Annotated in this window: 89 protein-coding genes, 1 tRNA gene and 1 pseudogene (1 of these 91 cut by a window edge); 45 read left to right on the forward strand and 46 right to left on the reverse strand. The window is 71.9% G+C overall.

What is annotated here, in order from left to right; genetic code table 11:
- From J2Z33_RS05295 to J2Z33_RS05325, 7 genes are all read right to left on the reverse strand, one after another.
- A protein-coding gene (locus J2Z33_RS05295) for a putative bifunctional diguanylate cyclase/phosphodiesterase (protein WP_209838619.1) crosses the window boundary here: on the reverse strand, positions 1–142 show its 5' portion. 1994 nt of this gene lie to the left of the window's left edge; the window shows 142 of its 2136 coding nt (coding positions 1–142); it begins with the start codon at positions 140–142; its stop codon lies beyond the left edge, outside the window.
- 141 nt (positions 143–283) lie between these two features.
- Positions 284–703, reverse strand: coding sequence for a monovalent cation/H(+) antiporter subunit G (gene mnhG, locus J2Z33_RS05300; protein ID WP_209838621.1), 420 nt, complete (start codon positions 701–703; stop codon positions 284–286).
- A complete protein-coding gene (locus tag J2Z33_RS05305; protein WP_209838622.1) occupies positions 700–981 on the reverse strand; it encodes a K+/H+ antiporter subunit F in 282 nt (93 codons plus the stop codon). The genes mnhG and J2Z33_RS05305 overlap by 4 nt, the downstream gene beginning before the upstream one ends.
- Complete coding sequence (locus tag J2Z33_RS05310) at positions 978–1466, reverse strand: Na+/H+ antiporter subunit E (protein ID WP_209838625.1); 489 nt, start codon at positions 1464–1466, stop codon at positions 978–980. The genes J2Z33_RS05305 and J2Z33_RS05310 overlap by 4 nt, the downstream gene beginning before the upstream one ends.
- Positions 1463–3073: a monovalent cation/H+ antiporter subunit D gene (locus tag J2Z33_RS05315; RefSeq protein ID WP_209838627.1), complete on the reverse strand. Its 1611-nt coding sequence runs from the start codon at positions 3071–3073 to the stop codon at positions 1463–1465. The genes J2Z33_RS05310 and J2Z33_RS05315 overlap by 4 nt, the downstream gene beginning before the upstream one ends.
- Positions 3070–3414, reverse strand: a complete 345-nt coding sequence (locus tag J2Z33_RS05320; protein WP_209838628.1) for a Na+/H+ antiporter subunit C — start codon at positions 3412–3414, stop codon at positions 3070–3072. Before J2Z33_RS05320 ends, J2Z33_RS05315 begins: the two co-directional genes overlap by 4 nt.
- Positions 3414–6305: a monovalent cation/H+ antiporter subunit A gene (locus J2Z33_RS05325; protein WP_209838630.1), complete on the reverse strand. Its 2892-nt coding sequence runs from the start codon at positions 6303–6305 to the stop codon at positions 3414–3416. Before J2Z33_RS05325 ends, J2Z33_RS05320 begins: the two co-directional genes overlap by 1 nt.
- A 279-nt stretch (positions 6306–6584) precedes the next feature.
- Here J2Z33_RS05325 and J2Z33_RS05330 point away from each other — a divergent pair, with 279 nt between their 5' ends.
- Entirely contained in the window at positions 6585–7559 is a 975-nt protein-coding gene (locus J2Z33_RS05330; protein WP_209838632.1) for an FUSC family protein, read from the forward strand.
- A gap of 167 nt (positions 7560–7726) precedes the next feature.
- On the opposite strand, the gene J2Z33_RS05335 is transcribed toward J2Z33_RS05330, so the two are convergent.
- Together J2Z33_RS05335 and J2Z33_RS05340 are read right to left on the reverse strand one after the other, a co-directional pair.
- Complete coding sequence (locus tag J2Z33_RS05335) at positions 7727–7909, reverse strand: hypothetical protein (RefSeq protein ID WP_209838634.1); 183 nt, start codon at positions 7907–7909, stop codon at positions 7727–7729.
- 225 nt (positions 7910–8134) lie between these two features.
- On the reverse strand, positions 8135–8947 hold the full coding sequence (locus J2Z33_RS05340; RefSeq protein WP_209838636.1) for an alpha/beta-hydrolase N-terminal domain-containing protein: 813 nt from the start codon (positions 8945–8947) through the stop codon (positions 8135–8137).
- An 812-nt stretch (positions 8948–9759) separates the two neighbouring features.
- Between J2Z33_RS05340 and J2Z33_RS05345 the strand changes: the two genes are divergently transcribed.
- Together J2Z33_RS05345 and J2Z33_RS05350 are read left to right on the forward strand one after the other, a co-directional pair.
- The gene (locus tag J2Z33_RS05345) at positions 9760–10020 is read left to right on the forward strand and encodes a hypothetical protein (RefSeq protein WP_209838638.1); all 261 of its coding nucleotides are present in this window, start codon (positions 9760–9762) and stop codon (positions 10018–10020) included.
- Positions 10021–10287: 267 nt separating this feature from the next.
- Entirely contained in the window at positions 10288–10425 is a 138-nt protein-coding gene (locus J2Z33_RS05350) for a hypothetical protein (protein WP_209838640.1), read from the forward strand.
- A 441-nt stretch (positions 10426–10866) separates the two neighbouring features.
- On the opposite strand, the gene J2Z33_RS05355 is transcribed toward J2Z33_RS05350, so the two are convergent.
- From J2Z33_RS05355 to J2Z33_RS05370, 4 genes are all read right to left on the reverse strand, one after another.
- Positions 10867–11160 (reverse strand): hypothetical protein, encoded by a 294-nt coding sequence (locus tag J2Z33_RS05355; protein WP_209838641.1) that lies wholly within the window; start codon positions 11158–11160, stop codon positions 10867–10869.
- Between the two features lie 153 nt (positions 11161–11313).
- The gene (locus J2Z33_RS05360; RefSeq protein WP_209838644.1) at positions 11314–11667 is read right to left on the reverse strand and encodes a hypothetical protein; all 354 of its coding nucleotides are present in this window, start codon (positions 11665–11667) and stop codon (positions 11314–11316) included.
- Positions 11664–11978, reverse strand: a complete 315-nt coding sequence (locus tag J2Z33_RS05365; RefSeq protein WP_209838646.1) for a hypothetical protein — start codon at positions 11976–11978, stop codon at positions 11664–11666. The genes J2Z33_RS05360 and J2Z33_RS05365 overlap by 4 nt, the downstream gene beginning before the upstream one ends.
- Before the next feature lie 294 nt (positions 11979–12272).
- Complete coding sequence (locus J2Z33_RS05370; RefSeq protein ID WP_209838648.1) at positions 12273–12443, reverse strand: hypothetical protein; 171 nt, start codon at positions 12441–12443, stop codon at positions 12273–12275.
- A 1086-nt stretch (positions 12444–13529) separates the two neighbouring features.
- Between J2Z33_RS05370 and J2Z33_RS05375 the strand changes: the two genes are divergently transcribed.
- From J2Z33_RS05375 to J2Z33_RS05400, 6 genes are all read left to right on the forward strand, one after another.
- Positions 13530–14603 carry an ABC transporter permease gene (locus J2Z33_RS05375; protein ID WP_342454130.1) on the forward strand — a complete coding sequence of 358 codons (1074 nt, stop codon included), beginning with the start codon at positions 13530–13532 and terminating at the stop codon, positions 14601–14603.
- Positions 14600–15406 carry an ABC transporter ATP-binding protein gene (locus J2Z33_RS05380; protein ID WP_209838652.1) on the forward strand — a complete coding sequence of 269 codons (807 nt, stop codon included), beginning with the start codon at positions 14600–14602 and terminating at the stop codon, positions 15404–15406. The genes J2Z33_RS05375 and J2Z33_RS05380 overlap by 4 nt, the downstream gene beginning before the upstream one ends.
- 6 nt (positions 15407–15412) lie before the next feature.
- Positions 15413–17152, forward strand: a complete 1740-nt coding sequence (locus J2Z33_RS05385; RefSeq protein WP_209838654.1) for an MlaD family protein — start codon at positions 15413–15415, stop codon at positions 17150–17152.
- Positions 17153–17157: 5 nt separating this feature from the next.
- Entirely contained in the window at positions 17158–17847 is a 690-nt protein-coding gene (locus J2Z33_RS05390; protein WP_245218573.1) for an ABC-type transport auxiliary lipoprotein family protein, read from the forward strand.
- Between the two features lie 63 nt (positions 17848–17910).
- Complete coding sequence (locus tag J2Z33_RS18940; RefSeq protein ID WP_209838655.1) at positions 17911–18318, forward strand: hypothetical protein; 408 nt, start codon at positions 17911–17913, stop codon at positions 18316–18318.
- A gap of 318 nt (positions 18319–18636) precedes the next feature.
- Positions 18637–19392 carry a Crp/Fnr family transcriptional regulator gene (locus J2Z33_RS05400; protein WP_209838657.1) on the forward strand — a complete coding sequence of 252 codons (756 nt, stop codon included), beginning with the start codon at positions 18637–18639 and terminating at the stop codon, positions 19390–19392.
- Here the strand turns inward: J2Z33_RS05400 and J2Z33_RS18945 are convergent.
- Both J2Z33_RS18945 and J2Z33_RS05405 read right to left on the reverse strand, forming a co-directional pair.
- Positions 19280–19639, reverse strand: coding sequence for a DUF6894 family protein (locus tag J2Z33_RS18945; protein ID WP_377109726.1), 360 nt, complete (start codon positions 19637–19639; stop codon positions 19280–19282). The genes J2Z33_RS05400 and J2Z33_RS18945 overlap by 113 nt on opposite strands.
- 209 nt (positions 19640–19848) lie before the next feature.
- The gene (locus tag J2Z33_RS05405) at positions 19849–20238 is read right to left on the reverse strand and encodes a response regulator (RefSeq protein ID WP_245218574.1); all 390 of its coding nucleotides are present in this window, start codon (positions 20236–20238) and stop codon (positions 19849–19851) included.
- A gap of 590 nt (positions 20239–20828) precedes the next feature.
- On the opposite strand from J2Z33_RS05405, the gene J2Z33_RS05410 reads away from it, so the two are divergent.
- From J2Z33_RS05410 to J2Z33_RS05435, 6 genes are read left to right on the forward strand one after another with little or no spacing between them, the layout of a single operon-like run.
- Entirely contained in the window at positions 20829–21971 is a 1143-nt protein-coding gene (locus tag J2Z33_RS05410) for an amine dehydrogenase large subunit (protein ID WP_209838658.1), read from the forward strand.
- A gap of 11 nt (positions 21972–21982) precedes the next feature.
- Entirely contained in the window at positions 21983–22513 is a 531-nt protein-coding gene (locus J2Z33_RS05415; RefSeq protein ID WP_209838659.1) for a MauE/DoxX family redox-associated membrane protein, read from the forward strand.
- A gap of 4 nt (positions 22514–22517) precedes the next feature.
- Positions 22518–23117, forward strand: coding sequence for a thioredoxin domain-containing protein (locus J2Z33_RS05420; protein ID WP_209838660.1), 600 nt, complete (start codon positions 22518–22520; stop codon positions 23115–23117).
- A gap of 23 nt (positions 23118–23140) precedes the next feature.
- The gene (locus J2Z33_RS05425) at positions 23141–23662 is read left to right on the forward strand and encodes a methylamine dehydrogenase light chain (RefSeq protein WP_209838661.1); all 522 of its coding nucleotides are present in this window, start codon (positions 23141–23143) and stop codon (positions 23660–23662) included.
- Positions 23655–24083, forward strand: a complete 429-nt coding sequence (locus J2Z33_RS05430) for a c-type cytochrome (RefSeq protein ID WP_209838662.1) — start codon at positions 23655–23657, stop codon at positions 24081–24083. The genes J2Z33_RS05425 and J2Z33_RS05430 overlap by 8 nt, the downstream gene beginning before the upstream one ends.
- Positions 24083–24553 (forward strand): c-type cytochrome, encoded by a 471-nt coding sequence (locus J2Z33_RS05435; protein WP_209838664.1) that lies wholly within the window; start codon positions 24083–24085, stop codon positions 24551–24553. The genes J2Z33_RS05430 and J2Z33_RS05435 overlap by 1 nt, the downstream gene beginning before the upstream one ends.
- 317 nt (positions 24554–24870) lie before the next feature.
- On the opposite strand, the gene J2Z33_RS05440 is transcribed toward J2Z33_RS05435, so the two are convergent.
- From J2Z33_RS05440 to J2Z33_RS05460, 5 genes are all read right to left on the reverse strand, one after another.
- Complete coding sequence (locus tag J2Z33_RS05440; RefSeq protein ID WP_209838666.1) at positions 24871–25854, reverse strand: ABC transporter ATP-binding protein; 984 nt, start codon at positions 25852–25854, stop codon at positions 24871–24873.
- A 3-nt stretch (positions 25855–25857) separates the two neighbouring features.
- Positions 25858–26739: a carbohydrate ABC transporter permease gene (locus tag J2Z33_RS05445; protein WP_342454131.1), complete on the reverse strand. Its 882-nt coding sequence runs from the start codon at positions 26737–26739 to the stop codon at positions 25858–25860.
- On the reverse strand, positions 26736–27608 hold the full coding sequence (locus J2Z33_RS05450) for a carbohydrate ABC transporter permease (RefSeq protein WP_209838668.1): 873 nt from the start codon (positions 27606–27608) through the stop codon (positions 26736–26738). The genes J2Z33_RS05445 and J2Z33_RS05450 overlap by 4 nt, the downstream gene beginning before the upstream one ends.
- Positions 27609–27707: 99 nt before the next feature.
- On the reverse strand, positions 27708–28985 hold the full coding sequence (locus J2Z33_RS05455; RefSeq protein WP_209838670.1) for an ABC transporter substrate-binding protein: 1278 nt from the start codon (positions 28983–28985) through the stop codon (positions 27708–27710).
- Positions 28986–29035: 50 nt separating this feature from the next.
- Positions 29036–31363, reverse strand: coding sequence for an alpha-L-rhamnosidase (locus tag J2Z33_RS05460; RefSeq protein ID WP_209838673.1), 2328 nt, complete (start codon positions 31361–31363; stop codon positions 29036–29038).
- A 149-nt stretch (positions 31364–31512) separates the two neighbouring features.
- Between J2Z33_RS05460 and J2Z33_RS05465 the strand changes: the two genes are divergently transcribed.
- The 4 genes from J2Z33_RS05465 (at position 31513) to J2Z33_RS05480 (ending at position 35904) form a co-directional block, all read left to right on the forward strand.
- Positions 31513–32532: a LacI family DNA-binding transcriptional regulator gene (locus J2Z33_RS05465; RefSeq protein ID WP_209838675.1), complete on the forward strand. Its 1020-nt coding sequence runs from the start codon at positions 31513–31515 to the stop codon at positions 32530–32532.
- Between the two features lie 139 nt (positions 32533–32671).
- Positions 32672–33175, forward strand: coding sequence for a CinA family protein (locus J2Z33_RS05470; protein WP_209838677.1), 504 nt, complete (start codon positions 32672–32674; stop codon positions 33173–33175).
- Positions 33172–35238: an NAD(+) synthase gene (locus J2Z33_RS05475; protein ID WP_245218575.1), complete on the forward strand. Its 2067-nt coding sequence runs from the start codon at positions 33172–33174 to the stop codon at positions 35236–35238. Before J2Z33_RS05470 ends, J2Z33_RS05475 begins: the two co-directional genes overlap by 4 nt.
- A 3-nt stretch (positions 35239–35241) precedes the next feature.
- Positions 35242–35904: a sulfite oxidase-like oxidoreductase gene (locus J2Z33_RS05480; RefSeq protein WP_209838682.1), complete on the forward strand. Its 663-nt coding sequence runs from the start codon at positions 35242–35244 to the stop codon at positions 35902–35904.
- A gap of 3 nt (positions 35905–35907) precedes the next feature.
- Here J2Z33_RS05480 and J2Z33_RS05485 read toward each other — a convergent pair whose 3' ends face one another.
- The gene (locus J2Z33_RS05485; RefSeq protein WP_209838683.1) at positions 35908–36936 is read right to left on the reverse strand and encodes a LacI family DNA-binding transcriptional regulator; all 1029 of its coding nucleotides are present in this window, start codon (positions 36934–36936) and stop codon (positions 35908–35910) included.
- Between the two features lie 111 nt (positions 36937–37047).
- Here J2Z33_RS05485 and J2Z33_RS05490 point away from each other — a divergent pair.
- The 3 genes from J2Z33_RS05490 (at position 37048) to J2Z33_RS05500 (ending at position 38791) form a co-directional block, all read left to right on the forward strand.
- Positions 37048–37123 (forward strand) — tRNA-Arg (locus J2Z33_RS05490).
- Between the two features lie 181 nt (positions 37124–37304).
- Positions 37305–38351 (forward strand): sensor histidine kinase, encoded by a 1047-nt coding sequence (locus tag J2Z33_RS05495; RefSeq protein WP_209838685.1) that lies wholly within the window; start codon positions 37305–37307, stop codon positions 38349–38351.
- A gap of 89 nt (positions 38352–38440) precedes the next feature.
- A complete protein-coding gene (locus tag J2Z33_RS05500) occupies positions 38441–38791 on the forward strand; it encodes a hypothetical protein (RefSeq protein WP_209838687.1) in 351 nt (116 codons plus the stop codon).
- A 3-nt stretch (positions 38792–38794) separates the two neighbouring features.
- Here the strand turns inward: J2Z33_RS05500 and J2Z33_RS05505 are convergent, their stop codons facing one another.
- On the reverse strand, positions 38795–39442 hold the full coding sequence (locus J2Z33_RS05505) for a winged helix-turn-helix domain-containing protein (protein ID WP_209838799.1): 648 nt from the start codon (positions 39440–39442) through the stop codon (positions 38795–38797).
- A gap of 40 nt (positions 39443–39482) precedes the next feature.
- A complete protein-coding gene (locus J2Z33_RS05510; RefSeq protein ID WP_209838689.1) occupies positions 39483–39770 on the reverse strand; it encodes a hypothetical protein in 288 nt (95 codons plus the stop codon).
- A 408-nt stretch (positions 39771–40178) separates the two neighbouring features.
- On the opposite strand from J2Z33_RS05510, the gene J2Z33_RS05515 reads away from it, so the two are divergent.
- Both J2Z33_RS05515 and J2Z33_RS05520 read left to right on the forward strand, forming a co-directional pair.
- Positions 40179–40814: a ribonuclease HII gene (locus J2Z33_RS05515; protein WP_209838691.1), complete on the forward strand. Its 636-nt coding sequence runs from the start codon at positions 40179–40181 to the stop codon at positions 40812–40814.
- Between the two features lie 87 nt (positions 40815–40901).
- Positions 40902–42011, forward strand: a complete 1110-nt coding sequence (locus J2Z33_RS05520; protein WP_209838693.1) for a site-specific DNA-methyltransferase — start codon at positions 40902–40904, stop codon at positions 42009–42011.
- Between the two features lie 107 nt (positions 42012–42118).
- Here the strand turns inward: J2Z33_RS05520 and J2Z33_RS05525 are convergent, their stop codons facing one another.
- Positions 42119–43261: an A/G-specific adenine glycosylase gene (locus tag J2Z33_RS05525; protein WP_209838695.1), complete on the reverse strand. Its 1143-nt coding sequence runs from the start codon at positions 43259–43261 to the stop codon at positions 42119–42121.
- 73 nt (positions 43262–43334) lie between these two features.
- Here J2Z33_RS05525 and J2Z33_RS05530 point away from each other — a divergent pair, with 73 nt between their 5' ends.
- From J2Z33_RS05530 to J2Z33_RS05540, 3 genes are read left to right on the forward strand one after another with little or no spacing between them, the layout of a single operon-like run.
- Complete coding sequence (locus J2Z33_RS05530; protein WP_209838697.1) at positions 43335–43817, forward strand: DUF721 domain-containing protein; 483 nt, start codon at positions 43335–43337, stop codon at positions 43815–43817.
- A gap of 28 nt (positions 43818–43845) precedes the next feature.
- Positions 43846–44505 (forward strand): DsbA family protein, encoded by a 660-nt coding sequence (locus J2Z33_RS05535; protein ID WP_209838699.1) that lies wholly within the window; start codon positions 43846–43848, stop codon positions 44503–44505.
- Positions 44502–45647: a CaiB/BaiF CoA transferase family protein gene (locus tag J2Z33_RS05540; RefSeq protein WP_209838700.1), complete on the forward strand. Its 1146-nt coding sequence runs from the start codon at positions 44502–44504 to the stop codon at positions 45645–45647. Before J2Z33_RS05535 ends, J2Z33_RS05540 begins: the two co-directional genes overlap by 4 nt.
- On the opposite strand, the gene lpxK is transcribed toward J2Z33_RS05540, so the two are convergent.
- The 6 genes from lpxK to J2Z33_RS05570 form a co-directional block, all read right to left on the reverse strand.
- Positions 45617–46630, reverse strand: a complete 1014-nt coding sequence (lpxK, locus tag J2Z33_RS05545) for a tetraacyldisaccharide 4'-kinase (RefSeq protein WP_209838702.1) — start codon at positions 46628–46630, stop codon at positions 45617–45619. The genes J2Z33_RS05540 and lpxK overlap by 31 nt on opposite strands.
- Entirely contained in the window at positions 46630–47871 is a 1242-nt protein-coding gene (locus J2Z33_RS05550) for a 3-deoxy-D-manno-octulosonic acid transferase (protein WP_209838704.1), read from the reverse strand. The genes lpxK and J2Z33_RS05550 overlap by 1 nt, the downstream gene beginning before the upstream one ends.
- Before the next feature lie 10 nt (positions 47872–47881).
- On the reverse strand, positions 47882–48127 hold the full coding sequence (locus J2Z33_RS05555; protein WP_209838706.1) for a DUF4170 domain-containing protein: 246 nt from the start codon (positions 48125–48127) through the stop codon (positions 47882–47884).
- Positions 48128–48192: 65 nt separating this feature from the next.
- Complete coding sequence (locus J2Z33_RS05560; RefSeq protein ID WP_209838708.1) at positions 48193–49536, reverse strand: TldD/PmbA family protein; 1344 nt, start codon at positions 49534–49536, stop codon at positions 48193–48195.
- 71 nt (positions 49537–49607) lie between these two features.
- On the reverse strand, positions 49608–51128 hold the full coding sequence (locus J2Z33_RS05565; RefSeq protein WP_209838710.1) for a DUF2125 domain-containing protein: 1521 nt from the start codon (positions 51126–51128) through the stop codon (positions 49608–49610).
- Between the two features lie 294 nt (positions 51129–51422).
- Positions 51423–51680 carry an HNH endonuclease gene (locus J2Z33_RS05570; protein WP_209838801.1) on the reverse strand — a complete coding sequence of 86 codons (258 nt, stop codon included), beginning with the start codon at positions 51678–51680 and terminating at the stop codon, positions 51423–51425.
- A 247-nt stretch (positions 51681–51927) separates the two neighbouring features.
- Between J2Z33_RS05570 and J2Z33_RS05575 the strand changes: the two genes are divergently transcribed.
- From J2Z33_RS05575 to J2Z33_RS05595, 5 genes are all read left to right on the forward strand, one after another.
- Entirely contained in the window at positions 51928–53160 is a 1233-nt protein-coding gene (locus J2Z33_RS05575; protein WP_342454132.1) for a TIGR03862 family flavoprotein, read from the forward strand.
- A gap of 223 nt (positions 53161–53383) precedes the next feature.
- Positions 53384–55510 carry a YjbH domain-containing protein gene (locus J2Z33_RS05580; protein ID WP_209838712.1) on the forward strand — a complete coding sequence of 709 codons (2127 nt, stop codon included), beginning with the start codon at positions 53384–53386 and terminating at the stop codon, positions 55508–55510.
- Positions 55507–56205, forward strand: coding sequence for a YjbF family lipoprotein (locus J2Z33_RS05585; RefSeq protein WP_209838714.1), 699 nt, complete (start codon positions 55507–55509; stop codon positions 56203–56205). The genes J2Z33_RS05580 and J2Z33_RS05585 overlap by 4 nt, the downstream gene beginning before the upstream one ends.
- A 100-nt stretch (positions 56206–56305) precedes the next feature.
- Positions 56306–56542, forward strand: coding sequence for a hypothetical protein (locus J2Z33_RS05590; RefSeq protein WP_209838716.1), 237 nt, complete (start codon positions 56306–56308; stop codon positions 56540–56542).
- A 142-nt stretch (positions 56543–56684) separates the two neighbouring features.
- A complete protein-coding gene (locus J2Z33_RS05595) occupies positions 56685–56930 on the forward strand; it encodes a hypothetical protein (RefSeq protein WP_209838718.1) in 246 nt (81 codons plus the stop codon).
- Between the two features lie 51 nt (positions 56931–56981).
- Here J2Z33_RS05595 and holA read toward each other — a convergent pair whose 3' ends face one another.
- The 4 genes from holA to J2Z33_RS05615 form a co-directional block, all read right to left on the reverse strand.
- Positions 56982–57992: a DNA polymerase III subunit delta gene (gene holA / locus J2Z33_RS05600; RefSeq protein ID WP_209838719.1), complete on the reverse strand. Its 1011-nt coding sequence runs from the start codon at positions 57990–57992 to the stop codon at positions 56982–56984.
- Positions 57989–58489, reverse strand: a complete 501-nt coding sequence (gene lptE / locus J2Z33_RS05605; RefSeq protein ID WP_209838722.1) for an LPS assembly lipoprotein LptE — start codon at positions 58487–58489, stop codon at positions 57989–57991. The genes holA and lptE overlap by 4 nt, the downstream gene beginning before the upstream one ends.
- Entirely contained in the window at positions 58476–61088 is a 2613-nt protein-coding gene (leuS, locus tag J2Z33_RS05610) for a leucine--tRNA ligase (protein WP_209838724.1), read from the reverse strand. Before leuS ends, lptE begins: the two co-directional genes overlap by 14 nt.
- 167 nt (positions 61089–61255) lie before the next feature.
- Positions 61256–62473 carry a porin gene (locus J2Z33_RS05615; RefSeq protein ID WP_209838725.1) on the reverse strand — a complete coding sequence of 406 codons (1218 nt, stop codon included), beginning with the start codon at positions 62471–62473 and terminating at the stop codon, positions 61256–61258.
- A 239-nt stretch (positions 62474–62712) separates the two neighbouring features.
- On the opposite strand from J2Z33_RS05615, the gene J2Z33_RS05620 reads away from it, so the two are divergent.
- Complete coding sequence (locus tag J2Z33_RS05620) at positions 62713–63372, forward strand: YggS family pyridoxal phosphate-dependent enzyme (protein ID WP_209838727.1); 660 nt, start codon at positions 62713–62715, stop codon at positions 63370–63372.
- A 52-nt stretch (positions 63373–63424) separates the two neighbouring features.
- On the opposite strand, the gene J2Z33_RS05625 is transcribed toward J2Z33_RS05620, so the two are convergent.
- Both J2Z33_RS05625 and ribA read right to left on the reverse strand, forming a co-directional pair.
- Entirely contained in the window at positions 63425–63925 is a 501-nt protein-coding gene (locus tag J2Z33_RS05625) for a L,D-transpeptidase family protein (RefSeq protein WP_209838729.1), read from the reverse strand.
- The gene (gene ribA, locus J2Z33_RS05630; RefSeq protein ID WP_245218577.1) at positions 63922–65019 is read right to left on the reverse strand and encodes a GTP cyclohydrolase II; all 1098 of its coding nucleotides are present in this window, start codon (positions 65017–65019) and stop codon (positions 63922–63924) included. Before ribA ends, J2Z33_RS05625 begins: the two co-directional genes overlap by 4 nt.
- Before the next feature lie 138 nt (positions 65020–65157).
- On the opposite strand from ribA, the gene J2Z33_RS05635 reads away from it, so the two are divergent.
- From J2Z33_RS05635 to J2Z33_RS05645, 3 genes are all read left to right on the forward strand, one after another.
- Positions 65158–65844 (forward strand): response regulator transcription factor, encoded by a 687-nt coding sequence (locus J2Z33_RS05635; RefSeq protein ID WP_209838733.1) that lies wholly within the window; start codon positions 65158–65160, stop codon positions 65842–65844.
- 267 nt (positions 65845–66111) lie between these two features.
- Complete coding sequence (locus tag J2Z33_RS05640) at positions 66112–66450, forward strand: hypothetical protein (RefSeq protein WP_209838735.1); 339 nt, start codon at positions 66112–66114, stop codon at positions 66448–66450.
- Positions 66451–66647: 197 nt separating this feature from the next.
- Positions 66648–67436: an exodeoxyribonuclease III gene (locus J2Z33_RS05645; RefSeq protein ID WP_209838737.1), complete on the forward strand. Its 789-nt coding sequence runs from the start codon at positions 66648–66650 to the stop codon at positions 67434–67436.
- A gap of 116 nt (positions 67437–67552) precedes the next feature.
- Here J2Z33_RS05645 and J2Z33_RS05650 read toward each other — a convergent pair whose 3' ends face one another.
- Positions 67553–68194 carry an SGNH/GDSL hydrolase family protein gene (locus J2Z33_RS05650; RefSeq protein ID WP_209838739.1) on the reverse strand — a complete coding sequence of 214 codons (642 nt, stop codon included), beginning with the start codon at positions 68192–68194 and terminating at the stop codon, positions 67553–67555.
- A 123-nt stretch (positions 68195–68317) separates the two neighbouring features.
- Between J2Z33_RS05650 and J2Z33_RS05655 the strand changes: the two genes are divergently transcribed.
- The 3 genes from J2Z33_RS05655 to J2Z33_RS05665 are packed head-to-tail and all read left to right on the forward strand — an operon-like array spanning position 68318 to position 70082.
- Positions 68318–69205, forward strand: coding sequence for a thioredoxin family protein (locus tag J2Z33_RS05655; protein WP_209838741.1), 888 nt, complete (start codon positions 68318–68320; stop codon positions 69203–69205).
- A 26-nt stretch (positions 69206–69231) separates the two neighbouring features.
- Entirely contained in the window at positions 69232–69873 is a 642-nt protein-coding gene (locus tag J2Z33_RS05660; protein ID WP_209838743.1) for an LON peptidase substrate-binding domain-containing protein, read from the forward strand.
- Positions 69870–70082 (forward strand): Trm112 family protein, encoded by a 213-nt coding sequence (locus J2Z33_RS05665; RefSeq protein ID WP_377109738.1) that lies wholly within the window; start codon positions 69870–69872, stop codon positions 70080–70082. The genes J2Z33_RS05660 and J2Z33_RS05665 overlap by 4 nt, the downstream gene beginning before the upstream one ends.
- 73 nt (positions 70083–70155) lie before the next feature.
- On the opposite strand, the gene J2Z33_RS05670 is transcribed toward J2Z33_RS05665, so the two are convergent.
- The gene (locus J2Z33_RS05670; RefSeq protein ID WP_209838745.1) at positions 70156–71391 is read right to left on the reverse strand and encodes an FAD-dependent monooxygenase; all 1236 of its coding nucleotides are present in this window, start codon (positions 71389–71391) and stop codon (positions 70156–70158) included.
- Between the two features lie 117 nt (positions 71392–71508).
- Between J2Z33_RS05670 and J2Z33_RS05675 the strand changes: the two genes are divergently transcribed.
- The 4 genes from J2Z33_RS05675 to J2Z33_RS05690 all read left to right on the forward strand — a co-directional run bounded on the left by J2Z33_RS05675 (position 71509) and on the right by J2Z33_RS05690 (position 77965).
- Positions 71509–72831, forward strand: a complete 1323-nt coding sequence (locus J2Z33_RS05675; protein ID WP_209838747.1) for an amidase — start codon at positions 71509–71511, stop codon at positions 72829–72831.
- 122 nt (positions 72832–72953) lie between these two features.
- Complete coding sequence (locus tag J2Z33_RS05680; RefSeq protein WP_209838748.1) at positions 72954–74132, forward strand: aminotransferase class I/II-fold pyridoxal phosphate-dependent enzyme; 1179 nt, start codon at positions 72954–72956, stop codon at positions 74130–74132.
- 12 nt (positions 74133–74144) lie between these two features.
- Complete coding sequence (locus J2Z33_RS05685; protein WP_209838750.1) at positions 74145–77153, forward strand: DNA translocase FtsK; 3009 nt, start codon at positions 74145–74147, stop codon at positions 77151–77153.
- Positions 77154–77368: 215 nt separating this feature from the next.
- Positions 77369–77965, forward strand: a complete 597-nt coding sequence (locus J2Z33_RS05690) for a LolA family protein (RefSeq protein WP_209838752.1) — start codon at positions 77369–77371, stop codon at positions 77963–77965.
- A 609-nt stretch (positions 77966–78574) separates the two neighbouring features.
- On the opposite strand, the gene J2Z33_RS05695 is transcribed toward J2Z33_RS05690, so the two are convergent.
- Entirely contained in the window at positions 78575–79825 is a 1251-nt protein-coding gene (locus J2Z33_RS05695) for a winged helix-turn-helix domain-containing protein (RefSeq protein ID WP_209838753.1), read from the reverse strand.
- A 114-nt stretch (positions 79826–79939) separates the two neighbouring features.
- On the opposite strand from J2Z33_RS05695, the gene J2Z33_RS05700 reads away from it, so the two are divergent.
- Positions 79940–80449 carry a hypothetical protein gene (locus J2Z33_RS05700; RefSeq protein ID WP_209838755.1) on the forward strand — a complete coding sequence of 170 codons (510 nt, stop codon included), beginning with the start codon at positions 79940–79942 and terminating at the stop codon, positions 80447–80449.
- 457 nt (positions 80450–80906) lie between these two features.
- On the opposite strand, the gene J2Z33_RS05705 is transcribed toward J2Z33_RS05700, so the two are convergent.
- The 6 genes and pseudogenes from J2Z33_RS05705 to J2Z33_RS05730 form a co-directional block, all read right to left on the reverse strand.
- The gene (locus tag J2Z33_RS05705) at positions 80907–81377 is read right to left on the reverse strand and encodes a hypothetical protein (RefSeq protein WP_209838757.1); all 471 of its coding nucleotides are present in this window, start codon (positions 81375–81377) and stop codon (positions 80907–80909) included.
- A 91-nt stretch (positions 81378–81468) separates the two neighbouring features.
- A pseudogene (locus tag J2Z33_RS18950) lies at positions 81469–82249 on the reverse strand (DUF1194 domain-containing protein).
- Between the two features lie 144 nt (positions 82250–82393).
- Positions 82394–82663 (reverse strand): hypothetical protein, encoded by a 270-nt coding sequence (locus J2Z33_RS05715; RefSeq protein ID WP_342454134.1) that lies wholly within the window; start codon positions 82661–82663, stop codon positions 82394–82396.
- 100 nt (positions 82664–82763) lie between these two features.
- Positions 82764–83153 (reverse strand): hypothetical protein, encoded by a 390-nt coding sequence (locus tag J2Z33_RS05720; protein WP_209838759.1) that lies wholly within the window; start codon positions 83151–83153, stop codon positions 82764–82766.
- Positions 83154–83196: 43 nt separating this feature from the next.
- Entirely contained in the window at positions 83197–83445 is a 249-nt protein-coding gene (locus J2Z33_RS05725) for a YjiS-like domain-containing protein (protein WP_209838761.1), read from the reverse strand.
- An 86-nt stretch (positions 83446–83531) separates the two neighbouring features.
- Positions 83532–84029 (reverse strand): hypothetical protein, encoded by a 498-nt coding sequence (locus tag J2Z33_RS05730; protein WP_209838762.1) that lies wholly within the window; start codon positions 84027–84029, stop codon positions 83532–83534.
- A 116-nt stretch (positions 84030–84145) separates the two neighbouring features.
- On the opposite strand from J2Z33_RS05730, the gene J2Z33_RS18815 reads away from it, so the two are divergent.
- Positions 84146–86485, forward strand: coding sequence for a DUF924 family protein (locus tag J2Z33_RS18815; protein ID WP_209838764.1), 2340 nt, complete (start codon positions 84146–84148; stop codon positions 86483–86485).
- A gap of 242 nt (positions 86486–86727) precedes the next feature.
- On the opposite strand, the gene J2Z33_RS05740 is transcribed toward J2Z33_RS18815, so the two are convergent.
- A complete protein-coding gene (locus tag J2Z33_RS05740; protein ID WP_209838766.1) occupies positions 86728–87747 on the reverse strand; it encodes a hypothetical protein in 1020 nt (339 codons plus the stop codon).
- Between the last annotated feature and the right edge of the window lie 235 nt (positions 87748–87982).

Here is an 87982-nt window from a genome sequence, read left to right on the forward strand (position 1 = left end):
CGCGGGCCTGCGTCTCGGATTGGGTGAGCGCCTGCCGGTCGAGCGCCTGCGCCATCCAGAGGATCGAGGCGACCGTCGTCGTCGCGAAGATCAACATCGCGACGCCGGTCACGCTGGCGATCAAACTGGGCAGCCTGTGCATCGTCGCCATCTTCCCCAGCCGCCATGCGCGCCGCCCCGGCCGGGGTGGGCCGGGAGGATGTCCATGAATCGCCCGGCCCGCCAAGACGCGGACCATCGTCCCTGTCGATCATGGCAGGGATTCGTCAATAAATCGTTAACGTCAGGGCCATGCCGGCGGGGTCGCCGCGCCGCGCGCCCCGTCGGCTCCGGCCGTGCCCCGGTCCGCCGGCCTTGCGTTCCCGGCCGGGGGCACGGCGGCGGAGCCCTCGGCCCGGTCGCGATGCAGGGACGCGCGCCCCAGGAGCATCAGCGTCACCGGCGTGGTGAGCATGACGAAGACGCCGATCAGCAGCTCCTGGAGCACGGGCCGGCCTTCGAGCCAGGAGAAGAGCAGGACCGAGGCCAGCACGATCCCCGCCGTCCCCCAGCTCGTGCCCAGGGTCGGGGCGTGGAGCCGGTCGTAGAAGCTCTGGAGCCGCGCGAGGCCGAATGCGCCCAGCAGGGTCAGGCCGCTGCCCAGCACGAGCAGGAGCGCCGCCGGGAGGGCCACCCAGAGCGGCACGGCGTCGAGATGGGTCATTCGATCACCTCGCCCCGCAGCAGGAACTTGGCCAGGGCCACGGTGGCGACGAAGCCGGTGACGCCGATGACGCAGGCGGCCTCGAAGAAGAACAAGCTGCCCGAGCGCAGGCCCGTCACGAGGAACAGGAGCATCCCCGTGACGTAGAAGGTGTCGAGCCCGAGGACGCGGTCCTGCGCGCGGGGGCCGCGCAGGATGGTGAGGACGGCGAGCCCGCCGGCGAGGCCGAGGGCGACCTGCGCGAAGCCGAGGGCGAGGGCGAGGATCGTCCCGCTCATTCGAAGATCTCCATGAGCAGCGATTCGTAGCGGGTCTGGATGAGGTCGCGCCACTGCGATTCGTCCACGAGGTCGAAGACGTGGAGGAGCAGCACCCCGGTTTCGGCGTCGTATTCGAGCCAGGCGGTGCCCGGGGTCGCGGTGACGATGATCGCGAGGACGGCCAGGGCCGAGGGGTCGCGCAGCCGCAGGGGCACCCGCAGGAAGCCCGAGCGCCGCCGGCCGTGGCGGCCGTCGGTGAGGATCAGCCAGGCGACCGCCGCGTTCGACCGCAGGATGTCCCAGGCGACGAGGCCGAGGAGCCGGGGGATCGCGGAGGCCCGGCGCAGGCGCGGCCGGGCCGGGCGGAGCCGGGCCATCGCCCAGCCGGCGACGAGGGCGACGAGCGCCCCGAGCACGAGCTGGCCCAGGGAGACGCGGGTCAGCGCCAGCCACATGAGGAGGAGCAGGGCCGACAGGAGCGGATGCGGGACGAGGCGGCTCATGGCTGGTCCTCGGCGCGGGGGGCGAGGAGGATCTCCTCGGTCTGCTGCGGCATCGCGAGGAGGGCGGCGGCGGTCGCCTGCATGTGGCGCTGGACGGGTTCGGCCCCCATCGTCAGCAGGACGAGGACGGCGAGCAGGCCCGCCACCGGGCCGACCTCGAGCAGCCAGGCGCGGGGCGGCGGCTCCTCGGAGGTCCAGAAGACGCGGATGCCGACGCGCATCAGACCGATCAGGGCGGCGAGCCCGGACAGCAGCAGGAGGATCATGAAGGCCCAGGCGAGGCTGGGGGGCAGCCGCAGCCCCTCCGCGTCGAGGAGCGCCGACAGGATGGCGAGCTTGCCCAGGAAGCCCGGCAGCGGCGGCAGCCCGGCGAGGACCAGCGCGGACCCCGCGAAGCAGAGGCCGAGGGCGGCCAGCGCGCCGGGCATGGGCGGGCCCTGGGGCTCGGCCGCCTCGTCCTCGGTGTCGGTGGGGTCGTCGTCGGAGGTGGGGAGCGGGGCCACGGCGACGCCGTCCTGGTCGCGGCCGAGCGGCCCGACGAGGAGGAACAGCGCGCTGCAGGCGAGCGTGGAGGCCACGAGGTAGTGCAGCCCTCCGGCGAGGACGCCTCCCCCCGCCCCGGCCAGCGCGAAGCCGGTGACCGCGAGGCTGGTGCCCGAGGAGACCAGCACGAGGTTCCCGGCCATGTGCGCCAGGGTCCGCGACCCCAGGACCCCCAGAGCGCCCATGCCGATGGTCGCCAGGCCGCCCATGGCCAGCACCTCGGAGCCGAAGCCGGCCGAGGCGCCCGCCCCCGTCCCGAAGAGCAGCGTGGACAGGCGAAGCACCGCGTAGACCCCGACCTTGGTCAGGATGGCGAACATCGCCGCCACCGGCGGGGCGGCCGCCGCGTAGGCGGCGGGGAGCCAGAACGACAGCGGCCAAGCGCCCGCCTTGACGAGGAAGGCCAGCGCCAGGAAGGCCGCGCCGAGGTGGAGGAGGAGGCGGTCGGCCTCGGCCAGCCCGGGGACCAGCCGGGACAGGTGGGCCATGTTCAGCGTCCCGGTCACGCCGTAGACTAGGCTGATCCCGATCAGGAACATCAGCGACGCCGTGAGGTTGACCGCGATGTAGCGCAGCCCGGCGCGCACGCGCGGCAGCCCCGAGCCGTGCAGGAGCAGGCCGTAGGAGGCCGCGAGCAGCACCTCGAAGAAGACGAAGAGGTTGAACAGGTCGCCCGTCAGGAAGGCCCCGTTCAGCCCCATCAGCAGGAACTGGAAAAGCGGCTGGAAGAACTGGCCCTGCCGCTGCCAGCCGGCGGCGGCCTGGATCAGCGCCGGGATCGCGAGCACCGCCACCAGCGCCAGCATCGCGGCCGACAGCCGGTCGTGGACGAGCAGGATGCCGAAGGGCGCGGGCCAGTCGCCGAGGAGGTAGGTGCCCGGCTCTCCCCGCGCGGCCCGTCCCAGGAGCGCGACCGCCACGGCGAGAAGGGCCAGCGCCGAGGCGAGGCCCAGCGCCGTCCGCGTCCCCCGCCGCCGGTCGCCGCCGAGGAGGAGCATCAGCGCCCCCGCGAAGAACGGGATCAGGATGGGCGCAACGAGGAGGTGGTCCGCCGCCGACGTCATGGGGACCGCTCCCGGCCGTCCACGTGGTCGGTCCCCGTGAGCCCGCGCGACGCGATCATCACCACGAGGAACAGCGCCGTCGTGGCGAAGCCGATGACGATGGCGGTGAGGACCAGCGCCTGCGGCACCGGGTCGGCGTAGGCGTCGGGGTTCACGAAGCCGCCCCGGGGCATGATCGCCGGGGCGCCCACGCTCAGGCCGCCCATCGAGAAGATGAACAGGTTCACCGCGTAGGACAGCAGGCACAGGCCCACGATCACCTGGAAGCTGCGCGGCCTCAGCAGGAGCCACACGCCCGAGGCCGCCAGGAGGCCGATCGCCGCCGAGAGCACCGCCTCCATCAGGTTCCTCCCGGCGGGGGCGGGGCCTCGCCGTCGCGGGGCCGGGCGCGGCCGGCCCGCAGCGACTGGTGCGCGATGGCGACGAGCATGAGCAGCGTGGCCCCCAGCACCAGGGCGAAGACCCCGAAGTCGAAGATCAGCGCCGTGGCGGCCGGCACCTGCCCGATCAGGGGCAGGGTGACGTATTGGGCATGGGCCGTCAGGAACGGGTAGCCGAACAGCCAGGAGCCCACCCCGGTCCCCCCGGCGATCAGCAGGCCCGCCCCCATCCAGCGCACCGGCAGCACGGTCAGGCGCCCCTCGACCCAGCGGACGTCATGGCCGAGATACTGGAGCAGGAAGGCGATGGCGAGCGTGACCCCCGCCGCGAAGCCGCCGCCGGGCAGGTCGTGGCCGCGCAGGAACAGGTAGGCCGCGAAGACGATGGTCACAGGGAACATCCATCGCATGATGACCGAGGGCACGAGCATGGTGTCCGCCAGCGGCCGGGCGGTGGGCGCGAGCTGCTCGGCCGGGCGGTCGGCGCTCTCGGCGGCGGGGCGGAAGCGGCGGAGGAGGGCGAAGACCGACAGGCCGACGATGGCGAGGACGGTGATCTCGCCGAAGGTGTCGAAGGCGCGGAAGTCCACGAGTATGACGTTGACGACGTTGGTGCCCCCGCCTTCCTCGTAGGCGTTGCGGAGGAACCAGTCGCCCACGGTGGGTCCGCCCGGCGGCCGTGTCATCACCAGGAACGAGGTGGCGGCGAGGCCCGACCCGAAGGCCACGGCGATCACGAGGTCGCGGGCGCGGCGGACCCGCGCCGCCCGGAGCCGGTCGCCGGGGATCTCGGCCAGCCGCCTGGGCAGCCAGCGCAGGCCGAGGAGGAGGAGGACGGTGGTGACGACCTCCACGAGGAGCTGCGTCACCGCGAGGTCGGGGGCCGAGAACCAGGCGAAGGTCAGGCAGGTGACGAGGCCCGTCCCGCCCAGGAGCACCAGGGCCGCGAAGCGATGATACTTGGCCAGGAGCGCCGCGCCCACGGCGCAGGCCCCTCCGGCCGTCCACATCAGGGCGAAGCCCGCGTTGACCCGCGCCGGATCGGCCGGCGCCGCCACGCGGGCCGCCGCCCAGAGGATCGGCGCCATGGCGACGATGGCCAGGAGCACGATCAGCACGAGCTGGGGCTGGAGGCGGCTCGACGAGAGCAGGGCCCGCGCCGCGCGCGGCCCGTCCCAGGCGAGCCCCAGGAGCAGCCGGTCGAAGACGCGCCGCGCCTGGATGCGGTGGAGGAGGGGCGGCCCCTCGGGGCCCGCCGCGATGGGGCGCGCGAAGGCGAAGAACAGCAGCGTGCCCAAGGCCATGGCGAGCAGGCTCATCGCCAGGGGCGCGTTCCAGCCGTGCCAGACGGCGATGCTGTAGTATGGGGTCTCCGGCCCCAGGACCGCCCGCGCCGCCATGTTCAGGGCCGGCCCCAGCGTCGCCCCCGGCAGCACCCCCACCACGAGGCAGAGGAGCACCAGCAGCTCCACCGGGCGGCGCATCCAGCGCACCGGCTCGTGCGGCTGCCGGGGCAGGTCCTGGGCGGGCGGGCCGAAGAACACGCTGACGATGAATCGCAGCGAATAGGCCACCGACAGGACGCCGGCCAGGGTGGCGAAGTAGGGCAGGGAGTCGTCCAGCCACGTCCCGTTGTGCCAGTCCACCGCCTCGGCGAAGAACATCTCCTTCGAGATGAAGCCGTTGAGGAGCGGCACCCCCGCCATGGCGGCGGCGGCGACGATGGCCAGCGTCCCCGTCACCGGCATGAGCCGCATGAGCCCGCTCAGCCGCCGCATGTCGCGGGTGCCGGTCTCGTGGTCGATGATGCCGGCGGCCATGAACAGGGACGCCTTGAACACCGCGTGGTTGCAGATGTGGAAGATCGCGGCGAGGATCGCCCCGTCGCTCCCGATGCCCGCCAGCGCGGTGATGAGGCCCAGGTGGCTGATGGTCGAATAGGCCAGGAGCCCCTTCAGGTCGTGCCGGAACAGCGCGATGAGCGAACCCAGGACCAGCGTCGCCATCCCCGTGCCGGTGACGAGAAAGAACCAGGCCTGCGTCTCGCCCAGCGCGGGCGAGAAGCGCACGAGCAGGTAGACCCCCGCCTTGACCATGGTGGCCGAGTGCAGGAAGGCCGAGACCGGCGTCGGCGCGGCCATGGCGTTGGGCAGCCAGAAGTGGAAGGGCACCTGCGCCGACTTGGTGAAGGCCCCGATCAGGAACAGCGTCAGCGCCGGGCCGTAGAGCGGATGCGCCCGGATCGCGGGGCCCGAGGCGAGGATGCGGTCGAGATCGTGGCTCCCCGCGATATGGCCGAGGAGGAGCATCGCGAGCAGGAGGCACAACCCCCCGCCAGCGGTGACGATGAGCGACACGCGCGCGCCGTCGCGGGCGGCAGGGCTGCCGTGCCAGTAGCCGATCAGCAGGAAGGAGGCGAGGCTGGTCAGCTCCCAGAACACGACGAGGATCAGGACGTTGCCCGCCGTCAGCACCCCCAGCATCGCCCCCGTGAAGGCGAGGAGCAGCGCGTAGAGGCGCGGCACCGGGTCGGCGCGGTCCATGTAGTAGCGCGCGTAGACCGCCACGAGGAGGCCGATCCCCAGCACCAGAGTCGCGAAGAGCCACGAGAAGCCGTCGATCCGCAGCGAGAGGTCGAGCCCGAGCGAGGGCACCCAGGGCACGACCGCGCGCGCCGGCTCCCCCGCCATGACGCCGGGGAGCATCGCCCCCAGCAGCCCGAGCCCCGCCAGCATCGTCCCGCCCGCGAGCCACGCCGCCGCGCCACGCGCCGCGACCGGCAGCGCCGCCGCGACGAGCGCGCCCGCGAAGGGCAGGAGGACGAGGAGAAGGGCCAGCGTCGGTTCTGTCATGCGAGGAACTCCCCCTGTCCTAGCGCGCGTCAGCCCGGCTCGCCAGTCTCCGGCGACCGATGGGCGCGCTTTCCCGAGGGAAGGCCACTCGAAGCGGAACGCGTGACGATCCTCACGCGACGGCGGGCGTCGCCAGCGTCCTGCCCTTTCTGCGATCGCCCCTCCGGGCGGCCGCACAGCCGCTCCTGGCGTACCTTGGCCGGCTTGCCCTGCCATAGGACGACGTGTTGTGATACTGCCCGAAGCCCGCCGCTGGCGCTGTGCGACGCGGGGCTGGCCTTGTTGCGTCCCGCCCTGGGCACGCTTTGCGCGGTCATCCCGATGGCGCTCCTGGCGGGGCAGCGCAAGGCCTTCAACCCTGCGCGCGCCATCGGCGGGCCCGTGGCCCTTGCCGTGATGGTCTGGGTCATGGCCGCCATCGTGGCGCTTACCCGGCCCATCCCGGCGCTCCTCCTGATCATGGGCCTGCTGTTCTTCGGGGCTTTCTACGTCACCCGGCGCACCGGCAGCGCTGTCGGTATGCTGATCCTGATCGCCGGCGTGATGATGCCGATCGTGGGCATGAAGGATCCCTCGCTGCTCATGGTCTTGCGCGACGGCTTTCTGCTGGCCTGCCTCGTGGCGGGCATCGCCATCCCGCTGCTCTACCTGCTCCTCCCAGCCGCCACGCGCGAGCGGCACGAGGACGCACCCCGTCCCGCCCCCGGACACCATGGGGCGGGATCGCTGATCCGGGCCGTGGTGCTGCTGGCCCTGTGCTTCTGGCTCTACGCGGTGCTGCCCGTGTCCGACCTCATCCTGGCCATCGCCGCGGTCTTTCCGCTGATCTTCCCGACCCGGGACGAGGCCTTCGCCAAGGCCGCCGAGCGCAGCCTCGCCACGCTCTACGGGGCGGCTGCCGCGCTGGCCGTGCTGGCGGCGCTGAGCCTGTCGGCGCACTTCGCCACGCTGCTGTGCCTGGTGTTCCTCACGACCTACCTCTTCGGCGAGGCCATGATCTCCGGCCGGCGCTCGGCTTCCGTCTATCCGTTCGCCGCGTCGAGCGCGCTGGGACTGGTCGCGACGGCGCTGACCACCGGCTCGCCCGGCGCGGCCCTCGTGGGCCGGATCGTGCTGACGCTCGCGGGGGCGCTGGGAGCGGCCCTTCTCGTGGCGCACCTCGACTGGCTGTTCCTGACGCCGGTCCGGCACGCGGACGATCACAGCCCGCACCCGGCGATCCAGCGTCGCCGAAGAGGGCAGGAGATCGTTTGAGCGCCGCTGGGCCGCTGGGTCGGCCGATGCACGAGCGGCTTTCCTGGAACGCGGCAGGCGTCTCCTGGGACTGGGCGAAGGCCGCCCCAGGCGACCCTTTGCGGGTTTGAGGCTACATGCTCAGGGCCCGGTCGCCCCTTCGGTGGGCAAGGCCGCCAGGAAGCGGGTCACGCTCTCGGCCACCCGCGCTGTGGCCTCTGGATCGAAGCCGAGGTGCTGAGCACGGCGTGGATGCGCTGGTCGAAGCCGTGGTCGGCCCCCGGCAGGATGCGGACCCGGACCGGGGTGCCCGTGCTCACGATGGTGTCCGCGCCCGCGAGCACCTTGAGAACCGGAAGCATGGGGTCCATCGCAGCCCTCCGTGTCGCGGGGTTGAGCGGCCCGCAGCAGGGGTACAGAAGGATGGTGCCGGACAGGCGGCCGACGGCGGTTTGGCGCGGCTCGGACCAGGCGGTCAGCCCGGGCGGCGGCGTCTCCCGGCTCAGGCGGTCGACGAGCTCCATTGCCGTCCAAGCTCCGTGCGACGCGCCGAGCCGCACCACGCGCCCGCCGTCCAGCCCTTACATGCCGTCACCTCACTCCCCGCCTTCCCTCCATGCAGCCCGTGTCGAGCGTCGGTCCGCAGCGCTCCATGAGCCGGTCGAGCGCCGCCTCGTCCCAGCCGTCGGGCTCACTGATCGCGACCCATCCCCGGACGTGCTCGTCGGCCGTGGCGAGGTAGGAGTGCTGCACGGCCACGGTGGCCACGTCGCCGCCGTGGAGGAACTCATGACGTCGTGGGAGCCTGGATCGAGCCAGCCCGTGCCCGTGGGGATGGCGAGCACCAGCAGCGCACGGTCCCAGGCGCGCACACGGTCCATCTCGGCCAGTGCCGCCGCCGTGCGGCCCTCGGCGGTGTCGGCCTGCTCGCGGCCGACATGGATGCGGAGCAGCTGGAGCGCCTCGCGCCCGGTGAAGGCCGCGATGCCGGCAGCATCGGGCCTTGAGGCCTCGTCGGCCAGACCGAAGAGCACGCGCACGACCCCGTGCTCGGTCACGACACAAAGGAGGAGTGCGGCGACCACGAGGCCCAGGAGGTTGGCCGCGCGCGGCGACAGGACGTGCCCCAACGTCTGCGCGGTCCTGCGCGCGAGGCTTCGGACCAGCCGGGCGAGCAGCAGCACAGATCCGAACACGACGCTCGCGATGCCGAGGCTCAAGGGCAGGTGGCCCTGCGTGACCTCCTCCATGCCCACCGTGCTCCGGACCGAGGTCTGCCAACGCACGACGTTGGCGGCGCACCAGACCAGGAGCGCAAGCGCGACGACCGCGATCACGGCGTGGACGGCCCGAGCCGCCGCGCCGCGCCGCATCGGCAGATCGAAGGCGCGCCAGAACCCATGGACCAAGCGCCGAGCCCGTGGCCTGCGAGGAGCGACAGCCCGCCTGGAACGCCTTGCAGCACCGGCGGGCGGGGCACCAGCGAAGGGGTCAGGGAGGAGGCCAGGAACGTGAGGCCTAGGCACAAGGGCCAGAGTTGTGCTGGGCCAAGGAAGTGACGGCCGTCACGTTCTCTGGTCGCATGCCCCCGCCCATTGCTTGCGCCAGAAGTTGGCCCGAGGCGGCGCGATCGCTCGGGGCCCCATGAGCGGGCAGGGGACCACAGCCGAGATGACGAGATGGAGGGCGCCGTGGAGCGACGCTGCACCTCGCGACCCAGATGCGGCGGCTGGATAGAAAACAAAACCAGCAGCGCGCCATTCGTGACCTGTCGACCGCTCGCTCGCCGCAGTCCGATCAGCGGCTTGGGCCTCCAGCTTGGCCCAGGTCCCAGGGACAAGAAGACGCATCCGGGGTTCACTGGCCTGGGCCTCCCGGCCTCCAGGCCTCGCCCGTCACGCTGAGTCGCGCCCTCCTCGTCCGTCAGGTGCCGCCGCCACTCCGAGCCTTGCCAGAACCGGTCGTCGATCCCGTGCAGAAGCTCGCCCGTCCAGGTTACGGCCGCGTCGCGGGCCTGCTCGGGTTCCTTCAGGTCGCGTCGGGCCTCGTCGCGCTTGGCTCAACGAGGCTGGTGGACGAGTTCAGCCTTGAGCTTGTGGCTCGTGACTGTCCTGCCGCTTGCGCGATAGGCGCCCCGCACCGCTCGTAACCGGCCCCCTGAGCCCCCATATGTGTCCTACCCCTGGAGTAATCCTTCGGGGGAACATGGAAGGCTCCTCGCATGGACGCCAACAAGCTCGGACTCAGCGTCATCCTCGCTCAGGACGAACTCGACCAAGTTCGGGCCGGATATGCTGCGGATTACGACATGGCGCGCGCGCGTCAGGTTGCGGCCACGGCTCGCAGGACTGCCGAAAGCGAGAGCCTGAACAGGATCCAGCCCGGCACCAGCGAACGGACTCAGGCCCGGTGGCACGACGAAGGGGGCGGGCCCGCGGACGAGCAGGTCAGCCCGTTGGCGTGCAATTCAGCACGCTCCTGAGCGGCCGTTGCGCAGGGGCGTCCCACGGTGGTTCCCGAGCACGGGTGAGGGAGGCCCCCGGTGGAGACCCGCGCGTCGAGCGGGTTCAGCTTTTTCCGTCGGCTCCGCGTCAAGCACGCGACGCAGTCCAAGCGAAGCACGGCCACCCCTCGAAGATCGTCCGCAAGGCCCTCCTCCTTGGGTGCATGGAGGGCCCTTTGGCGCAGCCACAAGACCAGACGAAGCAGATCCCCGCTAAATCGACTTTCATCAACAGGAGAACAACCCATGGCCAAGGGTCAGAAGCGCTCGAACAAGGAAGTCAAGAAGCCCAAGCAGAAGAAGGTCGCCCCGGCCGCGCCTGCCACGTTCGAGAAAGGCTTGTCGGGCGCAGGTGCCCCGCCGAAGAAGAGCGACCGCCAGTGATGGCTCTGGGCGCGGTACATCCGTAAGGCGATCAACCGTGACGACGTTCGTGCCATGTCGGGGCCAACTGGCCTTGTAGTCGGAAACGGGCGGGGAGGCTGCCGGATCCGTCAAGGGGCTCCTTGCATGGTTTCGGCGTCGCCGACGGGCCGGTGCAGGCATCGCGTCGACACCCGAGTCGACCTGCCATGGAGCTTGGCCGGCGTGACGGACGACCCCATGATTCCGACGGATACGTCATCACGGTCGAGAGACTCTTTTCCGATCGTTCCGGGCTGCTTGCTTGAGCCCAGAAGGAGTGAAACAGGAACAACCGTCGCCGCGAGGTGCGCCGTCCCATCCCGTGCAGGCCTCCGCGCCCGGCGCAACTGGTCGGGCGCGCTTCATCTCGGGTGCCCGCGGGTCTGGGTCGAGCATCAGCCGTGCCCCTGACCCGTCCAGCTAGACGTCGTAACCGCTGGTTCCCCGCCGGACTGCCTGCATCAGGGTGAACACCGCGCCAGAGAAGTTGGCCGGCTGCTTCGCCCCGTCTCGATGGGCGCGCGCCGCCTCCAGCACGAGGGCCTTCACCCGTGCCAGGGACTGTCTTTCCGACTTCGACCGATGGGAGGCGGACGCTGACAGCGCCTCCACGGTGCGCAGGCGCAACTCGAGCGCATCGAAGGCGTCCTGCGTCGTGGCCCTGCGATGAGCGTCCCGCAGGCCCTCAAGCTCCTCAAGCAAGCGCTGCTTCATCCGTTCCTTCCTTGCATCGGCCCAGTTCGCCTTGATGAGCCGCCCAGGCTCGGGCGGCCCTGACCAACGCACGCCTCCAGTGGCCGCAACGAGCCGGCAGGTACCCGAACGATCGCGACCACGGCGAACCTCCGACTCTTCGCCCCTGCCATGTCAAGCGGCGTCGAGATCCAGACCTTGGATGCAGGCCTGCGCGAGATCGCGGTTGGGCGCGTCCGCGCCAGGCACCGTGGCCCAGCCGGCAGCCTTGACGGCGTCCCGGCGCTGGTAGGTGGTGGCCTCCGTGCTGGTCGCCAGCTTGGTCGTCCTCTCCGGATCGTCCTGCGGGATCTGCAGGCAGATGGGCACCAGGGCCGAGATGACCGCGTCGTGCGCCAGATCGGCCGCCATCCCGTCGGCGCCTCCACCCGTCATCCAGCCGCCCCAGGAAAATCCCAGCGCCATCACCGCGACCGCGCCGATCGCCGCGCCGAAGACTCCAGGCTTGAGCCATTCAGAAGTCGTCATGACCTTTCCTCCAGGGGAGAAAGCGCCGCTTCGCTCGGCTCCGCCTTGTCGGCTGGAGCGCGGTCGCGAACCAAAGCCGCTTCCAGGTCCCTGGGGTCGATGGGGCGCATCTCGGCGGAGCCCCTGCCGCTCGCCTCCCTGCCGATCAGCAGAAAGGTTCCAGTCCGGCGGTACGCCTCGAAGCTGAGCCCTTGCAGGAGCTCCTCGTCCAATTCGACCTGGTACTCACCGGCCGGAAGTTCGTCCTCATAGCCCGCGATGCGGAACGGATGGACGAAGGTGACCGGTCGTCGTGTCGTGCGCGAGCTCATCGCCCTACCTCCAGAACGCCGACACCCGGAACAGGCGCGACGGTTCAGAACGGACTTCTTGAGGGGAACCTTCCACCGGATCGGTCCGACAGGATTCGGTCCGATGCTGCGGTTGTCCAAAAAGAGATGGTGATTGGGGTGACCATTTTCAATCGCCCGATTAGGAAAACTTTCCCAATATATTCTAATTATCATGCCTTCTGTTTCAAAGACCGATTGGTCTGGTTTTGGCTCGGAGGCGTGCTGCTCGGGTCGTTGACGCCAGCCGGGGTCCGCGCGGCCGGCTTGCCCCCTTCAGGCCCGGCTTCCATGGGTCTCGGCCTGGGCCTTGGTGAACTCGGCCCCGAAGAGCAGGATGAGCGACGAACAGCAGATCCACAGCATGATGCTGATGATCGGCGCGGCCGCCCCGTGGGCCGAGGTCACGTCGTTGATCGAGGGCTGGCTGGCACCTGGGACTCGCATGATGGCACGCACCCTGGATACGGGTGGGTTGGCCCTGGCGCCGGTCCACCAACAGGCCACCTCCAGCGCGCGCCGACTGGGGGGGCGGCAGAGCCTACTCCTGAAGCCCCTGAAGGGTTCTTGAACCCAGTCATCGGGGGGCTCAAGTCCGTCCGCTGCGGGTCCGACCGATCAGACGGCGTGACGGCCTTGGCGCCGCAACTTGCCATCCCCTCACTCGGATGCTCCAGCGCGGCAGTTGCCGCGACATCCGCGTTCCATCCAAGCCGAGCGGCCGCATCGAAGAATTCAGGCTGCGACTTGCCTTGCAGGATGGTTGGTCCCACGACCTCGTAATAGAGCCTGCGAACTCCATCTACATAGGTGCCCGCGCGGTAGTCCCGCACGAGGAATGGGGAACCCTTCCATGGGTGCCAGCACACCGTCCATCAGCCTCGGTATCGCCTGCTCCGAGATCGACAGGGCTCGCGCCCGCTGGGCGCATCAGGCGGCTCGAAGATGCGTCGCGAACCTTGATTGGGAGCCGGGGCCTCCCCATGCGCCCGAGGCCAGTCCTGTGGAAGCCCAAGCCCGCCGGCTCGGCTGAAGACGCGGACCAGGAACGTCCTTCTCTGAACCTCCCGGTCTGCGCGGCGCCATCCGGTGCAGTGGTCCTAGACATTCGCCACGGCGACGAGGTGATTCCCCCGGCAGCCGACGCCCTGCAGCCAAGAAGTAGACCGGACATGACCCATGTGTTGCCACACTGGATGCGGAGCGGAGCCCACAAGGTGAGGACTGCGACCAAGCCGGGTTTGGCTCCCTATCCGCTCCTGATCCTCGTCGTGCTCTTGGTCCTGGGTGGTCCTTGGTAAGAGGCTCTCGAAGAAGCTCAGGGCCGGGTCGTTCCATGAACAACGGATGCGAGTCCAGGGGCTCTCACCCGATCACCAACATCCGTCTTCCTCAAGGCCCGCTCGCAGTGCCATACAGGCGTATGCGCGGATCAGCGACCCTGCGGGCCATGTCGAGATCGGACCGGTCGGCACAATGAGCACCGGAGCCTCGCCTCCGATTGAGGCAGCCTCCAACGGGACACGCCTCACGGTGACCCTGACGGGGGACGCCACCGTGCTCGGGGCGACAGCCCTGCACGCGGCGCTCGCTTCGGTGCCGCTGGATCGTGACGTCCAGGTCGACCTTGCGGCGGCGGCGCGGATCGACACGGCCGGGGCCTGGGCGCTGGCCATGCTGCGCCGCCGGCTCGAGCAGGCGGGACGCGGGATGACGGTCACGGGCGCCGGAGAGACGACGCTGGCCTTCCTCGGCACGGTCGATGCCGCCATCCCCGAAGGCGAGCGCCCGCCAGAGCCGCGCCTTGGGCTGGCAGATCGGCTGGAACATCTGGGGCGGGCCGTCGCGGGTAGCGTGGGGTTCCTGCTGGCGCTGACCGGGTATCTGGGGCTGTTCCTCGCACGGCTGGCCCGCTCGGCGCTGCACCCGCGCCAGTTCCGTCTGACCTCCCTGGTCCACCACTGCCAGGAGGTGGGGCTGAAGGCGGTGCCGATCGTCGCGGTCATGGCCTTCCTGATCGGGGTGGTGCTTGCCTTCCAAGGAGCGGCGCAGCTTCGGCAGTTCGGCGCGGAAATCTTCGTGGTCGACCTGATCGCGATCTCGATCCTGCGGGAGCTGGGCATCCTGCTCACCGCGATCATCGTCGCGGGCCGGACCGCCTCGGCCTACACCGCGGCCATCGGCTCCATGAGGATGCGCGAGGAGCTCGACGCCATGCGGACGCTCGGGCTCGATCCGGCCGACGTGCTCTTCGTGCCGAGGATCCTCGCCCTGCTGCTGATGCTCCCGATCCTGGGGCTGGTGGCGAACGTGGCGGGCCTTCTGGGCGGCGCGCTGATGGCCTGGACCCAGCTCGGCATCTCGCCTGCCATGTTCCAGACCCGGCTCGTGGAGGGCACGGGCATGAGCCATGTGCTCGTCGGCATGATCAAGGCGCCGGTCTTTGCCCTGATCATCGGGGTGGTGGGCTGCCACGCCGGCATGCAGGTGGAGCGCGACACCGAGTCGCTCGGGCGGATGACTTCGAACGCCGTCGTCACGGCGATCTTCGCCGTGATCCTGACGGACGCGGTGTTCTCCATCTTCTTCGCGCAGGTGGGCCTGTGACGCAGGTCGCTCCCGCCAGCCTCCAGCCCGAGCTGGTGATCGGCTTGCGCGGCCTGCGCAACCAGTTCGGCAGCCATGTCGTTCACGACAACCTCGACCTCGATGTGCGCCGGGGCGAGATCCTGGGGGTGGTCGGCGGGTCGGGCACGGGCAAGTCGGTCCTGCTGCGCTCCATCGTCGGCCTCCAGCGCCCCGCGGCCGGGACGGTCACGGTGCTGGGCACCGACGTGCTCTCGGCCAGCGAGGAGGAGCGCAAGGCCCTGGAGGCGCGCTGGGGCGTGATGTTCCAGGACGGCGCGCTGTTCTCGTCGCTCACCGTGCGGGAGAACGTCGAGGTGCCGCTGAGAGCGGTCCCGGGCCTCGACCCTGCGGTCAGGGTCGCCCTGGCGGACCTCAAGGTCGCGATGGCGGGGCTGCCTCCCCTGGCGGGGGACAAGTATCCTTCCGAGCTCTCGGGCGGAATGCGCAAGCGGGCCGGGCTCGCGCGGGCCCTCGCGCTCGACCCGGAGATCGTGTTCCTCGACGAACCCACGGCCGGGCTCGACCCGATCGGCGCCTCGGCCTTCGACGCGCTGATCCTCCGCCTCAGCCGCTCCATGGGGCTGACGGTGTTCCTGGTGACGCACGACCTCGACACGCTTCATGCCGTCTGCGACAGGGTGGCGGTCCTCGCGGAGAAGAAGGTGCTGGTCACCGGCACCATGCGTGAGATGCTGGACGTCGATCACCCCTGGGTCCGCGAGTACTTCCACGGCCCCCGCGCGCGGGCGGCCTTGGGCGCCGCCCCCATTGCACAGGACTGAGCCGCCATGGAGACCCGCGCCAACTACGTCCTGATCGGCGCCTTCACCTTGGCCGGGATCCTGGGACTGCTGGGCTTCCTGCTGTGGTTCGCACGGGTCGAGCTCGACCGGCAGTTCGCCTATTACGACATCTCCTTCCCCTCCGTGTCGGGGCTCGGCACCGCCTCGGACGTGCGCTTCAGCGGGCTGCCAGTGGGACAGGTCGTCGACGTGCGACTGTCGCCCGAGGGCGACGGCACCGTGCGTGTCCGCATCGAGGTCGGGGCCGACACGCCCGTGCGGACCGACAGCATCGCCACCATCGAATCGCAGGGCGTCACCGGCGTCTCCTTCGTGGGCCTCAGCGCCGGGACGCCCGGGGCCGCGCGGCTGGAGCCCGGACCCGACGGCGAGATCCCCAGGATCCAGGCCGGGCAGTCGGTCCTTCAGACGCTGTCGGAGGACGCACCCGCGCTCCTCAAGGAGTCCCTCGACGTGGTTCGGGAGCTCAACGCCGTCCTTGGCGGAGAGAACCGCGGCCGCGTGGACCGCATCCTGATGAACATCGAGGGCGCCTCGAGCGACTTCGCGCAGTCGCTCGCGGACTTCTCGGCCGTCGCAGGCTCCGTCTCCGAGTTCGCGGTGCAGATCGACAGCTTCAATGCCACCCTCGCCGACCTGACCGACGCAATGACGGGCGTTCTGGCGACGGCGGATGGAACGCTGGAGTCCATCGGGACTCTGGCGGAGGAGGCGCAGACCATCCTGTCGGCTGGCAACGTCGCCCTGGCCGAGATCCAGGGCACGGCGGCCGAGGCCAGGCGCTATGTCGCGGAGGACCTGACAGGAGCGACCGCCGATGTGCGGCTCGCGGTTGGGGACCTGCGTCGCGAGATGGCAGGGCTGAGCCAGGAGGCGTCGACCATGATCGACGGCTTCGGCGCCACGGGAGCCGCCGCCACCGCGCGGCTGAACGAGGCGCAAGGGACCATCGAGGCGGCCAACGCCGCGATCGGCCGTCTGGATGCGACGCTGACTGCGGTGGAGCGCGCCGCCACGAGCGTCGATGCCCTGGTGACCGGCGAGGGCACCAGCCTCGTGGTCGAGGCCCGGACGGCGCTGGCCTCGGCCCGAGTGACCCTGGATGCCGTGGGCGCGGTGGCGCGGACGGACCTGCCGGCCGTCGTGGCCGACATCCGAAGCGCGACCGCAACCGTCGCTGCGGTCGCGGGAGAGGTCGGGGCCGACCTTCGCAGCGCCGGCGACCGGATCGAGGGCCTGGGCGCCGGAGCGGAGACGGCGTTGGCGCAAGTCACCCAGACCTTCGCCAACGCCAACGCGACGCTGACCGCCATCGACACCGCGCTGGCGACGGGGAACCGGGCCCTGGCTGCGGCCGAGCGCGCCTTCACCGGCGCCGACCGGGTCATGAACGAGGACGTGGCGGGCATTGCCCAGGAGCTTCGGGCATCCCTGGCAGGTCTCAACGCGGCCATCGCGCAGGTCTCGGCGGACCTGCCGGGGGTCACCGCCGATCTTCGAGCGGCAAGCACGGCCGCCCAGTCGTCCTTCGAGGAGCTTGAGCGTGTCGTGGGCGCGTCGGGGGGGTCCGTCGAGAGGTTCACGGCCACAGCGCTGCCCGCCTACGCCAGCCTGGCCGCGGAGACACGGGCGCTGATCGACAATCTCGACGGTCTCGTCACCCAGATCGGCCGCGATCCGGCACGGTTCCTCCTCAACCAGCAATCCCCGGAGTTCCAACGATGAGGCCTATGTCGCTGACCTTGACCGCCCGCCTGGCTCGGTGGGGCGCCGCACTGATGGTGGCCGGCCTCATGGCGGGGTGCTCGGCGCTCTCCGCTGTCCAGAATGCGACAACGACGCTCGAAGTCTACGAGCTCCGCGCTGCCGCAGGAGGCCCGGTGGCCCGCGGCGCCCCTCGGCCCGTGGCCCTGATCGTGGAGCTGCCGACCACCAGCGGGGCGCTGGACACCGACCGCATCATGATCCGCCCCGGCCCGCTTCAGGCCCAGTATCTGCCGGACGTGCGCTGGAGCGAGACCGCGCCCGTGATGGTGCAGCGGCTCATGCTGCGCAGCATCGAGGACACGCAGGGCTTCCGCTATGTCGGGCGCCGGCCAATCGGTCCCGGCGGGGACTACGCGCTCATCAGCGAGCTCACGGACTTCCAGGCGGAAGCCTTGGCTCCCGGGGGCGCGGTGGTCACCTTGCGCCTGACCGCCCGCCTCGTCCGCGAGGAGGATGTGGAGATCGTTGCAAGCCGCACCTTCACAGCCACCGCGGCCGTGGCCTCGACCGGGACGCCGGCCCTGGTGGACGGGTTCGACCGCGCCTCGCGGCTGCTGATGAACGAGATCGCGGAATGGACGCTCGACGCACTCGACGTGGGCTTCGCCCGGACAAGCGTGGCCGGGGATGCAGAGCTGGCTCGGGAGATCTGAACAGGGGCGTTGAGTGGATCATCCGCGCGGCCTCGGCGTGAGGACCGGGGGCGAGGAGAGACCATGACGGGACGGCCGCGCCGGAACCGTGGTCCGGCCTTCGAGGCGAAGGTGGCGCTTCCGGCCGTCACGGGCGAGGGGGCGCTGGCCGAACTGGCCCGGCAGCCCGACGTTCGTCCCAACCAGATCACGCAGCGTCGGGAGGGCGCTCCGGCCGTGGACGTGACGACGCTGCACGCGAAGCTCGGTGAGCGGACGCGCGACACCGATTCCCTGGCCGGCGCGCTTGGGCCAAGGCGGGTCCGTTGCCGAGCGCAAGCGACGATCGACCGGGACCGGGGGCTGGGCGTCAGCGGACAGGCGAAGGCGCTCGGGATCGGCTGGGGCAGCGTCCACCGCGTTCTTCGCTGGGCGGGCGGACGCCCGACCGGCCCCATCTCAACCAGCCGACGCCCATCCCGGCAGCGGTAGGACCAGGCCGGAGATCCACTCGGAAACAGCCCGGAAGCCGTTCAGGCAGACCGACCCACCTCAGGTGACGAAGCAGCGCGGCACGGGGCGTCCGTCCTGCCCCCGAACCCTTGGCGGAAGAGGGCAGTTCCTCCCGCTCTTCCGAGCGCGGGGCCATCCGTCGGCCAGCCAAGCGGCCGAATGACACGATGTGAACATCTTGCGTTAAAGACAGCTTCGCCATCCGGCTTAGGTGTGCAACATCGCCGGCTCAGTTCTGGCCCCTCGGCGACTGAGAGACGCGCCCGCGCTCCCGCCCCAACCGCGTGGAGACGCCGAATGAACACGTCCCATCCCCTGTTGGCGAAGTTCGAGCGCTCGCTCACCCTCACCGGGGCCGAGCGGGACGCGATCAACGTCCTTCCGGTCCGGCTGGAGGTGGTCAAGGCCGATCAGGCCATCCTGCGCGAGGGCGACCGGCCCAAGCGCTCCTTCCTGCTGGTGGAGGGGCTCGCCTGCAACTCGAAGGTGGGCCCCAACGGCAAGCGCCAGATCCTGGCGTTCCACCTGCCCGAGGACATGCCGGATCTGGCCAGCCTGTATCTGGACCTGCGGGACAGCGACACCTGGGCCATGACCAACTGCACGCTGGCCTTCGTGAGCCACCGCGACCTCGACCGCTTCTGCGACGAGCAGCGCCGGCTTTCCAAGTTCCTCTGGCGTGACACCCTGATCAATGCCTCCGTGCATCGCGAGTGGACGGTGAACGTGGGGCTGCGCGAGGGCCTCGCCCGCATGGCGCACCTCTTCTGCGAGCTCATGCTGCGGATGCGGGCCCTCGGCCGCGCCAAGGACGGAACCTGCGACCTGGCCCTCACGCAAGCGGACCTGGCCGAGGCCACGGGCCTGTCGCAGGTCCACACCAACCGGGTGATCCAGGAGCTGCGGCGGCTGGAGCTGATCTCGTTCGCACGTGGCCAGCTCACCGTCCACGACTGGGACGGGCTCGTGGAGACCGCGGACTTCCGGGCCGACTATCTCCACCTGCCGCCCGTCGACCGGCCCGAGAGCGCGCCGGGAGCGCGGCGCGCCTGAGGCTCGGGGGCCGCTCCGCCGCCTGGAGGGCGCCTGCGGTGCCGCTGACGCGGAGATCGCAGACGAGCCCGCCCTGCTCGTCGGTCACGTGCATCCGCCAGTCCGCGTCGGCCCAGAACCGGGCGCCCAGGTCCCGCAGCAGCGCGCCCGAGGCGCTCACCGCCTCGGCGCGCGCCTCGGCCGGGCCGGCGCAGACGGTCCCGTGTCGTCGGGCCAGTCCTGGCCATCCTGAACATGGAAGAAGCAACGGGGCATGGCTGGTCCTTCACCGCGGATCGGTGAACATCAGGGACGCCCTGCCATTGGCCGAAGCCACCCAAAGGTAGCCCGTGCCGGGTTCCGGGTCCACGAACGTTCCCGTGCGACGGCCTGATGGCCAAGGCTTGGGCCAGGGGTTGGGCCAGGGCTTGGGCCAGGGTCCGGGCTCGGCCCCAGGGACGCCGCAGGCTGCCCGGCTCACCACCCTGCGGCAGCCGGATCGCCCGCCAGCGCCAGCGGCTTCTCGGCCCGGGGCACGTCGGCGAAGGCCTTGGGGACCATGCAGGCGTCGTAGCCCGTGGCGAAGACGAAGGGCACGCCCCGGGCCCGCAGGACATCGGCCACGGGGTAGACCGTCTCAGGCCCCAGCCCGATGTCGAGAACGGCCATGTGCGGGTCGAGGCCGGACTCCAGCAGGGCGAGCGCCCCGGCCACGCAGGCCACCGGCCCCAGCACCTCCACCCCGCAGGACAGGAGTTGCTCGCACAGGTCCTGGGCCACGACATAGTCGTCCTCCACGACCAGGACGCGACGGCCCCGGAGGGAGGCATTGCGGGACATTCCGGTCAGCAGGTCGTGCAGCGACATCCGGGCCTCCATCGTGCAGCGGATGCCGCTTCATGCGCGGCGCGGGCGCGCGAAGATATAACACGTGATGGTTGAGATCGGGACCGGCACGAGCGGGAACAGGGGGCCTCCCACGACGCGAGGTTCGGACGAGGATCGCGGGCTTGAACCCGTCGGCCCGGGGCAGTCTGGACAAGGTCTCGTGCCGTGCGAAAGTCAGGTGCGTCGGTTGGGGGATCTTGGTGAGCAACGAACGCGCCTTGGGGCAGCGCGGTCGTGATTGACGGGTGTGGCGCGGGATCGGCTTCGGGACAGTCCGGGGCCCCCTTCCGGGCGAGAGCCCTGGCCGCTTGATCCCCGGGCGGCTGGGCCCCCCGCGCCCGGCCGAGCAGGGCGCGGGCCGCTCCCCCCGGGCCATCCGTCCGAGGACGATCCCAGGGTCCGGGACCGCCGGTCGCGTTCGGCGAAAGGTCAGATCCTGATCGTTCCTCGGGTCAAGGCCGTCGATTTTCTGGGCTTTCGTACAAACGGGCCGCCGGAAACGCCGCCTCCCGTGGAGGCCGCCCCGCTCATCTGGAAGCGTCGAATCGTCTCACAGCAGGAGGGAGTCGATGCGACTTCAGGCATTCATCGGCGCGGCGTCGCTCGCGCTGGCCGCCCCGGCCATGGCGCAGGACGCGGAGTTCGTCCCCGAAACCGTCAGCGTCCAGGAGCGGATCGCGCCCGGCGCGAACGTCTTCGTCATGGACCAGAACTGGAGCGGGGCCTCCAAGATCAACGTCCTGGGCGCCGACGACCTGAGCATGAAGGGCAACCTGAGCGTGGGCCGCGAAGGGCAGATGCTGCTCTCGGCCGACGGGGCCACGCTCTACACGACCTCGGGCTACGCCAGGCGCATCACCTACGGCGAGATGGAGGCCGTGGTGCACGAGTTCGACGTGGCGACCCTGACGCACCGGCGCGAGTTCACGATCTCCAACAAGCGCGCCATGGTGGAATCGCAGCCCGCGCTCCTCGGCTTCGCCGACGGCGAGCGGTTCCTGCTCGTGCAGAACGCCACGCCGGCCACCTCGATCGCCGTGGTGGACCTCGCCCGGGGCGAGCAGATCGCCGAGATCCCGACCCCCGGCTGCTGGGGCGCCCTGGCGACCCAGGGGCGCGGCTTCCTGACGCTCTGCGGCGACGGCACGGTCCAGGCCTTCGCCTTCGAGCCCGACGGCAGCTTCGGCGAGCCCGTGAGGTCGGCCGCGCCGATCTTCGACCCCGACGCCGACGCGCTCTTCACCAACCCGGCCCGCGTGGGCGCCGACTTCGTGTTCGCCTCCTTCGGCGGGAACCTCCTGCGGGTCGCGATGGTGGACGGCGTGCCGACGCTGGTGGACAGCTTCTCGATCACCGAGGGCGTGGAGGGCGACTGGGCCCCCGGCGGCTCGGAGGTCATCGCCTACCACGCGCCCAGCGGCACCGCCTTCGTCCTGATGCACTCCGGGGCCGAGGAGGGCAGCCACAAGGACGGGGCCGAGGAGATCTGGGCCGTGGACCTCGACGCCAAGGCGGTGCTCTACCGCTCGCCCGCGCATCACGAGAACTCCATCGCGGCGGGGCAGGGCGAGACGCCCGTCCTCTTCGCCGTGGGCGAATCCAGCACGCTGACCCGCTACGAGGTGGACCCCGAGGCCCGCTTCGCCGCCAAGCCCGCCGGCGAGGCCGAGAAGATGGGCGGCTTCCCCGCGCTCGTCCTGACGAGCCAGTGATGGCGGCCGGGATGTCCGCCCTGATCGGGGGGGCGCTGACCGTGGCGCTGTCGCTCCTGTTCCTGCGCGCGGCCTGGCACAAGGCGCAGGCCTTCGCCGAGACCACGGGCTTCGTCGCGGGCTACGGCCTCGTGCCGCCCGGGCGCGAGGCCCCGGTCCTGCGCGCCCTGATCGCCGCCGAGGGGGCCACGGTCCTCCTCCTGGCGCTGCCGGCCACCCGCCCGCTGGGCGGGCTCGGGGCGGCGGCGCTCCTGCTGGGCTACGCGGCCGCCATGGCGCTGGCCCTGCGCGCCGGCCGCGCCCGGATCGAATGCGGCTGCGGGGGCGCCCCGCAGGTCGTCTCGCCCGCGCTGGTCGGGCGCAACCTCCTGCTGGCCGCCGCCGGGGTCGCGGTCGCGCTCCTGCCCGGCCAGCCCATGGGCGGGGCGCCCGGCGCCGCCGCCGCCATCGCCGCCGGGGTCACCCTCTGGTGCCTCCACGGCACGGCCGAGCGGCTCTTCGCCAACGCCGGCCACATCCGACTCGCCCAGGACCAAAGGTGACCCCATGCAAGCCCTGACCTTCGCCGTCGTCGCCCTCTGGGCCGTCGTCCTCCTGCTCGTCGCGGCGATCTTCGCGCTGGCCCGGCAGGTCGGCGTCCTGCTCGAACGGGTGCAGCCCGTCGGCGCCATGATCGCCGACAAGGGGCCCGAGATCGGCACGCAGGTGCCCGCGCTCGCCCTCCCCAACCTGAACGGCCCCGGCCTCGTGCTGGGCCGGGCCGGCGGGCGCAGCCAGCTCGTATTCTTCCTGTCCACCTCCTGCCCGATCTGCAAGGCGCTGGTGCCGGCGCTGCGCTCGGCCGCGCGGGCCGAGGGCGACTGGCTCGACGTGGTGCTGGCCTCGGACGGCAAGCCCGAGCCGCACCGGGAGATGATCCGCCGCGAGCGGCTTCAGGACTTCCCCTACACGCTCTCGGCCGAGCTGGGGATGACCTTCAAGGTGGCCAAGCTTCCCTTCGCCATCCTGATCGACGGCGCCGGGCGCGTCCGCGCCAAGGGCCTCGTCAACACCCGCGAGCAGCTCGAAAGCCTGTTCCACGCCGCCGAGCTGGGCCGCCCCTCCATCCAGAGCCTCGCGGCGGACCCGCCGGGCCTGCCGGCCTGATCCCCCTCACGAAAGGAGCCAACATGACCGAACTGATCGACCGCCTGCTCAAGCGCCTGGACCGCACCGTCGAGACGAGAGCCCGCCGCTCGGCCCGGACGCACGGCCGACGCAGCTTCATGGCCAGGGCCGGCGCGGCGCTGGTGGGCGTCGCCATCTCGCCGGTGCTGCCCTTCGACCGCCGCGCCCGCGCCCAGGAGGCCGGCGAGGACGCCTGCGAGTACTGGAAGCACTGCGCGCTCGACGGCAACCTCTGCTCCACCTCGGGCGGCTCGCTGACCTCCTGCCCGCCGGGCTCCGAGGCCTCGGCGGTGTCCTGGGTGGGGACGTGCCGCAACCCGGAGGACGACAAGGACTACCTCGTCTCCTACAACGACTGCTGCGGCAAGGCCGGGGTCTCCAGCGCCACGTTCTGCTACACCAGCCAGGGCGAAAGGCCCGGCTACCGCATGGGCCTCTACAACGACATCAACTGGTGCATGGCGAACGCGAACACCGGCTACCACTGCACGGTGTCGGTCGTGGTCGGGCTGGCCGATGCCTAGGGCCCTGCTCCTGGGCCTCGTGGCCATGGCGGGATCTCCCGCCCTGGCCGACGGCGCGTCGCTCTTCGCCGGGACCTGCGGGGCCTGCCATGGCGAGGCCGGGGTCGGCATCCCCGGCCTCGCGCCGCCGCTCCACAACGCCGAGCTCTGGGCGGCCCTGGGCGAGAGGGCGCCCGCCTACATCGCCGGCGTGGTGGCGAACGGGCTCTCGGGCCGGCTGACGGTGGCGGGGCAGGACTACGTGGGCCTCGTCATGCCGCCGCAGGCCCACCTGGGCGCGGAGGAGCTGGCCGAGATGGCGACCTATGTGCTGGCCGACCTGAACGGCACCGGGCAGGCGGTCACGCCCGCCCAGATCGAGGCCGCGCGGGCCGAGCGCTCCAGCCACGCCGACCTCCGCGCGCTGCGGGAGGCCCGGTGATGCGGCGGCCGCGGTTCGCGACCCCCCTCTCCGCCGTCGCGCTGGCGGCGGCCGTGGCCGGCGCGCAGGCCAGGGCGGAGGAGGGGGCTCCGCCCGAGCGCACGGCCGCCGCCAACTACATCCTGCGCTGCGCCGGGTGCCACGGCCTGAGCGGCGAGGGCACGGTTGTCGGCGGCGTGCCGACCTTCCTCGGATCGGTCTCGGCCCTCGCCGCCGACGACCGGGGACGGACCTACATGGCGAACGTGCCCGGCGTGCTCTCGGCCAGCCTCGGCGACGCCGAGATCGCCGCCGTCTTCAACTACGTGCTGGAGCGATGGGGCGACGGGGGTCCGGTCCCCCCCTTCACCGCCGGCGAGGTGGCGGCGCGGCAGGCCGAGGCGGTCGGCGACATCGTGGCCTTCCGCCGCGACCTGGCGGAACGCCTCCGCCACGCCGGCGTGACCCTCGCCGACTATCCCTGGCCCTGATGGCCTCCGGTCGGGCGGCGGCAGGGGTTAACGCCGCGGTCACGAATCGCGCAACACCACCGTTCGTTGCTGTCGGAGACCGTTAACCCCGCTCTGGCATCCTTCTCGCGACGCCCACGAATCGCGCCGCCCAGGAAAGGAGGACCGCCATGCCCACCACCGCCCACGCCCACGCCGCCGACCATGCCGCCGACCATGCCGCCCCCAACCCGGCCTCCCGCCCCGAGGCCCCGGGCGGCCCGGCCCGGCCCGCCGAGGGCTTCGCCGTCCCGCGCCGCGACCCGGCGGACGCGCCCCCCCGCGAGGCCCGCGCCCCGTCAGGCCGGGAAACGGTGCTCCGTGCCGTCCTGCGGGCTGGCCCAGACCTCCGAGCCGGGGGCGAGCGTGGTCTCGCCGGCGGCGCGGGCCACCAGATCGCCCAGTTGCGGCACGTCGAGGTGAATGATCGCGTCCGCCCCCAGCCTCTCGACATGGCGCACCCGGCCATGCCAGCGGCCCCGCTCGGGCGAGAGCAGGACGTGCTCGGGCCGGATCCCGTAGACGCGGGCGCCCATGGCCCGGGCCGCCTCGCCCTCGTAGAGGTTCATCCTCGGGCTCCCCAGGAAGCCCGCGACGAAGGGCGTCGCCGGATGGCGGTACAGGTCCATCGGCGCGCCGGTCTGCTCGATCCGCCCGCCGTTCAGCACGACGATCCGGTCGGCCATGGTCATGGCCTCCACCTGGTCGTGCGTCACGTAGATCATGGTGGCGTCGAGCCGCCCGTGCAGCTCGGCCAACTCCAGCCGCATCTCGGCGCGCAAGCTGGCGTCGAGGTTCGACAGGGGCTCGTCGAACAGGAACACCTTGGGGTCGCGCACGATGGCCCGCCCGATCGCCACCCGCTGCCGCTGGCCGCCCGACAGCGCCTTGGGCTTGCGGTCGAGCAGGTGCGAGAGCTGGAGGATGTCGGCGGCGTGGCGGACCCTGTCCTCGATCTCGGCCTTGGGACGCTTGGCGAGGCTGAGGCCGAAGCCGATGTTCTGCGCCACCGTCATGTGCGGATAGAGCGCGTAGTTCTGGAACACCATGGCGATGCCGCGCCGCGACGGCTCGGCATCGGTCACGTCGCGCCCGCCGATCAGGACCTGCCCGTCCGTCACCTCCTCCAGCCCCGCGATCATCCGCAGCAGCGTGGACTTCCCGCAGCCCGACGGGCCGACGAACACGCAGAAGTCGCCGGACGGCACGCGGAGGTCCACGCCCTTGATGACCTCGACCGCGCCGAAGGACTTGCGGACGGCCCTGAGCTGCACTTCGGCCATGTGTCACCCCTTGACGGCGCCCGCGGTCATGCCCGCGACGATCTGTCGGTTGAAGAAGACGAAGACGACCAGCGGCGGGATCGTCACCAGCAGCACGTTCATGAACAGGAGGTTCATCTGCGAGCTGAACTGGCTCTGGAAGTTGAAGAGCGTGAGCTGCACCGTCACGTTCTCGCGCCCCGGCAGGTAGTAGAGCGGGTTCGTGAAGTCGTTGAAGATGCCGATGGACTGCACGACGATGTTGGTGACGGTCACCGGCCAGAGCAGCGGCAGCACGACCTTGAAGAAGACTTGCAACGGCTTCGCGCCGTCGATGATCGCCGCCTCGTCCAGCTCGCGCGGGATCGTGGCGATGAAGGCGCGGTAGAGAAGCACCGAGAAGGACAGGTTGTAGGCCACCTCGATCAGGATCATCCCGTGGATGGTCTTGAACAGGCCCAGCGCCTGCAGCACCCAGATCGTCGGCACCACGGCGGGCGGGATCATCAGCCCGGCGAGCACCGCCCCCATCACCACGCCGTTCACCCGCGACCGCCGCCGCTGGAGCACGTAGCCCACCATCGAGGCGAAGATCACCAGGAGCGTGACCGATCCCACCGTGATGATCGTGGAGTTCAGGTAGGCCAGCAGGAGCATGTAGTCGCGCTCCTGGACCACCTCCACGAGGTTCTCCCAGGCCTGCCATTCGGTGGGCCAGGCGAAGTCGAGCCGGCTCGCCTCGCGACGGGTCTTCACCGCCTGGAGCGCGATGAACAGGAAGGGGATCACGAACACCACGAGGGCCGCCAGCAGGGCGAGGCCTCCCGTGAGGGCGGGCCGCCACCGGGCCCGGCGGCGCGGGCGGGCGGGCGGAGCCGTGGCGACGGATCGGGACAGGACGGTCACAGCTCCACCTCGCGTCGGTTGAACCACCAGGTCAGCGGCAGGACGATGCAGGCGATGAGCCCGAACAGGATCACGTTCCCCGCCGTGGCGAGCCCATAGAAGCCCGCCTGATACTGCTTGTAGATCACGCTCGCGATCACGTCCGAGGAGAAGCCGGGCCCGCCCCCCGTCATGGCCCAGATCAGCTCGAAGTAGCGCAGGCCCGAGATCAGCGACAGCGTGACGACCGTGATGGTCGCGGGTCGGACCAGCGGCACCGTCACGCGCCGGAACTGCTGCCAGCGCGTCGCGCCGTCGATGCGCGCGGCCTCGTAGTAGTCCTGGGGGATCGACACGAGCCCCGCCATGAAGATCACCGTGGCGAGGCCCACGCCCTTCCACACGTCCACCAGCGCCACCGACACCAGCGCCAGCGACGGATTGGTCAGCCAGTGCGGCCCATCGATGCCGATGCCTTCCAGCGCGACGTTGATGACGCCGCGCGTCGGGTGCATCATCGCCTCGAAGGCGAAGCCCACCCCGATGGTCGAGACGAGGACCGGAAAGAACACCAGCGTCCGCAGCGTCCCCCGGAACCAGATGCGCCCGGTCAGCAGCACGGCGAGGGCCAGCCCCAGCACGGTCTTGAGCCCGCTCGTCAGCGTCCCATAGATCAGCGTGTTCACCACGCCCTGCACGAGGAAGGGCTCGCGGAAGAACTGGCGGAAGTTGCCGAGCCCGATGAACTCGGCCTCGAACAGGTTCCAGCGGGTCAGGCTGAACCAGAACGAGGCCAGCGTCGGCACGATGAACAGCGCGCCGTAGACGACGGCCGCCGGCAGGAAGAACCAGGTCGGATAGGGCGAGCGGCGGGCGCGGCGTTCCGTCATGGATGAGATCCCGCAAGGAGGCGAAAGGCCGGCCGAGGTCCTGCGGCCCCGGCGGCGGAAAGGACGGCGCGGCCCCGGCCCCCGGGACCGCGCGGGGGCTCACCAGCCCTCCAGCCCGAGCTGCTGCGCCTGCTTCTGCACGTCCTGGTCATAGAGCGCCGCCGCTTCGGCCGCCGAGCGGATGCCCGAGCCGACCTCCACGGTGATCTGCTCCAGCGCGGGACCCTTGATGGGGCTCAAGAACTCCAGCGCCGGCGCAGTGCGGCCCTCCTCGAAGTAGGGCAACATGTCCTGGACGAGGCGCGGCACGTCGGCCGGCAACTCGCAGCCCTCGATCAGAAGCGGCCCCGTGGCGCCGATGGTGTCGAGGATCACCTGGCAGGCGTCCTGGCTCGCCGCGAAGTTGGCGAAGTCCTTGGCAACCTCCGTGTTCTCCCCGCCCTTGGGCACGTAGATGCCATCCAGGTACCAGACGGTGAGACCGTTCGGCGCGCCCTCCGGCCCCGGCTGGGCGAAGAAGCCCACGTCATTGATTGACTCGGGATAGTTCTGCTGGATCCCGCCCAGGCCGAAGGTCAGCATCGGATAATGCGCGGCCTCGCCCTCGGCCACCATCCGCAGCCCGTCGTCGAAGGTCGCGGCGCCGAAGTCCTCGTTCCACCAGCCCTTCTCGAACCCTTCCTGCAGGTGCTCGAAGCCCCGCATCGCCGCGGGCGTGTCGGCGTATTTCGCCTCGTTCGCGGTGTAGCGATCCGCGAAGTCCGGCACCTCCGCCTGCACGTTGAAGTAGTCGGCCAGCACGAAGAGCTGCGAGGTCCAGGTCTCGCCGTAGGTCTGCGCGACCGGGACGTATCCGGCCGCCTTGATCGCCTCGTTGTTGGCGGCGAACTGCTCCCAGGTGGTCGGGACCTCCAGCCCCAGTTCCTCGTAGATTGGCACGTTGTAGAAGATGCCCCCGCCCATGGCCGCCCGCGCCGGCACGCCGTAGACCCGTCCGTCCGTGCCGGTCACGACCTCCTTGAAGCCGTCCAGCACGCCCGCCATGTTGGGCAGGTCGTCCAGGGGCTCCAGCGTCTCGGTCGGGTTCAGCGCCTGGAACAGGGAGCCCGCATTGTAAAGGAACACGTCCGCCATCTCGCCTGTGGCGAGGCGCGTCTTGATGAGGTTGTCCCCTTCCGCGCCGCCCGGCCGCTGCTCGACCTCGATCGAGACCTCGGGATGCTGCTCCATGTAGGCGGCGGCCAGCGCCTCGGCGACGGCCACGGTGTCGGGGCTGTTGTCCACGAGGTAGATCAGCTCCACCTCCTGCGCCCAGGCCCCTCCGGCCAAGGCCATCAGAGCGGCGGCCAGCGCGGCGCTCGGGATCGGTCTCGTCATGATGTCTCCTCCGTTGGTCTCGTGTCGCGCGGGTTGGCCCCGCTTCGCCGTCAGGAAATGGTGAACCCGATTTCGTGCGTGCCAGGGCCGAGCGTCAACGGCCCCGTCCGCGCCACGCCGCCCAGCGTCACCTGCCCACGCCCCCGGGGCTCGAACACTGCCTCGCAGCCCTCGGGCAGCGTCACACGGTAGGCCACGCGTCGGCCATCGAGCCGCCACTCCGCCGCGACCTCGCCCCGGGGGCTCTGGTGCCGCGCCGCCGCGTGGCCCAGCGCCGGGATCACCACGGGATCGAGCTCCAGCCGCGCGAAGCCCGGCCCGTCCTCGCTCCGCCGCAGGCCCGCCACCCCCTCGAAGAGCCACTGGCACACCGCGCCATAGGCGTAGTGGTTGTAGCTGTTCATGCCCGGGTTGAAGAGCGTCCCGTCCGGGGCGATGGCGTCCCACCGCTCCCAGATCGTCGTGGCCCCCATCCTCACCTGATAAAGCCAGCCCGGGATGCGCTCGTTGAGGAATACCTTCCCCGCGAGGTCGTGCATCCCGCACTTCGTGAGCGCCGGCAGCAGCGCGGGCGTGCCGATGAAGCCCGTTCCGATCCGGCCATCCGTCTCCTCCACCACCCGCCGGAAGTGCCGCGCGGCATCCTCGCGATGCGCCTCGGGCACGAGGTCGTGGAGGAGCGACAGGGCATAGGAGGTCTGGTCGCCGTAGGCGATCCGCCCCGCCGGCGTGATGAACTCCCGCGCGAAGGCCGCCTTGATCGCGCCGGCGCAGGCTGCCAGCCGCTCGGCCTCCGCCTCCTCGCCGAGCAGCCGGGCGATGCGGGCCACGAGGTCGGTCGAGATGAAATGATAGATCGTCGCCGCCGCGTCGTCGCCGATGGTGTTCGCGGCCTTCTGGTTGTCCTTCTGCCCCGGCTGCGCCTGCGGCTGGAGCCAGTCGCCGAAGGTGAAGCCCTTGCCCCCCCAGACCGGGTTCGGGGTGATGACCGGCCCGTCCGAGATCGACCACAGGTAGTCGAGCCACTTCCGCATCGCGCCGAAGCACTCGCGCAGCACGTCGGCGTCGCCGTAATGCAGGTAAAGTTGCCATGGAATGATGACGATGGCGTCGCCCCAGCCGGTCGAGCCCGCCCAGTCGCCACGCCCTGGGACGGGATGCAGGCGCGTGGGGTCTGGCGAGAAGTGCGGGATGCCGCCGTCCGGCCTCTGGTCGGCCATCACGTCGCGCAGGTATTTCCGCAGGATCGCGTGGCTGTCCGCCAGCCAGCAGGCCGTGCCCGCGAAGACCTGCGCGTCCCCGGTCCAGCCCAGCCGCTCGTCGCGCTGCGGGCAGTCGGTCGGCACCTCGATGAAGTTCGCGCGCTGCGACCAGACGGTGTTCAGCACCAGCCGGTTCACCAGCGGATGCCCGCACTCGAAGGTTCCCGCCTGCTCGGGCACCGAGGAGATGGGCACGCTCTCGATGGCAGTGACGCGGGCGTTCCCCGTCACCGTCACCTTGGCGTAGCGATAGCCCATGAAGGTGAACATCGGCGCGTAGGTTTCCGGCCCGTCCCCCTTCAGCACGTAATCCACCGCCCCCCGCGCGCTGCGGTAGTTGGCGTTGTCCCATTGCCGATTCGGGCCAAGCTGCTCGGAATGCTCCACCAGCACCTGGGCCCCGGCCTCGCCCTCGACCGTGAAGCGGACGAAGCCGCCGACGTTCTGGCCGAAGTCGTGGACGGTCGCGCCGCCGTCCTCCCAGCGGTCCACCGCGGCCAGCGCGGGAAGCTCCCGCACGGCCGGGGCCTCGTGCGGCACGAGGAGCCCCGTGTCGAAGGGCAGCGCCTCGACGCCGTGCGTCGCCTGCGGATCGACCCGGGCGTCCACGCTCTCGCCGTAGTAGATGCCGCTCCGGCGGATGGGCAGGAGGCCGCTGCGCCAAGTGTCGTCCGTCCTGAGGACCACCTCGCCCGCCGCCTCGATCTCGGCGATGGCGCCGATGCGGTCGCCCCAGCAGTTCAGGATCGGCCGTTCGTGCCCCCACATCATCTGCGACCGCCACCAGCCGTCGCCCAGCCAGATCTCCAGCCGGTTCGCGCCTGGCCGGAGGAGGTGCCCCACGGCATGGTCCTGGAAGGCGATGCGGTCATCGTAGCAGGTCCAGCCCGGCGTCAGCAGGTCCGTGCCCACCCGCTCCCCGTTCAGGAACGCGCGGTAGAGCCCCTGCGCCGAGATCCGCAGCCGCCCCTCGGCGGGCACCGTGTCCAGCGTGAACTCCCCGGCCACGAAGGAGGCCGGCGTGCCGACTCCCCCATCCGACAGGGGCGCGATCATCGTGCCGATCCAGGCGCGGGCATCCGCTCGCGCCTGGGGCTGCGTCGCCGAGTCCTTCATGGTGCCTCCTCCCGCGCCGGACGCCCCCTCCCGGGATCCAGGCGCGTATACCGTTATACGTGGATCGTTGCACAGGGCGGGCCCGGTTAGCAATGGAAATCGTTCTACGGTTCTGGCACGGTTGGCCACGATCACAGGAAGGAGGCAGGATGTCGCCGAGGGACACGACCGAGGAGTCACGGCGCGCGACAATCCGGACCGTCGCCGAGGACGCCGGGGTTTCCGTGGCGGCCGTGTCCAAGGTGCTTCGCGACGCCTATGGCGTGAGCGACGCGCTCCGCGCCCGGGTGAACGCCTCCATCGCCAAGCTGGGCTACCGCCCGTCCAAGGCGGCGCAGGGCCTGCGCGGGCGCAGCACCACCGTCGGCGTGCTCCTCGTGGAGATTGCCAACCCCTTCCTGCCGGCGGTGATCGACGGCATCCAGGACACGCTCGCCCCTTCGCACTTCCGCGCGATGATCGGCGTGGGCCGGGCGCAGACGCACCTGGAGACCGAGCTGATCGAGTCGATGATCGACCACGGCATGGCCGGGGTGATCCTCGTGGCCCCGCTCCTCCCCCGGGAGGTTGTGGCGCGCTACGCGCAGAAGATCCCGACCGTGCTGATCGCCTACCATGCGCCGGACGCCGCGCCGTTCGACACGGTCAACTCCGACGACCGCAGGGGCGGCGCGCTGGCCGCGCAAGCGTTGATCGACCGGGGTCACCGCGACATCGGCTTCCTGGCGCATCACGGCGCCGGGGGACGCAAGCCCTCCGTCGTGCGCGAGCGCGAGGCCGGCTACGCCGAGGCGCTGACGCGGGCCGGGCTCGCGCCCCGGGTCTTCGACCTGACCGCCCCGCCCGAGGGGCGCCCGGCCGAGCTGGTGGCCTTCCTCGCCCGCCCCGACCGCCCGCGCGCCGTGGTCTGCTGGAGCGACCTCGACGGCCTTCCCCTCCGCGCCCTGGCGGCCCAGGCCGGGCTGCGCGTGCCCGGCGACCTCGCGCTCGTGGCTTATGACAACAGCCCGATGGCGGCTTCGCCCGCCTTCGATCTCGCCAGCATCGACCAGCACGGGCGCGAGCTCGGCCGGCAGGCGGCGGACGTGCTTCTCGCCCGCCTCGGCGGCCGGAGCGAGGCCCGGCACCTCCTGGTCGAGCCGCATCTGGTGGTCAGGTCCAGCATCTGACCGGTCCGACGGATCCGGTGTCATGGCAGGCAGTGAGGCGACGGGCCTTCGCGCCGTGCGCCTCCGCGCCGGGAACCCGGCCCCCGGCCGGCCCGTTCCAACCCCTGCGGCGCAGGCCGCGCGCTGGCCCGGAGGCCCCATGACGGAAACCCTGTCGAGCGACATCCCCATCGACATCGAGGCCGCGGTGGCTCGGTCCCTGCGCCGGGCCTGCGACGCGGAGCTGACGCTCGCCACGGCCGAAAGCTGCACGGGCGGGCTCCTCGCGTCGCTGCTGACGGACGTGGAGGGCTGCTCGCACGCCTTCGAACGGGGGTTCGTCGTCTACACCGAGGCGGCCAAGACCGAGCTTCTCGGCGTGCCACCGGAGATGCTGGAGGCGCACACGGCGGTCTCCGAGCCGGTCGCCCGTGCCATGGCCGAGGGGGCGCTGGCGCAGTCGCGGGCCGACATCGTGCTTGCCGTAACCGGCTACGCCGGGCCGACGGAGGAGGGCGAGGAAGGCCTCGTGCATTTCGCCTGCGCCCGGCGCGGTCGCGCTACCATCCACTGCGAGGCGCATTATGGTGCGGTCGGGCGCGGCGCCGTGCGGATCGAATGCCTTCGCACCGCCCTGGAAATGATCGAGGAGAGGCTGGATTGAACGACCGCACGGGACCCGAGCACTTCTTGGCCCTGCACCGGCATGGCTTCGTCCGGGTCGCGACCAGCACGCCGCGCGTGCGTCCTGCCGACGTGGGGTTCAACCGCGACGCCATCCTGACGGAAGCGCGGCGGGCGCACGAGGCGGGTGTCGATCTGGTGGTCTTTCCAGAGCTCTGCGTCTCGTCCTACGCCATCGACGACCTGCATATGCAGGCGGCGCTGCTGGACGCGGTGGAGGGGGCGGTCGCGGTCCTCGTCGAGGCGAGCCGCGAGTTGTCGCCCGTCCTGCTGATCGGCGCGGCGCTGCGGCACGAGGGGCGGCTCTACAATTGCGCGGTCGTGGTGGCACGCGGGGCGATCCTGGGGGTTGTGCCGAAGTCCTTCCTGCCCAACTACCGCGAATACTACGAGAAACGGTGGTTCGCGCATGGCCGCGACGTGCGGGGGCAGGCGATCCGCGTCGCAGGCCGCGAGGTGCCGTTCGGCGTGGACCTCCTCTTCGAAGCGGCAGACCTGCCGGGCTTCGTCCTGCACGTGGAGATCTGCGAGGACTACTGGGCGACGATCCCGCCCTCGTCCGAAGCCGCGCTGGCGGGGGCCACGATCCTCGCCAACCTGTCGGCCTCCAACATCGTCATCGGCAAGGCCGACGACCGGCACCTCCTCTGCCGGTCCCAGTCGATGCGGGCGCTCGCCGCCTACGCCTACTCCGCCGCCGGGCCGGGAGAGAGCACGACCGACCTCGCCTGGGACGGGCAGGGGGCGATCTACGAGCTGGGCGACCTGGTGGCCGAGTCCGAGAGGTTCCCGCTGGAACCCACGCTCTGCCTCGCCGACATCGACACGCAACGCATCCTGAACGAACGGCTGCGGACCGGCACCTATGCGGATTCCGCCGAGAGGGCGCGGCGGAGCGGGCCGGGCTTCCGCCGCGTCGCTTTCGAGCATCGGCCGCATTTCCGCGACGTGGGGCTGATCCGGCCTGTCCGGCGCTTTCCCTACGTTCCCAACCGCGAGAGCCATCTCGACCTCGACTGCTACGAGGCCTTCAACATCCAGGTCGAGGGCCTGCGCCGCCGCTTCGAGGCGACGAGCGGCACGACCATGGTCATCGGCGTGTCGGGCGGGCTCGACTCGACCCACGCGCTGATCGTCGCGGCCAAGGTCTGCGACCGGCTGGGACTGCCGCGCTCCACGATCCTCGGCTTCACCATGCCGGGCTTCGCGACTGGCGAGGCGACCAAGGGCAACGCCTGGAGGCTGATGCGCGCGCTGGGCGTCACGGCCGCCGAGATCGACATCCGGCCCGCCGCCCGGCAGATGCTGGAGGACATGGGCCATCCCTTCGCGACGGGCGAGCCCGCCTACGACATCACCTTCGAGAACGTGCAGGCGGGGTTGCGGACCGACTACCTGTTCCGCCTCGCCAACCAGCGGAATGGCTTCGTCATCGGCACCGGCGACCTGTCCGAGCTGGCGCTGGGCTGGTGCACCTACGGCGTCGGCGACCAGATGAGCCATTACGCCGTCAACTCGGGCGTGCCCAAGACGCTGATCCAGTATCTCATCCGCTGGGCGGTGCGGTCGAACCAGTTCGACCCCGAGACGGACGCCGTGCTGGAGGCGATCCTGGGCACCACCATCTCGCCCGAGCTGATCCCCGCCGACGACGAGAGGGGAATGCAGAGCACCGAGGACAAGATCGGCCCCTACGAGCTGCACGACTTCTTCCTGTTCCACGTCATGCGCTACGGCCTGCCGCCGTCGAAGGTGGCGTTCCTGTGCTGGCACGCGTGGCGCGACGCGGGCGCGGGCCGCTGGCCGCACGGGTTCCCCGAAGAGGCCAAGCGGCAATACGACCTCACCACCATCCGCAGGTGGATGGAATCCTTCCTCTGGCGCTTCTTCACCACCAGCCAGTTCAAACGGTCGGCGCTGCCCAATGGTCCCAAGGTCTCGGCGGGTGGGTCTCTCTCACCCCGGGGCGACTGGCGCGCGCCCTCGGATTCTGTCGCGACGGTCTGGCTAGAGGAGCTACGCCGCTCCGTGCCGGAGACCTGAACGGTGGCCGAGGATGACCTCCCCGAAGACAGCAAGCTCACTCGGACCAAGCGGCTCTGGGCCGAGGCGGGCAAGTTCCTCACCGGCCGGGCCGCCCGGCCCGAGCAGGAGCGCCTGCCGCCCGGCCAGCACCTCGTCCGCGACTGGCCGGTGCTGGACCTGGGGCAGCACCCGAACGTGCCGCTCGCGACGTGGCGGCTCGACGTGGTGGGATTGGTCGAAATGCCCCTGTCGTTGGACTGGGCGCAGTTCCAAGCGCTGCCGCAGACGGAGCTTCGGACCGACATCCACTGCGTCACCACCTGGTCGCGCTACGACAACGACTGGCGGGGCGTGCGGGTGCGCGACCTGCTCGACGTGGCGCGGCCCGTGGAAGCGGCGCGGTTCGTCCTGCTCCACGCCTCCGACGGCTATACGACCAACCTCCCCTTGGAGGACTTCGCCGCCCCCGACGCCATCCTCGCGACCCACTGGCAGGGCCAGCCGCTGACGCGCGAGCATGGCGGGCCGATGCGGGCCGTGGTGCCGCACCTCTACTTCTGGAAGAGCGCCAAGTGGCTGTCGCGCATCGAGCTGATCGGCGCCGACCGCGCCGGCTTCTGGGAGCGCAACGGCTATCACATGTATGGCGACCCCTGGCGCGAGCAGCGCTACAGCGAGGATTGACCCCTAGCGGGGCGCGCGCAGGGTGTCGCCCCGCTCCAGAGTGGGGGTGAGCTCGATCCGCTCTCCGCCGGGCAGGGACGGATCGGCGTTCCGCGCGGCGACGATGGCGGCAGCGCGGCGGCCGATCTCGCGGCGGCAGGCGTCCATGGTGGCGAGCCGCCGGGGCAGTCCGTCCAGCAGCTCGATCCGGTTGAACCCCGCCAGACCGATCCGCTCGGGGATTGCGACGCCCTGCTCCAAAAGCCAGAGCAGGCCGCCCGCGCCGATCATATCATTGGAATAATACAAAAAGTCGAGATCCGGGCTCCGCGCCAGGATCGCCTGCGTCATCTCGCGGCCCTTGAGCAGCGCCGACCCGCCTTCGTAGAACTCCTGATCCTCGATGTGCAGCCCCGCCTCCCCGAGCCGGGCGCGGAACCCCTCCATCCGCTTCCGCGCGCGGAAATCGAGCGGCATCTTGGTCCCCAGCACCCCGATCCGCCGGTAGCCCAAAGCCAGGATCGCCTCGGCCATCTCGCGGCCCGCGCGGGCGTGGGAGATGCCGACGGCGGCGTCGATCGCCTCGCCGTCCACGTCCATGATCTCCACGACCGGCACGCCTGCCCGCTCCAGCATGGCGCGCGAGGCGGCGGAATGCTCCAGCCCCGCCACGATCACGCCCGAGGGGCGCCAGGACAGCATCTCGAAGAGAACCTTCTCCTCCCGCTCGGGCAGGTAGTCGGTGACGCCCACGACCGGCTGGAGCCCGGTGTCGCCCAGCTCCTCCGAGATGCCGCGCAGCACCTCGGGAAAGACCATGTTGGCGAAGCTGGGGATCACCACCGCCACCAGATTGACGCGGCTGGAGGCCAGCGCCCCGGCGATGCGGTTGGGGACGTAGCCCAGCCGGCTCGCCGCTTCGCGGACGCGGGCGCGGGTGGCCTCGCTCACGTCGCCCATGCCGCGGAGCACGCGGCTCACCGTCATCTCGGATACGCCCGAGGCTTCGGACACGTCGCGCAGCGTGAGCGGGCGCTTGGGGCTCTTGGACAATGGGACGGCTCCGAACGGGATCGTTCCTTCCTTATGCCGCGCCCACCCGTGATGTCCAACCCCGGCCATGGCCGTTGACCCGGAGCCCCCGGGCGGGCATGACGGCGGCGGGGCCCCGTAGCTCAGGGGATAGAGCGGCCGCCTCCTAAGCGGCAGGTCGATGGTTCGAATCCATCCGGGGTCACCACCATTCCTTGTGGGACATCAGCCGCGCGGTCCTCCGCGTCGAAGGGCCAAGCGGACCGGGGGTGTCTGCGTCCGACCGTTCCACGTGCCGCACCTCGAAGCGGAGGCATGCCGCCTTGCCCCGAGGCGTCCACGCCTCTAGCCTCGGCCTGGCGCGTCCTTGCAAGGGGAAAGGGGCAGCCATGTCGCAGCACATCGTTCCCGCGCCCGCCGAGGCCGGGCTCCCGCCCGAGGAGGCAGGCGAGGCCCGGATCCACCAGATTCTCGACGGAACCCTGGCCTTCGCCGCGCGGCTCACGGCCGAAGGGCGGCTTCGGGACGTGAGCCGGAACGCCCTGGAGGCGGGAGGGGTCGCGCGCGCCGAGGTGCTGGGCCTGCCCTTCTGGGACACCCCCTGGTGGTCCCACGATCCCGCCGAGCAGGCGCGGCTCCGAACCGCCATCGACGACGCGCGCGCGGGCCGGATCTCGCGCTACGACGCGGTGGTGCGGATCCAGGGCGACGGGCGGCTGCACATCGCCTTCCAACTCGCGCCCCTCACCGACCGGCAGGGGCGGGTGACGGAGTTGCTGGCCTCGGCCTTCGACGTGACCGACCGGGTGCGGGCGCAGAGGCGGCTGGAGGACACGGTCCACGAGATGGGCCACCGCATCAAGAACCTGCTCGCGACGGTGCGCGCCATGGCGACCATGACCCGGCGCTCGTCCGGGCCCGAGGCGGCCTTCGGCGACTTCCTCGCGCGGCTCGACGCCCTGGTGGCCGCCCACGACGCCCTGAACGAGAGCGTCTCGGCCGAAGGGTTCTTCGGCCAGATCGTCCGGCGGCTGATGTCGCCCTATCTCGACGGGCCCGAGCCGCGCATCCGGGTGGCCGGCCCTCGGCTCCGGCTCGCGCGGGACCCGGCCAAGATGCTGGGGCTCTGCATCTACGAGCTGGCGACCAACGCCATGAAGCATGGCGCGCTGTCGGAGCCTGGCGGGCGCGTCGCCATCGGGCTGAGCGCGCCGGGCGCCGACGGCGCCGTGTCCTTCACCTGGGAGGAGAGCGGCGGCCCCGCCGCCCTGCCGCCCGGACGCAAGGGCTACGGCACCGACTTCGTGACCCTGTCGCTCCAAGCCGTGTTCGGCGGCGTCGTCCGGCGCGACTATGGCCCCGAAGGTCTTCGGATCGCCGTGGAGGGGCCGGCGCCCGGCCTCTTCCTGCCGCCCGGGGATGACGAGGCCTGTTAATCTTGCGTTAAGATCGTTCGGGACTCGGGCGATACCGGACGATAATCGAAGGACGACGCCCACGACCGGGCGACGTCCGGGAGACCCATGTGAATCCGATCCGCGCCGCCACCCTCGACCAGATGACGGAATTCGCCCTGGAGGGGCTGCTGGCCGGCGATGGACGGCGGAAAATCCTCCTGGTGCGCGAGATGGCCGAGCGATGGCCCTCCGAATCCGCCCTGGCCATCGCCTTCGCCGTGGCGTCGGCCGCCGAATCCATCAGGGATGCCAGCGCGGACGGCGATCCCGGACCGGCTGTGCCGATGGGCCATCGCCTCGCCGCGCTGGTGGCGGCGGATGTCCACGCGCTCCAGGGGATGGGGCTCGTGCCGTCGCAGGCGCGGGATCTCCTGCATTTCTGGCGACGGGTCGATCCGCTGTTCCTGCGGCCGACCTGAGCCTCAGACCATGCGGATCGCCGACTTGTCCACGGCCAGCGTGTAGCCTTTGCGGGCGATGTTCCGCACCAGCAGCTCGCTCACCATCTGGTTGCCCAGCGTGTCGCGCAATCGCTTGATCCGCGTCGCCCCCGCCGCCTCGTCGCATTGCGACGGGTCGCGGCCCGAGATCACCCCTTCGATCTGCGCCCCCGACAGCACCTCGTCATCCATCCGCGCCTCGGCCAGCACGGCCAGCGTCTCGATGGCGGCGTCGGTCAGCTTGAATTCGAAGTTGTTGAGATAGACGGTGTTCGCCTCGCGCGAGATGAGGAGCGAGTTCACCTCGATCCCCTTCCGCTCGATCTGGCCCATGCGGCGGTTCAGCGCCACCAGCATCACGAGGAAGGCCATCGCCGCGATCATCATGGCGGTGGCGAAGATCAGCAGCACGAAGATGATCGTGCGATAAGAGGTCAGCACCTCGCCGAAGATGGTGCCCGACCGGGCCAGCACCTCAAGGAGCCGCAGATCGCGCTGGGCGGTGAAGTCCACCTCCACGAACAGCCGTTCCACCCGCGCGTTGAAGGCGTTGGCGTCGGGCAGGTTGACGAACAGCAGGACGGCCGCCCCCAGCAGGATCGCCACGATGGCAGCGACGCCCCAGGCCACCGCGCGGCTGCCCCAAAGGCGCGCCACGCCGGAGGTGACCTCAGTAGCGGAGGAAGTATTCGCCAGCGCTTTCACGTCTCTGCTCCAGGCCTGCCTCGCCAAAGGTAGAGATCACCTCGAGGAGTTGCCAGTCGTCGGCGGCGAGGCGCGGCCGAAGCTCCCGTTCCGCCTCGCGGGGGGAGCAGTCGCCGCGGATCTCGGCCACGCCGTATTGCAGCTCCAGGGGGTTGTCCCGCGAGGCTTTGTAGTCGGCGAAGCAGGGCTCCTGCGCCCGGGCGGAGCAGGCAAGCGCCAAGGCCGCCAAAAGCGTGAGGGCAGGGACCTTCATGGCGGAAACCTGCTCGAACCGGGTCTGCTATTCAATAACCCGGTCCTAAACTCCCTGTCGCCGACCGCCTTGGGGCTGGGGATTAGGCCGGGACATTGAATGACGGGAGCGGGAGGCCGAGGTGGGGATCGTGGCCCAGCCGCGCCTCCTGCGGGGCCGGCCATGGCGGAGGCCCCCACATGGGGTCGCCCGTCCCTTCCGGCGCGAACCCGTCGCCCCAGTCGGCGCGCGTCGGATCGAGGAGGGGGGCCCACCACGGGTCCCCCTTCGCTTCCCTCGTCGAATCGGCGCGACGTGCGTCCCCAGCGCGCGGGCGTCGACGGCCGGGAGGAGCCTTCCCCTCGGGGCTCCTCCCGGCCGGTCCTTCCGCCGCTTGCCGCGGACGGGCCGGGGCGGTCAGATGGGGCCATGCGAATCGATCCCGACTTTCAGCACGAGGAGGCGCTCCGGGCGCGCGGCTGCCTCCGCGTCGCCGGGATCGACGAGGTCGGGCGCGGCCCCCTCGCCGGGCCGGTGGTCGCGGCGGCGGTGATCCTCGACCCCGCGCGCATCCCGCCCGGCCTGCACGACAGCAAGCAGATGACCCCCCGCACGCGGGAAAGGGCGGCGCTGGCCATCCGCGATTCGGCCTGGGTCGGCATCGGCGAGGCGTCGGTGGAGGAGATCGAGGCACACAACATCCTGCGGGCCACGCACCTTGCCATGTGCCGCGCGCTCCGGGACCTGGGCCGCCCCGTGGACCATGCGCTGGTGGACGGCCGGCAGGTCCCTCCGAATCTCGGATGCCCCGCCACGGGCCTCGTGCGGGGGGACTCCCGCTCCTTGTCCATCGCCGCCGCATCCATCGTCGCCAAGGTGTGGCGCGACGGGATCATGCGGGCGCTGGCGCAACAGCATCCCGGCTACGGCTGGGAGACCAACATGGGATATGGATCGAAAAGCCACATGGCGGCGCTGCAGGCGCTGGGGCCGACCCCATGGCATAGGCGCACCTTCGCCCCGGTCCACAAGGTCTTGTGGCAAGCGGAAAAGGTAAGTTCCTGATCACATTTTCAGCGTGACAGTCCGCCGCGCTGCCCACAACTTATCCCCAGACAGAGCGGGACAACCCGCCGGTTCATGAGGCAGTGAATGGCAGAAACGGCAGTGGCAGGGCGCCTGAGTGGCGCTCTGAACAGGATCCTTGCGGGCGATTGCATCGAGACGATGCGGCGCCTCCCGGACTCGAGCGTGGACCTTGTCTTCGCCGATCCCCCCTACAACCTCCAGCTCAAGGGGGACTTGCACCGGCCCGACAACAGCCGCGTGAATGGCGTGGACGACGCCTGGGACCGCTTCGGCAGCTTCGGCGACTACGACCGCTTCACCCGGGACTGGCTGCGCGAGGCGCGGCGCGTGCTCAAGCCGCATGGCGCGATCTGGGTGATCGGCTCCTACCACAACATCTTCCGCCTGGGGGCCGAGCTTCAGAACCAGGGCTACTGGATCCTGAACGACGTGGTCTGGCGCAAGTCGAACCCCATGCCGAACTTCCGGGGCAAGCGCCTGACCAACGCCCACGAGACGCTGATCTGGGCCTCCAAGGCCGAGGCATCGAAATACACCTTCAACTACGACGCCCTGAAGGCGCTCAACGAAGGCGTGCAGATGCGGTCGGACTGGGTGCTGCCGATCTGCACCGGGCACGAGCGGCTGAAGGGTGACGACGGGGCCAAGGCGCATCCGACCCAGAAGCCCGAATCGCTCCTGCACCGGGTGATCCTCGCCACCACCAACCCGGGTGACGTGATCCTCGACCCCTTCTTCGGCACCGGCACCACGGGCGCGGTCGCCAAGCGCCTCGGCCGCGACTTCATCGGGATCGAGCGGGAGGAGTCCTACCGCAAGGCCGCCGAGGCGCGCATCAGCCAGATCCGCCGCCTCGACAGCGCCGCGCTGGAGACGACTTCCTCCAAGAAGGCCGAGCCGCGCGTCGCCTTCGGCGTGCTGGTGGAGCGGGGGATGCTCCGTCCGGGCGAGGAGCTGTGGTCCCTGGGCGGCCGCCACAAGGCCAAGGTCCGCGCCGATGGCACGCTGGTCGGGCAGGATGTGAAGGGCTCGATCCATCAGGTCGGAGCCCACCTCGAAGGGGCGCCCTCCTGCAATGGCTGGACCTACTGGCATTTCAAGCGGGATGGTGGCTATGTGCCCATCGACGTCCTGCGCCAGCAGGTTCGCGCCGAGATGGTCCAGCACCACTAGGCCCCGAGATTCGGCCCACCCCACGCCGGGGTGGGCCACGTTGTCCGCCGGAGCCGGCGAGCGCCCTCATGCGCCCGGCTCCCACCTGAGGCCCTGCCGTTGGCTCGCTACCCGGCAGGGCCCTTTTTCCTTATCGCCCCGGTGTGGCTTTCGATCAACGCTGGCGGAAGCATTTCGGTTTCCTGGGCCGGGACAGATGGTTCCCCGTCCGCGATCAATGGCGAGGTCCGGGCCACATCCAGCACCCGCCGCATGGCCGTCGGCAGGTCGCCGGCCCGGAACGCCTCCACGGCGACGAATGTCCCCCGCGCGGGCTCCGCGTCCAGAGGCAGCCGCGCCACCAGTACCCGCAGCGCCAGCCCGAAATGGCTGAACCCGTGCCGCGCCTCCCCGTTCAGCACCACCCAGTCGCCGGGCACCGGCGGCGGGGCCTCCTCCTCGCCCCGGTCCCAGGCCGAGCCGGGCCAGCCCAGCATCCCTCCGAGCATCCGGTCCTCGCCCCGCGTCTCCAGCAGCCAGGCCCCGTCCTCGCGCCGCCCGACATAGGCCACGCCGCGCCGCTGGGGCACGGCCTTCCTGGGCGGCTTCACCGGCCGCTCCGCCTGCACCCCCCGTGCGCGGGCCAGGCAGGGCTCGCGCCAGGGACAGATGCCGCAGGCGGGGGAACGTGGCGTGCAGATCGTGGATCCCAGGTCCATGACCGCCTGCGCGTAATCACCGGGCCGGTCGGCGGGGGTGAGGGCGTCGGTCCTCTCGCGGATCTCGGCGCGGGCGGCAGGCAGGGGGGTGGCGATGTCGAAGACGCGGGCCATCACCCGCTCAATGTTGCCGTCCACCACCGCCGCCCGCTCGCCGAAGGCGATCGCCGCCACCGCCGCCGCCGTGTAGGGGCCGACTCCGGGCAGGGCCAGCAGCCCCGCCTCGGTTCGGGGGAAGCCGCCGCGCGCCGCCACCGTCCGCGCGCAGGCCAGGAGGTTCCGGGCGCGGGCGTAGTAGCCGAGGCCCGCCCATTCGGCCATGACCTCGGCGTCCGGGGCCGCCGCCAGCGCCTCGACCGTCGGCCAGCGCGCCGTGAACCGTTCGTAGTAGCCCTTCACCGCCGCCACCGTGGTCTGCTGGAGCATGACCTCGGACAGCCACACGCGATACGGGTCCGGCGTGGCGTCCGACCCCGGCGGCACCCGCCAGGGCAGGCGGCGGGCGTGGCGGTCGTACCAGTCGAGAAGGTCGGTCGTTGGGGTCTCGGGCATTCTCTGGGTCCGGGGTCTGTCGCGGCGGGTCCCGATCGACTATCATCGATGGGGTCACAGGAAAGATCATGTCGTGAGCCGCCACGGTCGTTTCACCCCCGCCGCCGACCTTCTCCGCCAAAAGATCCGCGAGCTGGGCGAGGCACGGGGATTCTCCACCACCCGGCTCCTGACCCACTGGCCCGAGATCGTGGGCGAGTCCGTCGCCGCCATCGCCCGCCCGCTGGAGGTGCGCCACTCGCGCGGCAAGAAGCCCGAGGAGGGCGCGACGCTGACCATTCTCGCGCTCGGCGCCGCCGCGCTGCGGCTGGAGATGGAGAAGGAGCGCCTGCGCGAGCGGGTGAACGCCTGCTACGGCTACAACGCGATCACGAAGATCCGAATCAAGCAGGCGGGGCCTGAGTCCTTCGTCTCCGACGAACCTCCGGCCCCCGTCCGGCCCTCCCCCGTGCCCCAAGGCACGATCCAGCCTCTTGCCAATGGCGTGAGCGACTCGGAATTGAGGCTTGCGCTCGCGGCGCTCGCCGCCAATGTCCTGTCGAGGTCCCGGCCCTGACGGGACGCCCCCATCCTGAGGCCTGACCATGCTGAGACCCGCTCTGACCGCCGCCCTGACCGCCGCCCTCATCCTTGGCGGCGCGGGCCTCGCGACCACCGCCTCGGCCCAGGCCACGGGCGACGCCGCGACCGCCACGGAGACGGCTCCGGTCACCATCCCCGACATGGCCCAGGGCGCCGAGGACGCGCCGGTGACCATCGTCGAATACGGTTCCTTCACCTGCCCGCACTGCGCCGACTTCCACGCCGACCAGTACCAGCAGCTCAAGCGCGACTACATCGACACCGGCAAGGTGCGCTTCGTCTTCCGCGAGGTCTACTTCGACCGTTTCGGGCTCTGGGCCTCGATGATCGCCCGCTGCGGCGGCGAGATGCGGTTCTTCGGCATCAGCGACCTCCTGTATGACCAGCAGCGCGATTGGATCGGCGACCAGCAGCCGCAGACCATCGCCGACAACCTCCGTCGCCTGGGCCTCTCCGCCGGCCTCGACGAGGCGACGCTCGACGCCTGCCTCAAGGACGAGGCGACGGCCGAGGCGCTGGTCGCCTGGTATCAGGAGAACGCCGCGCGTGACGGGATCGAGTCCACGCCGACCTTCCTCATCAACGGCGAGAAGCACTCGAACATGGCCTATGACGACCTGAAGGCCATCGTGGACGCGGAGATCGCCGAAGCCGCGCAGTGACGACCCAAGGTCCCCCGCTCGCGGGCCTGCGCGTCCTCGAACTCGCCCGCATCCTGGCCGGTCCCTGGGCCGGCCAGCTCCTCGCCGATCTGGGCGCGACCGTGGTGAAGGTGGAATCCCCCGAGGGCGACGACACCCGCCGCTGGGGGCCGCCCTTCATCGACCGCGACGGCGAGAGCGCGGCGGCCTACTTCCACGCTTGCAACCGGGGCAAGCGATCGGTCGTGGCCGACTTCGCGACCGAGGAGGGGCGGGCCATCGTCCGACGCCTCGCGACCGAGGCGGACGTGGTGATCGAGAACTTCAAGCTCGGCGGCCTCGACCGCTTTGGGCTGGGCTACGAGAAGTTGACAGCTGTCAACTCTCGCCTCGTGTGGTGCTCGATCACCGGCTTCGGGCAGGACGGGCCTTACGCCCATCGGGCGGGCTACGACTATATCGTGCAGGGGATGTCGGGTCTCATGTCCATCACCGGCGAGCCCGACCGCGAGCCGCAGAAGGTCGGCGTCGCCGTCACCGACATCCTCACCGGAGTCTATGCGACGACGGCGATCCTGGCGGCGATCCACCAAAGGGCCACGACCGGCAAGGGCCAGCGGATCGACATGGCGCTCCTCGATGTGGCGACGGCGGTCACGGCGAACCAGGCGATGAACTACCTCGCCAGCGGCGTGGCCCCCCGGCGGATGGGGAACGCGCATCCCAACATCGTGCCCTATCAGGTCTTCGCCTGCGCCGACGGCCACGCCATCGTCGCCGTGGGCAACGACGCGCAGTTCCGGCGGCTTTGCGCCCTGCTCGGGCTGGAGGCGCTCGGGACGCATCCCGACTACGCGACCAACCCCCATCGGCTCGCGCATCGCGACGCGCTGGTGCCGGTCCTCCAGGAAGCCGTGCTGCGCCTGACGCGCGACGATCTCCTCGCGGCCTGCGAGGCGCAGGGCGTTCCCGCCGGGCCGATCAACGACATGGCCGACGTCTTCGCCGACCCGCAGGTGGTGGCGCGGCGGCTGCGGATCGAGCCGGGCGGCGTGCCCGGCGTCCGCTCGCCCATCGTGTTGTCCGATGCGCCCCTGTCGCTCGACCGGCCCTCGCCCCGGCTGGGCGAGCATCAGGGCGACCTGTCCGATCCCTGGGCCTGAAGCCCCAGCCGGTCCAGCGCCGCGTCGATCGGCCCCCAGTCCTCCAGCTCCAGCCGCACCGGCAGCGTCAGCACCCGCGCCCGCAGGGCCGGAGGCAGGCGGGCCGCGTCCTTCTCGGTCGTCACGAGCTGCGCCCCCAGCCGCGCGGCGTCCGCGAGGAGCCGCTGCGCCAGCGCCGGGCCGAGCGGCTGGTGGTCGTCGAAGGCGCGCGTGGCGACCAGCTCGGCCCCGAGGCCCCGGAGCGTGGCGAAGAACCGCTCCGGCTGGCCGATCCCCGCGAAGGCCACGGCGCGCAGCCCCGCCCAGGGCATCCCGGTCGGCAGGGGCCGCAGCTCGCCCCGCAGGAGCGGGAGGCCGCTCAGCGCCGGACCCCATCGGCGCACGAAATCGTCCTGCGCGGCGGCGTCGCCGATGGCGAGGACGGCATCGGCCCGCGACAGGCCCGCCGCCACCCCCTCGCGCAGCGGCCCGGCCGGGATCGGCCGCCCGTTGCCCCAGCCGCGCGCGGCGTCCACCACGACCAGCGACAGGTCCTTGGCCACGCCCGGGTTCTGGAACCCGTCGTCGAGCAGCACGGCCCCGGCCCCCGCCGCCTCGGCGGCGCGGACCCCGGCGGCGCGGTCCTTGGCCACCCAGACCGGCGCGAAGGCCGACAGGAGCAGCGGCTCGTCCCCGACCTCCCCGGCCCCATGCCCCGGCCCCACCCGCACCGGCCCGGCGAGCCGCCCGCCATGGCCGCGCGAGACGACGTGCACCGCCACGCCACGCCCCGAGAGTCGCATCGCCAACGCCATCGTCGTCGGCGTCTTGCCCGAGCCGCCCGCGTCGAGGTTGCCCACGCAGATCACCGGCCCACTCGACCGATGGGGGACGCCGCGCGCCAGCCGCCGCGCCGTCGCCCCGGCATAGAGCGCGCCCAGTGGCGCCAGCAGGCGGGCCGGCCAGCCGCCGCGCGGGTCATACCACCAGGGCGGCGCGCGCATCAGGCCCCGGCCGGGGCGGCGAGGCGGGGCGTGGGGGCGGCACGCCCGGGCTGTCGGGCGCGGGCCAGGGTCTCGCGGATCAGGTCGGCCACGCGGTTCGCGACCTCGGCCCCCTGCGTCGCCACGTCCCAGCCCGCATGGGCCATCGCCGCCACCCGGTCGGGGGCGAGCAGCCCCTCGACCGCGCGGCCCAGCTCGACCCCGTTGCGGACCACCCGCGCCGCCCCCGCCGTGTCGAGCCGCTCCCAGGACTCGCCATGGGGCGCGGTCTCGGGGCCATGGAGCAGCGCCGCGCCCAGGGCCGCCGCCTCGAAGGGCGCGCGCCCGCCCGGGCCGCCGGGCAGGGTGCCACCCAGGTAGGCCAGGGGCGCCAGCCGCAGCCAAAGCCCCATCTCGGCCGGCCCGTCGGCCAGGAAGACCTGCGTCGCCTCCTCCGGCTCCTCGCCCTCGGCCCGGTCGGCCACCCGCAGCCCCGCCTCGGCCAGGGCCCGGCCCAGGGCCTCGGCTTCCTCGGACAGGCGGGGGGCCAGGATCAGCAGGAGGCGGTGCGCGCTGCGGCTGGCGAGGCGATAGGCGGCGATCACCGCCGGAAGCTCGGCCAGCGGCAGGTCGCCCGCCAGCCACACGGGCCGCGCGCCGATGGTCTGGGCGAGATCGCGCCGCTCCCTCTCGTTGCAGGGGAGGACCGGGGCGGGGGCGTCCAGGGGGCCCGCCAGCTCGATCCGCTCGCCGGGAAGGCCGGCGCGGGCCAGCCGCTCGGCCGCGGTATCGCCCGACACCAGCGCCCGGTCGAACAGCGGGGCCACCCCGCGCGCCAGCCCCGGCCAGCCCGCGCCGGACGCCAGAAGGCGTGGCTGCGGCGCGCCATCCACCAGGAGGCGAGGCCCACTCATCCGCGCGATCAGCCCCGGCCGCAGGCTCCCCCCGGCCCAGAGCAGCAGGTCGGGCCGCCAATGGTCGAGGAAGGCCTTCGCCGTCCCGCCCCGCTCGGGCGGCGCGGGCCGCAGGATCGCGGCACCGGAGGACGCGGGCATCTCGATGCCCGGTGGGATCGTCGCCAGCACCGCCATCTCGGGCTCCAGCCGCTCGGCCAGGGCGAGGAGGGCGGGCAGGCGGGCCGCCTCCTCGGTATGAATCCAGAGCAGCGGCCCCTCGGGACGCTCGGGCTCGGCCTCGGGGCGGCCGCCGGCGGCCAGGGCCGACAGGGCGAGGTAGGCGCCCAGGGCGAGGGACCCGCTCATCGCTCCCGGCTCAGCTCCCCAGCTCCTCGGTCGGGGAGGTGGCGGTCTCCTCGTCCCGGAGGCGGTGGATATGGGCGATGTAGTAGCGCATGTGGGCGTTGTCCACGGTGCGCTGCGCCTCGGCCTTCCAGGCCTGGTGGGCGGAGGCGTAGTCGGGGAACATCCCCACGAGGTGGATCTTGTCCACGTCGCGGAACACGTTCTTCGTGGGATCGACGAGCTCGCCTCCGAAGACGAGGTGCAGGCGCTGGGTCATGGGCGTTCCTTCTGCGGGCGCGCCGCACCCTAACCCCCTCGCTCCTACCGTCAAGTTAACGCCGATCAGGCCCCCGCGAGAGTCATGCCCTCGACCAGCAGCGACGGGACCACCCGCGTCAGGTGCGCCCGCGCGTCGTTCGCCGGCACGATCCGGCGCAGCATGTCGCGCAGGTTGCCGGCAACCGTGCATTCGTTGACGGGATAGGCGATCTCCCCGCCCTCGACCCAGAAGCCCGAGGCCCCGCGCGAGTAGTCGCCGGTGTTCGGGTTGATGGTCGAGCCGATCAGCGAGGTCACGAGGAGCCCCGTCCCCATCCCGCGCAGCAGATCCTCGCGCGTGGCCTCGCCCGGCGTGAGGGCGACCGAGGTGACCGAGGGGCTGGGCGTGCCGCCGGGGCTGCGGACGGCGTTGGCGGTGCTGTCCAGCCCCAGGCGGCGGGCCGAGGCGAGGTCGAGGGTCCAGGTCAGGAGCCGCCCGTCCTCCACGATGGCCCGCGCCCGCGTCGGCAGCCCCTCGGCGTCCCAGAGACGGGAGGAGAACACGCGCGGGCGGTGCGGGTCCTCCAGGAGCGACAGGCCGTCGGGCAGGACCGGCTGCCCCAGCGCGTCGCGCAGGAACGAGGAGCCGCGCGCGACGGAGGCGCCGTTGATGGCCGAGAGCAGGTGCCCGATCAGCGAGGAGGCGACCCGTTCGTCGTAGAGGATCGGGAAGGTGCCGGTCCGGGGCTTGCGCGACCCCTCGCGAGCGGCCGCGCGCATCCCGGCGGTGCGGCCGATCTCCTCGGGGCTCCGCAGGTCGGCGAAGGCCACCCGCGAGTCCCAGTCGTAGTCCCGCTCCATCCCCGTGCCGGTGCCGCTGATCGCGCCGCAGGAGATGCCGTGCTCGCTCCGGGCGTAGCCGCCGGCGAAGCCGTTGGTGCCGGCGAGAAAGATCTCCTGCCGCGACCAGCCGGCCGAGGCCGAGACGGTCTGCGTCACGCCGGGGACGGCCAGCGCCGCCGCCTCGGCCGCGCGGGCGCGGGCCTCCAGGGCGGCGGGCTCGGGGTCGTCCGAGGGGTCCTCCAGCTCCAGCCGGGCCATGTCGCGGTCGCCCGCCAGCTGCGACGGGTCGGCGAGGCCGGCGGCGGGGTCCTCGGGCGCCTCGCGGGCCATGGCGACGGCACGCTCGGCCATCGCCGCGAAGGTGGCGTCGCGGCGGTCGGAGGAGGAGACCACCGCCTGCCGCCGGCCGATCAGGACGCGCAGGCCGAGGTCGATGCCCTCGGCGCGCTGCGCCTCCTCCAGCCGGCCCCCGCGCACGTCCACCGAGACCTGCGTGCCCTGCACCACCAGCGCGTCCGCCGCCTCGGCCCCGGCCTTGCGGGCCTCGTCGAGAAGGCGGGCGGTGAGGTCCTGAAGCGATGCCATGGCGCGTCCCCTGCTGCTCCCGCCCGAACTAGGCGGAGCGGCGGGGCGGGGCAAGCGCGATCCCGGGGCAGTCACTGGAGCCGCTGGCCGTTGGCGAGGAGCTGGCCGTCGGGCGTGGCCTCGATCCGGGTGACGAGCTGGTCCGGGCCCACGCTGCGGGCGAGCATCCCCAGCATCATGCGGGGGCCCATCACCTGGTCCGCCGGCAGGAGGCCCAGCGCCACCAGGTCGTCGAGGAGGCCGTTCACGCCGTTCAGTCGCAGGTCCAGAGTCCCTGTCGGGCGGGGGAAGCCCGGGAAGGTGGTCAGGTCCGCGTTGTCGAAGGTGAAGTCGCCCGTGCCGGTGACCCGCGCGCCGCCGAAGGACAGGTCCAGGTCGTTCAGCGTGGCCGATTCGACCTGCGCGGGCATCTCGGCGGCCTCCACCGCCTCGGCCTGGGACGGGTCCATCAGGTCGAAGAGCATCGTCGCCGTGCCGGTCAGGTCCACCTTCAGCGTCGCCAGGTCGCGGGGCAGGAGGCCCTGGGGATCGAAGAGGCCCCACGCCTCTTCGTTGAGCGCGAGGTCGGCGAGGTTCAGGCCCAGCGCCCAGGGGGCGGGGGTCGAGGTCCGGGACAGCGGCATCTCGAAGTTGAAGCCGTATTGCGCCAGCGTCGCCTGGACCGGGATCGGCAGGGCGGCGCCCGTCACGTCGAGGGCGACGCCGGTGGCCTGGCCGCTGTAGGCCACGGCGTCCTTGTCGGCGCGGACCGACATCCGGCCGGAGCGGGTGGTGAGGCTGCCGCTGGTCGGGCCCGAGGCGTCGGTCGATTCGAGGATGTAGCGGCCGGGGCCGGTGGCGTAGCCGCCCTCGATGGCGAAGCCGTCCATCATGACCCGTTCGGGGTCGGCCACGTCGAGCGGCATCGTCACGCGGGCCTGCGTCGTCACGGCGTCCACCTGGCCCGAGAGCATCACCTGCGAGCCGTCCTCGGGGCTGGGGATGTCCATCAGCAGGTCCAGGCTGGCGGCGCGGAGGTCGTAGACCACCTCGCGCAGCGCGGCGGTGGTCGAGGTGTAGGTGCCCGACAGGTCGTTGAGGGCGAGGAGCCCCTCGGCCGCGACCGCGACGCCGTCCCGGGTCAGGCGGTCGAGCTCGAGCGCGTAGCGGGCGGCGGCGAGGTCGTAGGCCAGCGCGCCGGGGGCGCCCGAGACGGTCATCGTCAGGCCGGTCTGGCGCAGGGCCAGCGCGATCTCGGAGGCGGGGGAGCCCGTCGCGGCGTCGGCGGGGGTGGTGACGAGGAGGGGATACTCCTCGGACATGGTGACGGCCACGGTGCCGTCGCCGTTGTCGGTGAACACCAGTTCCGCCAGGGTGCCGGTGACGGTGGTCCCGTCCTCGGCGGTGGAGGCGAAGCCGATGTCGGTCACGGTCAGCGCGTCGCCCGACCGGGATTCGCCGCCGATGGTCACGGCGCCTTCGCCGACGACGCCGAGCTGCGCCTTCCAGTCGTCCCAGACCTGCTGGGCCGTCACGTCGGCGAGCGCGGGCCCGGACAGGGCCGCGAGGAGGACGGTGGCCGAAACGGCCGGGGCGAGGCGGAACGCGATCATCCAAGGGCTCCCTGTCGAATTGTTGTGGCATCCCTCGCCCGTCGGGGGGCGAAGGGTCAAGGTCGGGTTTTCCGTCCCCCGGCCCGAGGCGGGACGGAGGCGGTGGGTCGTCGTTGGGACGGACCCTAGCCGAGCTTCGTTAACATCCCATGAAAATCCGGCGGGGGACCGGTAAAATTGATGGAAGCTGGTCGTGATCGGCTCGCGCAGGGGTTGCGCGCGGTCCGGACCTGAGCAGGTTCGGACTTGATCCCGTCAAGTCCGGACCTGATCCGGCCTTGTCCGGACCTGATCCTAGCGCCGCCCGCGCCCCTTGGGCACGCGCGAGAGGAAGTGCGGCGGGCGCCGGACCACCCAGTCCACGAAGCGCGACAGGCGGGGGTGGGCGCGCAGGGCCTCGGGGGTGGCGTAGTCGCGCGCCAGCTCCGCCTCGCTCAGCGTCGCGTGGATCTCCTTGTGGCAGAGGTGGTGGAGGAGGACGGTGGGGCCGCCCTTGCCGCCCTTGAGCTTGGGGACGAGGTGATGGAGGCTTTTCGGCGCGTCCGCCGGGATCGGCCGGGCGCAGAGCGCGCAGAGGGGATCGGCGGCGGCCTCGTCCGCCCCAAGCGGGGGCGGCCCCGGATCGGGGGCGTCGTTCGCGCGGCGGCGGGTCTGACGGGATCGGCCCATGGGGGACAGATCGGGCGGCGACGGCGGTCCGGCAAGGCCGTTGCGCGGCGACGTGATGGGCGGCCCGGCTTGCGGAGCGGGCCCGGGGCTGGCACCGCTGGACCCGACCCCGCCGAAGGACGCCCCCGCCGTGACGCCAACCGACCCTCCCGCCCTCGACCTGCCCGGCATCTGGCCCGGCGCGCTGGTCGTGGGTGGCGGTCCCGCCGGGCTGGCGGCGGCCGAGGTGCTGGCGGGGGCGGGGTGGCCGGTGCTGGTGGCCGAGGCCATGCCGTCGCCGGCGCGCAAGCTGCTGATGGCGGGGAAGTCGGGGCTCAACATCACCAAGGCGGAAGGTCCGGCGGCGTTCCGCGCGGCCTACGACGCCGGGGCGGGCGTGCCGCCGGCGCTGGGGGCGGCGCTGGACGCCTTCGGGCCGGGGGAGGTGGTGGCGTGGATGCGGGGGCTGGGGCAGGAGGCCGTGACCGGATCGACCGGGCGGGTGTTCCCGGTGGCCTGGAAGGCCTCGCCGTTGCTGCGGGCCTGGCTGGCGCGGCTGGGCGCGGGCGGCGTGGAGATGCGGACGCGCTGGCGTTGGGAGGGGTTCGCAGGTGACGCCTCGCAGTTCCTGACGCCCGAGGGGCCGCGCCTCGTGCGCGCCGGCGCGACGGTGCTGGCGATGGGCGGGGCGAGCTGGCGGCGGCTGGGCTCGGACGGGGCCTGGGCGGCGCATCTGGCGGGCGCGCATCCGGGGAGCGTGGCCCCCTTCGCGCCAGCGAACGTGGGGCTGGTGGTGGACTGGTCGCCGCACATGGCCCGCCACTTCGGCGAGCCGGTCAAGGGCGCGGCCTGGAGCGCGGGGGGGCTGGCGTCGCGCGGGGAGGTCGTCGTCTCGGCGCGCGGGCTGGAGGGCGGGGGGCTGTATCCGCTGTCGCGTCCGCTGCGCGAGGGGGCGGCGCTGCGGGTGGACCTGTTCCCGGACCTGCCGGAGGAGGCGCTGCGGCGACGGCTCGGGGCGGCGGGGAAGGAGAGCCTCGCCAACCGGCTTCGGAAGCGGCTGGGGCTGGAGGGGGCGCGGGCGGCGCTGGCGCAGGAATGGGGGCGGCCCTGGCCCGCCGACCTCGCGCCGCTGCTGAAGGCGCTGCCCGCGCGGCACGGGGGGGTGCGCCCGCTGGACGAGGCGATCTCCACGGCCGGGGGGCTGCGGTTCGGGGGGCTGACGGAGGGGCTGATGCTGCGGGACCGGCCGGGGGTCTTCGCGGCGGGCGAGATGCTGGACTGGGAGGCGCCGACGGGGGGCTACCTGCTGACCGCCTGCCTCGCCACCGGGCGGGCGGCGGGACGGGCGGCGGCGGACTGGCTGGGGCGGGCGGGGGCCGGGTGACGCCCGCCCGCGCCCGCCCCCGCCCGCGCCGGATCTCCGGGGGCGGCCCCCGGAGGGTCGCGGCTGGCCGCGGCGGGGCCTTGCGGGCGGGGCGGTCCCGGCCGGCCGGGCGCGCGAGGCCCGGCGCGGCCGGGGGGGAACCTTGCCGAACCCCGCGCCGGACGCCTTTCCAAGCCCCCCGGCTTCGGATTAGGTGGCGCCACCACGTCGAGGAGACCCCGCCATGGCCCTTTCCCACCGGCTCGGCACGGCCAGCGCCCTCGCGCTCGCGCTCGCGACGCCGGCCATCCCGCAGGACCGCGCGGTGACCTACACCTTCTTCGGCACGCCGGGCCTGCTGGAGATGCCCACGGCCCTGAGCGCCGACGAGGGGGAGATCGCGGGGACCGTGGGGTATTTCGGCGGGCAGCTCCGCAACTCCTTCACCTTCCAGGTGACGCGGCGGCTGTCGGGGACGTTCCGGTATTCGGGCATCCCCGACTACACGATCAGCGAGGACGACCCCTACTGGGACCGCAGCTTCGACCTGCGCTTCCGCTTCAACGACGAGGGGCGCCTCGCCCCCTCGGTGGCGGTGGGATTGCAGGACTTCCTGGGGACGGGGGTCTATTCGGGCGAATACCTCGTCGCCACCAAGACGGTGGGCGACGCCTTCCGCGTGACGGCGGGCCTGGGCTGGGGGCGCTTCGCCACGAACGGGGGCTTCGACAACCCGCTGGGCCTGGTGGGCGGGCGCTTCGAGGAGCGGCCCGACACCTTCGTGAGCGGCGACGAGGGGGGCGTGCCGGGGGCCGAGGCGTTCTTCCGGGGCGACGCGGCGGTGTTCGGCGGCGTCGAATGGGCGCCGAACCCCCGGTGGATCCTCAAGGCCGAGTATTCGTCGGACGAGGGCTACCTGGACCAGACGGGCGAGCCGCTGTTCGACGTGAACTCGCCGCTGAACTTCGGCGCGGCCTGGCGGCCGTTGCCGGGCGTGCAGCTCCAGCTCGCCTATCTCTATGGCTCGCAGCTCGGCTTCTCGGCGAACTTCACGGTGAACCCGAACGACCGGCCCTTCGGGTCGGGGCTCGACCCCGCGCCGCAGCCGGTGGAGGTGCGGGCCGAGGCGGTGCGCGCCGCCCGGAGCTGGGACCGCGCCGCCCTGCCCGAGGCCGCGATCCGCGACCGGCTGCGGCAGGCGCTGCGGGTCGAGGGGGTGGAGCTGCTGGCGGTGGAGCTGGGGGACCGGACGGCCCGGCTGCGCTATGTCAACACGCGGTATCGGGCCGAGGCGCAGGCGATGGGGCGCGTCCTCCGCATCCTGACGGCCGAGCTGCCCGCGTCGATCGAGACGATCACCCTGGAGCCGGTGCAGAACGGGCTGCCGCTGTCGGCGGCGACCTTTGCGCGGTCGGACATCGAGGGGCTGGAGAACGAGGTCGGCGGCACCGCCGCGAGCCTCCAGCGCCTGGACCTGGAGGGGGCCGGGCCGCCCCGGGGCCTCGTGCCGGTGCCGCCGGCGGTGGAGCGGTTCACCTGGGGGGTCGCGCCCTACGTGGGCGTGTCGCTCTTCGATCCCAACGATCCGTTCCAGCTCAGCTTCGGGGTGGAGGCCTCGGCGGCCTACCGCATCGGGCCGAACCTGATCCTGTCGGGGGCGATCCGGCAGAAGATCGCGGGGAACGACGACGAGGAGGCGGAGCGCGAGCCGCTCGGCGGGGTGCCGGTGGTGCGCCGCAACTCGGGGCTTTACGGCGACGGCGGCGGGCCGGTGCTCCAGGACCTGACGCTGTCCTACTACGGGCGGCTCGGGCCGGACCTCTACAGCCGCGCGACGGTGGGCTACCTGGAGCGGATGTATGGCGGCGTTTCGGCCGAGGTGCTCTGGAAGCCGGTGGAGTCCCGCCTGGGCGTGGGGCTGGAGGTCAACCACGTCGTCCAGCGCGGCTATGACCAGCTCTTCGACTTCCGCGACTACGAGGTGACGACCGGGCACCTGTCGGCCTACTACGACTTCGGCGGCGGCTTCCAGGGCGAGGTGGACGCCGGGCGCTTCCTGGCGGGGGACTGGGGCGCGACCTTCGCCCTCGACCGCGAGTTCGAGAACGGCTGGAGCGTGGGGGGCTACTTCACCCTGACCGACATCCCCTTCGAGGACTTCGGCGAAGGGTCCTTCGACAAGGGCATCCGCATCAACATCCCGCTCGACTTCGTGCTGGGCCAGCCCACGCGGCGGCAGGTGGGGACGACGATCCGCTCGCTCAACCGCGACGGGGGCTCGCGGGTCTCGGTCGAGGGGCGGCTCTACGAGATCGTGCGGCAGGGCCATTACGGCGAGCTTGAGGACTCATGGGGGCGGTTCTGGAGATGAGGCGAGGATTGTTGGCGGGGCTGGCCCTTCTCGGGCTGGCGGCCTGCGCGCGGGACGAGGCGCCGGCCCCGGAGGGGGGCGTGGGCGAGGTGCAGGCCCGCGCGCTGGCGGTGGTCGATCAGGTGCGCGGCGTGTTCCGGGGCATCGGCAGCGACACCACGGTGAGCGCCCCGCGCGAGATCCCCGGCGGCTTCACGCCCCAGGCCATCGCCGCCGAGCCCGGGGCCTACCGGCTGGTGCAGATCAACGCGCTGGGGGTGCAGGAGCCCGCCCGCGTGATCGAGACCAACGGCGACGAGGTGACGATCGCGCTCCAGTCCGGGCCGACGGCGGCCTTCGACGACGGCATCCTGGTGTCCACGCACGGCTTCGGCGACGACCTCGTGACCATCGATTCGGCCGGCGTGCGGGAGGCGATGCGGGCCGGTGGCGGGCCGGTGACGCGGCGCATGGAGATGCTGGACGCCCAGGACCGGGTGACGACCACGTCCTTCGCCTGCGCCATCGCGCCGGCGGGCCAGGAGGTGGTGGACCTCGGCCTGCGGCAGGCCTCGCTGCGCCGATTCGACGAGCGTTGCCAGAGCCCGGCGCTGATCTTCAGCAACATCTACTGGCTCGACGACGCCGGGAACGTGGTGTCCTCGCGGCAGTACGTGTCGCCCACTGTTGCATATTTGCGCAGCGGCCGACTCTGAATCGCGCGAGTCGCGGAAAGGCGGGCGCAAGTTCCTTGAGGCGCGGAAACAATCAAGCTATCTCCTGCTCAAAGACTTGTTACCAACCCGGAGTAGAGACATGCGCCTCACCAAAGCCCTCCTTGCCAGCGCCCTCGCGGCCACCCTGGCGAGCCAAGCCGTCGCCGGTGGCTTCGCCCCCGTCGTCGCCGAGCCCGAGCCCGTCGTGGTCGTCGAGCCCGAAGCGCCGCGCTCCACCTGGGGCCTGCTGCTGCCGCTCGCCCTCCTGGGCGGCCTGGTCGCCATCGCCGTCGCCGCCGACGAGGATGACGACGACGAGACCGACACCACCGAGTGATCCGAACGGCGTCGGCAGTTTCGCCACACTGTTGCTGATCCAGACAAGGCAGGCCGGATGGCCTGCCTTGTTTTCGTTCACGACGGGGTGCAAACATCGAGAGGACGGCGCACGCCGTGCCTATCCCAAAAGGAGCAGTCCCATGAAGCACCTCAAGTCCCTCGTCCTGGCGGCCGCCGTGGCCACCGTGGCGAACCAGGCCGTCGCCGGCGGCTTCGCCCCCGTCGTCGCCGAGCCCGCCCCCGTTGCCCCCGTCGAGATCGTCGAGCCGGCCGCGCCGCGTTCGACCTGGGGCCTGCTGCTCCCGCTCGCGCTGCTGGGCGGCCTGGTGGCCATCGCCGTCGCCGCCGACGAGGATGACGACGACGAGACCGACACCACCGAGTAAGCGGACGCCCGGCGTCCCGGACCTGCGCCGCCCGCCGGCGCAGGTCCGTCCCTAGCCGGCCAGCCGCATCAGCGCCCGTTCGAGCAGGGCGCGATCCGGCAGCGACCCGGAGGAGCGCAGCGCGAGGTCGAGATCGACCAGCGCCCGCAGCGCGTCCTCGATCCTCTCCCGCTTCCATGATTCGGCCGCGCGCGCCAGCGCCTGCCGCCGGGGCCCGCCCACCGGGGGCCGCAGCGCCCCAAGGCCCGACTGCACGCCGCCCGGATCGCTCGCCACCGCGAGCAGCGCCCGGAAATGCCGCAGCGCCTGGATGGTGATGGCGACCGGCCCCAGCCCCTGCGCCGCCAGCCGCGCCAGCAGCGGCCCCACGCGGTCGCGCCGCCCGTCCGTCACCGCCGCGAGGAGGTCGTCCACCTCCGCCTCCTCGGACTGCGGGGCGAGGGCGGCGACGGTGGATTCGGCGAGCGGCCCCTCGGCGTCGAGTTGGTGGAGCGACAGACGCTCGATCAGCCCGCGCAGGTCGCCGGGGGGGAGGGTCTGGCCAAGGGCGACGAGGCGCTGCCGCGCCTCGGCGTCGATGCGGGAGAGCCCGGCCTCGCGCAGCAGGTCCAGCACCTCGCCCTCGGTCGGCGGGTCGTCGTAGAGGGTGATCGCCGCCACCCTGGGCCGCGTCTCGAAGAGCCTGCGGAGCGCGCCCTTGGCGGCGAGCGCGCCGCCGGTGACGACGAGGCGGGCGTCCTGCGGCGTCCAGGCGTCCAGCGCGGCGAGGAGCGCCGGGGCGAGGCCGTCCGTCGCCTCCTCGACCAGCACGGCGCGGGGGCCGGGGAAGAAGCCCACGGCCTTGATCGCGTCGGTGGCGAGCGAAGGGTCGCGGCGCAGGTCGGCCCCGGCGATGCGTTCGAGGCGCATCTCGGATTCGCCCTGCGGGCCGATGAGGGCAGCGATGAGGTCGGCCCGCGCCTGCGCGACGCGGGCGCCGTCTTCGCCGGTGATGAGGACGCCGGCGGTGGCGGGGTCGGGCTTCTTCAGGAAGGCCTTGGCGTCGCGGGTGGACAGCTTCACGGCAGCGTCCCGGGGGGGAGCAGGAGGAGGCGGGTCGCGATCTCGTCGGCCAGCAGGATCATCAGGCGTTCGCGGGCGTCGGATTCGGCGGCGCGGCCGGCGACGAGGGGGCCGGTGGCGGAATATCCGGTGAAGGCGGTGGCCTCGCCCTCGGCCAGCGTGGCGGGGCCGGCGGTGAGCCGCCAGGGGGCGCGGCCGAGGAGGTTGTAGCGGGTGATCGCGCCGGCCGGGGTGACGGCGGCGGAGTCGCGCTCCACCTCGGGCGTGACGGTCAGGGTGGCGACAGGGGTGGGGGCGCGGCCGAGCCGGTCCTCCAGCCGGGCGCGGAGGCGGTAGCCGTCGGGCGTGTCGGGGGTGGCGACGGCGACGCGGTCGCGCAGCGCCGTGCCGGGGCCGTCCGGCGCGTAGGCGGGCGCGAAGCCGCAGGCCGCCAGCGCCAGGGGCGCGAGCAGCAGGAGGCGGCGGCCCCGGTCAGGTTCCCGGTCAGGCGACGACATTGACGATGCGGCCGGGGACGACGATGACCTTCCTGGGGGCCGCGCCCTCCAACGCCCGCGCCACGGCCTCCAGCGCGAGGCGCTCGATCTCGGCCACGGCGGTGTCGCGGGGGACGGAGATCTCGCCCCGGCGCTTGCCGTTGACCTGGATGGGGAGGGTGATGCTGTCCTCGACCAGCATCGCGGGGTCGGCCACCGGCCAGGGGGCCTGCGCGCAGAGGCCGTCGCCGCCGAGGGCCTGCCACAGCTCCTCGGACAGGTGGGGCGTCATCGGGGCCATGAGCTGGACCAGGGTGCGGGCGGCGCGGCGCCTGGCCTCGGCCCCGGCGTCGGATTTCGCCAGCGTGGTGGTGAAGCCGTAGAGCTTGGCGATGGCGGCGTTGAAGCCGAAGCTCTCGATGGCTTGGCTGACCTCGTGGATGGCCTTGTGGCGGGCGCGTTCGAGGGGGGCGTCGGCGTCGGTCGGGGGGGCGTCGGCCTGGGCGGCCTCGTGGGCGAGGCGCCAGACGCGGGCGAGGTGCTTGTAGGCGGCCTCGGCCCCGGCGGCGGTCCATTCGACGTCCCGCTCGGGCGGGGAGTCGGAAAGGACGAACCAGCGGGCGGTGTCGGCGCCGAAGGTGGCGACGATGCCCACGGGGTCCACGACGTTCTTCTTGGACTTGGACATCTTGGCGGAGGGGATGACCTCCACGGCCTCGCCCGTGGCCTTGAGGAAAACCCCATCGACCCGGCGCTCTACATCTTCCGGGAAGTGATACACGGGCCGTCGCCCACTATAAGCTTGCGAACCATCATGGCTCACATTGCCGTCCTGTAGGAGCGGCGCATAGGTCTGGTAGATCTCGTGCGTGACCATGCCCTGGGTGAAGAGCGCGTCGAAGGGCTCGGCCGCCGTGGCGGGGAGGTGGCCGGTCTGGACCATCGCGCGGGCGAAGAAGCGGGAGTAGAGGAGGTGCAGGATCGCGTGCTCGATGCCGCCGATGTATTGATCGACGTTCATCCAGTAGGCGGCCTCGGCGGGGTCGGTCGGCGTCGCGGCGTGGGGCGCGGTGAAGCGGGCGTAATACCAGCTTGAGTCGACGAAGGTGTCCATCGTGTCGGTCTCGCGACGCGCCTCCTGCCCGCAGGATGGGCAGGGGACGCGGCCCCAGGTCGGATGGCGGTCGAGCGGGTTGCCGGGGCGGTCGAAGGTCACGTCGTCGGGGAGGCGGACGGGGAGCTGGTCGCGCGGGACGGGGACCGCGCCGCAGGCGGGGCAGTGGATCACCGGGATCGGGCAGCCCCAGTAGCGCTGGCGGGACAGGAGCCAGTCGCGCAGGCGGTAGCGGGTGACGCCCCGGCCCCAGCCTTGGGCCTCCGCGATGGCGATGGCGGCCTCGACGGCCTGCTCGGAGGTCTGGGTTTCGTCACCGGCGAAGAGCTTCACGTAGCGCACGGGCTCGGACTTCGGGGGGGTGAAGGCGTCGGCGCCGTCCTCGGGGCGGACGTGATCGCCCCCGGTGGGGACGAAGGTCGAGACGACGGGCAGCCGATACTTGCGGGCGAAGTCGAGGTCGCGCCCGTCATGCGCGGGGCAGCCGAAGATCGCGCCGGTGCCGTAGTCCATCAGGATGAAGTTGGCGATCCAGACCGGCAGCTCCCAGGACGGGTCGAGCGGGTGGCGGACGCGCAGGCCGGTGTCGATGCCGGTCTTTTCCGCCGTCTCGATGGCCTCCTCGGTGGTGCCGCCCTTGCGGGCCTCCTCGCAGTAGGCGGCGACATCGGGGCTGTCGGCGGCGAGGGCCCTGGCGAGGGGGTGGTCGGGGGAGACGGCGACGAAGCTCGCGCCCAGCAGCGTGTCGGGGCGGGTGGTGTAGACGGGAATGGCGTCGAAGCCCGGCGCGGGCGTGGTCAGCGGGAAGGACAGCTCCAGGCCGCGGCTCCGGCCGATCCAGTTGGCCTGCATCAGCTTCACCTTGGCGGGCCAGTCCTCCAGCCCGTCGAGCGCGTCGAGCAGGTCGCCCGCCATGTCGGAGATCTTGAAGAACCACTGGGTCAGCTCGCGCCGCTCCACCTCCGCGCCCGAGCGCCAGCCCTTGCCGTCCACGACCTGCTCGTTGGCGAGGACCGTCATCTCGACCGGGTCCCAGTTCACGACCGCCGCGCGGCGCGTCACCAGGCCGGCGTTCAGCATGTCCAGGAACAGCGCCTGCTGCTGGCCGTAGTATTCGGGGTCGCAGGTCGCGAACTCGCGGTCCCAGTCGATGGAGAAGCCGAGCGGCTTCATCTGGCCGCGCATGTCGGCGATGTTCTGGTAGGTCCAGTCCTTGGGATGCCCTCCGCTCGCCATCGCGGCGTTCTCGGCCGGCAGGCCGAAGGCGTCCCAGCCCATCGGGTGCAGGACCGCGTGGCCGGTGGCGCGGCGGTGGCGGGCCACCACGTCGCCCATCGTGTAGTTGCGGACATGGCCCATGTGGATGCGCCCCGAGGGATAGGGGAACATCTCAAGGACGTAGTATTTCGGCTTGGACGGGTCCGCCTTGGCGCGGAACGCCCCCGCCTTCTCCCATTCCTCCTGCCAGCGGGCCTCGATCTCGGGGGCGGCGTAGGGGCGGGACATGGGCGGACCTCTGGGCTTCGGGGACGGGTCCGGTCATGGCCGAGCGGGGGGGCCTTGTCCAGAGCGCGACGCGCCCCGCGCCGGGGAGGGCGGAGCGGCGAGGCCCGGAAACGAAGAAGGGCGGTCCCGAAGGACCGCCCCCTTGTCGCACCGATCCTTAGCTGGGATCAGAACTGGAAGTTCACGGCGACGGTGGTGCCGGCTTCGTATTCGCGGGCGCCTTCCTCGTCTTCGTCGGCGTAGGAGGCGATCAGGCGCGAGCCGTTGCCGAGGTCGTACTCGACGCCGACGTAGCCGCCATCTTCCTGCACGTAGCCGGCATACAGCTCGATGCCCGCGCCGGAGTCGAAGCCGACTTCGAGGCCGTAGTTGGTGTTCTCGTCGTCGTCGTCACCGTCATTTTCGAAGTCGGTGTCGAGTTCGGCGTCGTCGATGTCGTTGTCGTCGTCTTCCAGCGAGTAGAAGGCGGAGACGGTGAGCGGGCCGGAGGCGTAGTCGGCCGACACGCCGTAGCCGTTCTCGACGTCATCGAAGCCGCCGTCGAACAGGCCGGCTTCGTTCTTCTCGATCACGTAGAACGCGCCGAGGGTGACGGGGCCGACCGGGTAGGAGGCCTCGAAGCCGAGCGAGGAGTCCTCGTCGGTGTTGTTCTGGGCGTAGGCGACCTGCACGTCGGCGCCGGCGAAGGTCGAGCCGACCGAGACGCCGAACACTTCATCGACCGAGAAGTCGTCGTTGCCGGCTTCGGGATCGTAGTCGCCCGTCGATCCGTCCGAGGCTTCGGACTCTTCCTGGTAGGCGAGCGCGTAGGTGAAGCGGGCGATCGAGCCGCGGGCGCCGAGGGCGAACTGGTCGAGGTTGTCCTCGTCCGGGGTGTTGTTGTCCTCGTCGGCGACGACGGCCGAGAGCGAGGCGTCGATGCCGCGGAAGATGGTGTCGCCGCGCAGCACGGTCTCGCCGTCGGCCTCGGAGAAGTCGTCGGCGCGCATGTCGCCGGCCGAGTCCCACTTGGATTCGGCGGCGAAGGTGATGTCGCCGAAGAACAGGCCGCCATTCTCGGTGGTCAGCGAGAGGAGGAAGTCGTCATCGACGTCCACGGAGGAGCCGTCGCCGCCCGCGCCGGCGTCCGCGTCCTCGTCCACCACGTTCAGCGTGAAGCTGGCGGCGGCGGTGAGGCCGTTGTTGATCTCTTGCGTCAGCGTGACGCCGAGGTTCACTTCCCAGAAGAAGCCGTCGTCGGGCGTCCCGTCCGAGTTCAGGTCGCGCGGCTCGATGCCGTTGTCTTCGTTGAAGCCCAGGGTGGCGTCACCGCCGAAGGTGACATCGGCGGCCGCCGCGCCCGCGAAGGCGAGGATCGAGGCCGAAGCCAGCAGGATGCGTTTCATGGTTTCCCTCGTGTTTGCATTCCCGAGAATGCCAGTCCGACTAGCATTGCGATGTGTTTGCGCCCTCGGGGGGCCACATTCAACAGTCTCGGGGGCGTGAGGGAGGGCTGCCACAAAATTGATGCAGACGGGCCACACAGGGGCGGGCCGAACCGGCGTCGTATAGTGGCGGTCCCCGTCGAACGCCAGCTAGGACGTGGGGGCGGCCTGCCCAGGGGCATGACGGAGGGGGACGTGACATGGAGCCGACAGGCATCGGGGCGATCCGGGCGCGGCTGCGGGCCGCCGAGGCGGCGGCGGGGCGCGCGGCGGGGGCGGTGACGCTGATCGCCGTGTCCAAGGTCCAGCCCGAGGCGCGGGTGCGCGCCGTGCTGGCGGCGGGCCAGCGCGTGTTCGGCGAGAACCGGGTGCAGGAGGCGCAGGGGCGGTGGGAGCCGCTGCGCGCGGAGGGGGCGGCGGTGGAGCTGCACCTGATCGGGCCCTTGCAGACCAACAAGGCGCGGGCGGCGGCCGGGCTGTTCGACGCCATCCACACGGTGGACCGCGAGCGGCTGGCCGAGGCGCTGGCGCGGCTGGCGCAGGAGCGGGGGGCGTCGCCGGGGGTCTTCGTGCAGGTGAACACGGGCCGCGAGCCGCAGAAGGCGGGGTGCGACCCGGAGGGGGCCGACGCGCTGGTGGCGCGGGTGCGGGCGCTGGGACTGCCGCTGCGGGGCCTCATGTGCATCCCGCCCGAGGGGGAGGACCCGGTGCCCCACTTCCGGCTGCTGCGCGGGATGGCGGAACGGAACGGGCTGGACGGGCTGTCGATGGGGATGAGCGGCGACTTCGAGGCGGCGGTGGCCGAGGGGGCGACCCATGTGCGGGTGGGCTCGGCGATCTTCGGGGCGCGGGGCGGCTGAACGCGCCGGGGCTCTGCCCCGGACCCCGGGATATTTGGAGCCAAAGAAGGGCCTAGCGCACCACCAGCCTTGAGCGGGGCGCAAGGCGGCGGGCGATCCACAGGAGGTCGCGGGGGCGGAGCGCGATGCAGCCGGCCGTGGGGGCACCTAGGCGGCGCCAGCGGTGGACGAAGATCGCGGAGCCTCGGCCGGGGAGGGCGGGGGACAGGTTCCAGTCGGTGAGGAGCACGAGGTCGTAGAGCGGGTCGGCGCGGCGGAGGCGCTCGTGGGAGGGGGCGTGGGGGGCGCGGACCTTGGAGTTGTAGGCCGGGTCGGCGGGGTCGTCGGACCAGAGGTCGCGCGGGCGGATCGGGAGGGCGCTGCGCGTGGGTTTGCGCAGGCGGTCGGGGCGGTAGAGAACCCCGGCGAGGCCGTGGGCGCCGCGCGGGGTGCAGCCGTCGCCCTCGCGCTTGTCGTCCGTGAGGCCCTGGCGCCCGCGCGTGCAGGGGAACAGGCGGCCCCGGAAGCGGAGCCCGCGCGGGGTCACCACGAGGTCGTCGGGCGTGACCCTCACAGCAGATGCCCGGACTTGGCGGCCTTGGTCGCCAGATACGCCGCGTTCAGGTCGTTGAGGCCGACGCGCAGCGGCACCCGTTCGGCGACGCGCACGCCCGCCTCCTCCATCCGCCGCACCTTGCGCGGGTTGTTGGTGAGGAGCCGCACCGCGTCGAAGCCGAGCGCCTTGAGGACCTGCGCGCCGACGCGGAAGTCGCGCTCGTCGTCCTCGAAGCCGAGGCGGTGGTTGGCCTCGACGGTATCGAAGCCCTGGTCCTGCAAGCTGTAGGCGCGCATCTTGTTGGCGAGGCCGATGCCCCGGCCTTCCTGGTCGAGATACAGGAGCACGCCCGCGCCGTCGGCCGCCATGCGGTCGAGCGCGGCGTGGAGCTGGGGGCCGCAGTCGCACTTGAGCGAGCCCAGCAGGTCGCCGGTGAAGCAGGCGGAATGAAGCCGCGCCAGCACGGGGGCGTCGCGCGGGGGGGAGCCGATCTCGACCGCGACGTGCTCGGAGTCGTCGAGGGGGGAGCGGAAGACGTGGACGCGGCCGGCCTGCGACACGGCGAGGGGGACGCGGGCGGAGACCACCTCGGAGAGGGGGGCGAGCGTGTCGGCCAGCGCCAGCGCCGCCGGGAGCCGGGCGACCCCCTCGGGCGGGGGGGCGTCGTGGGCCACGAGGAGGGCGGCGGGGAGGAGGCGCGCGGCCTTGGCCAGCCGCAGCGCCGCGCGGGCCAGCGCGGGCGGGGGGCCGTCGGCGTCGCGGAAGGACTGGAACGGCCCCTTCATGGGGCGGGCCAGGTCCTCGGCGGGGTCGGCGGTGGCGCGCAGCCAGCCCAGGTCGGCGTCCCCCGGCACCCGCAGCCGGGCGAGGTCGCCGTCGTAGGCGCGGGCGCGCAGCGTCCCGGCCCGGCGGGCGGTCAGGGCCAGCGCCACCTCGCCCAGGTCGCGCAAGCCCCGGAGCCGCGGCGCGCTCGCCGTCTCGGCCGCCAGCGCCAGGGCCGCGCCGTCCGGCCCGGCGAGCCACACCGGCAGCCCCATCCGCAGGTCGGAGCGGGCGCGGGCCAGCCGCTCGGCGTCGCTGAGGGCGAACGGGGGGGCGAGGGGGTCGGTCATGCCTTCCTGTAGCGCGCGGGCGGGCGGATTGAAACATTCCCGCCCCCGGCGACACATGGGCGTGAGAAATCCTACGAAGCCGTTGGTTTTCCGGCGCTTCCTCCCCATCTCCGACCCGTGATCGCAACGGAGGGCCCGATGGCGCAGCTCAAGAAGATCCTTCTCGTGGACGACGACGACGACCTGCGCGAGGCCCTGTCCGAGCAGCTCGTGATGACCGAGGACTTCGACGTGTTCGAGGCCGGGTCGGGCGCCGACGCGCTGACCAAGACCAAGGCGGGGCTCTTCGACCTCGTGATCCTCGACGTGGGCCTGCCCGACACCGACGGGCGCGAGCTGGCGCGGGTGATGCGCAAGCAGGGCGTGAAATGCCCGATCGTGATGCTGACGGGCCACGATTCGGACAGCGACACCATCCTCGGGCTCGACGCCGGGGCGAACGACTACGTGACCAAGCCCTTCAAGTTCCCCGTCCTGCTGGCCCGCCTGCGCGCCCAGCTCCGGACCCACGAGCAGAGCGAGGACGCGATCTTCCAGCTCGGCCCCTACACCTTCCGGCCCTCGCAGAAGCTCCTGCTCACCGAGGACGACAAGAAGGTGCGGCTCACCGAGAAGGAGACCAACATCCTGAAGTACCTGTATCGCGCGCAGGACGAGGTGGTGCCGCGCGACGTGCTGCTGCACGAGGTCTGGGGCTACAACGCGGGCGTGACGACCCACACGCTGGAGACTCACATCTACCGCCTGCGCCAGAAGATCGAGCCCGACCCCACCAGCCCCGGCCTGCTGCGGACGGAATCGGGCGGCTACCGGCTGGTCGCCTGACCGCTCACTTTTTCCGAAGCGGGCCGGGAACAACCCTGGGGCGTGACGGGTTCTCCCTGCGACCCCCGATGGCGGGGCAAGGCCATCATCCCTCCCTGTTGGACTTGGCCCGGGCTTCGGCTCGGGCCTTTTTTCCGCGCCGCGGAAATTTTCGCGCGCCGGGCTTGCCGGCCCGGTGCAATCCCGCGGCGGCGTGCGTATATTCCTGCCCGAGGGACGCATGGCGCGTCCCCCGATGGGGTCCGCGACCCCTACATAGGTCCAAGGATGCGTTCGACCCGCCTGGCTTCCGCCCTCCTCCTGTCCGCCCTGGCCGTCCCGGCCCTGGCCCAGCCCGCCCTGGCGCAGGACGTGAGCTTCCAGCTCGTCAACAACAGCGGCCTCACGCTGATGGAGTTCCACGCCACCCCCGCCATCGGCGGCGCGGAGAGCGACGACCTCCTCGTGGCCAGCGTCATGGCCCCGGGCGAGGCCGGATCGGTCACCATCCCCGGCAGCGCCGAGTCCTGCGACCAGGACCTCCGCTTCGTCTTCGAGGACGGCTCCGAGATGGTGGACCGCCTGAACGTCTGCGCCACGCCCAGCTACACGCTGAACCCGGCCTGACCCCGCGCCTGGCCCTGGCTCTGGCCGCGCATCCCTGGGGGCCGCGCGGCCGCCAGGGCGGGTCGTCGCGACCTCCGCATCCGCTGTTTCCCGCCTGACGGCCCCGGCGGCGGTCGGATCATCCCAAGGGGAGGGGCCGCCGGGTTCCCCCCGGCGGCCCGCGCCGCTATCAGGGGCCGCGCCCGCCGGAGAGCCCCATGCCCCTGACCCTCGCCACCTGGAACATCAACTCGGTCCGCCTGCGGGAGGGGCTGGTCGCCCGCCTGCTGCGGGAGGAGGCCCCCGACATCCTCTGCCTCCAGGAATGCAAGAGCCCGGCCGAGAAGATCCCCGTCGCGGCCTTCGCGGCGCTGGGCTATCCCCATGTCGTGATGCGGGGGCAGAAGGGCTACAACGGCGTCGCCATCTTCTCCAGGCGCCCGCTGGAGGACGCGGGGTCGGTGGACTTCGCGGGCCTCGGCCACGCCCGCCACGTCGCGGCGCGGCTGGACTGCGGGGCGGTGATCCACAACGTCTATGTGCCGGCCGGGGGCGACGTGCCCGACCGCGAGCAGAACGAGAAGTTCGGGCAGAAGCTCGATTTCCTCACGCATCTGCGGGACCACTTCCGGGCGGACCGCCCCGCCCGCGCGATCCTCGTGGGCGACCTCAACGTGGCGCCCATGGAGGACGACGTGTGGTCGCACAAGCAGATGCTCCGGGTCGTGAGCCACACGCCCGTCGAGGTGGAGCACTTCGAGGAGGCGCGCGAGGCCGGGGGATGGGTGGACGTGACGCGGCTCGACCGGCCCATGGGCAAGCTCTATTCCTGGTGGTCCTACCGCGCGCCGGACTGGGACGCGGCGGACAAGGGGCGCCGGCTCGACCATGTGTGGGCGTCGCGGGACATCGTGGGGGCGACGCATGGCAGCCGCGTCCTGCGCGACGCGCGCGGCTGGGACGGGCCCTCGGACCACGTGCCGGTGCTGGCGAGCTTCGACCTGTAGGATCTTAGCGGTCGCGCAACGCCCGTTGCTGTCAGGCTTCGTTCATCCCTTCGTGCGAATCTCCCTCGTGCGGGCCGTGACTCCCTTAAGGACGGACGGCCCGTCGCCGGTTCCCGTCAGAGCCGCCGCACCGCCTCGGCCACCGCCCGCCCCAGCGCCCCGTGCGCCTCGGGCTCCAGGTGGATGCCGTCGGCGGGGCTGACCGCGATGACGGTGCCGGCGTCCAGGAACCCCGCGCCACGGGCCTCGGCCAGCGCCATCAGGAGGGACGGAAGATGAAGGGACGTCTCGCGCGCGCCGGTGAACTCGGAGGCGATGGGGCCCTGCTCCAGCACCGGGGGCGGGCAGATCAGCAGGATGCGGAAGCCGCCGTGGCGGTCCTGCATCTCGGGGGAGTTGGCGATGTCGAGGAGGGCGGCGATCCCGGCTGCGATGCGCGGGGCGTCGGCGCCGAAGCGGGTCTTGGTGTCGTTGGTGCCGAGCATGATGGTGAGCGCGTCGATGGGGCCGTGGCTTTGCAGCGCGATCTTGAGGCCGTCGCGCCCGTCCATGTGCGCGCCCATCACGGGGTCGGGGAACTGCGCGGTGCGGCCGGGCAGGCCCTCCTCCACCACGTCCCACTCCGGGGCCAGAAGGGCCGCCGCCACGCCCGGCCAGCGCGTCGCGGCGTCGAGGCGGCGGTAGGCCTCGCCCCGTTGCAGGATCGGCGGGGTGCCGTGGGTGTTGCTGTCGCCGAAGCAGAGAAGCGTGCGGGTCATGGGGCCGTGGTCCTCCCGAGGTCGGGGGCCACGCTAGGGGGCCGGCGGGGGCCGGTCAAACCGCCCCTTCCCCTTCCGGGCCGGTGGGCACATATAACCCCGGAACTCACGAGGAGGGACATCATGGCGCAAGCGGCCGAGACGCTGGACATCATCGACGGCACCGACGCGGGCTTCATGGCCGAGGTGATCGAGGCCTCGCGCGAGGTTCCCGTCATCGTCGATTTCTGGGCGACGTGGTGCGGGCCGTGCAAGCAGCTCACCCCGGCGCTGGAGGCCGCCGTGCGGAAGCAGGCCGGCAAGGTGCGGCTGGTGAAGATCGACGTGGACAAGAACCCGGCCTTCGCGGGCCAGCTTCGGGTGCAGTCGATCCCGACGGTCTATGGCTTCTGGCAGGGGCAGCCGGTGGACGGCTTCCAGGGCGCGCTCCCGGCGTCCCAGGTGGAGCAGTTCGTCCAGAAGCTCGCGGCGCTGGCGGGCGACGGCGGGCTGGCCGAGGCCATCGAGGCGGCCGAGCAGATGCTGGAGGAGGGCGCGGCGGTGGACGCCGCCCAGACCTTCGCCGCCATCCTCCAGGAGGAGCCCGAGAACCCCCGTGCCTATGCGGGGCTCGTGCGGGCGATGATCCTCGCGGGCGATCTCGACCAGGCGGAGGCGATCCTGAACGGCGCGCCCGCCAGCATCTCGGGCAAGTCCGAGCTGGAGGCCGTGCGCGCCCGGATCGCGCTGGCGCGGCAGGCCGCCAAGGCGGGCCCGGTCGAGGAGCTGCGCGCGCGGGTGGAGGCGGACCCGTCCGACCATCAGGCGCGGTTCGACCTCGCCACGGCGCTCCACGCGGAGGGGGAGGTGCAGGAGGCGGTGGACCAGCTGCTGGAGATCTTCCGGCGCGACCGGGAATGGAACGAGGGCGCGGCCAAGGCGCAGCTCTTCCAGATCTTCGACGCGCTGCCGCCCAAGGACCCGATCGCGCTGTCGGGTCGGCGGAAACTGTCCTCCCTCATCTTTGCCTGATGCCCGCGCGTCCTAGATCGCGGGTCATGCCCCTGTCCGCTGAGCTTCCCGAGACCATCGCGATCTTCCCGCTCCCGGGCGCGCTGCTCCTGCCGCGGGCGCGGCTGCCGCTCCATATCTTCGAGCCGCGCTACCTCGCGATGATCGACGACACGCTCAAGACCCCGGCGCGGCTGATCGGGATGATCCAGCCCTTCGAGAATGCGTCGGGCGCGGACCGGCTGCATTCCATCGGCTGCGCGGGGCGGGTCACCGCCTTCTCGGAGACGGAGGACGGGCGCTACATGGTCACGCTGTCGGGCGTGTCGCGGTTCCGGGTGCTGCGCGAGGTCGAGGGCTTCACGCCCTACCGCCGCTGCGAGGTGTCGTGGAGCGGCTTCGAGCGCGACCGGGGCGCGGTCGAGAAGGACGCGGGGCTGGACCGGGGACCGTTCATCGACCTCCTCAACCGCTTCTTCCAGAACCAGGGGCTGTCCACCGACTGGGACGCCGTGCGCGACGCCGAGGACGAGCTGCTCATCAACTCGCTGTCGATGCTGTGCCCATTCCCGCCCGAGGACAAGCAGGCGCTGCTGGAGGCGCCGACGCTGCCGACCCGCCGGGAGACGCTGATCACGCTGATCGAGTTCTCGCTTCATGGCGGCGAGACCGGAGAGATGATGCAATGAACGACCCCACCGATTCGATGAGCGAGGAGCCCCGCGCGCCCGGGTTCGACCCCCGGATGCTGGAGGCGCTGGTGTGCCCGCAGACGCACGGCGTCCTCCTCTACGACGCCGAGCGGCAGGAGCTGGTCTCGCGCGCGGCGCATCTGGCCTACCCGATCCGGGACGGCATCCCGATCATGCTGGCCTCGGAGGCGCGGGGGCTGGACTGACGAAGGGGGGCTTTGCCCCCCGTCGCGCGTCGCGCGACTCCCCCCAGGATACTTGGAGCCAAAGAAGGCGGGCTCAGCTTCGCATCAGGCTTGGCAGGTCGCCGGTCAGGCCCGCCGCCTCGCGGATGAAGGCGCGGCGCAGGGGGGGCAGGCGGTTCACGAGGCCGAGGCCGAGGTCGCGGGCCAGCCGTAGCGGGCGCGAGTCGTTCGAGAACAGGCGGTTGAAGCCGTCCGTCGCGAAGGCCAGCGTCGCCGTGTCGAAGCGCCGCCAGCGGGCGTAGCGGCCGAGCACGGGGGCCGATCCGATGTCCTCGCCCCGCGCGCGCGCCTCGGCCAGCACGTCGGCCAGCGCCGCCACGTCCTTGAGGCCGGCGTTGAGGCCCTGGCCCGCGATGGGGTGCATCCCGTGGGCGGCGTCGCCCACCAGCGCGAGGCGCGGGCCGGTGAAGTGCCGCGCCAGCGTCAGGCCGAGGGGATAGGCGAAGCGCGGGCCGTCGAGCGCGAGCGCGCCGAGGAAGCTGCCGAAGACCGGGCGCAGCGCCGCCAGGAACGTCGCGTCGTCCATCGCCATGAGCGCGCGGGCGCGGTCGTCCGTCTCGCTCCAGACGATCGAGGAGCGGTTGCCGGTCAGCGGCAGGATCGCCAGGGGCCCGGAGGGCAGGAAGAGCTGGAAGGCGGTGCCCCGGTGGGGCTTGTCGTGGGCGACGGTGCAGGTGACGGCGGTCTGGCCGTAGCCCCATTTCATCCGGGCGATGCCGGCGCGGCGGGCGGTGCCGCTCTCGCGGCCGTCGGCGCCGACGAGGAGGCGGCCGGCGAGGGTCCGGCCGTCGGCGAGGGTCACGGAGGCCGAGGAGGCGTCGGTCTCCTGCGCCACCACGGTCGTGCCATGGTACGTGGCGATGCGGGGCTCCTGCGCCAGGGCGGCGTCGAGCGCGGCCCGCAGGTGCCGGTCCTCGACCATGTGGCCCATCGGCCCTTCCTCGATCTCCGCGTGGTCGAAGGCGAGGTGGAGAGGGGAGGGGGCCTCGCCGGGGCGGCCGTCCGCGACCTTGATGGACAGCATCGGCTGGGCGTGGTTGGCGAGGCGGGACCAGACGCCGAGGTTGGCCAGCAGCCGGCGCGAGGCCAGCGCCAGCGCGTAGGACCGGCCGTCGATCCGCGCGCCCGGATCGGCCGGCGGGCGGGCGTCGATCAGCGCCACCGTCAGCCCCGCCTGCGCGAGGGCCAGCGCCAGGGCCGGTCCCGCGAGGCCACCCCCGACGATCAGGGCGTCATGGGAGGGCGGGAGGGGGTTCGGGGTCTGTGTCATGGCCGGTGATATGGCGCGGTCGCCGGGGGTTGTCACGGGGGAGGCGCCCGGGAGGGCTTGGAGCCGGCGGCCGGGTCGGGAACAATGCGCCGGAACGCGAAGGGGCAGGGGACGGGCATGGAGTGGGGCACGATCACGGCGGACGACCTGGGCCGCGCCATCGCGGCGGGGCGCGCGGACCCGCTGGAGGGGACGGAGGCGCTGCTCGACGCCATCGCGCGGCATCCGTTCCGCGACCGCATCTATGCGCGCGCGACGCCGGAGCGGGCGCGGGCCGAGGCGCGAGCGGCGCGGGACCGGGCACGGGCCGGGCTGCGGCGCGGACCGCTCGACGGGGTGCCGCTGTCGTGGAAGGACCTGTTCGACTCCGCGGGCGTCGCGACCGAGGCGGGGACGCCGCTCCTGGCCGGGCGGGTTCCGGCGGGGGACTCGGCGGTGCTGCGGGCGGCGACGCTGGCGGGGACGGTCTGCCTCGGCAAGACCCACATGACCGAGTTCGCCTTCTCGGGACTCGGGCTCAATCCGGGGACGGCGACGCCGCCCAACCGGCACGACCCCGACCGGCTGGCCGGGGGATCGTCCTCGGGGGCGGCGGCCTCGCTGGCCTACGGGCTGGCGGTGGGGGCGGTGGGGTCGGACACCGGCGGGTCGGTGCGGCTGCCGGCGGCCTGGAACGACCTGGTGGGGTTCAAGCCCGCGCAGGGGGCGCTGCCCTTGGAGGGGGTGGTGCCGCTCTGCCCGTCCTTCGACACGGTGGGGCCGCTGGCGCGGAGCGTGGAGGACGCCGCGCTGATCTGGGAGGCGCTGGGCGGGCCGCGCGTGGACCTGTCGGGGGCGGGGCTGACGGGCGCGCGGATCGCCGTCCTTCGCACGGTGGTCGGCGACGGCCTGGAGGACGCGCCCGCCCGCGCGCTGGCCGAGGGGGTGGAGGCGCTGGGCCGGGCCGGCGCGACGGTGGAGGAACTGGACCTGCCCGACCTCCCCCGCGCCTACGAGCTGGGGGCGGTGCTTTATGCCGCCGAGGCCTGGGCCTCCTGGCGGGCCGTCGTGGCGCCCGCGCCGGATCGGGTCTTTCCGCCCGTCCTGGCCCGCCTGTCGGCGGGGCGCGAGGTGCTGGCGGCCGACTACCTCGACGGCATGGCCGAGCTGGGCCGCATCCGGGCGCGGGCCTGGGCGGCGATCGCGCCCTTCGACGCGATCCTCTGCGCCACGGCCCCCATCCTGCCGCCGCGCGCCGACGCGATGGCGGCGGACCACGAGCTGTTCCGCGCGACCAACCTCATGGCCTTGCGGAACACGCGGATGGCGAATCTGCTGGGGCTCGCCTCCATCTCCATCCCCTCGGCGCAACCCTCCTGCGGGCTGATGCTGAGCGCGCGGCCGGGCCACGAGGGGCAGGTGTTAAGATTGGCGCAGGCGGCGTTAAGGATCACGGCCTAAATGACACAGCGCCCTTCGCTCGCCCCGCCGTGGCCCGTCCGGATTTCTGGACAGGAGGCCGGGGGAGCCGGTAGGCTGGCCCCAAGCCGGAGCGTGGATGACTCCGGGGTATGAGGCGGTTGATGGCGGCTCCCGTGCGGTTCGCGAACCTACCGGACTATGCGTTTCCGCGCCTGCGGAGGCTGCTCGACGGGCACGCGCCCGGCGGCGAGCCCATTGCCATGTCCATCGGGGAGCCCACCCATCCCATGCCGCCCTTCGTGGGCGAGGTGATCGCGGCGAACCTCCAGGGCTTCGCCACCTATCCGCCCAACGAGGGCACGCCCGAGCTGCTGGACGCGATCTCGGGGTGGCTGGGGCTGCGGTATGACGTGGCGGTCGGGCCGGAGCGGCTGCTGGCGCTCAACGGCACGCGCGAGGGGCTCTACAACGTCGCCATGGCGCTGTGCCCGGAGGAGAAGGCCGGGGGGCGGCCGGTCGTGCTGATCCCGAACCCGTTCTATCAGGTCTACATGGTGGCGGCGCTGTCGGTCGGGGCCGAGCCGGTCTTCGTTCCCGCGACGGCCGAGAGCGGGCACCTGCCGGATTATGCCTCGCTCCCGCCCGCCATGCTGGACCGGGTGGCGATGGCCTATGTCTGCTCGCCCGCCAACCCGCAGGGGGCGGTGGCGGATCGGGCCTACTGGACGACGCTGCTGCGACTGGCCGAGAGGCACGATTTCCGGATCCTCGCCGACGAGTGCTATTCCGAGGTCTATCGCGAGGCCCCGCCCGACGGGGCGCTGGCCGCCGCCAAGGCGCTAGGCGCGGACCCGGAGCGGGTGATCGCGTTCCATTCCCTGTCCAAGCGGTCGAACCTCGCCGGGCTGCGGTCGGGCTTCGCGGCGGGCGGCCCCGAGGCGATTGCCCGGATGCGCCAACTTCGGTCCTACGCGGGGGCGCCGCTGCCGCTGCCCTTGCAGCGCGTGGCCGAGCGGGCCTGGGCGGACGAGGGGCACGTCGCCGCCTCCCGCGCGCTGTATCAAGAGAAGTATCGCATCGCCGACGAGGTGCTGGGCGACGTGCCGGGCTACGAGCCGCCGCGGGCCGGGTTCTTCCTGTGGCTGCCGGTCGAAGACGGCGAGGACGCGGCGCTGCGGCTCTGGCGCGAGGCCGGGGTGCGGGTGCTGCCGGGGGCCTACCTCGCCAAGGACGCAGGCGCCGGCAACTCCGGCCAAGGCTACATCCGCGTCGCCCTGGTGGCCGGCGCATCCGACGTGCGGCGGGGCCTCGGGCTCCTCCGCGACGTGCTTTACCGATAGGAAGGAGGCGAGATGGCCTATCAGACACGCGACCGCGCGCCCCTTCTCGACAGCCAGACCCAGGCCGCCCTGGAGAAGCGCGGCAAGGAGCTGGTGGGGCTGGCCCTCCTTGGCGCGGGGCTCCTCGCGACGGTGATGCTGGCGACCTACTCGCCGGACGATCCGAACTGGCTGCTGGCCTCGGACGCGCCGACGCGGAACTGGCTGGGGCGCTTCGGGGCGTCCATCGCGCATCCCCTCATGATGATCGTCGGCCGCGCCTCCTGGGGCCTGCCGCTGGTGCTGCTGGCCTGGGGGCTGCGGCTGGCGACCCACCGCGCCGAGGAGCGGGCGCGGGCGGTGTTCGCGCCGATCTTCGTGGCCGTGCTGGCCGCCGCGCTGGCCGCGCTGCCGGCCGGGGCCGGGTGGACGCAGAGCTACGGGCAGGGCGGGCTCTTCGGCGACACGGCGCTGGGGCTGCTGCTGACGGTGCTGCCGCTGGGGACCTTCCTCGTGTCGCTGCTCGTGGTCGGGGGGGCGGGGCTGCTCGGGCTGTTCGTGACGGGCGTCACCAAGGCCGAGATCCGGCTGGCCCGCCAGCGCGTCGCGCTGGGGCTGGTGCTGGGCTACGCCTGGGCGCTGCGGACGGGGGCGAGGGCGCTGCTCCTGGCGCTCGACGCCTACGAGGCCGGGTCGGTCCGCGCGCGCGCCCTCATGGCCGAGCAATCGGCGCGCGCCGCCGACGCCCGCGCCCGGCGCGCCGAGATCCGGGCCGAGACCCGGGCCGAGCAGGAGCGCATCGCGCGCGAGCGGGCCGCCACGACCGAGCGGCTGATGCCGGGCGAGCTGCGGCCCACGGCGATCCTGCGGCCCGAGCCCGCTCCGCTCGCGCCGCGCCGGATCGTCATGCCGCCGCTGCTGGGGGAGATCCGGTCCGACGACGGGCTGATCGACGAGGACGAGGAGGCGTTCTGGCGCACCGATCCCGGCCCCGCCGCGATCCCGCCCGCGCCGGTCTTCCTGACCTCGCCCGCCCCCGACCACATGCCCGTCCCCGCCGCCTCGGCCCTGTCGCTGGCGCCGAGCTTCCTGGCCGGCCTGCTCCGCCGCGCCCGGGGCGAGCCCGAGCCGGTCCGGGCCGAGGACGCCCCCGACGATCGCATCCGCGCCCGCATCGGCGACGCGATCCGCGCCCGCAGCCAGGGCCAGCCCTCCGAACCGCTGGAGCCCGAGGTGGACGACGTCGCGCCCGCCCCACGCCGCCTCGCGCCGCCCGTCGAAAGGTCCGTGGCGGAGACCCCGGTCCTGGCCGAGCCGGCGATGCGCGCTCCGGTGCCGGATCTGGCCTCGGATCTGGCCCCGGATCTGGCCTCGGATATGTTCATGCCGGGAGAGCCCGAAGCCTTCGAGGAGGACGAGCCCGAGGACGAGTTCCTCGCCGCTCCCCTCCCCTCCACGCGGCCCGTGACGGCCCCGGCTCCCAGGGCCCCCGCTCCCAGGGCCTCGGCCCCTCGCCCCGCGCCCCGGCTGCCCGACCCTGTCGCCTATGCCGCGCCGCCCTTGGACCTCCTCACCGACCCGTCCGAGGTCCAGCGCCACCATCTCGCGGATTCGGTGCTGTCCGAGAACGCCCGCGCGCTGGAGCGGGTGCTCGACGATTTCGGCGTGAAAGGGGAGATCACCTCGGTCCGTCCCGGCCCGGTCGTCACCATGTACGAGCTGGAGCCCGCGCCGGGCCTCAAGGCCAGCCGCGTGATCGGCCTCGCCGACGACATCGCGCGCAACATGAGCGCGCTCTCGGCCCGCGTCTCGACGGTGCCGGGCCGCAACGTCATCGGCATCGAGCTGCCCAACGACCGGCGCGAGAAGGTGGTGCTGCGCGAGATCCTGGCCTCCCACGCCTTCGACGACGCGCAGGCGCGGCTGCCGCTGGCGCTCGGCAAGGACATCGGCGGCGAGCCGGTGGTCGCCAACCTCGCCAAGATGCCACACCTGCTGATCGCGGGGACCACCGGCTCGGGCAAGTCGGTCGCGATCAACACGATGATCCTGTCGCTCCTCTACAAGCTCTCGCCCGAGGAATGCCGGCTCATCATGATCGACCCCAAGATGCTGGAGCTGTCCGTCTATGATGGCATCCCGCACCTGCTGTCGCCCGTCGTCACCGACCCCAAGAAGGCGGTCGTCGCCCTGAAATGGGTGGTGGGCGAGATGGAGGACCGCTACCGCAAGATGTCCAAGATGGGCGTCCGCAACATCGAGGGCTACAACGGCCGCGTCCGCGACGCGCTGGAGCGGGGCGAGATGTTCTCGCGCACCGTGCAGACCGGCTTCGACGACGAGACGGGCGACCCGATCTTCGAGACCGACGAGTTCATGCCCGAGATCCTGCCCTTCATCGTCGTCATCGTGGACGAGATGGCGGACCTGATGATGGTCGCCGGCAAGGAGATCGAGGCCTGCATCCAGCGCCTCGCGCAGATGGCGCGGGCGAGCGGAATCCACCTCATCATGGCGACGCAGCGCCCGTCGGTGGACGTCATCACCGGCACGATCAAGGCGAACTTCCCGACCCGGATCTCCTTCCAGGTCACGTCCAAGATCGACTCGCGCACCATCCTCGGGGAGCAGGGGGCCGAGCAGCTCCTGGGCCAGGGCGACATGCTCTACATGGCGGGCGGCGGGCGGATCACCCGCATCCACGGGCCGTTCTGCTCGGACGAGGAGGTCGAGGAGATCGTGACCTACCTCAAGGCCTTCGGCCCGCCCGACTACGTGGGATCGGTGCTCGAGGAGCCGCCCGAGGAGGGCGAGGCCGGAAGCGCGGTCCCCACGGGGAGCGAGACGGAGGACGCGCTCTACGACATGGCGGTGCAGATCGTGGCGCGCGACCGCAAGTGCTCCACCAGCTACATCCAGCGCAAGCTCGCCATCGGCTACAACAAGGCCGCGCGCCTCGTGGAGCAGATGGAGGAGGAGGGCGTGGTGACGCCCGCGAACCACGTCGGCAAGCGCGAGATCCTGGTCCCGGAGCCGCACTGAGGCCGGGGCCGGACCGCCCCTACCCTGTCGTCGGGGGGCCCCTGCTCATCAACTTGGCCCAAATACGCACTCCGACCGTGCCACCCACGCCGGCCTAGCCGATCCGGGGTCCGTCACCGTATCGCGATGCGATGTTATCGCCTGTCGCTCGGGACCGCGTCAGGACTGCCCTATATGTTCCGGCGATTCCCGAACCCCAAAAGGACGACCCCTGCATGATCCGCCGCCTCGCCCTTGCCGCCCTGGTCGCGCTCGCCCCCGTCGCGGCGGCGGCGCAGCAGCTCTCTCTGGGGGAGATCTCGGCCTACCTGAACTCGGTCCAGACGGCGCAGGCGGGGTTCACGCAGGTCAACGCCGACGGCAGCATCTCCACGGGGACGCTCTACATCAAACGGCCGGGCCGCATCCGGTTCGAGTATGCCCCGCCCGACCGGTCGCTGGTCCTGGCCGGGGGCGGGCAGGTCGCGGTCTTCGACGCCGCCTCGAACGAGGGGCCGCAGCGGTTCCCGCTGGCGGAGACGCCGCTGTCCATCATTCTCGCGGACGACGTGGACCTGGGCCGGGCGGGCATGGTGACGGGCCACGCCTCGGACGGCACCACGACGACGATCACCGCGCAGGACCCGCAGCATCCCGACCGGGGCTCGATCCAGCTCGTGTTCACCGCGAACCCGGTGGAGTTGCGGCAATGGGTGGTGACCGACGGGGGCGGCACGCCGACGACCGTCGTGCTCAATGACCTGCGGACCGGGGTCGGCATCGGCGACCGCGCCTTCAACATCCAGGCCGAGATGTCCGCCCGGGGCCAATGATCGGGGGCCAGTGATCGGGAGCGAGTGATCGGTAGCTCCTCGGGGCCGCCGCGAAAAAAGGCCCCGGCATGGGGAGCTACTGGTTCCCTTCCTCGGGGGATAGGTCACGCAAATCAGGCATGATCCGTCTGCATATCGAAACCGTGAAGGCACCCGCCTGAGAGGTCAGGCGGGTGCTCTCATTCCGATGGTTCCATGCGGGGCCAGAGCGCCAGCTAGCGCTCCGGGTCAACGACGCACGGATGGCCGGCTGTCATGAGGGCCACCGGAATCATCTGCAACGACTCATGTGTCGTGGTGATCCTGAAGCCCTGCTGAAAGGCAGCCAGCGTCGGATGCCGCTGTGGCAACTTGCCTTCTGGAGAGTGCGCAGGTGAACCTGGGCGGCGCGATCCTGGACGAGGCCGGTGCCCTCTTGCTCCGCCGGCAGGGAGGAGCAGGGCGTGTAGTCGATGAGGGTGCCGCGCGTTCTCGCCGCTCGGGCCGGCGAGACTACGGGCAAAGACGATCTCACCGCCGCGGGCCAGCCGCATCTCATCTGTGGGCCCTGTCACCGAGCATCGGTGCCGCGGCTGGACCGGTGAGGGTGTTCGACCCGGGCTTCCAGCTTCACTGCCGTGGGGGACCTTGGCGCGCGGCCAGCGCGTCTGCCTCGGCCTCTGTCACCGGGAGCCCCGCGATCTCCGCGGCCTTGACCCAGGGCGCGTAGGCGGGGTCGGCGCGCAGGTCGCCGATCCACCACCAGTCGCTGAGGTTGCTGAACCTCGTCAGCTCCCGCAGGCGGTCGAACAGGCGCCGCGCCTCCCCGGCGTCGCCCGACAGCGCCTCGGCCGCGGCAATGGTGATGTCGGCCGAACCCTCCGGTGCCTCCCCGCCCGCGCGGAGAGCGAGGTCGGTCTCGCCCTGGAACAGCGCGGCCTGGGCCAGCCAGATGTTGTACCAGCTCGGGTGACCGGGGTTGAGCGCCACCGCCCTCTCGGCCCAGTCGAGCGGCGCCCGGCCGCGGTCCGCGAAGAAGTAGCACCCGGCCGCCACCGCCAGCACGTCGGGGTTGGTGGGCGCAAGCGCGACCGCGCGCTCCGCATAGGACCAGGCCTCGTCGCGCCGCCCGTCGCAGACGCGCAGGCAAGCGAGGCGCAGGAGGCCGTTCGGATCGTCCGGGGCGAGCGCCACAGCCCGCTTGGCCAGTGCGTAGGACTCGTCGATCATCGCCTTCGCCTCCGCTTCGGGGACGAAGTCCACCTGGAACATGAGGGTGATGGACAGCGCCACCATGGCCTGCGCGAAGTCGGGGTCGAGCGCCAGCGCCCGGCGGAACAGGGGCACCGCTTCCGCGAAGCCCTCCTGGGTGAACTCGTGCTTCGCCTCCACCCCGCGCAGGTGGAGCTCGTAGACCTCCAGGCTCTCCGTCGGCCGCCCCTTCGCAGCCCCGCGCCCGGCCTCGGGAAGGGCGGCCTCGGCCTCCAGCCGGTAGCCGTCCCGCGCCACCGTCACCAGCACCCCGCGCGCCGAGCCCAGCGCGCGCCGGATCTCGGTCACGCATTGCGTGAGGCTGTCATCGGTCACGGCGATGTCGCCCCAGACTTCCGCGAAGAGCTCCGCCTTGGAGACGTTGCGCCCCCGCCGCGCGGCCAGGGCGCGCAGCACGGCCGCCGTCTGGCGCCGCAAGGTCGTCACCGTCCCGTCCGGCGCGCGGACGCGGTTGGTGGCGAAGTCGGCCTCCGCCCCGCCCAAGCGCAGCCGGTCCTCCGATTTCGGGATAACTTCGGCCTTGTTTCGGGACGGATCGGCGGTGGCGAACCCAGGACTCCGTTGCCGCCCCCAAGCGGCGAACCGATCGGACCACAGCAGGCGCAGCATCCCCGTCGCCCTCACTCGTGTCACTGGCCTTCAGTCTACCACGACAGAGCCCGGCGACGAAGCGGGGCGGCAGGGGTCGCCGGCCGGGTCGATCCCACCTCGATGGAGACCACCATGCCCAAGACAATCCCGATCCTCCTCGCCGCCCTCCTGGCCGCCTCCGCCGCCCCGGCGCAGGAAGCCGCCCCCGGCGCCCAGGAGTTCGAGATATCCTATAGCAACACCACGTTCGAGCTGTCGCGCATGGACATGGGCAACGGCCAGTGGGCCTTCCTGGCCGAGAGCTTCCTCCCTCTCCATGCGGCAACCGAGGGGCCGCTCGCCGGGCTCGGCGGCCACTGCCTCTACACAGGTGTCGCCCGGGAAGGGATCGGGGCCGTCCAGGCGTCGGGGACCTGCATCTTCCAGGACGCCGGGGGCGACCAGCTCTGGTTGGGTTGGGACGGGCTCTACGACGGCACCAGCGACTTCGCCGGCCAGGGAAGCTGGACCGGCGGCACCGGCCGGTTCGAGGGCGACTCGGGCGAGACCTCCTTCGCGCTGACCTGGGTCGCCTCGCCCCGAGAAGGGGTGAACCAGCTCACCGGCATCCGGCGCGGCACCCTGGTCCTCCCCGCGAGCTGACCACCCACCACGATGCGCGACGGTGGCAGGAGCCCTGGATCAACGTGCGGGTTCAGGCTGACGCACTCCGTGCGGCGGGACATACGCCTTTGCTTCTGAAGCAGAGACGGAGGTTTTGCTTGGCAGGCCTGAACGTTCCGGACCAGTGGTGTCAGCATCCCGTCTTGGCGGCTCCAGGCTGCCTGATCAGCTTCGCGCCAATCAAGAAGCATGAATCCTTGCCAGATCGACGAAGTTCACGCCCGGTGTCAGGGCCTGGACGCGCTCGACCTGCCGCCGCGCCAGTTCCACCTCGCCCATGAGAGCGTAAGTTGCAGCGAGGCGCACCTTCTGGCGCGCGCTCCGGCTCAGCAGCCGGGCGGCCTCCGCGCGCGAGGGGAAGCTGGTGGGGTCATGGGTGGCTCCTTCAGGGGTCGCTGCGACATGGGCCGGAATCCAAGAGGCAGGGAACGGGGCCTCAGCAAAGGGAGTAGACGCGGGCCCAGAAGTTGCGGTTGGGGATCGGGTCGGTCGTGTGCGTCTGGCGCAGGTAGCGGCCGCCCAGGAGATAGGCCTCCTCCTCGCCGTGGCTTGGGCAGGGCCAGGTGTCGGCGGTCCCGGTCTGCCATTGGACGTGGTGGATCAGCTCGTGAAGGACGATCTCGCGGAAGAGGGGGTTCTCGGTGGGATCCTCCCAGTATTCCGCGTCGGCGACGTGCTCGGGCGCGAGGACGTAGAGGGTGCCATGCACGCCGTCCTCGGCGGAGTAGAGGGCGAGGAGGCGGTCGTCCACGCCGTCCTCGGGGAGGAGCTGGGGGGCGGCGGAGCAGAATTCGAGCGTCAGGTCCTCGGGCGAGAGCTCCACGAGGGTGGAGCGGGGGATGTCGGCCACGTCGTAGGCGGTGTTCTGGCCGATCCAGGCGAGCAGGGCGTCGAGGAGCGGGTCCATGAGGGCCTCCTTTGGACGGATGGGCGAGATGCTCGACCGCGTTGGAGGTTGCGTCCCGAAGGTCTGGCGATGTCGACGTGGGCGGCTCCGCTCATCCGGGCCCCTCGCCCGAGGGCCAGCCGCTCAGCAGGGGCGGTGCGACCTCGCGCAGGAGCTTCAGTTCCATCGCGCGGGCGAAGTCGCAGTGATCCCGGGCGAGGATGGCGAAGGCGCCGGGGCCGTGCAGGACCTCGGCCTCGAACCAGGCGCGGAGATCCTCGGTGGTGGGGCCCCCGAAGGTGGGGATGCTGCCCGTCTCCTCCTTGGCCCCGCCGATGACGAGGGCATTCACCGTGACCCCGTCGAGGGCATGGCTGGCATAGGCCGTGGATGGCGCGATCCCGGCGTTGCTCTCGTCGTCGCCCGAGACGTCCACGATGCGCCCGGCAGTCCGGGGCGGCATCGAGGGCCGCTGCCGCGTGGACCAAGGCGACGCCGACCGCGGTGGAAGTGGAAGGGTACCGGTCCGAGAGTCGGGCCGGCGCGGCGACCGCGGCCGCGACGCGGAGGAGGTCGCCCTCATCGTCGATCATCTGCCAGCCTGGCAGGACGGCCTGCTGCCAGCCGGGGTCCGACCACTCGAAGACATAGAGGGCCACGGGCGCGCCGGAGAGGAAGGCCCGCCGGACCGAGGGCGCGAGCAGGGCCTGGGCGAGCCCCTCGCGCTGGAGGCGGTCCTCGGCCAGGTCCACCGAGCCCGACACGTCGAGCGCGAGGACCAAGGCCAGGCGGCGGTCCGGGGTTGCCGGGGCGGAGGCGGGGGTCGTCCAGTCGGTCGGGGCCAGGGCCTCGGCCGTGAGGGGGTCAAGGAGGGCGTCGAGAAGGAGGACCATGGGCGTCTCTCAGGGGGATGATCGGAGCCAGCGTCCGGGATGGGGGTTCGATCCCGAAGGGCCGACGAGACCGCTCCGACGTCGGGCGCGGACGGCGACGCGGCGTGCGGACGCTCCGGCCGGCCCGCGCGGCGCATGGAGGGCTCAGGTGCTGCGGCCCGCCGGCATGCTCCGGCAGCTCCAGCGTTGGACCACCCAGCCCGGATGCTCGCTCTGCCACTGGGCGAGCTGCGGCTGGGCTCCCATCATGCAGGTCATCACCGACAGGTCGGCGAACTGCATGGCCTTGTCTTCGCAGATCTCCGGCTCCGCGCTCAGGCAGGCCAGGAAAGCCAACTCGATCATGATGCGCAACTCCCAGTGGGGGCGAAGATGCAAGACGCAGGGCTCCGCGTTGCGGTGGATGCCGGCCACGCGTGAGATCGCGCCCGGTGACCTCTCGATGGACGGGACAGTCTGAGCCGACGGCCGTCCTGTTGCAGGTCCCATGCAGCCACGGGACTTGGCGCCCCCTTTAGCTCGTGGGCGCCAGCCCCACCCACACGCGGCCGCTGGCACCGTCGTCGACCGGCATCTCGGACGGCTGGGCGGCGTAACCCGGCGGCGGCCGGACCTGCATGAGGTCGGGGGCGAGACCGATCCCGGTCTCGACCGTGACGTCCACCGTCAGGCCGGTCGAGGTCAGGGTCGTGCGCACGACGGCGGGACCGCCGACGCGGGAACCCTGGCCCGTGGTGACGAGCGTGTTGTCGAACTCCACCACGGCGAGGCAGGGGAGGTCGCAAGGCTCCAGGGACACCGCCGAGGGCGTGGAGCCCGCGACGGGGACGCCCCAGGCAGACTGGGTGACGTCTTGGGCCGACACCAGAGCGGGCCAGAGGATGAGGAGAAGGACAGCGCGCATGGGTGCTCCTGAGCAGGGATGGGTTCATTGGAGGACGCGTGTCTCAGCGCGCGCGGGTCATGGTCAGCCAGTCGACCGCCCCCCAGGCGGCACGTGCGGCCTGGCCCGGCGCCGCCTCCCGGCTCAGGCCGATGTCGTCGAGCAGGTGGTCGTCGTACCCGGCCAGCCTCGCCAGTTGCCGCTGGAGCGCCCGGTCCTCGGCGCGGAGCGCGAGGCAGCCGGCGAGCCTGGCGAGCAGGCCGGCGCGACGCGGGCGGAGCGGGGCGGTGGAGGGGATGTGAAACTCGGACATGAAGATACTCCACAGGCGGGATGCAGGGCGGTGGACATGAGGGGACGCCCGACCGGAGGAGAGGGACGCTTCCTCGGTCCAGGGGATCAGCTCCCGGCCAGGGTCAGGGTGCCACGGTTGATGCCCATGCCCTGGTACACCCCCGTGCGGAGCGAGCCCGAGAAGGACGTGTCGTAGTCCACCTCGCCCGAGGCGCCTTCGAAGCGCCCGGTGCCGCCGATGAAGGTGCCGTGGCCCCGGAAAGGAGCGCCGTTGCCCTCGCCCTCGATGCGCTTCCAGAGCTGGTCGCCCTTCGCGTCCACATAGACGCAGGTGCCGCTGTTGCGCTCGGCCGAGGTCGCGAGGACGGCCACCCCGATGACCATGCAGCGCCCGGCGAGGCCGGCGAGCGGGCCTTCGGCGGCGGACAGCACCACGTAGATGTCGGCCATGTAGGCCTCCTGGCCGTCGCCCATGGGCAGGGTCGGGGCGGCGTCCACGGTGCTCCAGGTGAAGGGCGCCTCCACCTCCTGGGGCGCGGCCTCCTGGGCGAGCGCGCCGGTAGCGGCGAGGAGGAGGGCGGCGGTGAGGGTGGTCTTGAGCATGGGGGTCTCCCGAGGGTTGGCGTCCCGGTCCGGGGCGGCGCCCGCCGCCGTTGCCCTTTGGCGCGAGCCTGCCGCGTGGTAAGCTCCGCGCGGCGGAGTCGTGAGGGAGACGAGCGATGGGGTTGCAGCTGCCCTGGTCCGATCGGTTCGCCGCGTCGTGGCGGCGAGGCAAGGCTGCGCCCGCCGGGGCGTCCCTGTCCCGAGGGAGTCCTGAAGCCGAGCCGAAATCGCCTGAAATCCTGCACGTGGGCGGCGCCGAGGCCGACCTTTCGACCAACCGCGTCCGCGCGCCCGACGGCACGGTGACCACCTTGCGCCGCCAGTCGGCCCAGGTGCTCCGCGTCCTGGCCGAGCGGCGGGAGCGCAACGTCTCCAAGGATGCGCTCTTCGAGGAGGTCTGGCGCGGCGTCGCCGTGACCGACGACAGCCTCTTCCAATGCGTGGGGGAGATCCGGCGGGCGCTGGGATCGGCGCGCCCTGCCCTCGTGACGGTGGCACGGGACGGCTATCGGCTGGAGGCGGAGGGCGCCGGAACTCCCGTCGCGGTTGCCCCCACGCCGGCGCGGTCCTGGCTCGCGGCGGCTCTCCTGGGGGTCGCCGTCTTGGGGACGGCGGCGGCGCTGGCCCTGCGCGAGGGGCCGGAGGCGACGGCGGCCGCGGTCTTCGATGGGCCCGTGGTGGCGGTGCTGCCGGTGCGGAACCTGTCGGGCGGGGAGCGCTGGGACGTTCTGGCGCGCGGGCTCAGCGAGGACATCACCGCCGATCTCGCGCAGAACGGCTGGCTTTATGTGCTGGCGGGCGCGACGACCGAGGCCTACGCCGACTCCGCGCCGGAGGAGATCGCTGGGGCGCTGGGCGTGGACCATGTCGTCTCGGCGACTGTCCAGGCCGAGGGCGGGCGTGTGAGCCTCGTGGCTTCGCTGGTCCAGGCCGACACGGGCCGGCAGGTGTGGTCGCGGCGGTGGGAGGGGGCCGAGGGCGATCTCCTGGGCTTCCAGCGCACCGCCGCCGAGGAGCTGACGGGAGAGCTGGCCTCGACCTGGAGCGGCGCGCTCGCCAACTCGGCACGGGCCCGGGCGCGGGGCCGGGACACGGACGACCTCAGCGCCTACGAGCTGGCGCAATTGGGCGTGGAGGCGTTCAACGCCGCCGATCCGCAGGCGGTGGAGGCGAGCGTCGCGCTTTTCGAGAAGGCCGTCGCGCGCGACCCGAACTTCGGCGATGCCTGGGCCTGGTTGGCCTATGCCCACATCTATCGTTTCTGGCCCGACACGCCGCCCGAGGAAACGCAGCGCTATTGGAAGCTGAGCGACGCGGCTGCGCTCGAAGCCTTGCGCGTCTCGCCGGACCTGCCCAAGCCGCTGATCTCGGCCGCCTACGTGTTCGAGCGGCGCGGCGACGACGCCACCGCGCAGCGGATGATCCGCCGCGCCGTCGCGGTTGCGCCCAACAACGCCGACATGCTGGCCTACGCGGCCAATCGCGCCCTGCACCAGCCGGACCTCGCCCCCGAGATGCTGGGCTGGATCGAGCACGCGATGCGGCTCAACCCCGAGCGACCCGCCTGGTACGAGTTCGGCCTCGGCGCGACGCTGTTCGCCTTGGGCCGCCATGACGAGGCTGCCGACGCGTTCCTGGGGTTGCCAGACTTAGTGGACAGCCACGCCCTCGCGGCCGCCTCGCTGGCGCTGGCGGGGCGCAGGGCGCAGGGAGGAGGCGGGGGCGAGCTACGCCCGCGCCGCCGCGATGCCCGGCTTCACCATCGAATGGGGGCTCGACGCGCAGGACAGCGCGCCGGAGATGCGGCTGAAGCTGGAGGAGGGCCTGCGGCTCGCGCAAGAGGCGGCCCGGACGACCTCCCCGTGAGTTGGGAGGCATCCATGACCATCGCGCCCCATGACCTGCTTACCTTCTGGTTCGACGAGGTCGGCTGGTTCGGTTGGAACGATAGTCTGGATCGCGCCATCCGCGCCCGCTTCGCGTCGGTCTGGAACGCCGCCAGGGACGGCGGGCTCCCCTCCTGGGCCACTGAGCCCTCCGGAGCGCTGGCTCTGGCGATCCTCCTCGACCAGTTCCCGCGCAGCATGCTCCGGGGCAGCTCGCGCGCCTTTGCCTCGGACCCGCAGGCCCGTGCCGTGGCCGAGAAAGCACTGGAGAGCGGCTGGGACCTGGCGGTCTCCGAACGCGAGCGGATGTTCTTCTACCTGCCCCTTGGGCACTCCGAGAGCCTTGCCGATCAGGACCGGGCGCTTCGCCTCGTCGAGGAGCGGATGCCGGATCTCGGGCGCATGTACCTCCCGCACGTGCGGGCGCACCGTGGGGTGATCCGGCGGTTCGGCCGCTTCCCCATGCGCAACGACGCGTTGGGACGGCAGAGCACTCCCGAAGAGAAGGCGTTCCTCAACGGCGGCGGCTACGAACAACTGGTCATCGAGATGGAGACTCAATCCGCTTGAGCCTGTCCAGGCCGACATCGGAGATGACGCCCTGCCGCTCGGGTCGGCCGGTCGCGCTTCAAGCTGACTGCGGATGCTTTCTCGAACTCGCGGAAGAAGGGCAGCAGGTTCTCGATGATCTCGGATCGTCCTCGCTGCGTCGTTCGGTAGGCAGACGGGACGGTGAGCCATCGAGGTCGGCGCGCCCGCGACACGGAACAGAGGGCTTCCAGCACGACCCATGCCGATCGCCCCGAGCCGACCTACGCAAGCTTCCGCTGAAGGGTGGCGAGTTGGCGATCCGCGTAGCGGAGCGACCGCCGATCGAGCTTCCGGTTCTCGAACGTGTTCCAGACCGGGGTGCCCCAGTAGAGCCAGGGCCGATAGAGAACGCGGTGGAGGGAGGGCACGATCAACCGCCCGGTCCTGCCGTGCTTGACCTCCTGGATGCCCAGGCGCATGGCCGGCGTCCGATAGAGCGGGCGCGCGACGGGCTTCTTCCTGAACGCCACGACCTTGTCCGTCCTCGGCACCCGCTTCAGGATCTCGCCCTCTGGCATCTCCGCGGCCCTGCCGTTCTCAAGCCAGGGCGCCATGTATTGGCGCGGCTCGAACCAGTTGTCGTAGACCCGGAAGATGTTGAGCATCGCGATCAGCACTCGGGGGTTGAAGGCGGCGCCCTTGATGGAGCTCGGGCCGGACCGCGCAAATTTACCACCCGAGCGTCCTGTCAGGCTCACGCGCTCCCGGACGGAGTTGAAGAAGGTCGAGACCGGCTGGAACGTGGCCGACCAGACATGATGGGCCACCGCCGCCCGGGTGTCCGGGTTGGTGATGTCCTGGTCGAAGGCCAGGGCCTTGAGCTCCTGCCGCCGGGCGGAGCGCATGAGAGGAAAGCCCACGATCTTGTTCGTCTCGCCCGCGGTCTGGAGGGGCGAGCGCAGCCAGATCATCGGCATGAACGGCTGCTGGAAGTTGGAGCTCTGCACGGGACAGGCGGTCCCGAACCGGTCGCGCAGGACTGCCGTCTCCATCTTTGCGGCGTTGAAGGCCCGGAGGCGCTCCCCGTTGGTCATGGCCGCCTCGGCCACCGGATCGGCATTCCGCAACGCCTGGATGAACCGCTTCAGGTCGGCCTTGTAGGCCGGGACCCTGCTTTCCATCTCCGGCTTCGGGACCTCCTTGTCGAAGGTCATGGCGATCCAGCGGAAGCGGTCCGCCTGGATCTCGTCCCGGAACACATGGGGCAGGAGGCTCGGCAGAATGCCGTCCTGCTCGGTCACGAGCGTGAACGCACCTGCCGGGAGCTGCTCCCGAAGGGCGATGAAGTGGGCCGCCTTCGTGTAGGTGTCGCGCGTCGTGATCCCGCTGAAGGGCGTCCGGTGGTCGCGCTCGGACTCATGGACGTTGAAGTAGAGCTCGTGTGTCAGGCGACATGGAAAACTGACCCCCTGACGACATGAGGAACTGGCCCCCTTTCGTCAGAAGGAGGTCACATGGACGGGACGGGATCGCAGG

It is taken from the genome of Rubellimicrobium aerolatum (genome assembly GCF_017872975.1).
In the GTDB taxonomy this organism is placed as follows: domain Bacteria; phylum Pseudomonadota; class Alphaproteobacteria; order Rhodobacterales; family Rhodobacteraceae; genus Rubellimicrobium; species Rubellimicrobium aerolatum.

Excerpts from the sequence above, each read along its gene's own strand:
- J2Z33_RS18815 (WP_209838764.1), top strand. The coding sequence starts at position 84,146 with ATGGGGTTGCAGCTGCCCTGGTCCGATCGGTTCGCCGCGTCGTGGCGG.
- J2Z33_RS05705 (WP_209838757.1), bottom strand. The coding sequence starts at position 81,377 with ATGGACCCGCTCCTCGACGCCCTGCTCGCCTGGATCGGCCAGAACACC.
- mnhG (WP_209838621.1), bottom strand. The coding sequence starts at position 703 with ATGACCCATCTCGACGCCGTGCCGCTCTGGGTGGCCCTCCCGGCGGCG.
- J2Z33_RS05455 (WP_209838670.1), bottom strand. The coding sequence starts at position 28,985 with ATGACGAGACCGATCCCGAGCGCCGCGCTGGCCGCCGCTCTGATGGCC.
- J2Z33_RS05510 (WP_209838689.1), bottom strand. The coding sequence starts at position 39,770 with ATGAAGGTCCCTGCCCTCACGCTTTTGGCGGCCTTGGCGCTTGCCTGC.
- J2Z33_RS05730 (WP_209838762.1), bottom strand. The coding sequence starts at position 84,029 with ATGCTCAAGACCACCCTCACCGCCGCCCTCCTCCTCGCCGCTACCGGC.
- J2Z33_RS05365 (WP_209838646.1), bottom strand. The coding sequence starts at position 11,978 with ATGAGCTCGCGCACGACACGACGACCGGTCACCTTCGTCCATCCGTTC.
- J2Z33_RS05390 (WP_245218573.1), top strand. The coding sequence starts at position 17,158 with ATGTCGCTGACCTTGACCGCCCGCCTGGCTCGGTGGGGCGCCGCACTG.
- J2Z33_RS05460 (WP_209838673.1), bottom strand. The coding sequence starts at position 31,363 with ATGAAGGACTCGGCGACGCAGCCCCAGGCGCGAGCGGATGCCCGCGCC.
- J2Z33_RS05560 (WP_209838708.1), bottom strand. The coding sequence starts at position 49,536 with ATGGCATCGCTTCAGGACCTCACCGCCCGCCTTCTCGACGAGGCCCGC.
- J2Z33_RS05585 (WP_209838714.1), top strand. The coding sequence starts at position 55,507 with ATGAGGCGAGGATTGTTGGCGGGGCTGGCCCTTCTCGGGCTGGCGGCC.
- J2Z33_RS05535 (WP_209838699.1), top strand. The coding sequence starts at position 43,846 with ATGCTGAGACCCGCTCTGACCGCCGCCCTGACCGCCGCCCTCATCCTT.
- J2Z33_RS05495 (WP_209838685.1), top strand. The coding sequence starts at position 37,305 with ATGTCGCAGCACATCGTTCCCGCGCCCGCCGAGGCCGGGCTCCCGCCC.
- J2Z33_RS05680 (WP_209838748.1), top strand. The coding sequence starts at position 72,954 with ATGGCGGCTCCCGTGCGGTTCGCGAACCTACCGGACTATGCGTTTCCG.
- J2Z33_RS05425 (WP_209838661.1), top strand. The coding sequence starts at position 23,141 with ATGACCGAACTGATCGACCGCCTGCTCAAGCGCCTGGACCGCACCGTC.
- J2Z33_RS05430 (WP_209838662.1), top strand. The coding sequence starts at position 23,655 with ATGCCTAGGGCCCTGCTCCTGGGCCTCGTGGCCATGGCGGGATCTCCC.
- J2Z33_RS05415 (WP_209838659.1), top strand. The coding sequence starts at position 21,983 with ATGTCCGCCCTGATCGGGGGGGCGCTGACCGTGGCGCTGTCGCTCCTG.
- J2Z33_RS05315 (WP_209838627.1), bottom strand. The coding sequence starts at position 3,073 with ATGACGTCGGCGGCGGACCACCTCCTCGTTGCGCCCATCCTGATCCCG.
- J2Z33_RS05345 (WP_209838638.1), top strand. The coding sequence starts at position 9,760 with ATGGACGCCAACAAGCTCGGACTCAGCGTCATCCTCGCTCAGGACGAA.
- J2Z33_RS05700 (WP_209838755.1), top strand. The coding sequence starts at position 79,940 with ATGCCCAAGACAATCCCGATCCTCCTCGCCGCCCTCCTGGCCGCCTCC.
- ribA (WP_245218577.1), bottom strand. The coding sequence starts at position 65,019 with ATGACCGACCCCCTCGCCCCCCCGTTCGCCCTCAGCGACGCCGAGCGG.
- J2Z33_RS05435 (WP_209838664.1), top strand. The coding sequence starts at position 24,083 with ATGCGGCGGCCGCGGTTCGCGACCCCCCTCTCCGCCGTCGCGCTGGCG.
- lpxK (WP_209838702.1), bottom strand. The coding sequence starts at position 46,630 with ATGCGCGCGCCGCCCTGGTGGTATGACCCGCGCGGCGGCTGGCCGGCC.
- J2Z33_RS05720 (WP_209838759.1), bottom strand. The coding sequence starts at position 83,153 with ATGCGCGCTGTCCTTCTCCTCATCCTCTGGCCCGCTCTGGTGTCGGCC.
- J2Z33_RS05525 (WP_209838695.1), bottom strand. The coding sequence starts at position 43,261 with ATGCCCGAGACCCCAACGACCGACCTTCTCGACTGGTACGACCGCCAC.
- leuS (WP_209838724.1), bottom strand. The coding sequence starts at position 61,088 with ATGTCCCGCCCCTACGCCGCCCCCGAGATCGAGGCCCGCTGGCAGGAG.
- J2Z33_RS05420 (WP_209838660.1), top strand. The coding sequence starts at position 22,518 with ATGCAAGCCCTGACCTTCGCCGTCGTCGCCCTCTGGGCCGTCGTCCTC.
- J2Z33_RS05400 (WP_209838657.1), top strand. The coding sequence starts at position 18,637 with ATGAACACGTCCCATCCCCTGTTGGCGAAGTTCGAGCGCTCGCTCACC.
- J2Z33_RS05690 (WP_209838752.1), top strand. The coding sequence starts at position 77,369 with ATGATCCGCCGCCTCGCCCTTGCCGCCCTGGTCGCGCTCGCCCCCGTC.
- J2Z33_RS05670 (WP_209838745.1), bottom strand. The coding sequence starts at position 71,391 with ATGACACAGACCCCGAACCCCCTCCCGCCCTCCCATGACGCCCTGATC.
- J2Z33_RS05615 (WP_209838725.1), bottom strand. The coding sequence starts at position 62,473 with ATGAAACGCATCCTGCTGGCTTCGGCCTCGATCCTCGCCTTCGCGGGC.
- J2Z33_RS05655 (WP_209838741.1), top strand. The coding sequence starts at position 68,318 with ATGGCGCAAGCGGCCGAGACGCTGGACATCATCGACGGCACCGACGCG.
- J2Z33_RS05515 (WP_209838691.1), top strand. The coding sequence starts at position 40,179 with ATGCGAATCGATCCCGACTTTCAGCACGAGGAGGCGCTCCGGGCGCGC.
- J2Z33_RS05725 (WP_209838761.1), bottom strand. The coding sequence starts at position 83,445 with ATGTCCGAGTTTCACATCCCCTCCACCGCCCCGCTCCGCCCGCGTCGC.
- J2Z33_RS05325 (WP_209838630.1), bottom strand. The coding sequence starts at position 6,305 with ATGACAGAACCGACGCTGGCCCTTCTCCTCGTCCTCCTGCCCTTCGCG.
- J2Z33_RS05305 (WP_209838622.1), bottom strand. The coding sequence starts at position 981 with ATGAGCGGGACGATCCTCGCCCTCGCCCTCGGCTTCGCGCAGGTCGCC.
- J2Z33_RS05410 (WP_209838658.1), top strand. The coding sequence starts at position 20,829 with ATGCGACTTCAGGCATTCATCGGCGCGGCGTCGCTCGCGCTGGCCGCC.
- J2Z33_RS05465 (WP_209838675.1), top strand. The coding sequence starts at position 31,513 with ATGTCGCCGAGGGACACGACCGAGGAGTCACGGCGCGCGACAATCCGG.
- J2Z33_RS05590 (WP_209838716.1), top strand. The coding sequence starts at position 56,306 with ATGCGCCTCACCAAAGCCCTCCTTGCCAGCGCCCTCGCGGCCACCCTG.
- J2Z33_RS05360 (WP_209838644.1), bottom strand. The coding sequence starts at position 11,667 with ATGACGACTTCTGAATGGCTCAAGCCTGGAGTCTTCGGCGCGGCGATC.
- lptE (WP_209838722.1), bottom strand. The coding sequence starts at position 58,489 with ATGTCGTCGCCTGACCGGGAACCTGACCGGGGCCGCCGCCTCCTGCTG.
- J2Z33_RS05405 (WP_245218574.1), bottom strand. The coding sequence starts at position 20,238 with ATGTCGCTGCACGACCTGCTGACCGGAATGTCCCGCAATGCCTCCCTC.
- J2Z33_RS05370 (WP_209838648.1), bottom strand. The coding sequence starts at position 12,443 with ATGCGAGTCCCAGGTGCCAGCCAGCCCTCGATCAACGACGTGACCTCG.
- J2Z33_RS05385 (WP_209838654.1), top strand. The coding sequence starts at position 15,413 with ATGGAGACCCGCGCCAACTACGTCCTGATCGGCGCCTTCACCTTGGCC.
- J2Z33_RS05470 (WP_209838677.1), top strand. The coding sequence starts at position 32,672 with ATGACGGAAACCCTGTCGAGCGACATCCCCATCGACATCGAGGCCGCG.
- J2Z33_RS05645 (WP_209838737.1), top strand. The coding sequence starts at position 66,648 with ATGCCCCTGACCCTCGCCACCTGGAACATCAACTCGGTCCGCCTGCGG.
- J2Z33_RS05685 (WP_209838750.1), top strand. The coding sequence starts at position 74,145 with ATGGCCTATCAGACACGCGACCGCGCGCCCCTTCTCGACAGCCAGACC.
- J2Z33_RS05635 (WP_209838733.1), top strand. The coding sequence starts at position 65,158 with ATGGCGCAGCTCAAGAAGATCCTTCTCGTGGACGACGACGACGACCTG.
- J2Z33_RS05440 (WP_209838666.1), bottom strand. The coding sequence starts at position 25,854 with ATGGCCGAAGTGCAGCTCAGGGCCGTCCGCAAGTCCTTCGGCGCGGTC.
- J2Z33_RS05335 (WP_209838634.1), bottom strand. The coding sequence starts at position 7,909 with ATGGACCCCATGCTTCCGGTTCTCAAGGTGCTCGCGGGCGCGGACACC.
- J2Z33_RS05450 (WP_209838668.1), bottom strand. The coding sequence starts at position 27,608 with ATGACGGAACGCCGCGCCCGCCGCTCGCCCTATCCGACCTGGTTCTTC.
- J2Z33_RS05320 (WP_209838628.1), bottom strand. The coding sequence starts at position 3,414 with ATGGAGGCGGTGCTCTCGGCGGCGATCGGCCTCCTGGCGGCCTCGGGC.
- J2Z33_RS05565 (WP_209838710.1), bottom strand. The coding sequence starts at position 51,128 with ATGATCGCGTTCCGCCTCGCCCCGGCCGTTTCGGCCACCGTCCTCCTC.
- J2Z33_RS05620 (WP_209838727.1), top strand. The coding sequence starts at position 62,713 with ATGGAGCCGACAGGCATCGGGGCGATCCGGGCGCGGCTGCGGGCCGCC.
- J2Z33_RS05350 (WP_209838640.1), top strand. The coding sequence starts at position 10,288 with ATGGCCAAGGGTCAGAAGCGCTCGAACAAGGAAGTCAAGAAGCCCAAG.
- J2Z33_RS18940 (WP_209838655.1), top strand. The coding sequence starts at position 17,911 with ATGACGGGACGGCCGCGCCGGAACCGTGGTCCGGCCTTCGAGGCGAAG.
- J2Z33_RS05665 (WP_377109738.1), top strand. The coding sequence starts at position 69,870 with ATGAACGACCCCACCGATTCGATGAGCGAGGAGCCCCGCGCGCCCGGG.
- J2Z33_RS05650 (WP_209838739.1), bottom strand. The coding sequence starts at position 68,194 with ATGACCCGCACGCTTCTCTGCTTCGGCGACAGCAACACCCACGGCACC.
- J2Z33_RS05520 (WP_209838693.1), top strand. The coding sequence starts at position 40,902 with ATGGCAGAAACGGCAGTGGCAGGGCGCCTGAGTGGCGCTCTGAACAGG.
- J2Z33_RS05555 (WP_209838706.1), bottom strand. The coding sequence starts at position 48,127 with ATGACCCAGCGCCTGCACCTCGTCTTCGGAGGCGAGCTCGTCGATCCC.
- J2Z33_RS05660 (WP_209838743.1), top strand. The coding sequence starts at position 69,232 with ATGCCCCTGTCCGCTGAGCTTCCCGAGACCATCGCGATCTTCCCGCTC.
- J2Z33_RS05695 (WP_209838753.1), bottom strand. The coding sequence starts at position 79,825 with ATGCTGCGCCTGCTGTGGTCCGATCGGTTCGCCGCTTGGGGGCGGCAA.
- J2Z33_RS05550 (WP_209838704.1), bottom strand. The coding sequence starts at position 47,871 with ATGAGCGGGTCCCTCGCCCTGGGCGCCTACCTCGCCCTGTCGGCCCTG.
- J2Z33_RS05675 (WP_209838747.1), top strand. The coding sequence starts at position 71,509 with ATGGAGTGGGGCACGATCACGGCGGACGACCTGGGCCGCGCCATCGCG.
- J2Z33_RS05595 (WP_209838718.1), top strand. The coding sequence starts at position 56,685 with ATGAAGCACCTCAAGTCCCTCGTCCTGGCGGCCGCCGTGGCCACCGTG.
- J2Z33_RS05580 (WP_209838712.1), top strand. The coding sequence starts at position 53,384 with ATGGCCCTTTCCCACCGGCTCGGCACGGCCAGCGCCCTCGCGCTCGCG.
- J2Z33_RS05640 (WP_209838735.1), top strand. The coding sequence starts at position 66,112 with ATGCGTTCGACCCGCCTGGCTTCCGCCCTCCTCCTGTCCGCCCTGGCC.
- J2Z33_RS05310 (WP_209838625.1), bottom strand. The coding sequence starts at position 1,466 with ATGAGCCGCCTCGTCCCGCATCCGCTCCTGTCGGCCCTGCTCCTCCTC.
- J2Z33_RS05355 (WP_209838641.1), bottom strand. The coding sequence starts at position 11,160 with ATGAAGCAGCGCTTGCTTGAGGAGCTTGAGGGCCTGCGGGACGCTCAT.